This is a genomic window from Shewanella sp. AS16 (assembly GCF_021412365.1).
GTDB lineage: Bacteria > Pseudomonadota > Gammaproteobacteria > Enterobacterales > Shewanellaceae > Shewanella > Shewanella salipaludis.
In genome coordinates, this window is sequence record NZ_JAKCLK010000003.1 from 1 (window position 1) to 114486 (window position 114486).

Consider the following 114486-nt stretch of genomic DNA (forward strand, 5'->3'; position numbering starts at 1 on the left):
TCCTCTAAAGAGCCGTTCGAGACTAGGACGTTGATAGGCATGGTGTGTAAGCGTTGTGAGGCGTTGAGCTAACATGTACTAATGACTCGTGAGGCTTAACCATACAACCCAGATGGGTTTTACTGAACCTTAGATAGAATACAAGCGCTTGATAAAGTGGGTCATAAAATGCTCCAGGCATTTATGACATCAAGTACCTCCATGTACTTGAACTCAAAGCAAATCAGCTTTCCGAATTATTAATTGTGTCGAAGACACGATTAAGCAGTTTTGTCTGGAAACCATAGCATTGTGGCACCACCTGATCCCATCCCGAACTCAGAAGTGAAACGCAATCGCGCCGATGGTAGTGTGGGGTCTCCCCATGTGAGAGTAGGTCATTTCCAGGCGCCTAATTTTCTCGAAAGAGAAGCGATAAATCCCCAGTACACTGTGTTGGGGATTTTTTCGTTTAACAACTTTTAACATGCTCACTCGAACATGGGGAAGATAAAAGGTCCGAACGCAGAGAGCTTGGCTCGAAGCTGGCCATGACAGGCGCCTAATTGCTCGTAAGAGCTCGTAAGAGCTCGTAAGAGAGTAGAGAAGCCACCTGAATAAGGTGGCTTTTTTGCGTTTGGACTAAAGGCACTTCCCCCATCCCTGTGGTTCCTGGGCTGAAAGAAGCTATGTTGGTGAAGCATGGCTTGGCGTCCATTGAGCGCGACGGCTTTACCTGTAGCCGACCATGACAGGCGCCTAATTTCTTGTTAAGAGAGTCGAGAAAGCCCGTTGTGAAAGCAACGGGCTTTTTCGTTATATGTCTGGATGACATGGTCACTCGAGCATGGAAAGGTCAGGCCAAATACCGCGCGGCGCACTGCCTGCGCTTCCTGTGTTGGGCTCATGCGGTCAGCCTGGCTCGCTGTTGCAGTGTCATGTGGCCTCAGGCATACAAGCGATAAGGTCGCGACAGAGCTTCAGTGATGATTTTGACCCTGATGCCTGGGTGGGGCAGCCATCTCCCGGATGAGCATCCATCCAAGCCTATGTTTATTCTCTTCGGGAGCCGGCTTGGGGGTTACATTTTCGGAACTTGTTTGAAAAACCTGCAGTTAATGTTTTTTGCCATAAAAAGTCCTTTACCTTTGAGAGTGCTTTTAGCATAATGCGTCTCGTCAACAGGGGTGTAGCTCCAATTGGTAGAGCGGCGGTCTCCAAAACCGCATGTTGTGAGTTCGAGTCTCCCCACCCCTGCCAAATTCTGAAAAAGCCGAGCTATGCTCGGCTTTTTCACGTCTGCAGTTTGTCAACTGAGTTGGGCCAGTGCCCGGATACTTGCCCGTGCCGAATAACAAAGTTTAGCTAGAGCTGGTATGCTAGCAGCCTGGGTTGGCCTTTCGAGAAATAAGAGTCGGTGAAGAAATCTGCTTATTTGGATGCCATGGGCATCAGTCGCTGGCAACAGCCTGCGACTCGGCGTAAGCCTTTTGCCGTGGCGCATAATCAGGATATGGAGCTGGCCGATCACCCCTTGGTCAAGAGTGTGCTCAGCCTGCTGGGGATTGAGAGTGGCGATTGCCACTTCGATGAACGGGTCCCGGGAGATGCGATTCTGGTGTGGGATCTGCGTCGACCAGCTGTGTTGCCGCGTAAAGCCTGGTTGGTGTCTGAGCCCTTGGAAGTCCTGATCTCCAGTGCCGGCGCCAAACGGGCGCTATGGCAGCAGATTGCGGCCTGGTTGGACTCGAAGCAGACAGGAAGCAAGACATGAGCCTGATGCTGGTTCCCCTGACGCCTGTCGATGTCGATAAGATGGCGCGGATTGAGGCACAGGCCCATAGTCATCCCTGGTCAGAGGCTAACTTGGCGAGTTGCTTCGGCAGCCTGTACCGGGTATTGGGGGCGTTCCACGACGAGTCTCTGGTAGGGTTTGCCATAGTGCAACAGATAGTCGATGAATTGAGCTTGCTGGACATCTGCATAGCGCCGGAGCAGCAAGGCAAGGGCCTGGGACGCCTGTTGTTAAAGGCCGTGATTGAACAGGCAATACAGAGCCATGCTGTGGTGATATTACTCGAAGTGCGTGCCTCAAATGTGGCCGCGCAGCGGCTCTACCTGAGCAGCGGCTTTGTCGAGTCGGGGCGGCGTAAGGGCTATTATCAGAGCGATACAGGTCCCGAAGATGCCATTCTGATGGACTTGTGTCTGGCGCAATGCTGAGCATCGCGCCGCGCTCATAAAAAAACAGCGCCGAGGCGCTGTTTTTTTATGGGGTGAGTCAAGTGCCGAGACTATTTGACTTCTTTGCCCTGAGCTTGCAGATCCGCATGGTAGCTGGAGCGTACCAGAGGGCCACAGGCGGCATGAGTGAAGCCTAAATCATCTGCCAATGCCTTGAGCTCATCGAACTCGGCCGGTGGCACATAGCGCTCTACCGGCAGGTGGAACTTGGATGGTTGCAGATATTGCCCCAGGGTGAGCATTTCTACGTTATGGTCGCGCAGATCACGCAGTACTTGGGCTATCTCTTCGTTGGTTTCCCCCAGTCCCATCATCAACCCCGACTTGGTCGGCACATTTGGATGACGTTCCTTGAAACGTTTCAACAGATCCAATGACCATTGGTAATTGGCACCTGGACGCGCTTTGCGATAATGCATTGGCGCCGTTTCCAGGTTGTGGTTGAATACATCCGGTGGCTCGGTGGCGAGAATATCCAGGGCGGCATCGATACGGCCACGAAAATCCGGTACCAGGATTTCTATCTTTATCTCAGGGTTCAGTTTACGGATCTCGCGTATGCAGTCGGCAAAGTGCTGGGCACCACCGTCACGCAGATCGTCCCTGTCCACCGAGGTGATGACCACATACTTGAGTTTCATGTCTCGTATGGTCTGGGCCAATTTGACCGGCTCGTTGGCATCTGGCTTGAGGGGACGGCCATGGGCCACGTCACAGAATGGGCAGCGACGGGTACAAATTGCCCCGAGGATCATGAAGGTCGCAGTACCATGATTGAAGCATTCGGCCAGGTTAGGGCATGAAGCTTCCTCGCACACGGAATGCAGCTCATTCTTGCGCAGGGCCTGCTTGATCTCGAGTATCCTTTGATTGGATGCCGGCAATTTCACTCGCAACCAGTCGGGTTTACGCAGCATGGTTTCGCGCTCTGAGGGCACTATCTTCACCGGTATACGTGATACTTTATCCGCGTCGCGCAGCTTGACGCCTGGTTGTAATCTTTCGGGCCTATTCATATGACTCTGCTAATCCTTGATGATGAACTAGTTGCTGATAGCCGAGTAATTGGCTAAAAGTTTGAATGAGTTGCTTGCCGGCTTCTTCGACGGACTCTGGACCGCCAAGTTCCTTACATTGCACCATTTCGAGGCCGGCATAACCGCAGGGATTGATGCGACGAAAGGGTGACAGATCCATATTCACATTGAGCGCCAAGCCGTGAAACGAGCACCCCTTGCGGATCCTGAGTCCCAATGAGGCAATCTTACGCTCATTGACATATACGCCAGGCGCATCGGCCTTGGCATAGGCTGTTATCTTATAGGGCTGCAACATGTCGACTATGCTCTGCTCTATATGATTGACCAGCTGGCGAACGCCAAGTTTGGCTCTCTTGATGTCGATAAGGGGGTAGGCTACGAGCTGTCCCGGGCCGTGATAGGTGACTTGGCCACCTCTGTCGACCTGAATGACAGGGATATCGCCGGCATTGAGTATGTGCTCACTCTTACCAGCCTGACCCTGGGTGAACACGCTCGGGTGCTCTACTATCCAGAGTTGATCCGGGCTGTCGCCGTTGCGGGTGTCCGTATACTGCTGCATCGCATGCCATACAGACTCGTAATCTTGCTGACCAAGATGCCGGATATGCAAAGTGCTTTCTTGCAAGGGCAACCTCTCCCCTCAAATATAAGTGGCGGTATTATACGCCTCTGGCCGCCAAATGTAAGACAGTAGCGTGCAGGACTGATGAGTCGTGCTTATAGCACGCGTCTCACACCTTCTACCGCGGCAAGTTCTGTGTACAAGGTCTCCACATGGTCTTTGCTTAGCACGGTCACGCGTATGGTGATCGAATAGTAGGTGCCTTTGCTCGAGGCCCTGGTGGTGGGGGTATAATCGCCCGGGGCATGTTTCTGCACCACGGCGACGACCCTGTCGGCCAATTCTTCATGGGCATCACCGACCACCTTGAAGGGGAAGGCGCAGGGAAATTCCATTAGTTCATCGAATTTAGTGTCTAACATATTTTACGCTCTTGCTGATGGGAGTTGGATCTCTATAGTGGCGATTATAACCGATTCAAGCTCGCAGGGCATACAAACAACAAAGCCACCCTGAGGTGGCTTTGTTTGCTGAGGCGGTGCTTAGCCGAGCCAGCCGGCAAACATCTGCTTAAAGTAATCCATTAACTTGCTGAACCAGCTGCCTTCATTGACTTCCTGCAATGTCACCAGCGGGAACTGGGCGACATCTTTGCCATCGAGTTGGAAGTAGATGCGGCCAACGGTTTCGCCTTTCGCCAGTGGGGCAGTCAGGGCTTTGGTCAGCTCGAAATTGGCCTGCAAATTCTTGGCTTTACCGCGATTGATTGTGATTGGTGTATCTGTGATCACACCCAAGTCGACAGATTCTTTATCGCCGTACCAGATCTTTTGGGTGACGAAACTGTCGCCCGCCTTGTAGGGGGTGATGGTTTCGAAGAAACGGAAACCATAGTTGAGCAGCTTCTTGCTCTCGGCCTTACGGGCAGATTCACTCTTGGTGCCCATAACCACTGAGATCAAACGCATGCCATCCTTGGTCGCCGAAGCCACCAGGTTATAACCGGCACCCGAGGTATGGCCCGTCTTGATGCCGTCGACATTCATGCTGTTATCCCACAGGAGTCCATTGCGGTTATATTGCTTGATGCCGTTGTAAGTATAGGATTTTTCGCTGTAGACGCGATATTCCTGCGGTACGTCACGGATCAGTGCCGCCCCCAGCAGCGCCATATCATAGGCCGTCGACTTATGGTTTGCGGAATCCAGGCCGTGGGCATTCTCGAAATAGCTGTCGCTCATGCCCAGCTGTTTGGCCCAGGAGTTCATCAGATCGACGAAGGCGCCTTCGGTACCGGCGATATGCTCGGCCATGGCGACACAGGCATCGTTGCCCGATTGGATTATGATGCCGCGGTTAAGATCTTCAACCTTAACCGTCTTTCCCACCTCGATAAACATCTTCGAGGAGTCGGGGAAGTTTTTCGACCAGGCATTCTGGGAGATGGTGACTTCATCTTCGGGGGAGATATTCCCCGCCTTGATCTCCCGGCCAATCACATAACTTGTCATCATCTTGGTCAGGCTGGCCGGATTCAGGCTCTCGTAAGCATTGCTCTCGGCTATGATGCGGCCGGAGTTGTAATCCATCAACACATAGGCCTTGGCGGCGACGCTCGGTGCGTCGGGTATGACCATGGGAGCTGCCTGGGAAGAAGCCGATACACAGGTGAGAAGCAGCAGGGTTCTAATGGGACTCTTTGCAAAATTCATCATTAACTAGGCACGTCTTTTAGTTGGGAAATGAAAAGGACTGAAATCGTCACGAGTATAACATTAGTCGACCCTGAATTTCAGTGAAGGTTCCTTCATCTGCAATTTTTACCCCAGAGCTACTCATGAATGATGTAGCTCTGGGGGTATCCGTCCAGCTTTATGGTGTCGAGCAGCTTGTTGGCTAACTCGGCCTGGCCGACGGGACCCAGCTGCAGACGATACATCTCGGGCGTGACCGGCTGCAGCCGTGATTTGACCTGATACTTGCTTTCGAGTTGAGTGGCCAGGGCCTGCAGTTTCAGCTTATCTTTGGAGGCGGCAAGCTGGATATAGTTCATGCCTGTATCCTGCAGGGCCGCCAAGCTGCTGGACTGGGGATCTTCTATGTACAAGGTCTCTATCTTGACCTTGGCTGTCCCGGTGCGCAGCATATCCAGTTTATAGGCCGCCGAGTAAGACAGATCTATGATCCTGCCTTCGTGGAAGGGCCCCCTGTCGTTGACCCTGACTATGACTTGCCTGTCGTTTTCCAGATTGGTCACCCTGACATAGCTGGGTAAGGGCAGGGTCTTATGGGCAGCGGACATGGAGTACATGTCGTAGGTTTCGCCGTTGGAGGTGAGGTGGCCATGAAACTTGTTGCCATACCAGGAGGCATAACCCGTTTGGCTGAAGTCTTTGCCTGTGGCTAGCACCTCATAGGACTTGCCCAGGACGGTATAGGGCTTGTTGCCTTGGCGGCTGTAGGCTTCATATTTGGCGTGGGCATCTTCTACCTTGCTGACATCGGGCGCGTTGCTCGGCGCCGCATCATTTTTCAAGCTATAACGCCCGCCGCTACCGGCGCAGGCTGTGAGCAGGGTCGCGGTGACCAGGATGAGTAACAGCCGCTTAGTATGGATTTTCATGACGCTCTTTGAGTTGTTGACTGAATTGATAAACGGCCATGGCGTACAGAGGGCTGCGGTTATAGCGGGTGATCACATAGAAGTTGTTGAGCCCCAGCCAGTAATCGACCTGCTCCTCTTGCTCCAGGGCGATCAGCAGCGCCGATTGTGACACATCCAGATCTTGGCTGTTTGTCAGCGACAACTCAGGGCTGAGAATATCGGCGACCTTGAGCCCGGGTTTCTCGCCGGCCCAGACTTTGGCCTTGGGGGCGTGGGTGCCGGCGTTGGCCAGGGGGAGGGCGACGGCAGCACCGCGTTGCCAGCCGTGGCGGTGAAAATAGCTGGCGACACTGCCTATGGCATCTACCGGGCTGCTCACCAGCTCACGTTTGCCGTTGGCATCGAAGTCGACGGCATAATGCCGGTAGCTGGAGGGGATGAACTGACCATAGCCCATGGCGCCGGCGTAAGACCCCTTCAACTCGGCTACTTCCAGCTGTTCCTCTCTGGCCAGCAACATCAGCTGAGCCAATTCGCTGCGAAAGAAGGTCGCTCTGGGAGGGTAATAAAACCCCAGGGTATAGAGGGCATCTATCACAGGGTAGGTCCCCATGTACTGACCATAGAAGGTCTCTATGCCTATGATGGCGACGATAATCTGCGGGTCGACCTGAAATTCATTGGCGGCCTTGGTGATGGCTTTCTGGTGAAGGCGCCAGAAGTCCAGCCCGGCCTGCAAGCGTTTCTCGGTCAAGAAGATCGGCGCATATTGAAACCAGGGTTTGACTTCCCAGGGCCTGGATATGGCATCGAGTACGGCCTGATTGCGCCTTGCCTTGCCGAGAAAGCTCTCTATCTCGGCTCGGCTGAAGCCATTCTCTATCTGGGTTTGAATAAACTCGGCGCGCAGGCCCTCGGGCTCATCGGCCGTGACCAGGTTGTTGCAGCCTGCGAGTGACAGAATTGCCGGCAGCAGCCAGCTTTGCAGCTTCCCCATTAAAAAGTATCCCTATCTGTCGACGAAGCGTCTGTGGGTGTTAATGCTCATTAGGATGCCAAATCCCGTCATCAAAGTCAGCATGGAAGTGCCGCCATAGCTGATTAAGGGCAGGGGAACACCGACCACGGGCAAGATCCCCGAGACCATGCCTATGTTGACGAAAATATACACGAAGAAGGTCAGTATGATACTGCCTGCCAGCAGGCGGGCGAAGCTGGTCTGTGCCCGGGAGGCGATGACCAGGCCACGGCCAATCACATACAGGTACAGGGTGAGCAGCAGCATGCTGCCTATCAGGCCGAATTCTTCCCCGATCACGGCGAAGATGAAGTCTGTGTGACGCTCGGGAATAAATTCAAGTTGTGATTGAGTGCCATCGAGCCAGCCCTTGCCCCAGAGACCGCCTGAGCCAATGGCAATTTTCGACTGTATTATGTGATAACCCGCGCCCAGGGGATCCTGCTCGGGATTGAGCAGGGTCAATACCCGGGTACGCTGATAGTCATGCATCAGGAAGAACCACAATATCGGCAAGAGAGCCAGCACGGCCGCGGCTATGGTGCCGACGATCGCCCAGCTCATGCCGGAGAGAAATAATACGAAGATGCCGGATGCCGCCACCAGGATGGAGGTGCCGAGATCCGGCTGCTTGGCGATGAGCAGGGTGGGGATCAACAGTATGATCCCGGCGCCGGTGAGATAACGTTTCTTCGGCGGCAGCGGAAACTTGCTTATGTACCAGGCCATGGTGATGGGGAAGGCGAGTTTGATCAGCTCAGAAGGTTGAAACTCCATGAAGCCCAGGTTGAGCCAGCGCTGGGCACCCTTGTTGGTTTCCCCGAAAAAATGCACCCCGAGCAGGAGTATCACGCCGGCGATATAGATGGGCAGCGCCCAGCGCTTGAGCACCTCGGGATTGATCTGGGCCACTATGAACATGATCATCAGGGACAGACCCATGCGCAGCAGCTGCCTGTCCATCATGGCGAGATCTTCACCACTGGCGGAATAGATGACGAACAGGCCGAAGCTCATCAGGGCCAGGATACCGATCAACAGCGGCAGGTCGATATGCAATCGCAGCCAGATGTTCTTGCGCCCTTGATGTGAATTCATAGTGCAGGCTCCTTGGTGTCTCTGAGCATATATTCATCCAGCAATTCCCTGGCGATGGGGCCGGCATTGGCGCCGCCCCAGCCGGCATTCTCCAGTACCATGGCGATGACTATCCTGGGCTGCTCGAAGGGAGCATAGGCCACGATCAGGGCATTATCCCGCAGGCGCTCATCTATGGTTTTCGCATCATATCTTGCATCTTCGGCGACACTGAAGACCTGCGCCGTGCCTGTCTTCATCGCGGCTGTATACCTGGCATCGGTAAAGCGCGACTTGTTGGCTGTCATGCGCATGGCCTCGTTGATCACCTCCCAGTTGTGGGGGTTGTCCAGCACTATCGGCGGGCGTTCATCCGGGGCGACATCGGCATCCTGTGTCTGCATGGCCTTGAGCAGGTGCGGGGTGAAGCGTCTGCCCCTGTTGGCCAGGATGGCGGTGGCATTGGCTAACTGCAATGGTGTGGTGGTCCAGTAACCTTGGCCTATGCCCACTGAAATGGTATCCCCTATGTACCATGGCTGGTTGTACTTGAGACGTTTCCAGTCCTTGGAAGGCATGTTGCCGGCGGACTCCTCGGAAATATCGACCCCGGATACCTGGCCGAACCCGAAAGGCTCCATGAAACGGGACATGTTATCCACCCCTATCTTGTAGGCCAGATCATAGAAGAAGATGTCACAGGATTCGGTTATCGCGCTGTAGACATTGACCCAGCCATGACCCCAGCGCCGCCAGTCACGGTACTTACGCTCGACCCCGGGGATCTGCCAGAAGCCGGGATCCCAGATGCGGGTCTTCTCTGTGATGGCCTTTTCCTCCAGTCCCAGCAAGGCGATCAAGGGTTTGACCGTCGACGCCGGCGCATATTGGCCCTGGGTGGCACGGTTGATCAAGGGTCTGGATTTATCGTTGAGCAGGGCGCTGTAGTCTTTGCTGCTGATCCCATGCACGAAGTGGTTGGGGTCGTAGCTCGGGCTGGAGACCATGGCCAATATGCCGCCGTCCCTGGGATCTATGGCCACTATCGAGCCACGGCGTCCGGCTAACAGTTCCACCGCCTTCTGTTGCAGCTTGAGATCCAGGGTGAGATAGATGTCTTGCCCCGGCTCGGGCGGCACCACCTTGAGGGTGCGTATGGTGCGGCCGCGGTTATTGACTTCCTCTTCCAGGTGACCCGGCAGACCATGGAGCTGGGGCTCATAGAATTTTTCTATGCCTTGCTTGCCTATATCCTTGGTGGCCGGGTAATTTTTCCATTGGTCCGTGCGCTCGAGGGCGGTTCTGTCGCGGGTGTTGATCTTGCCGACATACCCCAGCACATGGGTCAGCACACTGTCATAGGGGTAATGGCGTCTGAGGCCGGCTTCGACCGAAATGCCCGGGAATTGATATTGATTGACGCTGAATATCGCCACTTCCTGCTCCGTGAGGCGGCTCTTCAGGGTCAGGGGCTTGAAGCGTCTGTGGTGTTTGAGTGCCTCGAGAAAGCTCTCTCTCTCATCGGCAGAAATATGGACGTAGGCATCCAGGGCATCCAGGGTGGCGCCCATGTCTTTGACTTTCTCGGGGATCAGCTCGAGCGAGTAGAAGGGCTGATTCTCGGCCAGCAACTCGCCATGCCTGTCATAGACCAGGCCACGGCTGGGGGCCACGGGAACGACACGGATCCTGTTGTCGTTGGAGCGGGTTTCATAGTCCTTGTAGGACAGGACCTGCAATTGGTACAGGTTGGCGAGCAATACACTCAGGAGGGCAACAACACAGAAAAAGGTAAACAGCGCCCGACGTTTGAACAGCGACGCCTCTGCGGCGTGATCATGCATGGTTATCCGCTTTCTTCGCGACACTTATGCTATCTCCGACTCAATGTTATGGCTGTTGCGCATCTGTAGCACTCGTTTTGACCCAGAGTGAGCTTATTCCCTGTGGTAGGGGTGGTTGTTATTGATGCTCCAAGCGCGATACAGGCTTTCGGCGACCACGACTCTGACCAGGGGGTGTGGCATGGTCAATGCCGACAAGCACCAGCTCTGGCCGGCGGCTTGCTTGCAGGCGGGAGCCAGGCCTTCTGGGCCACCTATCAACAGGCTGACATCGCGGCCATCGTGTTGCCACTTGCTCAGCTGGGTGGCCAACTCAGGGGTGGTCCAGTTCTTGCCGGGTAAGTCCAGGCTGACTATGTGGTTGCCCTTGGGAATGGCTGCCAGCATAGACTCACCTTCCTTCTGCAGGATGCGGGCGATATCGGCATTCTTGCCGCGCTTACCGGCAGGGATCTCCACCAGCTCCAGCGCCATATCCCGGGGAAAGCGGCGCTGGTACTCTTCGAATCCACGGGTGATCCAATCGGGCATCCGTGTCCCTACTGCGACAAGTTGTAACTTCATCAGTCTTGCTTTTCTGACCAGAGCTTCTCGAGCTGGTAGAAATCACGGGTCTGATCCTGCATCACATGCAGAATGACATCGCCTAAATCGACCAATACCCATTCACTGCTGTCACGGCCTTCGACACCCAAAGGAGGGATGTTGGCTTTCTTGGCTTCAACGATCACATTTTCGGCTATGGCTCTGACATGAGTCTTGGATGTACCAGAACAAATGACCATATAATCAGTGATATTGGATTGATTGCTCACATCTAAAACCACTATGTCTCTGGCTTTCAAGTCGTCGACCTTATCGACAACAAATTGCTTTAATTCCGCGCTTTGCACGCTGGCGTACCTCGTTAATTTAAAATAGCGCAACAGTATACCAGTCTTGTTCGCGGGAATACATTGGCGCGGGGCGATATAGTTGGCGTCCGGGTCTTGGCTGTGGCTAACGGCATGATTCGAGGCCTGTTAACCGTCGTTGTTTTTGGGTTGGCGCCTCAGCGGCGATAGAGCCCATGGGCGCGGATGTAGGCCTGGGTGCTGGGTGCCAGCGCATCGCCGGGCAGCCGCCCCAGGGCGAGCTGACGGCGGATCTCGGTCGAAGAATAGGGCTGGGGGGGGATGTCTACCGGGAAGATGAGCCCGTTTGGGCGGCTGCCCAGTGCCGCAACCGTGGCGCGGCGGTTTTCGAGTTCGGCAAACATGGGGTCGCTGCTGGCCAGCTGCCAGCCGGGACGCTGGCATAAGACCAGGTTGGTCAGCTCGAACAGGCGCCGCCATTCATGCCAGCTGGGCAGGCCGATGAAGGAGTCCATCCCCAGCAGGAAGAGAAACTCGTGCTGCGGGTAGCGGCGTTTGAGTTGCTCCAGGGTGGTGACTGTATAAGAAGGGCTGCTTCTGTTGATTTCTATGTCACAGGGCTCGAAGCCATCGAGTTCGGCACAGACGGCGGCGACCATGGCCAGGCGCTGGGCGGCGGTGACGTTCGGCGCCTGTTTATGGGGCGGAACATGATTGGGCATCAGCCAGATCTCGTCCAGCCCAAGTTGTTGTTTCACTTCCTGCGCCGGTCGTATGTGACCGTAATGTATGGGATCGAAGGTGCCGCCGAGAATACCGATACGCATCTTAGATTAACACTCCATTGGCATCCTGGCCCGGATCAGGACTAAGGGAGAGACGGGGGCTAAGGAAAGGCATATCAATAGAGCTCTATGTGGGCCAGATGCTTGTGGGCCTTGGGATCGAACAGCAGGCATAGGTGGCTCAGCGCCGTCCAGTCTTCCACCCCTTGCTGCTTGAGCATCAGCTCCAGTTTGGAGGCTGTGGCCAACATGTGTTCTATCTGGGGCAGAGTCAGTCGCTCCAGCGCCGCCTGATACAGGGGCTTGCGCTTATCCCAGATGCGATGCTTGCTCCAGAGACTGTTGAGCCCAGTGCCCTGGGCCTGGGCGCTCTTGAGCTGCAACAGCAGGGTCAGTTCCTTGAACAGGCTCCAGAGCAAGATGGGCATGGCCGTGCCTTCGCCATGCAGTTGGGCCAACATGTGCTGCGCCTTATCCTGTTTATTGCCCAGGAGCGCATCCGTCAGCTGGAAGACGCTGAAGCGGGACTGGTCCTCGAAATAGTGGCCAAGCTCGTCGGCACCTATGGGCTGCTCTGGACTGAGGAGCTGCAGGAGTTGCATCGCCTGATCCGCCGCCAGCAGGTTACCCTCATACAAGGCAAACAACATGGCCCTGGCATCGGCCTGCAATTTGAGGCCGAAGTGCTTGATACGGGCATCGAGCCAGCGTTGAAACTGCGGCCCTTCCGGCGTGATGCAGGGAACATAGACGCCCTGGCTGTCCAGGCTCTTGAACCACTTGCTGTTGGTCTGTTCACTGGCAAGCTTGGGACCCTGAATGATGAGCAACATATCCGGGTTGGGCTGTTGCAGCAGGGATTGCAGTGTCTGTGAGCCTTCGGTGCCGGGTTTGGCCTGGGGCAGGGTCAGCTCTATGATACGGCGGCTGGCAAACAGGCTCATCGCCTGCCATTCCTGCTGCAGCTCGTGCCAGTTGAAACCCGTTTCCTGGGTCAGTTGCACCTTTTCTTCGAAGCCTTGCTGCTTGGCGGCGGCACAGATCTGGGCCTTGCTGGTCTCGACCAGCCAGGGATCGTCGCCGAAGATCAGATAGCAGGGCGTCAGGGGATTGAGCTGGCGGGCGAGTTGCTCAGGATAGACCCGCATCAATCTACCTCGGTAGCGGCCAGGGTCTGGAGTATCTTGTCGGCGGCCTGGATACGCATCTCCTTGGTCAGCAGCTCCATTTCGCGGCTCTTGGCCAGTGCGGTGCGCGGATCGTCCAGGTAATCGCGGCGGATATCGACCTTGAAGGCTTGCGCCTCTTTCCCCGGGAGGGCCACGGCAAACTCGACCAGATAGATGAGTTCGTATTCGGCCACGTTGCCTGTGGGATAGAGCGACAGGGTCGAGCGCTCGAGTGAGTCATGCAGCAGTCTCAGTGCCGGCACATCGTCGGCGGCCTCTATTACGACTATGCTGTTCAGTCTCAGGCGTTCCCGTACCAAGCGGGTGAGTTCACTGTATTGATCCGAGCTGCTCAGGCTCAGGTGTCCGAGCGCCGTCGGAATAGAATAACTGCGTTGAAGTGTAAAACCGCAACCGGCACTGCTCAGTATGAGCAGTGCCATCATTGCGAAGCATATGCGTTTTATCAGCATAAGGTTTTCGCCAGTTCCTTGTAAAGTTGGCCTAAGGTTAACTTAGGCCATGGGTCTTAGTTTGCCACTATGCTCAGTAACTTACCCGGGACATAAATGATCTTGCGGACCGTCAGGCCATCCGTGTACTTGATGACATGCTCGTCACTCATACCCAGGGCTTCGACCGATTCCTTGCTGGCATCGGCGGCGACTGTGATCTTCGCCCGTACCTTGCCGTTGACCTGCACTACTATGAGCTTGCTGTCTTCCACCAAGGCAGACTCATCGACCTCTGGCCAGTGGCTGTCTTCTATGCTGCCGCTGTTACCCAGTTCATTCCACAGCTTGAAGCTGACGTGAGGAATGATGGGGTAGAGCAGGCGCACTATGGCCGACAGGGCTTCACCTATCAGGGCATTGTCTTGGGCACTGGTTTGCGGCGCCTTCTGCAGGTGGTTCATCAGCTCCATCACGGCGGCGATGGCGGTGTTGAACATCTGGCGACGGCCTATGTCATCGCTGACCTTGGCGATCGTCTTATGCACTTCACGGCGCAGGGCCTTCTGATCCGCACTCAGCTGGCTGACATCCAGGGCCTCCCGGCCGTCATGGGCCAGATGCTCGCTGGCCAATTTCCACAGCCGCTTGATGAATCTATGGGCACCTTCGACCCCAGACTCCTGCCATTCCAGGGTCAGCTCCGGCGGTGAGGCGAACATCATGAACAGGCGCACTGTATCCGCGCCGTATTTCTCCACCATCACCTGAGGATCTATGCCGTTATTCTTCGACTTGGACATCTTGCTCATGCCGGTATACACCAGCTCATGGCCTTCGGCATCGACGGCCTTGAGGATACGCCCCTTGTCGTCCTTGTCGACCACTGTCACATCCAGTGGTGATACCCATACCCGGGCGCCTTTCTCATTGGTGTAGTAGAAGGCATCGGCCAGCACCATACCCTGGGTCAGCAGTTGCTTGGCGGGCTCGTTCGAGTTGACCAGGCCGGCATCACGCAACAGCTTATGGAAGAAGCGGAAATACAGCAAATGCATACAGGCGTGTTCTATGCCGCCTATGTATTGATCCACCGGCAACCAGTAGTTGGCCTTGGCCGGATCCAGCATCTGGTCGGCGTGCGGGCTGCAATAGCGGGCGTAGTACCATGAAGATTCCATGAAGGTATCGAAGGTATCTGTTTCACGCAGCGCGTCCTGACCATTGACCTGGGTCTTGGCCCATTCCTTGTCTGCCTTGATCGGGCTCTGGATGCCATCCATCACCACATCTTCGGGCAGCAGCACGGGCAGCTGTTCTTCCGGGGTTGGCATCACAGTGCCATCGGCCAGGGTCACCATGGGGATGGGAGCACCCCAGTAACGCTGACGGGAAACGCCCCAGTCGCGCAGACGGTAATTGACTTGGCGCTTGCCCTTGCCTTCGGCCGCCAACTTGTCGGCGATGGCATCGAAGGCTCCCTGGAAGTCCAGGCCGTCGAATTCACCCGAGTTGAATAACACGCCTTTCTCTGTGTAGGCGGCAGCTGAGATATCCACATCGCCGTCGACAGGCTTGATCACCGCCTCGATCGCCAGGCCGTACTTGGTGGCAAACTCATAGTCACGTTGATCGTGGCCGGGAACCGACATCACAGCGCCCGTGCCATAGTTCATCAACACGAAGTTGGCGGCCCAGATAGGCACCCGCTTGCCGCTGATGGGATGAATGGCATACAGACCTGTGGCTACGCCGCGCTTCTCCATGGTCGCCAGTTCGGCTTCCGAGGTCGTGCTGTTCTTGCACTCGTCGATGAAGGCCGCCAGCTCAGGATTGTTCTGCGCCGCCTGTTCCGCCAGTGGGTGACCGGCGGCGATCGCCACATAGGTCACGCCCATCAGGGTGTCGGGGCGGGTGGTGTAGATGTCGAAGCTGGTATCGCTGTCGGCGACGCCGAAGGTCATTTCTATGCCTTCGCTGCGGCCAATCCAGTTGCGCTGCATGGTCTTGACCTGCTCAGGCCAGCCATCGAGGGTGTCTATGTCGTTGAGCAATTCTTCGGCATAGGCGGTGATCTTGATGAACCACTGAGGAATTTCTTTCTGCTCCACAGGGGTGTCGCAGCGCCAGCAGCAACCGTCCTGTACCTGCTCGTTCGCCAGGACAGTCTCATCGTTCGGGCACCAGTTGACCGAAGCCGTCTTCTTATAGACCAGGCCCTTGTCGAACAACTTGGTGAAGAACCATTGTTCCCAGCGATAATACTCAGGGGTACAAGTGGCGATTTCCCGGCTCCAGTCATAGCCGAAGCCCAGCATTTTCAGCTGGTTCTTCATATAGTCTATGTTTTCATAGGTCCAGGGCGCGGGCGCCGTGCTGTTCTTGATGGCGGCATTTTCTGCGGGCAAACCGAATGAATCCCAACCTATGGGTTGCAGCACATTCTTACCCTGGAGGCGCTGGTAACGGGCCACCACGTCTCCTATGGTGTAGTTACGCACGTGCCCCATATGCAGGCGGCCAGAAGGATAAGGGAACATGGAAAGGCAATAAAACTTTTCCTTGTTCGGGTCTTCTGTGACCTGGAAGGTTTTGTTGTCATGCCAGTGCTGTTGCACTAAGGCTTCGATCTCTGAGGGATTATATTGCTCTTGCATCAATCTGTTTCCGGCAATGCCGCCTATTATTTGATCTGGCGCTATAAAGCGCGAGTGAGATCTGCATAGAATAAACCAGAAGTGATTCATTAAAAAGGTTCGTCTTAAGGAGTCTTAACCATGAGTAAGAGAAGTTCGGAGTTGCTGGCGTTATATCAAGCCCTGATAGAGCGAATGAAAGCTCGGTTTGCAGAAGATAACTCACTGACAGCAAAGCATTTGTACCAGGAGGTTACCCAAGGTAAAGATTATTTATTGCTCAAGAGCCGCGCCGATGCCGATGAATTGGCGCTGGTGGAACAATTCCTGAAGCGTGACATAGGCAGTTTTTTGCATCAGCAGAATGATGCCAGCCTGAGCCATAGCCCGACTGTGATCGCGGTGGAAAACACCTTCTGGCATTGGCTGAATGAAATTACCGACCGCAGCCAGGTGGAATGGCATGAACTGACCCAGGACATAGAGCAGCAGGGGTATTACCAAAGCGGTGACATCGTCAGTCAGGGCAAGCTCATCTGCGTCCAGTGCGGTCATGCGATGGACATAGAGTTCCCCGGGGTGATCCCGGATTGTCCTCAGTGTGACGGCGAGACCTTTACCCGCGAGGCGCTGGCGCCTTAGAGTGGTTTGGCTCCCAAGGCGCGCCGTTGCCGTGCCTTGGGTGAGCGCCGCAGGCCCAATAGGCTGAAGCCGAACAATAAGCCGCACAGCCAGAGTACCGGCGCCTGTCCCCAGCGGGCAAACCAGGTTTGGCCCGTGACCAGTGGCACTTCGGCAGTCAGTACCCCGGCCTCGAATTGCGGCAGGCGGGCACTGATGTTGCCATGTTCATCGACCAGCGCAGTGACGCCGTTGTTGGTGGCCCGCGCCAGGGGGCGTCCCAGCTCTATGGCGCGCATCTGGGCAATTTCCATGTGCTGCAAGGGGCCGTTGGATTCTCCGAACCAGGCGTCGTTGGACACAGTCAGCAAGAGATCTGTGTCCGGGTCCAGGTTATCCCTGACCTGTTCCGGGAAGGCGATTTCGAAGCAGATGGAAGGCGCGACCTTATAGCCAAGGGCCTTGAGGTTGGGCTGCCGATAATCGCCGCGGCCGAAGGAGGACATGGGCAGGTTGAACAGGGGCGCAATCGGCCTGAGCAGTGACTCGAAGGGGACGAATTCGCCTATGGGCAGCAGGTGATGCTTGTTGAATCTATTGGCATGCCCTTCCCGGTAGTCGGCACTGTCTTGGTGTTTCTCATCCTGGTTTCCCAGTACTATCAAACTATTATAGAAGTTCCCCTCTGCTTGGCTGATGATGCCAGTGATGATGGCGCTGTCATTGAGGTTGGCCACCCGGTTGGCGTTTTCCAGGAAGTCGGCCACCATGGCTTCGGGCGCAGGAACTGCGGCCTCGGGCCAGATGATGATGTCGGCATCCAGTTGTGGCCGTGTCAGATCCATGTATTTCAGCAGGGTAGGCCAGAGGGCGTCCGGTTGCCATTTCATGCTTTGGGGAATATTGCCCTGGACCAGGACCAGCTTGAGGCGCTCGCCACTGCGCTCTATGTCTGAGACTCTGGGGCCGATGAAGACCGCCAGCGCCAACACAGGCAGCAAGATGGCCAGGCTCCTGTAGCGGCGGCTCAGGCACAGTGCCATGGCACCGGCCAGCATGGCGAGCAGGAAACTCAGTCCCAGGACGCCTACAATACTGGCCAGCGATTTGAGTGGTCCCTGGGTTTGGCTATAACCGCCCCAGAGCCAGGGAAAGCCTGTCAACACCCAGCCGCGGGCCCATTCGCCCAGGGTCCACAGGGCGGGGAAGAGTGCCAGGTTACGCCATGGCGCCCCATTGCGCTGTGGTGTCAGTTTCTGCAGCAGGTAGCCGGCCAAGGCCGGATACAGGCTGAGATAGGCCGCCAACAGCGCCATCAGTCCCAGGGAGACCGGCAGCGGCAGGCCACCGAACTTCGCCATGCTGACATGCACCCAACTGATGCCCAAGGCGAAGCTGCCGAAGCCGAAACTCAGCCAATAATAGCCGCTGGCCCTGGCCGACAGGGCTCGGCTTTGCCAGAGGGCGAATGCCAGCGCCAGGGGATAGATGGGCCACAGCGAATAGGGGGCGAAAGACAGCGCAGTGCTGGCTCCCACGGCGAAGGCCGTGGCCAGCCTGACGCTGGTATGGCGGGACCAGGCCCTCAAGGTATTCAGCACGGATCAGGTATCTGTATGTTCGTCGGTATTGGGATCGGGCAGTTTGACCCTGAGTTGGATCAAACGACGGGTATCGGCACTGATCACTTTGAATTCTATGCCTTCAATTTCTATGCTCTCGTTGCGCTCCGGCAGATGGCCGAAGGCATGGGATACCAGACCACCGACGGTATCAAACTCTTCGTCGCTGAAATGGCTATGAAATTGCTGATTGAAGTCTTCGATCGGCGTCAGCGCCTTGACCATGTAGACGGTATTGCCTACCTTGCGGATCTCGGTTTCTTCGGCGCTGTCATGATCGAATTCGTCTTCGATCTCGCCGACGATTTCCTCGAGGATATCTTCTATGGTCACCAGCCCGGACACGCCGCCGTACTCATCGACCACTATCGCCATGTGGTAGCGCTGGGAGCGAAATTCCTTGAGCAGGACATCGACTCTCTTGCTCTCTGGCACTACTACCGCAGGGCGTATGACCTTGGCGAGGGAGAAAGGTTCGTCACCGTTGTGGAAGCCATACTTGATCAGATCTTTGGCGAGCAATATGCCCTCGATATGATCTTTATCTTCGTTGACGACCGGGAAGCGGGAGTGGGCCGAGCCTATGACGGTTGCCAGCAGCTCTTCGACCGTGTTGTCTATTTGCAGTGCGACTATTTGAGCTCTGGGGATCATTATGTCCCGGACTCGCAGGTCGGATACCTCTAATACACCCTTAATCATTTCGCGGGTATCTTCGGTGATGAGATCGCGCTGTTCGGCGCCGTGGATCACATCGACCAAATCTTCACGATTTTGAGGTTCGCCCTGGAATAACTGACTCACTCTATCAAACCAGCCTTTCTTATGGGCGTTTGTACTCGGGGGGATATCGTCACTCATAGTGTTTTTTCTTAGCCTGGCTTACGCCACATAGGCTAATCATGCTTCCTTATATGGGTCGGTAAAACCTAAGCTTTCAATCAGTTGAGTCTCTAATGACTCCATTTCTTCGGCTTCGGCATCTTCAATGTGATCATACCCTAGCAGATGCAGACAACCATGTACAACCATGTGTGCCCAATGCGCCTCCAGGGGTTTGGCCTGCTCGAGGGCTTCATTCTCGACCACCTCGACGCAAATGACAAGATCTCCCAGCAAGGGCAACTCGATTTCCGGCGGTGCCTCGAACGGGAAGGACAGCACATTGGTGGGCTTATCCTTGCCGCGGTAGCTGTGGTTGAGACTCTGGCTTTCTGCGGCATCGACCAGGCGTATGGTCAGCTCGGCCTCATCCAGGGTGCTGCCGAGTGCGGTGCGCACCCACAGCTCGAACTGTGCCTGGGAAGGCAGATTCGGCTTGTCAGTGGCAATCTGCAGATCTAAGGCTAAATCAAGACTCATGATGACTGGCTTCCTGCTGGTAGTGGCTGGCTCTCTGATCTTTCAGTCGCTGCTGGGTCTGCTCGTGGGCCTCATAGGCCTCGACTATTCTGGCCACCACAGGGTGGCGCACCACGTCCTTGGCCTGGAAGAAGTTGAAGCTGACTTCCTCGACTTCGCTCAGCACCTCGATCGCATGGCGCAGGCCGGATTTCTGGTGTTTGGGCAGGTCGACCTGGGTGATGTCACCGGTGATCACCGCCCGGGAGTTGAAGCCTATGCGGGTGAGGAACATCTTCATCTGCTCAACCGTGGTGTTTTGGCTCTCGTCGAGGATGATGAAGGCATCGTTCAGGGTGCGGCCGCGCATGTAGGCCAGAGGGGCGACTTCGATGACGCCGCGCTCTATCAGGCGCTCGACCTTCTCGAAGCCCAACATCTCGAACAAGGCATCGTACAGGGGCCGCAGGTAAGGGTCGACCTTCTGGCTCAGGTCCCCTGGCAGGAAGCCCAGCTTCTCACCCGCTTCCACCGCGGGACGGGTCAGGAGGATGCGGCGCACTTCCTGGCGCTCCAGCGCATCGACGGCAGCCGCCACCGCCAGATAGGTCTTGCCGGTACCGGCCGGGCCTATGCCGAAACTGATATCGTGGCGCACTATGTTGGCCACATACTCGCTCTGGTTTGGATTTCTGGGTTTGATCACCCCGCGACGCGTCTTGATATACAAGTCTTTGTCGGTTGTGGCATCGTCCGCTTCCAGTGCTATCGCTTCCTGGATTGCCAGGTGGACAGTGTCCGGTTCGAGATCCGGGGTGCTGCCCTTGACGGTTTGGGTCTCTATATAGAGCTGCTTGAGCAGGTTATTGGCGGTCAGGCAGTTGCGTGGCTGACCGACAATTTGGAAGTGGTTGTTTTTATAGCTTATCTCTACGCCTATACGGCGTTCGAGTTGTTTGATGTTGTCATCGAACGGGCCGCACAAAGAGGCCAGGCGGCGGGTTTCCGAGGGTTCGAGATACAAATTGAGTGTGGTGAGTTTGTTAGTCAAATACAACTCCAGGTAAGGGCTAAGAGCATCCTCTCTCATATACCTCACATTTTACGAGCCCCTGGGCGTAAATGCTAACGGAAAATACATCAGGCAGTTTGTGTCGCCCTTGGCTTTTGGCCGAAAAAAGAAAGGGCGACCCGGAATGACTCCGGCTCGCCCTCGCTGTTAAGCTGTCTGTGGCCCTTAAGGCTGGAACTGGGTCACACCCAAAGCGTCATCTTTCTTATGCTTGGCCATGATGTCCGACGGGCGCAGGTTGCGACGCAGATCCATCTCATCTTCGCCGCGCACGAACACGCCGCGCAGCGAGTTGGTGTAGACGTCGACAATCTCCACATCGACGAAGGTGCCTATGTGCTTGGGCAGGCCTTCGAAGTTGACCACCCGGCTGTTTTCGGTGCGGCCGCGCAGTTCCATCGGGTTCTTCACAGATGGGCCTTCGACCAGGATGCGCTGTACCGTGCCCATCATATGGCGGCTGTAACGCATCGCCTGCTGGGTGATGCGATCCTGGAGTATTGCCAGGCGTTGCTTCTTCTCTTCCATATCGACATCGTCCGGCAAGTCGGCCGCCGGTGTGCCCGGACGGGCACTGTAGATGAAGCTGAAACTGTTATCGAAGCCTATCTCCTCGATGAGCTTCATGGTGTCGGCGAAGTCTTCCTTGGTTTCACCCGGGAAGCCTATGATGAAGTCTGAGCTTATCAGTATATCCGGGCGCGCCTTGCGCAGGCGGCGGATGATAGACTTGTATTCGATCGCCATATGGCCGCGCTTCATGGCGGTCAGGATGCGATCCGAGCCCGATTGCACCGGCAAGTGCAGGAAGCTTACCAGCTCAGGAGTATCTTCATAGACATCTATTATGTCCTGGGTGAATTCTATGGGATGGCTGGTGGTGAAACGCAGTCTGTCTATGCCGTCTATGGCGGCGACGAAGCGCAGCAGTTCGGCGAAGCTGCAGATCTCCCCATCATGGGTCTCGCCGCGATAGGCGTTGACGTTCTGACCCAGCAGGTTGACTTCACGCACCCCTTGCTCCGCCAGTTGGGCTATCTCGAGTATGATGTCGTCCAGTGGCCGGCTGACTTCTTCGCCGCGGGTGTATGGCACCACGCAGAAGGAGCAATACTTGCTGCAACCTTCCATGATGGAGACGAAGGCGGTCGGGCCTTCGGCACGGGGCTCTGGCAGGCGATCGAACTTCTCAATCTCGGGGAAGCTGATGTCGATCACGGCTTTTTCGCCGCGTTTGATCTGTTCTATCATCTCGGGCAGGCGATGCAGTGTCTGGGGGCCGAAGATGATGTCGACACACTGGGCCCTGTCCTTGATGGCCTTGCCTTCCTGGGACGCGACGCAGCCGCCGACGCCTATGATGAGGTTGGGGTTCTTATCCTTGAGGGTTTTCCAGCGTCCCAGCTGATGAAACACCTTTTCCTGTGCCTTTTCACGAATCGAACAGGTGTTGAGCAGCAGTATGTCTGCCTCCGAGGCCTCTTCGGTCAGGGTGTAACCCTGGTATTCGTCCAACAGATCGGCCATCTTGGATGAGTCGTACTCATTCATTTGACAGCCCCAGGTTTTTATATGGAGTTTCTTACTCATCAGCTTGCGTCGCCCTCAGAACCACAGTAAAAATAGCGCGACATTTTACCTCTTGTTACTGCGGCTGACCAGCTTTTGTCCATCAATCGGCGGCGATCGCCCCTGGCTGGGGGGGACGCCGGGCGTCCCGGGGGCCTCGGCCGCAGGCCTTAAGGCGTTACGGCTTGGGTGAATGCGTGATCTGGGGCATAATCTTCAACAGCACTATCGGCTATAAATGTACGACGATAAATCCGGCGCCACGGGCCATGCCCGGTGCGCCTGAGATGGCAAATTCGATGAAGGGGTGGGTGTGATTGAGGGACAAGCAGTGACTGACGAGCAAACAAGGAGCGAGTCTCGGGATGTGATCATCATAGGTGGCGGCATGGTCGGCGCCGCCGCGGCCATAGGCCTGGCGCAGCTGGGGCTCAGGGTCACTGTCGTGGAATCCCGTCAGCCCCGGGCCTATGACGAGACTCAGCCGCTGGACGTGCGGGTGTCGGCCATCAGCATCGCCTCGGAGCAGCTGCTCGAGCGCCTCGGCGCCATGGCGGCGCTGCGTGAGATGCGCAACGCCCCCTATCTTGGGCTGGAAACCTGGGAGCTGGAGGGCTGCATCACGGCCTTTCATGCCAGCCAGCTCGAGGTCAGCCACCTGGGGCATATCATAGAGAACCGCCTGATCCAGCTGACGCTATGGCAACAGCTGCAGGCCCTGGCCAATGTGCGTCTGTGTTGTCCCGCCAGGGTCACAGCTTTTGCCCGTCACCCGGATGGCATCAACGTCAGCCTGGATAACGGCGAAGTGCTCGACGCCAAGCTGCTCATAGGGGCCGACGGCGCCAACTCCCAGGTGCGCCAGTGGGCCGACATAGGGGTCACAGGCTGGGATTATGCCCAGTCGGCCATGCTGATCAATATCGCCACCGCTTGCCCCCAGCAGGAGGTGACTTGGCAGCAGTTCACCCCCAAGGGGCCGCGTTCCCTGTTGCCGCTGCCCGGCAACCATGCTTCCCTGGTGTGGTATGACGATGCCCATCGCATAGCTCAGCTGATGCAGCTGGGTGCCACACAACTGGCGCAGCAGATCCGCCTCAACTTTCCCGCCCGTCTGGATCCCGACTTCGAGGTCCTGGACAGAGGCAGCTTCGCCCTGACCCGGCGCCATGCCCAAGCCTACTATAAAGATAACCTGGTGATCCTCGGCGATGCGGCGCATACCATAAATCCATTGGCCGGCCAGGGGGTCAATCTGGGGTTCAAGGATGTCGATGCCTTGCTAGCCCAAGTGACGGATGCCATGAGCCAGGGCGTCGACTGGTGGGACAGCCGGGTGTTGGCCGGCTATCAGGGGCGCCGCTACCGGGACAATCAGCTGATGATGACGGGCATGGATCTCTTCTACGCCGGCTTCAGCAACGACTTATTGCCCCTGAAACTGCTGCGTAACGGCGCACTGAAATTGGCCAACCTGGACTCACCGCTGAAGAAACAGGTATTGAAATACGCCCTCGGCCTGAACTGAGCCAGGCGCTCAAGGTCTGATGCCAGGCAGCGGCGGATGGCGGTGCCTGACGCAAGGGCAGGCGCCCTCGGGCTGAGGGATTTGTTGACTCGGCCATTGAGTGCTAAAATGCCGCGTTTTTTAGCAGAAGGTCTGGCCAGGCTCCAATGAGCCCATGTTGCGACCATAGAAGATAGAGTTGTGATGAGCGATATTAAACTGATCGTCGGCCTCGCCAATCCGGGCGCCGAATACGCCAACACCCGCCACAATGCGGGGGCCTGGTATGTGCAGGAATTGGCGCGTATCTGTGGTGTCAGCTTAGTGCCCGACAGTAAATATTTCGGTTTATCCGCCAGAGTCACACTGCACGGCAAAGACGTGCGCCTGCTGATCCCCAGCACTTATATGAATCTCAGCGGCAAGTCGGTCGGTGCCCTGGCCAACTTCTTTCGCATCGAGCCGGAAGAAATCCTGGTGGCTCACGACGAGCTGGACATGGAGCCCGGGGTCGCCAAGTTTAAGCTGGGTGGCGGTCATGGCGGTCATAATGGCCTCAAGGATATAATAGACAAGCTGGCCAACAACAAGGGCTTCTACCGCCTGCGGATCGGCATAGGCCACCCGGGCGACAAGAATAGAGTGAGTGGTTACGTACTGGGCAAGGCCCCGGCGGCGGAGCAGGCATTGATCGAGGCCGCCATAGACGAGGCGGTGCGTGCGACAGAGATTTTGTTTAAACAAGACATGGTCAAGGCCATGCACAGGCTGCATTCGTTCAAGGCAGTCTAAATCAACATCAGCCTGCCGCCCTCGCGGCAGGCCAGAAATCAGCATCTGAGTGTGACTCAGGGCCATCATAGAGAAAGGGTTAGAATATGGGTTTTAAATGCGGCATTGTTGGGCTTCCTAACGTAGGTAAATCAACGCTTTTCAATGCGTTAACTCAGGCTGGTATCGAAGCGGCGAATTTCCCCTTCTGTACCATAGAACCTAACACGGGTGTGGTACCCGTGCCCGATCCTCGTATGGATGCGCTGGCTGCGATAGTCAACCCACAGCGTGTGTTGCCGACCACCATGGAATTTGTCGATATCGCAGGTTTGGTTGCCGGCGCCTCCAAGGGTGAAGGCCTGGGCAATAAGTTCCTCGCCAACATACGTGAAACCGATGCCATAGGCCATGTGGTGCGTTGTTTCGAAGATGACAACATAGTTCACGTCGCCAACAAGATAGATCCTGCCGGCGACATAGAAGTCATCAATACCGAGTTGGCGCTCGCCGATCTGGATAGCCTGGAAAGAGCCGTGCTGCGCCAGCAGAAGCGCGCCAAGGGTGGCGATAAGGACGCCAAGTTCGAAGTCGAAGTGCTGGAAAAAATGCGTCCCGTGCTGGACGAAGGCCACATGCTGCGTTCGCTGGACTTGTCCAAGGAAGAGCTGGAAGCCGTGGCTTACCTCAACTTCCTGACCCTGAAGCCCACCATGTATATCGCCAACGTGTCGGAAGATGGTTTCGACAACAACCCGCACCTGGATACTGTGCGCGCCATCGCCGAGCGCGAGAATGCGATAGTGGTTGCCGTCTGTGCCGCCATCGAATCCGAACTGGCCGAGATGGACAAGGAAGAGCGCGACGAATTCATGGCCGATCTCGGCCTGGAAGAGCCAGGGCTGGACAGGGTGATCCGCGCCGGTTACAAGTTGCTCAACCTGCAAACTTACTTCACCGCGGGTGTCAAGGAAGTGCGCGCCTGGACGGTACCGGTCGGTGCCAGCGCGCCGCAGGCCGCCGGGGTGATCCACACTGACTTCGAGCGCGGCTTCATTCGTGCCCAGGTCATGTCATACGAAGATTTCGTGACCTATAAGGGCGAAGCCGGTGCCAAAGAAGCCGGCAAGCTGAGGGTCGAAGGCAAGTCTTACATAGTCAAAGACGGCGATGTGATGCACTTCCTGTTCAACGTTTAAGCGACTCTATGGCATAGCCATGGCTGACGACAGAGGCGCCGCTGCGCATCTGTCGTCCAGTTTGGTGAAGTTATAGCCGAACGATGATACTCAAGGGATTTAGCCTAAAAAAGCTGTTGACCTGAATACCCTGAGTAAGCATAATACGCCCCGTTCCTCGCTAAGAGGGATAGCTAGACGTATAGTGGCAATGTAGCTCAGCTGGTTAGAGCACAGCACTCATAATGCTGGGGTCGCAGGTTCAAGTCCCGCCATTGCTACCATCTTCTCTTGATGTAAAAAAAGAGTCTGTAGCGAGTTGTGCCAGGACCCAAGTCCCGGCAATGCAAGATAGCTACCATCTTCTCTTGATGTAAATAAGAGTCTGTAGCGAGTTGCGTCAGGACCCAAGTCCCGACGATAACAAGATAGCTGCCATCCTCTCAGGATGTAAAACCGAGTGCAGTGCGGGAGTGGTGAAATTGGTAGACACGCCAGATTTAGGTTCTGGTGCCGTAAGGTGTGAGAGTTCAAGTCTCTCCTCCCGTACCATTTATTAAGAAGAGTCGGTCCAGGCGGGCTTTTCGAACAGCTTTATTGGGGTATCGCCAAGCGGTAAGGCACCGGGTTTTGATCTCGGCATTCCAAGGTTCGAATCCTTGTACCCCAGCCATTTTTATCGTTAAAACAGTTCCAAATTGGGGTATCGCCAAGCGGTAAGGCACCGGGTTTTGATCTCGGCATTCCAAGGTTCGAATCCTTGTACCCCAGCCATGGCAATGTAGCTCAGCTGGTTAGAGCACAGCACTCATAATGCTGGGGTCGCAGGTTCAAGTCCCGCCATTGCTACCATATTTATCCAAATGTCAGTGAACTTCATTGAATTTGGCCATGTCGGCATCTGTCCCGACATGAAGTTAACGTGTTTTATTGGGGTATCGCCAAGCGGTAAGGCACCGGGTTTTGATCTCGGCATTCCAAGGTTCGAATCCTTGTACCCCAGCCATATAACAGAAAGCCCGTCCTATGGACGGGCTTTTTGCTTTTCTCCTGCACCACTTTTTGTGGCCTTGCTTGCCATGGCCGCGCCAGTGATTATTCATCCCCAAGCGGCGCCAGGACTTATACTTAAAGCTTCCCGATACACCTTTAGATGAGCGAGAGTTCATTCGAGGAGAAGCAGCATGACAACACTTTCACTCGGACTGCAGCATGTCAGGGTCGTTGCCCTGGCGGTGACCGACATGGCGCGGGCAACTAAATTCTACGGCGAAACCCTCGGCCTGGCCCCTGCGTATGAGCACGGCATCATGCTGGGCTATGGGCTAGGGCCAAACATCCTGATGTTGAAGGATGATTGGTACGGCACTCCTACCGCCGAGCCTAACCCCAGGATCACCCTCGCCTGTGATTATGCGCCGGATACCGCCGCTTTCCTGCAGGCCAGGGGAGTGACCATTGCCGACGCCGTAGTGGCGATCGAAGAGGGGTTTTATATCGGCAGTTTCCTGGACAGCGAAGGCAATAAGCTCTGGTTCTGTTCACCGCTGCAGCGGCAGGAAAACCAGCCGGAATAGTCTGACTTAAGCTGGGTATTAACCCGGCCCGCTAGCGTGACTCGGGCCGCTCCTCGAGTGCGCTGAGGTTACAGCGAAACTTATACTCATCGACCGAGACATGCAGGGTATAAATCCGGTCCGCCTCCAGGTGGAGTGCGAGTGTGGCTGGCTCGCTCCAATCCGGCTCGAACGTAAACACAGAACGCAAACGCCAATAGCAATGGCCGTCCAGCCTGTGGTCGCCGGGCTCGACCATGAGGAAGTCATATTTCCCCAGCGGGGTGATGGGGTTGCCGTCGAGCTCATCTATGCTCAGGCCAGTATAGAGCATGCCGCCTTCATAGAGGCTGGAGTCTTCCGTGCTGTAGCCCAGGACTATGGCGGCCTTGCCGTTGAGCTTGGGCAATTGTGGCCCGGCGGCGCAGGCCAGCAGGTTAAGGCATAGCAAGAGACAGCCGCAGCCGTATATTCTGGGTACGCAGGCGCATGGGCTAAAGCAAGGGGGCAGCTGCATCCGGATGCCAGGCAATGAGTAGAGAGATAGCCTGATTATAGTCGCTGCGCGGCAGGCCGGGGCTGGCGTCTATGCCCCGGTTCGCGGGCCCATTTCCTGCTTGGCCTGAGGAGATTAGCCGAAGTGGAACCCATGGGCACCGGCGACGGCTCCCGCGGCGGCCAATAGGCTGAGCACCAACAAGATCTTATGCATCCGATGCAGCAGGGTAAAGGCCCTGTCGCTGTCCTTGAGCGCCTGCAGATGAAACCAGCGATGCAGGAACCAAGGTTCGAACACGAATAACACCAGGGTGAAGATCAGCCACACCAGGGTCATCAGCTGCAGCCACCAGTATTGCAGCTGCAGATAACGCTCCCAGCCCTGGATGAACGACAGCATATAGGCCCCGGAGAAGCCGGTGAGCAGGGTCGTCAGCTTGGCCTGGAAGGAAAAAGCCTGCTCGAGTCGCTCGAACAGCGCCAGACGTTCGTCCGGTTCGGCGATACGCCTGACTGCCGGAATGAGCACTGTGGTGACGAAGCCGACCCCACCTATCCAGAGGATGACGCAGATGACGTGGAGTGCGCGGGCGAAGACGAATAAATCAACATTCTGCATGGGTTTCCCTAGCCTAAGCCGTTGGGAGATATGATAAAGAAGATAGGATAAATTTTCCCGCCTCAGAGTGAAAGCCTCACTCGCCACGGAATGTCGAAAGCGCCGTCTGGCGCACACTTTCTCCGTGTCATGGCGATTGCGGGCGCGGCCGCCGGGCCGCGCCCACAGCCTTTATGCCTCAGTTGAGATCGAAGCGATCCGCGTTCATCACCTTATTCCATGCCGCCACGAAGTCATGGACAAACTTCTCCCCGGCGTCGCTGCAGCCATAGACCTCGGCGATGGCACGCAGCTGGGAATTCGACCCCAGGATGAGATCGACACGTGTGCCAGTCCATTTTAGCTGGTCCGTGTTGCGATCCCGGCCCTCGAACAAGGCTGCGGCCTTGGAGGTCGGCTGCCAGCGAGTGTGCATGTCGAGCAGGTTGACGAAGAAGTCATTGGTGAGGGTCTCGGGCCTGTTGGTGAAGACCCCATGCCGGGACTGGCCGACATTGGCATTCAACACCCGCAGACCGCCGATGAGAACCGTCATCTCGGGCGCCGTCAGGGTGAGCAACTGCGCCTTGTCGAGCAGCAGTTCTTCGGCCGAGACGCCCGCCTCTGTCCCGGGAGCGTCGCTGCCAGAAAGGCCGGGCGCGAGGTAATTGCGGAACCCGTCTGCGACCGGCTCGAGCACGGCAAAGGCGTCCACATCGGTTTGCGCCTGGGTCGCGTCGGTGCGTCCCGGGGCGAAGGGCACCACTATATCCTGGCCGGCATTGATCGCCGCCTGCTCCACTGCGGCGCAGCCACCGAGGACTATGATATCGGCCAGGGAGACCCGCTTATTGCCGGATTGGGCGGCGTTGAACTCCTGCTGTATCCGCTCCAGAACGCGCAACACCTGCGCCAATTTGGCCGGCTGGTTGACGGGCCAATCCTTTTGCGGCGCGAGACGGATGCGGGCGCCATTGGCCCCGCCGCGCTTATCCGAGCCGCGGAAGGTGGAGGCAGAGGCCCAGGCGGTCGAGACCAGCTCAGGAATTGACAGCCCGGATGTGAGCAGCTTGCCCTTGAGGACGGCTATGTCCTTGGGATCTATTAACTCATGACTGACTGCGGGCACAGGGTCCTGCCACAGAAGCTCCTCCTGCGGTACTTCGTCGCCCAGATAGCGGGAGACAGGGCCCATGTCCCTGTGGATCAGCTTATACCAGGCCCTGGCGAATGCATCGGCCAGCTCCTGCGGATGCGCGTGAAAGTGCCGCGCTATGGGGGCATAGACGGGATCCAGTTTCAGCGCCAGATCTGTGGTGGCCATCATGGGGGCGTGGCGTTTCGACGGGTTGTGGGCATCGGGCACCTTGTCCTTGGCCGAGGCGTCTCTCGGGGTCCACTGCCAGGCCCCGGCCGGGCTCTTCGTCAGTTCCCAGTCGTAGCCCATCAAAGTGTCGAAGTAGCCATTGTCCCACTGCACAGGGTTGGGGGTCCAGGCGCCCTCCAGGCCGCTGGTGATGGTGTATTCCCCCTTGCCGCTGCCGAAGCTGTTCTGCCAGCCCAAGCCTTGCTGCTCTATGGCGGCGGCCTCGGGCTCGGCACCGACCTGCGCCGCATCGCCGGCGCCATGACACTTGCCGAAGGTATGGCCGCCGGCGATGAGCGCGACCGTCTCATAGTCGTTCATCGCCATGCGTGCGAAGGTTTCGCGTATGTCTATGGCGGCGGCGCGGGGATCCGGCTCGCCGTTAGGCCCCTCAGGGTTCACATAGATCAGCCCCATCTGCACGGCCGCGAGTGGTTTGTCCAACTGCCGCTCACCGCTGTAGCGCTTGTCGCCGAGCCATTCGGCCTCGGCGCCCCAGTAGATGTCTTCCTCAGGCTCCCAAATATCCTCGCGGCCGCCACCGAAGCCGAAGGTCTTGAAGCCCATGGACTCCAGGGCACAGTTGCCGGCCAGCACCATGAGATCGGCCCAGGAGATCTTGCTGCCGTACTTCTGCTTGATGGGCCATAACAGCCTGCGGGCCTTATCCAGGTTGCCATTGTCGGGCCAGCTGTTGAGCGGGGCGAAACGTTGCGAGCCAGAGGCTGCACCGCCACGACCATCGCCTATGCGGTAAGTGCCTGCGCTATGCCAGGCCATGCGGATGAATAGGGGGCCGTAGTGGCCATAGTCGGCGGGCCACCAGTCCTGGGAGTCTGTCATCAGCGCAAACAGGTCTTGCTTCAGGGCCTTGAAGTCGAGGCGCTTGAAGGCCTCGGCATAGTTGAAGGCTGCGCCCATGGGATTGGACAGGGGCGAGTTTTGGTGGAGGATCTTGAGGTTCAACTGATTTGGCCACCAGTCGCGGTTCGAAGGACCCACGCCAGCGGTTTGGGTCTGCGCCCCATGCATGACCGGGCACTTGCCTGTGGGGCTGCCATTATTTCTGTCCATCTCGCTTTCCTATCTTAGCTGTGAGGTAATTAAGGTATAGCAGCTCGGCGCGGCAGGACTAAATGGCTTATTCAAATCGGGGTCATCGTTTTTTTCTATGGCAGCTCCCGCATCCCTGCCCGCGAAAGCGCCCCCGACATACAGTCGGCGTTAGGCTCTTTTCTTCAACGCCTTGCGGCAGCTCCGAAGGGCTCCCTTGGTCTGCGGCCGTTTTGGGTTGATTTAGACAGTTATAATTAGATAGTCACAAGAGTCGTGCCTGTCCCATTTAACCTCTGCACGAAAAATTACCTGAGCGATGCGCGTTTAGCCGGAAGGTATTGGACTAAAACCGAACTTAATGCTTTACACAACAGCAACTTGTGATAACGTGGTTTGCATTGGACTAATGTACATATGCGCATGCGCACTATTAAAATGTTAGCCTATCCCAGTAAACAGAGATTAGTGGGTTGTATGGAAACTGAAAATACATCAAGAAGCTTTATTGCAAGCAAACCTAGAACAGATTTTTGGCTACTTTTTAAAGTTGCTTCATATGACAGGTTAGTGCAAATGCAGAAAGGACTTATCTACATGAATAGTCTCGAGTACTTTTCAAGTTTAAAAGATGAGGAGAGTCTAGCTTTGCGAGCTGATGAACTTGAGAAAGTTTATGGAATACTTCGAGCAGGCAAAACCCCAATGGGTCATACCACGTTATCTTTGAAAATTCAGGATGAAGAAATTGATATGGGTCCCGAAGCGATTCTTACAGCTCATTTTCCAAGAGCTAAGAATACGATGTTATTTTGCATGGGAGCTCTGGCTGACGGCGAAGACGGCTTAATACCGGGAGAGGTAGATAATAAGATATATTTTGATAAACGATTTCTTGAGTTTGGCTCACATATTCTCCTTATAAACAAGCCTTCGGATTTTTCAGAAAGAATAAACAAGGCAATAAAAAAGACATCTGGTGCCTTTAGCTCAAAGCTTTTTCATGATGGCTATGGGTTGGTTGAATATAAATCACTGGAGAATTTTTCTGGTCCAATTGGCCTATATATAAAAGATTCCAAATATTCGTGGCAAATGGAGTTTAGAATTTCATTTGGTGTCGAAGATTGTTGCCTAAATCCAAAAGGTGCGTTTGAGTTAGAAATTGGTGATATTTCTGACATAAGTAATATCATTCCAGTACAAGCACTCATTGATGAGCCGCTTTGTGTCAAAAGGCGAACATTCATAAAAACTGGTGATGATTATGAACAAGTCAATGGCTAACAAGACGCATCACTCGCGGCCTTTAGCTGCTGAATCAGGCCACCCACAGTAAATGGCGTGATCCAGCGGCCTCTCCTAGACTGAGATAAATTGTCGATGTTGGAGTCTTGCCATGCCGCGTCCCAGAAGAACTCAGATCAGTGTCGAAGACACCCCTTTCTACCACTGCTGCAGCCGGGTGGTGCGTCGCGCCTTCCTCTGTGGGGATGATCGATACTCGGGTAAGAACTATGACCATCGCCGGGGCTGGGTAGAGTCATTGCTGTTTGAACTTGAAGCGGTGTTTGCCATTGATGTGGCTGCTTTTGCGGTGATGTCGAATCACCTGCATGTGGTGTTGCGAATTGATCTCGACACGGCCAACCGTTGGAGCGACGCAGAAGTGCTTGAGCAGTGGCATAAACTGTTTAAAGGCGATGAATTAACCCGTAAATTTGCCCAGGGTGGGCTGGTTGAATCTCATGAAGTGATCCATTTAAAGCACTCCATCGCGACCTATCGCAGCAGGTTATGTGATATATCGTGGTTTATGCGTTGCCTCAATGAACCGATAGCCAGGCAAGCAAATCAAGAGGATAACTGCTCAGGCAGATTCTGGGAAGGCAGGTTTAAGTCGCAGGCGTTATTGGATGAGGCCGCAGTATTAACCTGTATGGCCTATGTCGATTTGAATCCCATCAGAGCCAAGATGGCGGCTACCCCAGAGCAATCCAATCACACCAGCATTCAACTACGAATTCAGGCAGCCTTGAAAGGCGAACAACCACCAAACCTACTGCCTTTTATTGGCAACGAACGCGATAATCAGCCCAATGGCATTGCATTTTCGCTCCAGGATTATCTTGAATTGATTGATGATACAGGGCGTATTATTCGAGATGACAAGCGTGGTGCTATCGGAGAGAACAGCGCTAAGTTGCTAACAAGATTGAATATCGAGCAAGAGAGTTGGTTAAAACTCACCACTGAATTTGGCAAGCTGTTCCATGGTCCCGTGGGAACGCTGCAAGAACTCAGCAGCTATTGTAAACATTTAGAGAAACGACGACGGCATTTCTCCGCCTGTTGTCAACACCTCAACGCAGGCTGACGTTAACTTCATTGTTTAAAGCGATAGCTTTCAGGACCCTATGAATGGAAATGGGTTGGGTAACTGACGCCAAAAATCACTGTTTTGAGTGAAGTAGACCTGTTTTATCAATCCTCATCCATTTTGCATCATGTCCTGTGACTCTTTATCAGTTAAATCACTTTCCCTAGCTTGAGCCCTAGCTGAAAGTGCATTATGTCATTGTTTTAACATGGCTGGCCTGATTTGTGTGTTGGCCTGATTTGTGTGTTCCTGATTTGTGTGTTGGACTAAAACCGAACTTAATGCTTTACACAACAGTAAGTTGTGATAACGTGGTTTGCATTGGACTAATGTACATATGCGCATGCGCACTATTAAAATGTTATGTGAAGAATCTAAAGTAAAAATCATCAATCTGGAGAAAAATATGAGGAAGGTAATTTTTGGTTTGTTAATGGTTGTACTATCTACGAGTGCTATTGCTGGCCGTAGTACACCAACAACTATAAAGAGTTTAATAGTAAAATCAGACTATGTTGAAATTTGGACAAATAGTACGGGCGGTGATTGTTCAATTAATAATGGTTGGCATTTATTGAACACAAATCCCAATTTTAACGCATTATATAGTGGTTTCCTTGCGTCAAAAACAAGTGGGAAGCAGGTGGATATTGTGGGTGCAGGTGCTTGTGATGGCAGCTATGAAATAGTCAGTTGGGCATATGTTGCGATGTAAAAGGCCGGTTTACAGAAAACCAGGAAGATGTGACACTCCTGTAACTATTGCATTAAATGTAGCCATCAAAAAAAATGCATAGAGTTTTAGCGAGCGACATCACATAACAAACACATGAAAAATCGCTCCACTACGTTACGCTGGACCTCCCTGTCGGTCGGCCTTTTATGTGGGCGCTGGAGGATCCCCTCATAATCCTGGCATGCCTCCGGCATGAACCCGTTTGATGTATTCCAGCATTGCCCAACGAAAAGTTGACTCTTTAATCTGGTATTTAGGTCGCCGTCGGACTTCTTTCCCAAGCCGGACGATTGATAATACAGCCCTGTTTATTATCGTATTGGCCTGAAAATGCCTCTGCCAACCAAGATGCATCGCTGCGATACCTATGCACCACAAGAGCATCTCGGCCAGCATGGCGATGAGTAAAAGCACATCATAGCGTCTTGGATCTTTACTTCGGCTTTGCCGCAGACCCATGCCATATTGAGTGCTGAATCAGGGCTGCTGAATCAGGGCTGCTGAATCAGGCCACCCACAGTAAATGGCGTGATCCAGCGGCCTCTCCTAGACTGAGATAAATTGTCGATGTTGGAGTCTTGCGGTAATCCCCCATAAAAAAACGCACTCCCTGGGAGTGCGTTCTTGTTCTCGGTTGCCGCTACTAATCTGTAAGCAGCCACTGACTGGCAGTGGCTGAACTGTTAATTAGTGGCGGAACATGGCCGAGATGGATTCTTCGTTGCTGACGCGGCGTATGGCTTCGGCCAGTACTGCGGACATGGTCAGCTGGGTGACCTTGCTCACTTTCAGCATCTCTGCGCTCAAGGGCACAGTGTCGGTCACTATCACTTCGTCTATGACGGACTCGGCGATGTTTTCTGCGGCCTTGCCGGAAAATACCGGGTGGGTGGCGTAGGCGAAGACGCGGTTGGCACCGTGCTCTTTCAGCGCTTCGGCAGCCTTACACAGGGTGCCGCCTGTGTCTATCATGTCATCGACTATGATGCAGTCGCGACCCTGAACGTCACCTATGATGTGCATCACCTGAGCCACGTTCGCCTGTGGGCGACGCTTGTCTATGATGGCCAGATCCGAGTCGTCCAGCAGCTTGGCAACGGCACGTGCGCGTACTACGCCGCCTATGTCCGGTGACACTACTACCGGGTTTTCCAGCTTCTTGGCCAACATGTCTTCCAGCAACACAGGGCTGCCGAAGACGTTATCGACGGGCACGTCGAAGAAGCCCTGGATTTGCTCTGCGTGCAAGTCACAGGTCAGTACCCGGTCGACACCGACGCTGGACAGGAAGTCGGCAACGACTTTGGCTGTGATGGGCACACGGGCACTGCGAACACGACGGTCTTGGCGGGCATAACCGAAGTAAGGGATCACTGCGGTAATACGACCTGCAGATGCTCGGCGCAGGGCGTCAACCATCACTATGAGTTCCATCAGGTTGTCATTTGTCGGTGCACAGGTGGATTGGATGATGAACACATCGGCACCACGCACGTTTTCGTTGATCTGGACACTGATTTCACCATCGCTGAAACGGCCAACCACTGCGTCTCCGAGTTTACAAAAGAGTCGTTCGGCTATCTTATTCGCGAGACTGGGGGTGGCGTTCCCAGCAAAGAGCTTGATGTCGGGCACTGTAAGAACCTCAGGCGTTTGCTTTATATTGTTGTGGCTGACATAGCGGCAGTGCGGAATGGATTCCGGTGCCTGTAGCTTGCTATGGCAGAAGAAATATCAGAGCTGAGCCAGTCGCGCCAGGAGCGGCGAGCTGTTCATCCCTTGTGCGACAAAACCTTGCAAGTCAGGCGGTAATTTCGCCAGGGCCGCTTGGGCTTGTTGCGCTTGCTCGAATTCCCCGAACACGCATGCGCCGGTTCCGGTCATTCTGGACGGCGCATATTCTACCAGCCAGGCCAATGCCTTGGCAACTTGAGGGTATTTTTCTGCGACCAACTTTTGGCAATCATTCGACCATGAACTGCTCATTAAAGTGTCTATATCCAGCTTGGGGGTGGCTCTGGGCAGGGCCGGGTCCTGGAACACTGCCTGGGTCGACACATGCACATCCGGCACCAGCACCAGATACCAGGACCGGGGCGGGGAAACGGGCTGGAGCCGCTCGCCGACGCCTTCGGCAAATGCAGCCAAACCATTAATGAAAACAGGGACATCGGCGCCGAGTTTCAGGCCAAGCTCGGCCAATTCGGCATTCGACAGGCCCGTGTCCCAGAGGGCATTGAGGGCCACCAGGGTGGTGGCCGCATCGGACGACCCGCCCCCCAGGCCACCGCCCATGGGCAGGCGTTTATCCAGCCAGATCTCGGCGCCGCCCGGGTAGCCTGTGGCCTGCTGCAAGGATTTTGCGGCTCGCAGAATTAAGTTATCGTTATCCGCGACAACGCCGCCCAGGTTGGAGTGCAACTTGAGGGCGGCGCCGTCCATGAGTTTGAAATCCAGATAGTCGCAATAGTCGATAAACTGGAACAGGGTCTGCAGCTCATGATAGCCGTCGGCGCGGCGGCCATTGACGTGCAGGAAGAGGTTCAGTTTCGCCGGCGCCGGCCAGCCGAGTGAGAGATGTGCTGTCATGCAGGCGATTCCTTATTGGGGTAATTTGGCCACTGGCTGCCCCAGGGCTTGCCAGCGATTGACCTGAATTTTGAGTTGCAGCCCCTCCCTGTCCAGCCTGAGTTGTTTGGGTATGGTGGCGCCGCTCTGCTGCTGCCAGCTGAGAAACTGCACTCGCCAGGGGGCCCCGGGATCCGGGCTCAGCAGCAGACTGGGGTAGCCCTGGCCATCCAGGGTGACTTGGGCCGGACTCATGCCCGTCTGGCCCGTGATCCACAGGGGCAGGCTCGCCAGCGGAATAGTCCAGCCGCTGACCCGCTCGAGCAGCCGCTGTGGCTGGCTGTCTTCGAAGACCTTGCCATCGACTTCCAGTCTGGCGCCTCGCCTGTCACTGCACAGGGTCAGCACCGTGGTGCCTAGCATTGTGGTCAGCCTCAGCTCGTCCCCCTCCTGGGTATGCAGCCAGTAGAGATTGGTGCTGAACTTGTCGCTGGGGGACTTCACCGCCAGCTTGCCCTGCAGCTCCCAGGCATCTGCCTGTTCGGCCTGGCTGACATTCACCGGGGCGAGCCGGCTCTGGGGCAGGGTGCTGCAACCGCCGAGCGCGAGCAGCCAGAGTAAACTCAGGGATAAGGCGATTCTTGTGATGCAGTGCAAATTAGTTATCTATGATGGCCGCTGATAGCTGCTTATGATACGAGCGGGGGCCGAGAATACCAATGCCCGGGCGCAAATTTACGTTTGAGGCTTGTGATTCCTGCCCCATGGGGTGAAATATTAGCGCTAATTGGGCCAATAATTCTGTCTTTAACGGCTTTTGTTAAGCCCATTCTGTTTTTAAGCGTGCCAATTCAGTAGAATGTCTCCTTCAAAGAGCTGCCAAGAACCTAAAACGAGTCAGATGAGCCTTGTAGCCATAGGTATAAACCACAAAACCGCCACAGTCGATTTGCGTGAGAAAGTCGCCTTTTCACCGGACAAGATTCATGATGCCATGAAGAGTCTGGCGAGTCGGACGCGCTCGGGTGAAGCCGTGATAGTCTCTACCTGTAACCGCACCGAGCTTTACTGCAACAACGCCAACGAGGCCGACATCATAGAGTGGCTGGAGGAATACCATGAGTTGTCTCATGAGGAAGTCGCCGCCTGTATCTATCAGCATAGGGGCCAGAGTGCGGTCAATCATCTGATGCGGGTGGCCTCAGGGCTGGACTCCCTGGTGCTGGGCGAGCCGCAGATCCTCGGGCAGGTGAAGCAGGCTTTCGTCAAGGCCAAGGAAGCCGGTACGGTGGCACTGACCATAGACAAGCTGTTCCAGAATACTTTCTCCGTGGCCAAGAAGGTGCGCACCGAGACAGAGATAGGCGCAGCTGCCGTGTCCGTGGCCTTCGCCGCCGTCAGCATGGCCAAACACATCTTCTCCTCGCTCGCCGCCACCAGGGTATTGCTCATAGGCGCGGGCGAGACCATAGAGCTGGTGGCCAGGCATTTGAAAGATAACGGTGTTCAGAGCATAGTGGTGGCCAACCGTACCCTGGAGCGTGCCCAGGCCATGTGCGAGGAGTTTACTGCGACCGCCATCATGCTGGAGCAGATACCGGATTTTCTCGCCAAGGCAGATATCGTGATATCCTCTACCGCCAGCCCGCTGCCTATCCTGGGCAAAGGCATGGTAGAAAAAGCGCTAAAGCAGCGTCGTCATCAACCTATGTTGTTGGTCGATATTGCCGTTCCCCGAGATATCGAAGCAGAAGTCGGCGAGTTGGACGACGCTTTCCTTTATACTGTGGACGATCTGCATAGCATAATTGAACAGAACATGGCTTCCCGCAAGGAGGCCGCCGAGCAAGCCGAATTAATCACCGAGGAACAATCGTATCAATTCATGGAATGGATGCGCTCCTTGGAGTCGGTCGACAGTATTCGCGAATACCGCAGCCAGAGCATGGCGATAAAGAATGAGCTGGTCGAGCGCGCCCTGAACAAATTGGCTCAGGGGGGAGATAACGAGCAAGTGTTGCAGGAATTGGCCAATAGGCTGACCAATCGTTTGATCCATGCACCGACCCAGGCCCTGACGACGGCCAGTCGCCGGGGCGACCTGAATACCATCGGCCAGTTAAGAACGGCACTTGGATTAGATAAAGACTAAGGTTAGCGAGTTAAATGAAGCAATCCGTTATCCGCAAGCTTGAAGGCTTGCTCGAGCGTAATGAAGAAGTCCTGGCACTCTTGAGTGATGCCAGCGTGATCGCAGATCAAGACAAGTTCCGTGGCCTGTCCAGGGAATATGCCCAGCTGGAAGACGTAGTCGCGGGCTTCAAGGCATACCAGCAGGCCCAGGCCGATCTCGACGCCGCCAAAGAGATGCTCGAGGAAGACGACGCCGAGATGCGCGAGATGGCGCAGGAAGAGATGAAGCAGGCGAAACTCAGGCTCGAAGAGCTCGAAGATCAGCTGCAGATCTTGCTCCTGCCGAAAGATCCCAACGACGACAGCAATGCCTTCGTCGAGATCCGTGCCGGTGCCGGTGGTGACGAGGCGGCCATCTTCGCCGGCGACCTGTTCCGCATGTACAGCAAATATGCCGAGGCCAACCGCTGGCAGCTGGAAGTCATGAGCGCCAACGAAGGCGAACATGGCGGCTTCAAGGAAGTCATAGTCAAGGTCAGTGGCGAAGGGGTTTACGGTAAACTCAAGTTCGAATCCGGTGGTCACAGGGTTCAGCGGGTGCCGGAAACCGAATCCCAGGGCCGGGTGCATACCTCGGCCTGTACCGTGGCCGTGCTGCATGAAGTGCCAGAAGCGGAAGCCATCTCCATCAATCCGGCGGATCTCAAGGTCGACACCTTCCGTTCTTCCGGTGCTGGTGGTCAGCACGTCAACAAGACGGACTCGGCGATTCGTATCACCCATATCCCCTCAGGGATAGTGGTCGAGTGTCAGGATCAGCGCTCGCAGCATAAGAACCGTGCCCAGGCGATGAGTGTGTTGGCGGCCCGTATCCAGGCGGTCGAAGACGAGAAGCGCCGCAGCGCCGAAGAAACGACCCGCCGCAACTTGGTGGGCAGTGGCGATCGCTCCGAGCGGATCCGCACCTATAACTATCCCCAGGGCCGCGTCAGCGAACACAGGATCAACCTGACCCTGTATCGTCTGAACGAGGTGATGGAAGGGGATCTGAATGTGATCCTCGAGCCTTTGATGCAAGAGCATCAGGCGGATCAGCTGGCGGCACTCGCCGATGAGCAGGGTTAAGTTTTGTCAGTTCAGTCTTCCGCCGCGCAATCCAACATAGCCGAAGCCCTGCAATGGGCCTTCTCGCAATTGGCCGCCACCTCGGACTCGGCGCACCTGGATGCCGAGGTGTTGCTGCTGCATTGCCTGAACAAGAGCCGCAGCTTCCTCTACACCTGGCCGGAGAAGCCCCTGACCCTGGAACAGTGGAAACGCTTTCAGAAGATGGTGCAAAAACGCCAGCAGGGGGTGCCAGTGGCCCACTTGGTGGGGGAGCGGGAATTTTGGTCCTTGCCCTTCATAGTCAATGAAACCACGCTGATCCCCAGACCAGATACCGAAATCCTGGTGGAAACCGCCCTGAATCTGCCCCTGTCCGACAACGCCAAGGTGCTGGATTTGGGCACGGGCACAGGGGCCATCGCCCTGGCGCTGGCCTCGGAAAGGCCCAAGTGGCAGATCACCGCCATAGACAAGGTGGAGGATGCGGTGGCACTGGCCAAGGCCAACAGGGCCAACCTGAACTTCCCCCAGGTGGAGATACTGCAGAGCGATTGGTTCAGTGCCGTCGAGAGCCGGGACTTCGACCTCATAGTCTCCAATCCGCCTTACATAGACGAAACGGATGAGCACCTGATGCAGGGCGATGTGCGTTTCGAGCCCCACAGTGCCTTGACCGCGGCCGAAGAAGGCTTCGCCGACTTATACCACATAGCCCAGACCGCCAGGGAACATCTGCTGATCGGGGGCTATCTGTTGCTGGAGCATGGCTTCGAGCAGGCGGTGCAACTGAGGAATAAGCTGACCGAACTGGGCTACCATAATGTCGCCACGGTGCGGGATTTTGGCAGCAATGAACGTTGCACCCTGGGGCGCTGGTTCGGTTGATGCCAAGGCCCGGCTAATACCTGGGCTCGACTGATAAAAGGGCTCGGCTGATACCCGAGCCCAGGCATCAGAGCGCTTTCACCATGAAGTATTTGCAGCCGCTGCTTGGGTAGGCTTCCTGGGTCCATTCGACCCTGTAACCTCTTGCCTGATAGAAGGGCCTGGCCTGGAACTCCAGGGTGTCGAGCAGCACCCACTTGCAGCCCCTGTCTTTGGCGATGGACTCGGCCTGGTTCAGCATGCGCTCGCCTATGCCCTGGCCCCTGAGGGACGGGTCGACCCAGAAGTTGTCGAGCAGCAGCCAGTTGCCGAAGCTGCGTCCGCTCAGTCCCGCCAGCAATTGCCCCTTATCATCCTCCAGTTTTAACCCCAGCGGCAGCCGCTCGACCCCTTGCCAGTGTTGCCAGTTGAACTCGGCTATTTTCTGTTTGACCCGTTCGGCAAAGGCCGGCGAGTCATCGAAACTGAAATTCATTGTCATCTGTGTTTCCCCTGGGAATATTGGCCGCAAGTGCCGGGCCCCGTGCTACTGATAGTCATTGGTATGGGGCTGTGGATCGGGTAAACTAGCGCCTTTGTCTTAGACTAGGGATCGAAATGGACACCTTTTACAGCTTATATCCTGCCGCCCGGCACCTGCATTTTACGCTGATCGCCACCAGCGTGTTGTTCTTTATCGTGCGCTTCGTGCTGCACCTGCGCGAGTCGCCCATCATGGACAAGAAAATCATCAAGGTGGCGCCCCATGTGATAGATACCTTCCTCTTGTTGTCCGGTTTGCTGCTGTGCTTCATGATCCAGCAATACCCCTTCGTCGATCCTTGGTTGACCGAGAAGATTGGCGCCGTCGTAGCCTACATCATACTAGGGGCGATAGCACTCAAGGCCAAACGCAATAAATTGTTCAAGACGTTCGCCTGCCTCGGGGCTCTGGGGTGGTTGGTCTATGCCGCCAAGCTGGCTCACTTCAAACAAGCGGTATTTCTGGGTTAATGGAAAAATATACACTCGACGATGCCATTTCCTTACCCGAATCGGCATTCGACATCGGCCAACACCTGGGGTTTTCCAAGGCCGCGGCCGCCAACTGGGCCTGGTTGGAAATCGCCGGCGCGGCGCTGAGCCATTATCTGGTCGACCGGCATCAGCGGCTGCAGGCCTTGCTGGACTGGTTCTACCTCGACCTGGGCTTCTGTATGCGTGAGGACTATTTCAGTGTCGAGGCGGCCGATCTGGGCACTTGCCTCATCAGCCGTCAGGGCAACAGCACGAGTTTGGCGACCGTGCTCATGCTGCTGGCCAAGCAACTGGATTTGCAACTCGAGCCCCTGCTGCTGCCGGGCAATACCTTGCTATGCAGTCGTATCGACGACCAGGTGCGCTATCTGGACCCGCTCACGGGCCGGGACCTGAGCCGGCATGAGTTGCATGTCCTGGTGCGCGGCGAGCTGGGGAATGGCGCCCAATTCAAGCCGGGTTACCTCAAGCCCGCCAGTGTTAAGCGTCTGATCTCGCGCATGCTGCACGAACTCAAGGCGGGTTGCATAGTGTCGCATCAATTCGAAGCCGCGATGGAGTGCTGTAATCTGTTGCTGCAGTGGCATGGCGACGATGTGCACCTCAACCGGGAACGGGCCTTCATCGCCCAGCAGCTCGGCTGTATCCAGGTTGCGGCGGCGGACTTGCGTCACTTCATAGACAAGAGTCCCCACGATCCCGTTATCGAACTGGTGAAGTTGCAGCTCAGGGAATTGAGCGAGCATAGGGAAACCTACCACTAGCAGGCCAGAGCAGGACAGGTGCGACAATAGGCAACAACATAAGCAATACGATAAAAATACAAGAATAACGACAGTAACTAATGCATTCGCAAGGGAGAAAAACGCATGAGCAGTACCGCCTTAGTGACAAACGACGCCACGGCCTTGGGCATGTTGGCCGCGATCCTGGGATTCGTGTTTTATACCAGCGGCAGCCGCCATCCATTCTGGGTGAAGTTCTACCGCTTCATTCCCGCCTTGTTGCTATGTTATTTCCTGCCCTCGCTGCTCAACACCTTCGGGGTGATAGATAGCGAGGCCTCGAAGCTGTATTTTGTCGCCTCCCGTTACCTCTTGCCCGCCTGTTTGGTGCTCTTGATCCTCAGCGTCGACCTCAAGGCCATTCTGGGCCTGGGTCCCAAGGCGGTGATCATGTTCCTCACCGGCACCCTGGGAATCGTCATAGGCGGGCCCATCGCCTTGCTGCTCATGTCGGTCTTCGACCCCTCGCTCCTGGGCGGCCATGGCCCGGATGCGGTCTGGCGCGGCATGACCACTTTGGCCGGCAGCTGGATAGGCGGCGGTGCCAACCAGGCGGCGATGAAGGAAATCTATGGCGTCGGCGGCAACATCTTCTCCGTGATGGTGACTGTCGATGTGATAGTGGCCAACATCTGGATGGCGGTGCTGCTGTTCATGGCCTCCAAGGCCAAGGAAATCGACGCCAGAACCGGCGCCGATACCTCGGCCATAGAGACCCTCAAGGCCAAGGTGGAGCAGTATCATGCCGAGAATGCCCGCATTCCCAGCCTGCGTGACTTGATGCTGATAGTCGCTGTCGGCTTCGGGGTCACGGGCATGGCGCACCTGGCGGCCGATTTCCTCGGCCCTTATTTCGAGGCCAACTACCCCTGGACCGAAGATTACAGCCTGACCTCCAAATTCTTCTGGCTGGTGGTGATAGTCACCAGCATAGGCCTGGCCATGTCCTTCAGCCCCATGCGTCACCTGGAAGCGGCGGGGGCCTCCAAGGTCGCCTCGGCCTTCCTCTATATTCTGGTGGCCACCATAGGCCTGCACATGGATGTGACCAAGATAGCCGACACCCCTGTGTATTTCCTTGTGGGGATCAGCTGGATGCTGGTTCATGCCGGGCTCATGCTGCTGGTGGCCAAGCTCATCAGGGCGCCGCTGTTCTACATGGCGGTCGGCAGCCAGGCCAACGTAGGCGGTGCCGCCTCGGCCCCTGTGGTGGCGGCGGCCTTCCATCCGGCGCTGGCCCCCGTGGGTGTGCTGCTGGCGGTATTCGGCTATGCTTTAGGCACTTATATGGCCTGGCTCTGTGGTCAATTATTGCAATTTGTTGCCGCCTGACGGCCGGCAAGATTATTCATGGGTTAGCGCCCACTATTTGAGAGATATCTTTTGATGGCGAATAAAATCATAAACTTGGGCGACATAGAGATCGCCAACGATAAACCTTTCGTGCTGTTCGGCGGCATGAATGTGCTGGAGTCCCGGGATCTGGCCATGTCTATCGCCGAGACCTATGCCGAAGTGACCCAGAAGCTGAACATTCCCTATGTGTTCAAGGCCTCGTTCGACAAGGCGAACCGCTCGTCGATCAATTCTTACCGTGGTCCCGGCATGGAAGAAGGCCTGAAGATATTCGAAGAGATCAAGAAGACCTTCAAGCTGCCGCTGATCACGGATGTGCATGAGGTGCACCAGTGTGCCCCAGTGGCCGAAGTGGTCGACATCATCCAGCTGCCGGCCTTCCTGGCACGCCAAACCGACCTGGTGATCGCCATGGCGAAGACAGGCGCCATCATCAACGTCAAGAAGCCGCAGTTCCTGGCTCCCCACGAGATGCGCCACATAATCACCAAGTTCAACGAGGCCGGCAACGATGAGATCATTCTCTGCGAACGCGGCTCCAGCTTCGGTTATAACAATCTGGTGGTCGACATGCTGGGCATGGACGAGATGAAGCAGACGGGTTACCCGGTGATCTTCGACGCCACCCATGCGCTGCAACGTCCGGGCGGCCGTGCCGACTCGGCCGGTGGCCGCCGTGCCCAGGCGACAGAACTCGCCCGCAGCGGCATGGCGCTCGGCCTGGCCGGGCTGTTCATCGAGGCCCATCCGGATCCGGACAACGCCAAGTGCGACGGCCCCTGTGCACTGCCGCTGCGGCAGCTGGAGAAGTACCTGACCCAGATGAAGGCAGTGGACGAGTTGGTGAAATCCTTCGAGCCTATAGATACCAGCAAATAGGCACTTGCCAATAGGCACCTGCAAATAGCCGCCTGCAACCAGGCACAAGCGAGTCACCTTCTGCCCGGGCTAATCACCCGGGCATTTTTTTGCCTTTTTCTTGGCTTAACTTTTACTTGGCTTAGCTTAAATAGTGGGTAAGCTGGTACGACCCGGACTTTTGCTGGCCTCATGGCCTTTCACGCCCCCAGGAGACCCCCTATGTTAGACATGGCCGTCATCTACCTCGCCGCCGCCATCATAGCCGTGCCCATCGCCAAGCGACTCGGGCTGGGATCCGTGCTCGGCTACTTGCTGGCGGGAATACTCATAGGCCCCTTCCTGCTCGGCTTGGTCGGCGATCAGACAGAGGTGATGCATTTCGCCGAGTTCGGGGTGGTGATGATGCTGTTTCTGGTGGGGCTGGAGCTGCAACCCAGCCGTTTGTGGAAGCTGAGGCTGTCGATCCTCGGGCTGGGCGGCCTGCAGCTGCTGCTGACCTCGGCCATCATCTTCGTCCTCTGCAACCAGGTGTTGGCCCTGGCATGGCAGACGTCGCTGGCGCTGGGGCTGATGTTGGCGCTGTCATCGACCGCGATAGTGTTGCAAACCCTGGCGGAGAAGGGCTGGATCAAGCAGGCGGCAGGACAGAATGCCTTTTCCGTGCTGTTATTTCAGGACATAGCAGTGATCCCCATATTGGCCCTCTTGCCCTTGCTGGCCTTCCAGGCCCAGCCGGCCGACGCAGGTGTGAACCACAATCTGCTGGCCGCTTTCCCCGTCTGGGCCCAGGTCGGCATCTCCCTGCTGGTCATCGCCGGCATCATACTGGCGGGCAAATATGTCTCGGCGCCGCTGTTCAGGTACATAGCCGCCACCCACCTGAGGGAAATTTTCACCTTATTTGCGTTGTTGCTGGTGATCGCCATAGCGCTGATCATGCAGAAGATTGGCCTGTCGCCGGCGCTGGGCACCTTCCTCGCCGGGGTGGTGTTGGCCGAGAGCGAGTTCAGGCATGAACTTGAGGTCGACATAGAGCCATTCAAGGGTTTGTTGCTGGGGTTATTCTTCATCACGGTCGGCGCCTCAATTGACTTTCCTCTGCTGCTCGATAAGTTGACTCTGGTGTTATCCCTGGTGCTGGGACTGATACTCATCAAGGCGCTGGTGCTCTGGTTGCTGGCGCGGGTATTCGGCCTGCAGGGCAATCAGCTGTGGTTATTCACCCTGGCGTTGGCCCAGGGGGGCGAGTTCGCCTTCGTGCTCCTGTCGCTGACCAACAAGCTGCAGATCCTCACGGCCGAACAAGGCAGCCTCGCCACTCTGGTGGTGGCCGTGTCCATGCTGTGTGCCCCCCTCTTGCTGCTGGCCTACGAGCATGGCCTCGCCAAGTCCTATCGCGGCGCGCAGAGTTACGATGCCCCCGAAGACATAGAGGCGACCAAGAGTGTCATCATCGCCGGCTACGGCCGTTTCGGCCAGATAGTCGGCCGGTTGCTGGCGGCCCAGGACTATCATCTGTCGATCCTGGATCAGAGCCCGACCCAGATAGACTTGCTCAGGCGTTTCGGCAACAAGGTCTTCTATGGTGATGCCGCCAGACGGGAGCTGTTGGAAGCCGCAGGTGCCAGGGAGGCGCAGTTGCTGGTGATCGCCATCGACGATGCCGACAAGACGCTGGACATAATTCAATTGGCGAAACAGCATTATCCGCAGCTGAAGATAGTCGCCCGGGCCATAGACAGGCGCCATGCCTACCAGATAATGCAGCTCGGGGTCGACAGCTTCAAACGGGAAACCTTTGATTCGGCGGTTAACCTTGGGGTGGAGGCGCTGCAGCTGCTGGGCAACGACAGCGCCAGTGCCCAACGTGCCGGGCGTCTGTTCAGCGAACACGACGAGCAGTCACTGGCCATATTGGCCAATCTCTGGGGCGATGACCAGAGTTACGGGGTCGCGGTGAAGCAGAGGATCGAGGATCTGAAGCAAGTGCTCAACCGGGATAAGGCACAGCAGGATAAGCTCCATGCCTGTCATAAGTCGGAACAGGCATAGAGCGGCCGGGCTGTCAGTGGAATTGCAGCGCCAGGTACTTGACTTCATTGCCGTGGGATTGGGGCAGGAAGTACCAGTGCCTGAAGCGGAAGTACTGCATACCATTGCGGGTCACGGGCCGGCTGTGTCGTGGCAGGGCCCTGTATAGCCCGCCGATTTGGTAGTCATCGCCATGGGTGATGTTTTCCGCCACGGGCGCATCCACCACTTCGTACTCCCGACTGTCGTCATGGTAGATATAGTAGGTTTGATTCAGCACATAATAGTCGCGGTTATGGCGGTGGAATTTGTGATACCCCGAGGGCAGGTAACCCAGTCTCAGGCCTATGGGGGGATGCACCAGCTCGAAGCCAAAGTTCGAGTTGCGGTAAAATAAGCCACCACTGAAGCCGAAGTGTTGTTGGCCAAACTGGATATAGACAGAGTCTGTCGGCAGCGAGGCCGGGTAATGGCGCCCATCCCGGTAGCGTCTGTCATCATGGTGTCTGTCGTCATGATGCCTGTCGTCATGATGCCTGTCGTCATAGTGCCTGTGATGTTCATGCCTGTCATGGTCATGCTGTTCTTGCTTGTGTCCCCGGCCATGGGCCTGTGCGTGGGCCGGCGGATCCGCTAAGGCATAGCCGCTGTAAATGAAACTGGTCGCGATGGCGATTGCCGATAGCCACTGAATACTCTGCTTCATGGCATCCTCCTGGATGAGATTTGCTTCTGGGTTTCTCTACTGGGCGAATTAGGGAGAGCCGGCAGTAAAGATGCGTCGTTTCCGGCCAAGACCGGGCAACCTGGGTTCTGGAAAGTGGGTCGCTTAACGATGACGGGATTGTGTCATAGGAAGATGAATCTAACCTGAATAACGCCTTACTGCCCGGACAGGGCCTGCAGTCGTTTGATTTCCCGGTAGAGGCGCAGGTTTGTCGGCGCAGCTATGCCATGCAGTGCGGCGCGGCTCAGGATGAAGCCATTGATTTCCTCTATTTCGGTGCGCCGGCCATGGGCCAGGTCCTGATGCATGGAGGAGTAATTGTTTGCCGTTAGGGCGATGACGCTCGCCAGGCGCTCGCCCAGGGCATGGGCATCGAGCGCTATTCCGTCGGCGGCGGCGACTTGAACCAACTCCTGCAGCACAGACTCGCGCAGGGGCCGGAATGACTCCCGGCTCAGCTCGCCGTTGCGACACTTGTAGATAGCCGTCAGCGGATTGATGACGGCGTTGACCGCCAGCTTCTGCCATAGCGCCGGCAGGATCGCCTCGCACCACTGGCTGTCGGGGATGGCCCCGAGCAACAGGGCCCTGTGCTGTTCGCTCATCATAGGGCCATAAATCCAACCCAGTTGGGTCAGCCCAGGCCCCGTCTGGGTCACCTGCCATTGGCCCTGGCGCAGAGCGCCCTGGGAGGTCGTCGCCAGCGTCAGACCGCGTCCGGCGAGCTTGGGCAGCAGGGTCAGATAGGGCCCCATGCCGTTATGCATCAGCACCAGTTGGCAGTCGGCCGCCAGCTTGGGCAGCAAGGGCGTCAGGGCATCGACGACCTGGTAGGCCTTGACGCATACCAGCAGCAGGTCGAGATCTTTCACTGCGTCAGCGTCCTGGGGCAGCAGCGCTATGCTGTGTTGGTATTTGCTGTTATCCAGCGAGGTGAAGTCCAGTGTGACCCGGCCGGCTTGGCCTGAGCCTGGCCTGGCGATGAGGCCGACCCGGGCGCCGGCTTGGGTCAGCTGATGGCATAGCAGCTGCCCCACGGCGCCGGCACCCAGTATCGCTATTCTGGGGGGATCCCCCTTGACCCCTCGCGCTGCCATGGCTCGACTATTCGGCCAGGCCTGTGGCGGGAAAGCATCTTCGGTAGCCCCAGAGCAGGAAGTAAAACAAGGTGATACCCACTAAGTCTGCCACCACATCCGCAGCCGACGCGCTGCGGTAGGGCAGTCTGGATTGCACCAGTTCTATCAGTACCGCATAACCAGTCAGCGCCAGGCTCAACAGGTACCATCTGGGCCTGAAGGCCAGATAGCTCAGGTACGCCAGAGCGAAGAAACTGCCGAGATGGCCCAGTTTGTCCAGGTTGGGGATGTTCTGGGGATAGTTGGGTCTGGAGAAAACCAGATAACTGATAACAAGCACTGCTATGGCTAATGCCAGCTTGAACAGGGTTCTTTTGGTGATCACGGGATGCAGATGACTAGGAGGTATTTGCGCCAATCATAGGAAAATGTGGCCCCAAAGTCACCAACAACCTGTGTTTTATACAGCTGGTCTTCAACTTGAACGCCACAATGGGTAGACTAAGGCTATTTGCAATGACCTAAGGGAGGGCAAGATGCCTTCATTCGATATAGTTTCAGAAGTCGACGAAGTCGAACTGCGTAATGCGGTCGATAATTCGCGCCGTGAACTGGCGAGCCGCTTCGATTTTCGTGGTAAGGAAGCCAATGTGGAGTACAAGGATCATGTGGTGACCTTGACCGCCGAAGACGATTTCCAATGCAAGCAGCTGGTGGACATACTGCGCACTCAGCTGAGCAAGCGCAACGTGGATCCCGCCGCCATGGACGTGGATGAAAAGTCTGTGCATAGCGGCAAGACCTTCTCCTTGAAGGTGAGATTCAAGCAGGGCATAGAGACAGACATAGCCAAGAAACTGGTGAAGCTGATCAAAGACAGCAAGTTGAAGGTACAGTCATCCATCCAGGGCGACAGCGTCAGGGTCACGGGCAAGGCCAGGGATGATCTGCAGGCTGTGATGGCGCTGGCGAGAAAGTCTGAGTTGGGCCAGCCGTTCCAGTTCAACAACTTCCGTTAAGATGACAACACAGTTTCAACAGTCATTGGAAGAAGAAGTGACCCACGCAATCTCTTACAGTCGTTTCAGCACGGGGATCCAGAAGAAAGGCACCAGCCTAGAGCGCCAAGAACAAATGGTTCAGGCCTACTGCCTCAAGCATGGGCTTTCCTTATTAGACAGTTTTCACGATGCAGGCAAGAGCGGTTATCACGGTAAGCACCTGCAGCGAGGTGGCCAGTTTCACGAACTGCTGAGGCAGTTACATGAAGGTGCCATCCCGAGGGGGACTCACTTGCTGGTTGAACAAACAGACCGCCTGACCCGTCAGTTACCGCTGGACGGCTTGTCACTGGTTCATCAGTTAATCACTGGCGGCCTTACTATCGTTACCATGGATGACGGTCAGTCTTATGATCGCTCGACAGACTTCGGCAAGTTGGTTCAACTCCTTGCACGCTTGCAGCGTGGACATGATGAGTCTCAGGCTAAGTCTGACCGTCTGTCCTACGTGTGGTCTAAGAAAGCGCAGGAAATGGAAAGCGGTAAGGCTCCAAGGATGCGCTTGCCATTCTGGCTTAAGCGTGAAGGCGATGAGCTTGTCATCATTCCTGAAATGAAGGCCCTTGTGGAGCGCGTTATCAAGCGTTCGATAGAGGGGGCTGGGGGTGCGACTATTGCCAGTGAGCTAAATGCCGAAGGGCACAGGACGTCTACGGGGGCCACGTGGAACTCGGGTAAGGTCACTAAGTTGATCCACAGCAAATCTATCATTGGTTGGCATACCCGCAAGGAGACTGGAGAGGCACATAACATCTACCCGCCTATCGTCAGTATTGACGTCTTCAATCAAGCACAACACGCCTTGATTAGTCGAACGAGACAGAGAGGCAACACTCAGAAGTGGGCTAGTGCCCTCAGCGGCCTTACCTACTGCGGTAACTGCGGTTCACGCCTCAAGATGATGGGCAGGCCTGAGACGCGCTCTGGTGTTTGCAGGGCTGCTGTTGAAGGTGGCAGACCATGTGGCAATAAACAGTCGATGCGTTACCGTACCATGATTCTGGCAACCGCCCTAGCTGTGCATGAGGAGGCTGCAAAGAAGGTGCTGGACAGATTACCCAAGGACGACAGTAAGAGGGATGAGCTTCAGCATGAGCTTGCTCAACTCTCGGTGCAAGTGGAGCGCCTGGCAGAGGCTGTGGCAAGCGTAGACGGTGCGGCTATTGGCACCCTTATACCTAAGTTGAAAGAGGCATCAGAGAGGCGTGAGGCTGTTAAGCAGGACTTAGCCACACGAGTACCAGCAGGTGAGGTATCATTTGATGATCTTATGTCAGCCTTCGATAAAGTGCCGTCCATTGTGGGTGATGTGCTGAAGGGTGATAAGGCGAAGTCAAACGAACTTAACGCTCTGCTGCATTCCCTGCCTGACTTCCGAATCACATTGCTTGATGGCGTCGCAACCATAATGGGCCTGAAGGTTGAGCAGGCAGACAGGTTGACCATCAAGGTAAGTAACAGAGGGTTCCCCGAGGCCTCGAGGGAGGTTCACGGTGTCATTCTCAGGACAGATGAGGGCTCGACCTACTTAGGTGGCGATAGCTACTACCTCCACCAGCCTTGGAATTAGGCGCTGCTACGTGGATTCTTTTGGGCTATGGGCCTGGCTCTGGCTCAGATTCCACGTAGCGACGCGGTTTGGCTACAACAAATGATTAATAAGCAGTAGAGAGATTAGACTTCATGGAACAAACAGCACTAGTACAGGATCTCATCCTAGACAGTATCGAGCTAAACGAGATTCACAACTACGAGCAGGTGCCAAACGTGCGTCAATGGTTCGCTTGTAGTGCAAGAGAAGCAGCCAAAGCCCGTAAACAGGGGCAGGCTGTTATAGCCACTTACCTCGGTTGCTGGGCCGGCACCTGTTAAGTAAGAACCATGGACGGCACAGGGAGTGTGTCGATAAAAACCCAGCCGAAAGTTTCACAAAAAAAATCTGTGAGGACATCTAGATACGGCAGCGTCAACACATACCCCCCATTCCCCCTCTGACTTTTCGCTACACCGAGACCAAGCGCTGATTTTTGATTGCATTAGGTTTTTTATCCCACTGAGATAAGTATAATCCTCTCTTTTTTCCAGTATGGATACTCCTATGGCTCTATTTAAACACCCCTTACTCTGGATAGTCTTCGCGTTTTTATGTGGACTATTTCACCTAGTTGACCCCCGATTTCCTTATGAAGGCAACGCAGCAGGTCAAATAGGTAGCTTTGTGGGCGGTTTAGTATTCATTGGTTTTGGATACTATGCCAGCGGGGCCAAATCTGAGGAAAGAGAAATAGTCTTGATAACAATCCCTCTTGCACTGCTATGTAACATCTTTGTCTATCCTCTATTTTACTAGATAGGCGCAATCAAAAGACTGTACCCATCAGTATACCCTGTTGACCATGGTCACATTTACGCACCATTTGTACCCATCAGGCTTGCTTTATGTTGGTGGGTACAGTAATCTCTCGCTCATCTTAGAACCAGATGGGTACACCAACCATGGCACACGTAGCCTACCTAAGGGTTTCAACCACTGAACAGAATACTGCTCGTCAGTTAGTTGATACAGCGTTTACCTTCGACAAGACATTCACTGATAAGTGCAGTGGCGGCTCACTTGAGCGTCCCGCGCTGGAGCAAATGAAGGCGTATGTCCGTGAGGGGGATACCATTCATGTTCACAGTATTGACCGTCTTGCTCGTAACCTTGATGACCTCAGTAAGCTAGTCAATGACTGGAACAAGGAAGGCGTCAATGTCCAGTTCCATAAAGAGTCTTTGACCTTCGCAGCTGGGGACACTAATCCTATGTCTAAGCTGATGTTACAGATGCTTGGTGCTGTGGCTCAGTTTGAGTTGGCTATGATTCAGGAGCGTCGCAGAGAGGGCATTGCCAAGGCCAAGGCTGATGGTAAATACACTGGCGGCAAGGCTAACCTAGACAACCACCAGAGGATCCGTCAGTTGCGTTCTGAGGGCGTTTCTCTACGCAAGGTGGCCAATGAGGTGGGCGTATCATTATCGACTGTACAGCGTGTCCTAGCGACACCAGAGGAAGCAAAGTAAAACCAATGACGACAACAAAGAAGAAAGCACTCACGGGCCGCACAAGACAGATAGACCCACGCCAGCTTGTGCTAGATAACAAGTTCCAAGGCCGACAGGTGGAGCTTAACAACTCCCGCCAAGACAAGGCAGCCATAGAGCGCAGTCGCCAGATGCAGATTGACATAATACTGGCTGACCTGAGGGCTGGTAAGGGGATTCGGAATAAGATCCAAGCATTTGAGCTAGAGGGGAAGTTGTGCGTAGTAGATGGATTCCATCGAACTGAGGCCTGTAAGCAGTACCTCAAGGAATCCCCAGAGGCCAACCTGACGGTACCTGTGAAGGTGTACAAGGATTACAGTGAAAGCCAAGCCTACTTCTTCTCACTGACCGCAAACAGGCAGCACGGTACAGCCCTCAGCGCCTCAGAGCGCATGCAGAACCAGTTCAAGCGTGAGGTCATGTTACAGCACTATGAACAGGTACCCAGTAAGCGTGAGCTGGCGAAGCTGTACAGTTGTCAGGATTCCCAAGGACTACACGTTCAACGTGCATTGAAGGCCTGCATGGGTGAGGGGAGACCATCAAAGCAGGAGTGGTCTACTGACTTGGAAGGAGCCATTGAACAGCTACAGGCTAGCCTTAAGTCTGAGTACCCAGCCTTGAGAGATGATGACTTCGACAAGGATGGATTCCCAATCATCAGACGCCTTTCAGATGCCACTACCAAAAAGGGTGACGAGTACGACTACAAGGATGAAGACCCCGAAGAGTACGAGCGTAAGATGGTCACATACCTAGCCCGTAAGCTGGAGGACATGATTGCTAATGAGGGAGGTGAACGCTTCAGGGCAGCACTAAAACGCCTTGATAGGAACGCCCTCGGCATCAGTGTCAAACGTGAATGGGATGAGGACAAGGTCGTACTGACTTACCCAACCAAGGATGCTGAACTCTTTTAGACTTCAGTCGACAGGGTGTATTTCCTGCAGTGTTCATAAGGAGGTGGTCACTGGTGACCAAGGAGAGCTGCAGGTGGTCACCCTTCAGTGCTAAACCCAGCCACATCAAGGGTTGCAGGCTCGTTAAAGCCCGTTTCTTGCTTGATTAACTCCTGTCAAAAGCTCACTTTGCTCACGTGGTCACGTATCTAAATGCTCTCGGTTCGACTCCGGGTCGCGCCTCCAAACCTTCAGGAATAAGCCCAGTAATGTACAGTTATTAGCCACGGGTTACATTGTCTGTTATGTTGTTATTTCCATCACTCTGAAAGGGAGGTGCAGCGTGTTACAGACATTTTTGTACATCCCGAACTCACCGGTGGCCATAACTGCTGAAGCTCGCGCATAAGGGATGGAAAGGGAAAATAGATGAAAGAACATAATCATGCCAGACCATGGTACGTGTTGTTGCCTATTTTGGTTATGGTCAAAGTAGGTTCGCCGCTTGGGATTGGCAGTGCCAGTCCGCGTCGAGTGATTCGGCAACAAGTGACGAGGGATTCGAAAAGAGTGGGGCGCGAGAGCGGGGAACATTGCCTCCGGGGAATGGCCCTGCTAGTGAGAAGCCACTCCTTTTACCCGTCTAATGAATAGATGGAATAAACCCTGACCATAGAGAGAAGAAACCTTCCGTCTCTGTGTCACCCTGTTGTAGTGTCTTGCCGTCAAATCAAGGATTGTTCAAGTCAGGTTAAACCAGCGCATACATTACACTGGTAGTCGCCACTAAGATCATTAACTACACTTTGGATGTAATCAGTCATCTCTCGTCGCGATGAGAACACATTGGTTAATGGGGCATCATCTGAAAATAATCGATTACCAAGTTTGTAAGCAGCTTCTACGTCCCCATGGCCATCGTATGTAACGTCATCGTGAAAGGGGCAAGTAGACAGAGTACCGGCCTGAATAGCTATCCTTAAAGCAGCCTCTCTTTTTTGATCATCGCTTTCAATACATCTCATAATCCCCTCCTTGAGTAACAGTCACCAAGGCTACCCCGCCATGTTGGTTACATAATAGTCTAAAAACTAATAGTGGGCTTTACTGCTCCTACGGGGCGATGAATCGCCGGCCTGTCTCTCACTCCCGGTTGAGTGATCTTTTGCTTTTTTGTCAACAGTTGCGAAGTTCAACAACTTCCGCGACTAGCGCGCACCTAGCCTGACATAAGGAAGCCCTCATTCGAGGGCTTTCTGCTTTTTGGCCTGGGCCGGCTCAGGCCAGGGCTTAGATCAGGGCTTAGGTCACTTGATCTCGGGCTGGCAGTCGGCCACCGGCTCTGCGGCGGGGATAGGCGCGGGTTTGGGGGAGCGCCGGGCGACCAGAGTCACCAATCCCAGCACGGGGAAGCCTATGAGGCTGGCGGCGACGAAGAAATTGACATAGCCGAAGGCATCGACATATTCCCCGGAAAAGCCGGCGATGAACTTGGGGAATAACAGCATGATGGACGACAGTAGGGCATATTGGGTCGCACTGTAGCCGCTGCTGGTGAGGCTCGACAGATAGGCGATGAAGGCCGCGGTGGCGATCCCGGCACTGAAGTTGTCCACCGAAATGATGAAGGTCAGCAAGGGCACATCGTAGCCTATCACCGCCTGGTAGGCGAACAGCAGGTTGGTCACAGCCACCAGCAGGGCACCGAGGAATAAGATCTTCATGGTGCCGAAGCGTGCCAGCAGGACACCCCCGAAGGCGGCCCCGACCAGGGTCATGATCAGGCCGTAGATCTTGCTGATGGCGGCAATTTCATCCTTGGAAAAACCCATGTCGACATAGAAGACATTGGCCATGATACCCATGACTATGTCCGAGATGCGGTAACAGGAGATGAGCAAGAGTATCAGTATGGCGTTGCGGCCATAACGCTTGAAAAAGTCGATGAAGGGCAGCACGCTGGCGGTATAGCCCCAGGACAGGCAGGCGGCCAGGGGACTCGGATACCTGTGTGCCAGCGCCTGCTTCAGCCGCAGTTCCTTGGCATCTGCGGCCTTGGTATCCACCTTGGGCTCGCGGCTGAACAGGGTGGTGATTATGCCTATCGACATCAGCCCGGCCATCACCAGATAGGAGGTCTGCCAGGCGGCGAGGTTATAGCTGTCGGATGTCGGCTCTATCCAGGCGGCTATGGTGAGCGCGCCTGCGGTGGCCACTATCATGGCACTGCGATAGCCCACCTGATAGGCCGCCGCCAGTGCCGCCTGCATCTTCTCGGGGGCGGACTCTATCCTGAAGGCATCTATGACTATGTCCTGGGTCGCCGACGCCAGTGCCACCATGAGGGCAAACAGGGCCAGGCGCTCGAGATCCTGGCGTGGGTCGCTGACCGACATGTTCAGGATGGCGATGACCAACAGGAGTTGGGCGAACAGCATCCAGCCGCGCCGCCGGCCCAGCAAGCGGGTAAACAGCGGCAGCGACAGCCGGTCCACCAGTGGCGACCAGGCCCACTTGAAGGCATAGGCCAGGGCTATCCAGCTGAAATAGCCTATGGCGGCTCTGTCTATTCCGGCTTCGCGCAGCCAGAAGGACAGGGTGGAGAATACCAGCATCAGGGGCAAACCGGCGGAGAAACCGAGCAAGAGCAACACCAGCACGCGCCTGTGGCAATAGACGGAAAGCGCATCCAGGGTTCGGCGGTGGAAAGAGTCAGAGGACATAGGGGAACTTCAGTGATGTCGATGCCGTAAGCTTACGGGGCACAGCCTGTGGGTTCAAGGCCTATTTCCATCCGGGCAGTGGTGGCCGGCGCAATAAAAATGGCCCATCAGGGCCATTTGTCAGGTTGGAGTCTGAGAAGCTCAAGGTCGGTTGCCGATACAGCCGGCGGGTAGCTGCCCTCCAAGACTCAGATAATCACAACAGTCGTGGAGCTGTTTACTCAGATGCTGATTACCCCGGAGCACCCAGTCGGGCCATTTATCGAAGCTATGCAACAAGTGCCAAAATACTTTTTCCATATCCGTTAGCGCGTCACCCTGGGGATTGAGATTCTGCCATTCCTCCAGTGTGTCCCATAGGTAAAGCTGAACTTCCTGAAACTCGAGCTGTTCACTCAAAAATGCCTTGCCATAGAAAGCCAGCTGGGGCGCTTTTGTATCGATGAACTCTGCAGTCGTCATCGGATCGCCTCCTTTTTGTTTACCCTAGCAGTATAGGAGCAAATTTGGCGTATTTGCTCAAAAATTTTTAACAGGGTAAAGCGATGGCCATTCAGTTCCGTGGCAGCAGTTTCGCCTGTTTCAGTATGATGGGCGTCACTGGCACGTCGGGCCAATCGAGTTTCTCGTTGTGGGCCGTCTCCACCATGGCCATGGCTTGCAGCACCTCCATGCCTTCGACCACCTCACCGAATACGGCATAACCCCAGCGTCTCTTGGACGGATCCAGCTTGGTATTGTCGGCGACATTAAAATAGAACTGGCGGGTCGCCGAATGGGGCTCGTTCTCTCTGGCCATGGCTATGGTGCCCAACGCGTTGGACAGGCCATTGCCCGACTCATTGACTATCGGCTTGTCTTCGGGCAATTCTTCCAATGCCTTGTTCAGGCCGCCGCCCTGCACCACGAAGTCGGCAATCACCCTGTGGAATATGGTGTTGTCGTACTCGCCCTTGACCACATAGGTGAGGAAGTTATCGACTGTTATTGGAGCCCGGGTGCGGTCGAGCTCGACCACTATCTTGCCCATGCTGGTCTGCATCTCGACCCTGGGATACAGGCTGTCCGGTTGTATATCTAGTGCTAACGCCCACTGACTCATGCATAAGAGGGTGGCGGCAATCAGGCTTCTGAACATAAGGTTTTCCTTTTCTTTCCGTTGAGTGGGATCTTGTGGCGCCGGTGCGCCTAGTGCTGGAGAAATTGATTCAGTTCCGGGTCATTGAGTATGTCCCTGACCAGCTGCTCCAGCAGCTTGTTCATATCCAGCTCCAGGCTGGCGTAGTCGGCGCCGAAAGGCCCGGTCAGATGGCCCTTGGCCCGGTAGCGTTTGCTCAGTTCCTGGCTGCTGTTCTTGGCCACCACATCTATGGTGATCTGGCTGTTGGCCTCGAAACTGAAATGGCCTTCCTCGACGTCGGTCAGCAGCTGCTCCAGGCGGATCTGCAGGCTGGTGGCGGCGGCGGGATCTATTTGGTAGCCCGCCTGGGCAAAGCCGGCGCGAAAGACCTGATCCAGCTGTATTCTGGGCGGCTCGCTCGGGCTGACGAGACGGGCGGCCTTGTCGCCATTCTTGAAGCGTACTATGTAGTTGGCGCTGCGGGTATCCAAGGTTTCTATGGCCAGGGGATGCAGACCTTGGGCCTGTTGCTTGACCTCAGGCACCTGCGGGCTCAGGGCGATATGAGTCGGGGCATGGCCGGCACAGGCACTTAAAGCGAGTGAGGAGACAATAAGGAGCAATAAACGTTTCATAAGCTTCACTTTATACGGAGAAAGTTGCCGACAGGATACCAGAATTCATCGTCGATACCAGAGTGTCCCTCTGCCGCTGAATGCCGCCGGCCTGGGTTTATCCCATGTATGCGGGGGACGGCAGTGAGCGGTAAAAATCATGTTACAAAATAGCAACAAATCTTCCCCGGCCCCTGTTCAACCGGCGCACTTCAGGTTAGAGTAAAAGTTCAATATTCCCGAGCGCCCAGATGCTCGCCACTATTACGCTGAGCAAGAGTAGATGCAAGACTTCCGGACCCAGATAGCGCCCGAGTGCTTGATGTCGGTCGATGGCAGGCCGCAATTCGGTCACTTCGATGGCATCATTTCTTCCCTTGGGCTCGAACACTTCGCCTATTTCGATGTGATGGACAAGCCGGCCTCCCGTCTGGCCAAGCACTTTCATTTCAAGCAGTTCCAGTTCGTCAGCCTGGTGACCCCCAACTATGTGATCGGCGTGGCACTGGCCGACATACGTTATGTCGGCAGCGCCTTCTGCTATCTGTATGACATCAAGGCCGACAAATTGACCGAGGTCGCCTGGCTCAAACCGCCGGGTATGGGGTACGCCATGACGCCTTCGCCGCTGACGGGCCGCAGCCATATTTGCAGTGGCAAGGGGGAGATCATCCTGGACATCAGCCATGGCCAGTGGCGGCTGACGCTGAACACCGCCAGGATCCGCGCCGAGCTGGAGCTGCAGGCGCCGCGATTGAGCCTGCCCCTGGCCATGTGCAGCCCGACGGCCTACAACGGCTGGACCTATACCCAGAAACATAATGGCCTCAGCCCCAAGGGGCAGTTGTTTATCGACGACGAGCCGCAGCCGCTCAATCGGGCGCTGGCAGGGTATGACTTTTCCGCCGGCTACATGCGGCGTCAGACCAGTTGGCGCTGGGCTTCGGTCAACGCCAGTATCGCCGAGGGGGTGTTGGGGCTGAATCTCGCCGCCGGAGTGAATGAAACCGGCATGACAGAAAATGTATTCTGGATCAATGGCGAGCGTCATCTGCTCGGCCCTGTGCATTTCGAATTCGACCGTCACCGCGCCGCTCAAGAGCCGGGGGCCGCCGCGCAGGAATGGCATATCTTCTCCGACGATGGCCGGGTCGAGCTGTATTTTTCCCCCTGCAATTGCCGCAGCGAGAAACTCAATCTCTGGTTGCTCAAGAGTAATTTTCGCCAATATTTGGGCCATTATCGTGGCCGTCTCACAGACACCAATGGCCGCGAGTACCGGCTGGATAGGGTGCTCGGCCTGAGTGAAGATCACTATGCGCTCTGGTAACCGTCGCCCGTTTGGGCTTGGGCTGTGCTTAAGCTTGTCGGGGCAGAGCTTTGCCACCGGCCGGCATGGCCGCTTATTTCAACAGGCTGTGACCGTGGGCGAGGCGCTCATGGGCATACACCCGCTACAGGAAGAACCAGGAAAAAGAAATGGATGTTGATTTACTGATAAGCCACCCGGAAATGCTGTTGCTGGCGTTGGCACCCTTGTTTTTTGTTTGCATCATGCTCGAATGGTTTCTGGGGATACGGCGCCGCAAGCTGCCGGCATCGGCGGACTATCGCCTGCCCGAGGTCCTCTGCAACTTTTCCCTGGCCGGCTTGCATCAGGGGGCGGATCTGCTCACGGGCCTGCTGCTCGCCAAGCTGTATCTCTGGTTGTTCGGCTGGAAATTGTTCGAGTTCGAGATGAATATCCTGAGCTTCATCGCCCTCATGGTGGCGCAGGACTTCTGCTATTACTGGTTCCATCGTGCCAGTCACAGGGTGCGCTGGATGTGGGCCGCCCATGTGGTGCACCACAGCTCGGAGCGGATGAATTTCACCACGGCATTTCGCCAGAGCCTGATGTACCCCCTGGCCGGCATGTGGCTGTTCTGGTTGCCGCTGGTGGTGCTGGGCTTCGATCCCAATTGGGTGGTGTTTGTCGTGCTGCTTAACTTGGGGCTGCAGTTCTTCGTCCATACCCAGGCGGTCGGGACGCTGGGGCCGCTGGAGTGGCTGTTCAATACCCCATCCCATCACAGGGTGCATCATGGCCGCAATCCCCAATACATAGACAAGAACTATGCCGGGATCCTCATCATCTGGGATAAGCTGTTCGGCAGCTACGAGCCCGAGGGCGAAACGGTCGAATACGGCATCACCAAGCCGGTGCATAGCTTCAACCCCCTAAAGGTCACCTTCGGCGAATGGCGCGACATGCTGAGTGAGGCCTCGGCCAGAGGCCTGAGTGTCGGGCAGCGGCTCAGGCTGTTGTTTGCCCCGCCCGCCGGCAAGGATAACGACTGAGCTGTGCCCGTCAGTTTGGCTGAGGTTTGCCGGTCAAATAGGAGGCGGCGGGATCTATGAGGAAACGGCCGTCGAGGGCTCTGCGCCCCAGTAACATCCTGAACTTCATGTTATCCCTGTTGGTCAGGGTCAATTCCAGCTCGAACTGGTGCGGCCCCAGGAATAAGCGGGTCTTAACCACATATCTCAGCTGTTTATGCCCACCCGAGTCCGAGACCTGGCGCCTGTCATGGACTGGGAACTCGCAGATGACGGCGCGATCCGAATGTTGCTCAGGGTGCAGCCAAACCCGCACCCATGGGCATTCATTGCGCTGAAAGGGTTTGATTTTAAAGGCATGCAAGCAGGATGTCTTGGCACCCGTGTCTACCTTTATCTTGATTTTTTCATTCGCTATGTCCGGGAAAACGCCCCATTCGCGCCAACCTATTACAGGAAGCGTTTCTGTCGCCATAGTTCGTCCTGGTGTGGGAAGTCGGCCTGTTTAAAGATAGTCGAGCCAAGCCAAGGCTGCACTCTGGCCCCCGGCCGCCTTGGGATTGGCTGCGGCCATGAGCTATTTCCTGGCCTGGAGGATCACAAATTTGCCGTTGGAGGCGACCGTGGTGCAGTTCTTGAACAATCGCTGCAGCTTGATGTGATACCCAAGGTGGCGGTTGCCTACCACCTGCAACAGTCCGCCGTCCTTCAGGCGGCGCCGGGCATCGAGGAACATCTGCCAGGCTATGTGATCTGTGATGGCTTCACCCTGGTGAAACGGCGGATTACAGAGCACCAGATCCGGTGTTATGTCTTCCGGCAGATGGCTCATGCAGTCGTCCCAATGGAAGGCGGCGTGTTGCGCATCCAAGTGGTTCAGGTGCCAGTTGGCCCGGCTCGAGGCGACCGCCATCTCTGAGTCGTCGATAAAGTGGATCTTGGCTTGGGGATAGAGTTGTGCCGCCCTCAGGCCGAGCACCCCATTGCCGCAGCCGAGATCGACAACCGACTCGAAATTCCCCTCGGGCATGTTGTCCAGCATGATGCGGGCCCCTATGTCCAGTTTGCCGGCGGCGAACACATTGCTGAGATTGGTTATCTCGAGCCGAAACTCGGGGATGTGCCAGCGACTTGGCTGCGGCAGCTCACGGGCCTTGCCGTCGGCGATACAGGTTATCACCCGGGTCTTCTTCCAGGTCAGGCTGGCACTGGCCGGGCCCAGGTTGTTGGCGAACAGCGTCAGCAGGGCGGCGTTGATGGACTTGGCCTTGGCAGCTATCAACACCCGGGTGCCCTGGGGTAACACCTGGGATAGCCTCACCAGCTGGTGGGCGAAATAGTTGAGGTTTTTCGGCAGCTTCATCAGCACCAGTGCCAGTCCGGCGGGCAGGGTGTCGCGGCTGTTGAGCCAGTGGAGATTGCCCATGGACAGCTGATTGGCTTGTTGATTCTGCTGGGTCCCCAGGAAACTGGTCTTGGCGTCGGTTTCTATGAACAGGGGCCAGGCAGCATCCATGCGTGACAGGGCACAGCTCAAGGCGCCGAAGCTGTCGTTGATTATGCCTGTGGCGACCTGAGTTTGGCCGGTTTCAGTCAGCAGCTTGATCAAGTGTTCATCCGCGGCATCCCAGGCCTGCAGATTTGACTCCTGCCGGCTGGGGTAGCGTAAAAGTTCGAGTTCAATACCCGCTACTGAAAATCTTGTTGTCATATGCCACACTGCACCAATAAAAATGAGGCGCAGATTATGGCAGATCCGCTTGAAAAGCGCGATGCTTAAGCCTGAGAGACAAGCAGGGCAGACATAGGAGAAAATAGAGGTGGGCAGCGTGAGTAGAAGGCTGGAGCATGAATAGAGGGCAGGCACAGCCATGCGACAACAAGATTTAGCTTTTGACTGGCCCCAGGCTGTCGGACCTGCGTCGGCTGCGGAGCCGGAGCGAGTGGTGGCGCCCGTGACCTATGTCCCCGGCTACCTCAACCCCGCCCAGCAGGCCGCCTTATACGAAGAGGCGAAAGGCTACCCGCTCAGCAGTCCGGATATTCGCGTCTATGGCCAACGCTATAAGATTCCCCGTTCCCAGGCGTGGTTCGGTGATGACGGCTGCGATTACCTCTTCTCTTCGCATCTGGTCAAAGCCCTGCCTTGGCCCAAATATGCGAATAAGTTGCGGCATAAGCTGATGCGGGAGATGGGGCTCAGGCTCAATGGTGTCCTGGTCAACTGCTACGCCGACGGCAGCGAGACGGTCGGCTGGCATAGCGACGATGAGACAGAAATCGCCCCTCATTCGACCATAGCCTCGGTCAGCCTGGGGGCCACCCGGGACTTCGTCATTCGCCACAAGCAGACCCAGCAGAAGATGAGCTTCGCCCTCGCCGCGGGCGATCTGCTGCTGATGCATTGGCCCATGCAGCAGGAGTGGGAGCATGCCTTGCCCAAGCGCCTCAAGGTCACTGAGCCCAGGCTCAACTTTACTTTCAGGCACTTGCTGGTGGATTTCCATGCCGGGGGCTAACGCCAACGGCGCCTGGAACGGGCCGCTCAGGGCCTTGGCCAAGCTGAGTTTTCCTCATTTGATCTTTGCCGGAGGACCCAGTACTCTGCCGCCATTAGTTTCATGCCTTAGAGGGCCAAGTCATGTCAGTTACCTATAAGCAACGCATCACAGAGAAGCTCACCGCCGCCTTATCCCCCCTGCATCTGGAGGTGATCAACGAGAGCCATATGCATAATGTGCCGCCCAATTCCGAGACCCATTTCAAGGTCGTGATAGTGTCGGCGGCATTCGAGGGCCAGCGGCTGCTCGGCCGCCACAGGGCGGTCAACACTTGTCTGGCGCAGGAGCTGGCCGGTGGCGTACATGCCTTGACCATGCATACTTATACCCAGGGTGAATGGGCTGCGCTGGACACTGTGCCTAGTTCCCCCAAGTGCCATGGTTAAAAGCGGTCATGGCTAAAAGCGCCATGGCAGAATGCCTCTGGTCTGCTGGACAAGTTCTATCGAGTCTATGCTAGACTCGAGGCGATGACAGGCAGTTTGTCTATACCTTTTATTAGCGATAGCAACGCGGAGATCCCCTATGCCGTTACTCGACAGTTTTACCGTAGATCACACTCGTATGAATGCCCCAGCAGTCAGGGTGGCCAAGCATATGCAGACCCCCAAGGGCGATGCCATCACAGTGTTTGACCTACGTTTTTGCACCCCGAATAAGGATATTCTCAGCGAGCGCGGCATACATACGCTGGAACATCTGTTCGCCGGTTTCATGCGCGATCACCTCAACGGCGACGGTGTCGAGATCATCGACATCTCTCCCATGGGCTGCCGCACGGGTTTCTACATGAGTCTGATAGGTGAGCCGAGCGAGCATAGGGTGGCCGACGCCTGGCTGGCCTCGATGGAAGATGTGCTCAAGGTCGCGGCTCAGTCGGAGATCCCCGAGCTGAATCTGTATCAATGCGGCACCTATGAGATGCATTCGCTCGACGAGGCCAAAGACATAGCCCGCAACATCATTGCCGCAGGGGTCAGCGTCAATCGCAACGAAGATCTCAAGTTGAGTGACGATATCCTGGGTCAGCTGTAACCCGGCGGATGTTAGACAATCGAAGAAGCGGCTTAGGCCGCTTTTTGTTTGTCTGGCATGGGGGGAGGCAAAGCTGCCGGCGCAGGGATTCTCCCCCTGGCTGCTCCCTGCTCGGGGACAAGGTTTTTTCGGCTGCAAAAGCCCTGGATGTGGGGCGCTTCCCGGCTTAGTCGCCCTCCAGCTAAATTAATTCATTAAAAATTAATGCTATAGTGAAGTGCAAATGCCAATATGAGCTTGTGCCGGGTTCTGCCCTTGAGCTTGTTCGACCTTAGGCTAAGGCGGCGTCATTGCGGCCCGTTAAAGGGCTTCTTAGGTTTGAAAACTCCTATAATTTTCGTGGCGATAGCCTAGTAATTGGGGTAAAATGCGCGCGACCAGCGTGATTGCGATCGCATTTCTGTGATAAAAAATTCTGCGCCAGCCGGGTAGTTCAGTTGTTTAAAACTGGACTTTTTAGCACCTATGCGGCGCATTGTCTTTCCTTCAAAACGTAGTGCTTGTGGATATGATTACAATTAAGAAAGGATTGGAACTGCCTATAGCAGGCGGACCAGAGCAAGTTATCCATGATGGCCCAGCCATTAATCATGTAGCTACTTTGGGTGAAGAGTATATTGGCTTACGTCCTACTATGAAGATCAAAGTGGGCGATAAAGTACAAAAAGGTCAGGTAATTTTCGAAGATAAGAAAACGCCTGGCGTTAAATATACGGCTTTGGCCAGTGGTACTATATTAGACATTAACCGGGGCGCCCAGCGTGTGCTGCAGTCCGTCGTCATTCAAGTGGAAGGGGACGACAGCGTTTCTTTTGCTAAGTATGATGCCGCTGCCTTAGCGACGCTCGACCCGCAACTCGTTCGTGACAACCTGATTGAATCGGGCCTGTGGACGGCATTGCGGACTCGTCCTTTCAGCAAAGTTCCTGCCGTAGATGCTTCTGCCGCGGCGATTTTTGTCACCGCCATAGATACCCAGCCCCTGGCTGCCGATCCTGCGATAGTGATAGGTGAGCATAAGGATGATTTTGCTAATGGTCTTCAGGTTCTGTCGAGACTGACTCAAGGCAAGGTTTTCCTCTGTAAAGCACCGGGTGCCGATATTCCAGCCGCCAATGCCCAAGTTGCAGAATTTGCCGGCGTGCATCCTGCGGGTCTGGTGGGAACACATATCCACTTCTTACAACCCGCCTCCGCCAATCGTACCGTGTGGCACATAGGCTACCAGGACGTTATCGCCGTGGGTCAGCTGTTCACCACGGGTGAACTGAACACTCAGCGTGTGGTTGCCATAGGCGGTCCCAAAGCGGCTAAGCCAAGACTGGTGCGCACACAACTGGGTGCCAGCACGGCCGAATTGACTGCCGGCGAAACCAGCGGCAGCAACGTGCGTATCATCTCGGGTTCAGTGCTCAATGGTCGTACCTCAGTTGGGCCTCATGCCTATCTGGGACGTTATCATCAGCAGCTCAGCCTGCTGGAAGAAGGCACAGAGAAGGAATTGTTCGGCTGGATAATGCCAGGCAGCGACAAGTTCTCTATCACGCGTTCTTTCCTCAGCCATTTGACTCCTTCACGTCTGTTCAACATGACCACAAGCACAGGTGGCTCGGATCGTGCCATGGTGCCTATCGGCAACTATGAGCGGGTGATGCCGTTGGATATTCTGCCGACTATGTTGCTGCGTGATCTGATCTCGGGTGATTTCGACAGTGCCGCAACACTGGGCGCCCTGGAATTGGATGAAGAAGATTTGGCACTGTGTACGTTCGTATGTCCTGGCAAGTATGACTATGGTTCATACCTGCGCGACTGTTTAGATACGATCGAGAGGGAAGGCTAATGAGCTTGAAAGATTTTTTCGAACGTATTGAGCCGCAATTTGAAAAAGGCGGTAAATACGAGAAGTGGTATGCCCTGTTCGAAGCGGCATACACCATATTCTACACCCCGGGTAAAGTGAACAAGGGCAAGACCCATGTTCGCGACAACCTCGACCTGAAACGCATGATGATCACTGTCTGGGCTTGTACTTTCCCGGCCATGTTCTTCGGCATGTACAACGTAGGCTTCCAGGCGCAAGAAGCCCTGGCCGCAGGTTTCGCGACGCCTGACGTTTGGCAAGTCAGCCTGTTCGGCCTGTTCGGCTCCGAGCTGACCGCCGATGCCGGCTGGGCGACCCTGATGTGGTACGGCGCCTGTTTCTTCCTGCCCATCTATGCGGTGACCTTCGCCGTCGGCGGTATCTGGGAAGTGCTGTTTGCCTCGGTCCGTGGCCATGAAATCAACGAAGGTTTCTTCGTGACCTCTGTGCTGTTTGCCCTGACCCTGCCTGCGACCATTCCCCTATGGATGGTGGCCCTGGGTATCACCTTCGGTGTGGTGGTTGCCAAAGAAGTCTTCGGCGGTACTGGCCGTAACTTCCTTAACCCAGCGCTGGCCGGTCGAGCCTTCCTGTTCTTCGCCTACCCTCTGTATATGTCGGGTGACACCTCATGGGTCGTTGCCGATGGTTACTCGGGTGCGACTGCCCTGAGTCAAGCCGCCGCCGGTAACCTGGAATATGCCTTCAATCAAAACTGGTGGGATGCCTTCCTGGGCTTCATCCCGGGTTCTGTGGGTGAAGTCTCTACCCTGGCACTCCTGCTCGGTGGTTTGGTCATCATCTACACCCGTATCGCTTCATGGCGCATCGTCAGTGGGGTTATGGTCGGCATGATTGCCGTGTCTTACCTGCTGAACTTCGTCGGCAGCGACACCAACCCTATGTTTGCCATGCCTTGGTACTGGCACCTGGTGTTGGGTGGCTTCGCCTTCGGCATGATGTTTATGGCGACAGATCCTGTGTCTGCGTCATTTACCGATAACGGCAAATGGGCATACGGTATCCTGATAGGTGCCATGGCCGTGTTCATTCGAGTCATCAACCCTGCATTCCCTGAAGGCATGATGTTGGCGATTCTGTTTGCCAACCTGTTTGCGCCATTATTCGACCATTTCGTGGTTCAGGCGAACGTCAAGCGGAGGATCGCTCGTGGCTAGTAATAAAGATTCGTTCGGAAGAACGCTATTTATCGTTGTTGGCTTATGTCTTATCTGTTCTATCTTCGTTTCGGGTGCGGCAGTCATGCTCAAGCCGACACAGGCAGAAAACAAACTGCTGGATAAACAGAAGTACATTCTGCAGGCGGCTAACCTGGTTAATCTCAAGGAAGCGCCTCTGAGCAAGAGCCAGATCCAGGATACCTATGGCAAATATATTCAGGCCAAGGTCATAGACCTCAAGTCTGGCGAGTTTGTCGATGGCATAGACGGCAACACCTTCGATCAGGAAAAAGCGGCCCGTGATCTCAAGAGCTCTTTCGTGCCTGAAAATGACATTGCCTCGGTAAGACGCGTCGCCAATAACGCCGTGGTTTACCTGGTGCATGACGATCAGGGCGTCGTTAAGACAGTGATACTGCCGATCAAAGGCTATGGCCTCTGGTCAACCATGTTTGCCTTCCTGGCGTTGGATCCTGACATGAATACCATTCAGAATCTGATTTACTACGACTTCACAGGTTCGGGTGAAACCCCTGGCCTGGGTGGCGAAGTACAGAATCCCAAGTGGATCGCCAAGTGGGAAGGTAAGAAGTTATTCGATGAGCAAGGTAATCTGGCCATCAAAGTAACCAAGAACCCGGCCGTCGCCAGCACTCAGTATGGTGTCGATGCGCTGTCGGGTGCGACCCTGACCAGTAAGGGTGTACAGCATTCGCTGACATTCTGGTTGGGTGAAGAAGGTTTTGCGAGTTTCATTGAAAAGGCACGCAACGGAGGGTTGAGCTAATGGCCGACGCTAAAGAACTTAAGCAGGTTCTCACCGGACCTATTGTCAACAATAACCCCATCGCCCTGCAGGTCCTGGGTGTTTGTAGTGCGCTGGCCGTGACCAGTAAGCTGGAAACTGCCCTGGTAATGACACTGGCACTGACGGCGGTAACGGCTTTTTCCAACCTGTTTATCTCGCTGATCCGTAATCACATTCCAAGCAGTGTGCGCATCATAGTGCAGATGACCATCATCGCCTCCCTGGTAATAGTGGTGGATCAGATACTGCAGGCCTATGCCTATGGTATCTCCAAGCAGTTGTCGGTATTCGTTGGTTTGATCATTACCAACTGTATCGTGATGGGCCGCGCCGAAGCCTATGCGATGAAGACCCCGCCATTGATGAGCTTCATGGACGGTATAGGTAACGGCTTGGGCTACGGCGCCATCCTTCTATCTGTCGGTTTCATACGTGAACTGTTCGGTAATGGTTCATTGTTCGGGATTGAAATCCTGCGCAAGATCTCTGAGGGTGGCTGGTATCAGCCTAACGGTCTGTTATTGCTGCCGCCGAGTGCGTTCTTCCTGATCGGTACACTGATCTGGATCCTCCGTACTTATAAGCCAGAGCAAGTCGAAGCATAAGGGTAAGCGCGATGGAACATTATATCAGTCTGTTTATTCGCTCTGTTTTCATTGAAAACATGGCACTGTCATTCTTCCTGGGTATGTGTACTTTCCTGGCCGTGTCCAAGAAAGTGACCACCGCCATGGGCCTGGGGATCGCGGTTGTTGTGGTACTGGCTATCTCAGTGCCCGCTAACCAGGTTATTTACCAGGGCCTGTTGGCTCCGGGGGCTTTGGCCTGGGCCGGTTTCCCCGATGCGGATCTGAGCTTCCTCAAGTTCATCACCTTCATCGGTGTGATCGCCGCCTTGGTACAGATATTGGAAATGGCGCTGGATAAGTATTTCCCGCCACTGTACAACGCGCTGGGGATCTTCCTGCCCTTGATCACTGTGAACTGTGCGATTTTCGGTGCGGTTTCTTTCATGGTCGAACGTGATTACAACCTGGGCGAAAGCCTGGTGTTTGGTATAGGTTCTGGCTTAGGTTGGGCACTGGCTATCGTCTTGATGGCCGGTATCCGTGAGAAGTTGAAGTATGCAGATGTGCCTAAAGGATTGCGTGGTCTAGGTATTACCTTCATCACCGCCGGTCTGATGGCCATAGGCTTCATGTCGTTCTCTGGTGTGTCTCTGTAAGAGGCACTCAGACGGCTTCTTATATAGGACCTTCTAAGGATAAGTTAATGGATATTCTAAATTCTACTCCGCTTGAGGTTTACCTCGGTGTGGGTATGTTTACCGTTATCGTATTGGTTTTGGTGTTAGTGATCTTATTCGCTAAGTCAAAGTTGGTGGCGAGCGGTGATATCACGATCGGCATCAATCACGATCCTGAAAAAGCAATCAAAACGGGTGCCGGTGGCAAACTGCTGGGCGCCCTGGCCAACAACGGCATCTTCGTATCCAGCGCCTGTGGTGGCGGTGGTTCTTGCGGCCAGTGTCGTGTGGTGATCAAGTCGGGTGGCGGCGATATTCTGCCGACCGAACTGGATCACATCAGCAAGGGCGATGCCCGTAAAGGCTGTCGTCTGTCTTGCCAGGTCAATGTCAAGAACGACATGGAAATCGAGCTGGACGAAGAGATCTTCGGTATCAAGAAGTGGGAATGCGAAGTTATCTCCAACGATAACAAGGCGACCTTCATCAAGGAACTGAAGCTGCAGATCCCGGATGGCGAGTCTGTGCCTTTCCGTGCCGGTGGTTATATTCAGATCGAAGCCCCTGCGCACCATGTCAAGTATGCCGATTTCGACGTACCAGAACAGTACCGTGGCGACTGGAATCACTTTGGTTTCTTCAACCTTGAGTCCAAGGTAGACGAAGAAACTATCCGCGCCTACTCCATGGCCAACTACCCGGAAGAGTTCGGCATCATAATGCTGAACGTGCGTATCGCTACGCCACCGCCGCGTAACCTGAGCCTGCCATGCGGCAAGATGTCTTCTTACATCTGGAGCCTGAAAGCGGGTGACAAGGTGACGATTTCCGGTCCATTCGGTGAATTCTTCGCCAAAGACACGGATGCGGAAATGGTGTTCATCGGTGGTGGTGCGGGTATGGCGCCTATGCGTTCGCACATCTTCGATCAGCTCAAGCGTCTGCACAGCAAGCGTAAGATGAGCTTCTGGTACGGTGCCCGTTCCAAGCGTGAGATGTTCTATGTCGAAGATTTCGATGGCCTGGCGGCCGAGAACGATAACTTCGAATGGCACGTGGCGCTGTCGGATCCTCAGCCCGAGGATAACTGGGATGGTTACACAGGTTTCATTCATAATGTCCTGTATGAGAACTATCTGAAAAACCACGATGCACCGGAAGATTGTGAGTTCTACATGTGTGGACCTCCGATGATGAACGCGGCCGTTATCGGTATGCTGAAAGATCTGGGTGTCGAAGACGAAAACATCCTTCTGGATGATTTCGGCGGCTAATGTTTATCGGCCCGAGATGATGAAGTTGCAGATGTTGAGTGTTGCTCACATCTGCAACTTTTGCATTGAGCGCCACAATAAAAGAGTTGTAGGTCATTATGTTCAAGACCTTAGCGTTGCAGAGTGTATTTAAGACTTCGTTATTCGGCGAGTCAGGGCTCAAGCATTCAGTCAAATGGCTGGCCTTCACAGGGCTGGCCTTTTTTATTTCGGCATGCAGTCATACTGCCGAAGAAATTGCCATGTCCGGCAGCACCATGGGCACTACCTACCACATCAAGTTGGTACCCAACGCCAAGGTGCCGAACGTGCAATTGTTGCAGGCCGAGATAGATCTGTCCCTGGAAAGGGTTAACGATCAGATGTCGACCTACAGGAAGGACTCCGAGTTATCCCGTTTCAATCAGTTGCCGTTGCAGCAGAGTGTCGAAGTCTCGGACGATACCCTGACAGTGGTGCGTGAGGGGATACGCCTGCACCAAGTCACAGGAGGCGCGCTGGATATCACCCTGGGGCCTCTGGTCAATCTCTGGGGTTTCGGCCCGGATAAGCGACCCCTGCATATTCCATCCGAGGCCCAAATCGCGGCGGCTAAGGCCAAGACCGGCATAGACTCCTTGTCTATCGAGGGTCACAGGCTGAACAAGCATAATGCCGATCTCTATGTGGACTTGTCTTCGATAGCCAAGGGCTTCGGCGTCGACAAGATTGCCGCCTTGCTGGATAAGTATGCCGTGACCGGCTATCTGGTCGAGATCGGCGGCGAGCTGAGCGTCAAAGGCACCAAGGCAGATGGCAGCTCATGGCGGGTAGCGATAGAGCAGCCGTCCGACGATGGCCGCGCCGTGCAGCAGGTCATAGAGCCTGGCACCATGGCGATGGCGACCTCGGGGGATTACCGCAACTATTATGAGGAAGAGGGGCAACGTTTTTCCCACCTGATAGATCCCCGCAGCGGTTATCCGATACAGCATAGGCTGGCCTCGGTCACGGTATTGCACCAAAATTGTATGACGGCCGATGGCTTCGCAACTGCTATGATGGTGCTGGGCACAGAAGCGTCACTCGAGCTTGCCAAACGGGAAGGCTTGGCGATAATGCTGATTGAGAAGCAGGATGATGGCTTCAAGGTCTATTACAGTGATGCGTTTACACCTTTCCTGAACCCTTAGTTGGAGTTTGATGATGAGCACTTTTATTGCCGCCTTTGTGGTGTTGTTACTCTTCTTTGTGTTGATGTCTGTCGGTTATTTCATCAAACACAAGGCCGTCGAAGGCAGCTGTGGCGGTCTGGGGGCCTTGGGGATAGAGAAGGCCTGCGATTGCGACGACCCCTGCGATAAGCGCAAGCGTCGCATGGCCGCCGAAGAAGAACGGCGCGAGAAACTGGCAAAGGATAGAATTATCTGATTCCGCTTTGCAGCTCACTGACGGTCTCCATTGGAGGCCGTTTTTTTATGCCGGATATTGACCATTGGCTAACGGCCCCGGATAGGAAGTTAAGTAGCAATGATAATGGTTTTCATTAACCATATAGTTGAAATATAAAGATAATTTGAGTGTGCTGTTAATTTGAACTAGGCTTGAATCGTAGACTTGGACATTTTCTAGCCTCAGAAATAAGGACAGCACAGATGAAAGGTCATCCCAAAGTGGTTAGCCAGCTCAATAGGATGCTCACCTATGAGCTCACCGCCATCAATCAATACTTCCTCCATGCGCGCATGTTTAAGAACTGGGGGCTGGAAGGCCTCAACGAGAAAGCATACAAGAAATCTATCCAGGACATGAAGCATGCCGACAAGCTGGTCGAGAGGGTGCTGTTTCTCGAGGGGCTGCCTAACCTGCAACAGCTGGATAAGCTGCGTATCGGCGAACATAGTGAAGAAATGCTGGCTTGCGACAAGGAGATGCAGGAAGAGCAGCTGCCTTTGCTGCGCCTGGCGATCGATCTGTGTGAGACGGAGCGTGACTATGTCAGCCGCGATCTGCTCGAGTCAATACTCGAGGATGAAGAAGAGCATCTGGACTGGATCGAGTCACAATTCGAATTGATCCGCATCACAGGGATCCAGAATTACCTGCAATCTCAGATGGAAGACGAATAGGAGCCGGGCATGAAAGGCGACAATGAAATCATAGCTGCATTGAACAGACTGCTGACGGGTGAACTCTCGGCCATGGATCAATATTTCCTGCATGCCCGCATGTACCAGGACTGGGGCCTGAACGAATTATTCGAACGTATCTCCCACGAGTCGGACGATGAGAAGGAACACGCGGCCAAGTTGGTCCAACGCATTCTATTCCTCGAGGGCAAACCCGATGTGGCCAGCCGCGAACCTTTGAACATAGGAGAGGATGTGCAGCAGATGTTGCACAACGATCTCGCCTATGAGTATAAGGTCGCCAATAACCTCAGGGAAGTCATAGCCCTATGCGAATCCAAGAAGGACTATCAGACACGCAATATCCTCAAGGTGCTGCTGGAAGATACAGAGTCGGATCATATGTACTGGCTCGAGAGACAGCTCGGCCTCATCGACAAACTGGGATTACAGAATTACCTCCAGAGCCAATGCTAGCCTGAGCCCCGGCCACAGCTTACCGACCACAGCCGTTTGGCTGTGGTCGGGCACTGGCTTCCCATGTTTGGCGGTGATATTGCCGCCGAGTCAAAAAACTCATCAAGAATCAAAGGCTAGCCTGCAAGTCCCCCAAGCCTTCGCGCCCCTTACTCCCCTTGGCTTTCGCGCTCAACCTTGCCTTAACCGTCCGCCATCCGGGTCAATTTTTTGTCGTCCTTCCCTGTTCATAATGTATAAATATTGTTAAGTTATTGCGGGTGGTTTGCCGCTCTGGCGGCACGCAGTTTTGCACACAATGTTTTTTACCTAATCCAGTATGGGATGGCCGATGGGATATATTAAACGTTCTCTGAGTTTACAATTAGTGGTGACCCTGGTTGGGGCACTGGCAGTGCTGCTGACCCTGGTGTCTGTACTCTTGGTCTCCAAGGAAAGCGATCGCACCCGGGCACAGGTAGACACGGATATTTCTACCTTGGTCCAACTCAAGGCCAACGAGATCGGCAGCTATTTCGTGGCCAAGGGACAGATAATCCACTCGGTATTTTCCGCCCCCGGCACCCTGCGTTGGTTCGGCGACTACAAGGCCAGGCGCAGCGATTTGACGGCGGATGCAGGCTATAAGGACATCATCGCACACTTCAACTATTTCTCGGCCAAGGACGCGGATATCAAGTCCGTGTTCTTCGGTTCGGCCAACACCTTCGAATATTTCGATCTCAATGGCCGTTACGATGGCGACCCCAATTATTACACCAACAAGCGTCCCTGGTGGCAGGAGGCGATAGACAAGGATGGCCTGTTTGTCGGCGACCCTGCGGTGGATGCCAACGACGGCTCCATCTCCGCCACAGTCAAGACGGTCGTCATGGATGCCCAGGGAAAGTTCATCGGCATAGGCGGCATGGATATACTGATCGACACCATAGGCAAGAACCTGTTGGCGCCGATCAAATACAGGGGGCAGGGCCAGGCCTTCCTGATGACGGATGAGGGCAAGCTGGTTTATTTCCCCGGCTTTTCCGAGGCCTTCCCGCCGGGATCGCCGGCACAGAAAGTGGACAGCCAGTTTGAGGACACTCAGGGTTTCGCCCAGTTGAGTCGCACCATGCAAGCCAAGACCACGGGTTTCGGTGATGTCACCTATCGCGGTGTGCCGCAGCGGGTGAGTTTCGTTGCCGTCGGCGGCGATTACCCCAAACAGAAATGGCATCTGGCCTTCATGTTGCCTCGTGAGGTGATAGAAGCGCCCGTGACTTCGGCCCTGTGGGATGCGTCCTTGCTGGCGCTGGTGATCATCTTGTTGGTGAGCGCGACCGTGTGGCTCATGTTGCTGCCGTTCCGACGTCAATTGAATAAGTTGCTCACGGCGATGGAAGACATAGCCGAAGGTGACAGCGATCTGTCACAGAGGATCAACATGGACAGGGAAGACGAGCTGGGCCAGTTGGGAGAAGCCTTCAACCGTTTCGCCCAGAAGGTGCAGGCCATGTTGCTCGAGACCCGCAGCCTGACCCAGGATGTGAGCAATGGAGTGTCGGGTGCCATGCGGGTGTGCGATCAGGCGCTGGACTCTGTATCCAGGCAGAAGGCGGAGATCGCCTCAGTGGCGACCGCCGCCACGGAAATGGCCCAGACCAGCCAGGAGATGGCCCACAGTGCCACCCGAGCCAGCGAGTATGCCGAACAGGCACAGCAACAGTCGTTCGATGGTTCCAACATAGTGACCCGTGCCACCCAGGGCATGGAGTCCCTGTCGGAGCAAGTGATAGAAGCGGCCCAGGTGATCAAGCATCTGAGGACCAGCTCGGAGCAGATAGGTGAAGTCTTGAATGTGATCCGTGGCATCGCCGAGCAGACTAACCTGCTGGCGCTCAATGCCGCCATCGAAGCCGCCAGGGCCGGCGAGCAGGGCCGGGGTTTCGCCGTGGTCGCCGACGAGGTCAGGACCCTGGCGTCCCGCACCCAGGATTCCACCGCCAACATTCAGGGCATCATTCAGACCCTGCAACAGAACGCCATCCAGGCGGAGCAGGTGATGGAGTCGGGTGTCGAGCAGGCACAACTGGGCAAGGAACTCACCACCCAGGTGGAGACGGCGCTGAGCGGTATCAAGGATGCCATAGGCGCGATTCAGCAGCAGACCATGGAAATTACCGTCGCCATAGGGCAGCAGGCCGTGGTGGCCGAAGAAGTCGCCTGCAACGTCGAGAATGTCCGCGGTCTATCCGACGAGTCTCTCAGCGCCAGTGAAGACCTGTCACAGAACCTGCGTCAGTTTGAGACCATGTCCAAGGCGCTGTCGGACAACATAGCTCAGTTCAAGATCTAAGCCTGTGTGAGCCTCATGGATGGAAAGGAGCCTTTTGGCTCCTTTTTTATGGGTTTCTCGCGCCAATTGTTGAACACTGTTTTTATATACAGTATCTTTAAGGGAGGGCGACAACAGACGGGGCTTGGGCCGTGCGTAAAATTATTCACATAGATATGGACTGCTATTTTGCCGCCGTGGAGATGCGTGACTTTCCCGAACTGAGGGGCAAGCCCCTGGCGGTGGGCGGCAGCAGCGATCGCCGTGGGGTGATCAGCACCTGTAACTATGAGGCGCGCAAGTTTGGGGTACGTTCCGCCATGGCGTCCGCCTACGCCTTCAAGCTATGCCCCGAGCTGGTGTTGGTGCCCGGACGCATGTCTGTCTACAAAGCCGTATCGGCGCAGATCCGCGCCATCATGCTGCGCTATACGGATCAGATAGAGCCGCTGTCGTTGGATGAGGCCTATCTGGACGTCAGCGACAGCGCGCATTGCCAGGGATCGGCGACCCGGATAGCCGAGGCCATTCGTGCCGATATCTTCAACGAAACGGGTCTGACCGCCTCCGCCGGGATAGCACCGGTGAAGTTTCTCGCCAAGGTCGCCTCGGATCTCAATAAACCCAATGGCCAGTATGTGATCACCCCGGATGCCATGGCCGAATTCATCAAGACCCTGCCCCTGGGTAAGATCCCGGGGGTAGGCAAGGTCACGAGTGAGAAGCTGGCGGCCATGGGGCTGCATACCTGTGGCGAGGTACAGGCCTTTTCCAAGGCGCTCTTGTTGCAGAGATTCGGTAAGTTCGGTGCCTTGCTGATTGAGCGCGCCAGGGGCATAGACGAACGCGGCATCTCGCCCCATAGGGAGCGTAAGTCTGTCGGTGTCGAAACGACCCTGGCGCAGGACATACATACCCTGGAACAATGCCATGGGGTCATGCCGGCCCTGGTGCAGGAACTGGGCGAGCGTGTCGGTCGCAGTGCCAAGGGGCGTCAAATCGAGAAGCAGGTGGTCAAGCTCAAGTTCAGTGACTTCAAACAGACCACCATAGAACACAGGTGCACCGAGTTGTCGGTGAAACTCTTCTACGATCTGCTGGCGCAGGCCATGTCCCGCCAGGAAGGACGTGGCATACGCCTGCTGGGGGTCTCGGTCGGTCTGGCGAGCCAGGCAACCGCCACAGAGGAGCAAACCCGGCAGGCGCAGTTGGATCTGGCGCTGTGACATCGGTGCGGCCCCCCTATTAATTCCCCGATTTCCCGTTAAATGAGGAATTTAACTTCTGCCATTTGTGGTCTATGTTCTCTAGTATGATTCATCAGTAGATGAATTTTTATTGGAGTCTGTCATGTCAGTCATTCCAGGTCGTCCCAAGGGGGACTCTGATGCCCGCGCCAGGTTGGTCACCGCGGCCCTTAGCCTGTTTACCAGTCGCAATTTTCAGACTGTGTCTACCCGGGAAGTCGCCCGCGAGGCCGGGGTGGATGCGGCGCTGATCCGCTATTACTTCGGCTCCAAGGCAGGGTTGTTTGAGCACATGGTGCGTGAGACTCTCGCGCCTGTCCTGGCCCGCTTTCGGGCATTATCCGCAGAGCAGATGCCGGAGGATCTCGCCGGCCTGATGCTGAGCTATTACCGCGCCATGGCCCCCAACCCGGGCTTGCCCAGGTTAATCATACGTGTGCTGCAGGAAGGTGAAGGCAGCGAACCCTATCGTATCTTGCTGTCGGTATTCACTGAAGTGATCGACTTGTCGCGCCAGTGGTTCGGCCGGGCACTGATGACCAGGGACAACCTGCGGGAGGGAGTCAACCCGGATTTGGCCAGGTTAAGCCTGGTGAGTCTGATGGTCTTCCCGCTGATCGCCCCTCCGGCGCTGATGCGCCAGTTTGGCTTGCAGCTGGACCCTCAAAGCCTGGAATTATTGGTAGAACACAATGTTGAGGTGCTCACCCAGGGCATATTCAACACGGAACTAAGGAGTCGGGTATGAGACCTGTGGTGATCTGTATGTTGGCTCTGCTGGCGGGCTGCAGCCAGGAGGCGCCCAGGGTATTCGGTACCGTGGAGCGGGATCGTTTGACGCTGACGGCCCCTGTGGGCGAGTTGCTCGCCTCGGTCAATGTGGTCGAGGGCCAGAGAGTCGGCGCGGGAGAGGCATTGCTCTCCCTCGATGCGACGGCGGCCAATGCCAGGGTGGCGCAGCGGGTTGCCGAACTCGCCGAGGCCAAGGCCAGACTGGCGGAGTTGGCGACCGGTGCCCGCATCGAAGCCATAGCGCGCGCCAAGGCGGCGTTGGCCGGTGCCAGGGCCAGTGTGACTGAGGCCAAGCAGGGCTTCGAGCGCACTGAGCGCCTGTTCAATACCAAGGTGCTGACAGCGGCGGACCTGGATGCGGCCAGGGCGGCGCGGGATACGGCTATTGCCAGGCAGACAGAGGCGCAGCAGAGCCTGAATGAGCTCGAAAATGGCACCCGCAGCGAGCAGCTGGAACAGGCCAGCGCCGCGGTCGCCGCCGCCGAGGCCAGACTGGCTCAGGAGCGCAAGGCGCTGGCGGACTTGACCTTGGTGGCCGCCAGCGATGCCGTGGTCGACATCTTGCCCTGGCAGGTGGGGGACAGGATAGCGGCCGGCACCCAACTGGTGAGTTTGCTCGCCACCGACAGACCCTATGTGCGGGTGTATTTGCCCGCCACCTGGCTCGAGCGGGTCAAGCCCGGCAGCAAGGTCATTATCCATGTCGATGGCCGCGATACCCGGGTCGATGGCGTGGTGCGCAACATTCGCAGTCAACCCGCCTATACCCCCTTCTATGCCCTGAATGAGCGCGACCGTGCCAGGCTCATGTATCTGACGGATATTGATATTTCTGCCCAGGGACAGGACCTGCCGACAGGCATGGCGTTGGAAGTGGAGTTGCCATGATGAGCCATGAACTCGCCATAGAGACCCGGGGCATGACCCGCATGTTTGCCGATTTGACCGCAGTGGATGGGGTGGATCTGGCGATCCCCAAGGGCAGCATCTATGGGTTTCTCGGACCCAATGGCTGCGGCAAGTCGACCTCGATCCGCATGCTGACCGGCTTGCTGCGGCCAACTTCCGGCCAGATCCGGGTGCTGGGGGAAACATTACCTGGGGCGGAAGAGAAATTGAGGCGCCGCATCGGCTACATGACCCAGAAGTTTTCCCTGTATGAGAATCTGTCGGTGCGGGAAAATCTGGAGTTTGTGGCTCAGATTTACGGCCTAAGTCGCCGCGAAGCCAAGGCGCGGCTGGCGGAGCTGTTGGCACTCTACACCCTGGAAGGACAGGAGAGGCAGATGGCGGGTTCCATGAGCGGTGGTCAGAGACAGAGACTGGCACTGGCGGCGGCGACTCTGCATAAACCCGAGCTCTTGTTTCTCGACGAACCCACCTCGGCGGTCGATCCCGAGAATCGCCGTGAATTCTGGGAGCGGTTATTCGACCTCTGCTCCCAGGGCACCACCATACTGGTGTCGACCCACTATATGGATGAGGCCGAGCGTTGTCATGGTCTGGCGATTCTGGAACGCGGCATCAAACGTGCCGACGGCTCGCCACAGGCATTGATGGCGGCCATGGGAGCCAGGGTGCTGGAAGTGGCGGGGGAGGGGCTGCGTGCCCTCAAGCAACAGCTGATCGCCGAGGAGGCTGTGCTGTCGGCGGCGCAGATCGGCAGCCGGCTGCGGGTACTGGTGCGCAGCGATGTTGCCGAACCTGTTGCCTGGCTGGGCTCGCGGGTGGCTGGCAGGAGCCTTGCGGAAGTCAGGCCCAGCCTGGAAGATGTGTTCGTCACTTGCACCGGAGGCCGTCATGTTGGCTAAGATGTTGGCGAGAATACTGGCAATCATGATCAAGGAACTGAGGCAGCTGTCGCGGGATCGCATGACCTTCGGCATGATAGTGATGATCCCCCTGGCGCAGCTGATGTTGTTCGGCTATGCCATCAACACGGATGCCCGTCATCTGCCAGCCGGGCTGGTGGACCTGAGTGACAGCGGCTATAGCCGCCCCCTGGTCCAAGCGGTGGCAGCCACCCAGGTGGTGGACTTTCATGCCAGATACCCGAGTCTGCAGGAGGCGGAAGCCGCCATTACCCGGGGTGAGGTCAAGGCGGTGTTATACCTGCCCCCGGATATGGGTGAGCGCTTACTTCAACATCCAACGGTGGCAGGCGGCCATTATCTGGCCGAGCCCGTCGGCCAATGGCTGGTGGATGGCTCGGATACTGTGGTGGCCGCGGCTATCCGCTCATTGCGACAAATGCCACTGGACGAAGTCCTGGACTTGGAGCTGAAAACCCAGGTGCCCAGTTTCGAAGTGGTGCAGTATTTCAACCCCGAGCAGCGCTCTGTGGTCAACATAGTGCCCGGCCTCCTGGGGGTGATACTGACCATGACCATGGTGATGTTTACTTCGGCGGCGATAGTGCGCGAGCGCGAGCAGGGCAACATGGAATTTCTCATCACCACTCCGGTCAGGCCCATGGAGCTGATGCTGGGCAAGATCATGCCCTATGTGCTGGTGGGCTTCATCCAGGTGAGCATCATACTGAGTGCCGGGCACCTGCTGTTCGCCGTGCCTATCCGCGGTGGCCTGGATTCCATGGCGCTGGCCGCCATGCTGTTCATCTGCGCCAGCCTGACCCTGGGGCTGGTGATTTCCACCATAGCCAAGACCCAGCTGCAGTCGATGCAGATGACGGTATTCATCCTGCTGCCGTCGATCTTGCTGTCGGGTTTCATGTTTCCCTATGAGGCCATGCCGGTCGCCGCCCAGTGGATCGCCGAGGCGTTGCCTGCGACCCATTTCATGCGCATGTCCCGCGCCATAGTGCTGCGGGCGGCCCAGGTGAGCGATCTCGGCTTCGATGCCCTCTGGCTGCTGGGCTTCACCTGCCTGGGACTCACGGTCGCCAGCCTGCGTTTCTCCAAGCGCCTCGACTGACCTCTGGCTTAAGAGTGGAAATGGGAGTGACCCCTGTGCTGGCGGGTTCATTCCCACCGCAGGGCCGGTCGATGTTCTGGGTTTATTTTCAAGCATATTTTTATGCTAGTCTCAGGTATCCCATGTCTGCCTCCGAGTGCAAAAGGCATAATGAACGACCCCATCCAAGGAATACTGAAGGAGCATGCCAGGGCTGTATTTGCCACCCTGCTGCGGCTGCTCAAGGATTTCGACCTGGCCGAAGAGGCGCTGCAGGAGGCGAGCCTGGCGGCGTTGCAGCAGTGGCCCAGGCAGGGAATACCGGATAATCCCATGGCCTGGCTGGTGTCCTGTGGCCGCTTCAAGGCGATAGATCAGCTCAGGCGTCGCAGCCATTTCGAACTGCAACTCCTGCCGCAGCTGACCGAGCTGGAATCGCAATCGGCCAGCCTGGATCCCTGGGACGACCCAGAGATAGAGGACGACAGGCTGAGGTTGATCTTCGTCTGCTGCCATCCTGCCCTGTCCAGGGAGGCGCAGTTGGCATTGACCCTGAGGGAAGTGTGCGGCCTCACCACTGAGCAAATTGCCAAGGCCTTCATCGTCAAGGCGCCGACCATAGCCCAGCGTATCGTCAGGGCCAAGAACAAGATCCGCGACGCCAACATCCCCTATGAAGTCCCGCCACTGGCGCAGCTCGAGACCCGCCTCGATGCCGTGTTGCAGGTGGTCTACCTGGTATTCAATGAAGGCTACAGTGCCAGCTCGGGTGATACCTTGCTCTGCGCTCAGTTGAGCGCCGAAGCCATCCGCCTGGGACGCTGGCTGTGTGCGCTCTTGCCGGGAGGTTGCAGCCAAGCCATGGGCCTGCTGGGTTTGATGTTGCTGCAGGACTCGCGTCGCCTGGCCAGGGTCGATGCGGACGGTGACCTGGTGCTGCTCGAACAACAGCAGAGATCCCTGTGGGATAAGACCCAGATCGCCGAAGGCATAGACTGGACCACCAAGGCGCTGCAGACGGGCGGCGCCGGTTATTACAGCCTGCAGGCGGCGATCGCCGCCGTCCATGCAGAGGCCGTCAGCTACCGGCAAACCGATTGGCGCCAGATCCTCGGCTTGTATGAGCTGCTGCTCGAGCGCTATCCGAGTCAGGTGATCGCCCTCAACCACGCCGTGGCGGTGGCCATGGCCGACGGGCCTTTGGCCGGCATTGCCCTCATAGACAACCTCATAGCCCAGGGGGAATTGGCCGACTATCACCTTATGTATGCCGCCAGGGCCGATCTGCTGCGCCGGCTGCAACGTTTCGGCGAGGCCGCCATCGACTACCGGGCCGCTTTGGCGCTATGCCGGCAGGCGAGTGAGCAGCGCTTTCTCTATGCTCGTCTGCGCGAGTGTGAGTGTGGCGGACGCGGGAAATCCGGGGATGCAGCCGCCGGATAGAAAAAATAGCTCAATTTTTCTTATTATTTTTGTTATCTGTGTCGAAATCGTTTGCGCCGGTTCGACTATTGGGCAGAACCAACCCAAGAGGAGCAAGACAATGAGATTTATGGTGATCAGAAAAGCCGATAAAGACACAGAGCAAGGGATCATGCCAAGTGATCAACTGATTTCTGACATGGCAAAATTCAACGAGAAATTGCTGCACGCCGGGGTGCTGGTGGACGGTCAGGGATTGCATCCCAGCGCCCAGGGAGCCCGCATCAGCTTTACCGACGGGGATCCCAGCGTTGTCTATGGTCCCTTCGAAGAGACTGAAGCCTTGGTTGCGGGTTACACCATCATCCAGGTCAAGGACAGGGAAGAAGCGCTGGCGTGGATGCGGCAGTGGCCGAGCCGTGACGCCAACGGCAATGCCCGTTTGGAGCTGAGGCGCATGTTCGAACTGGAAGACTTCGAACCGGGTGAAGGGATAAAGCACACAGAGGAAGTGTTCGGCCAACTGCATAACCAAGCCACCGGTTCCTGCACTTACCTCAACTTTAACGGTAACTGCCGTGAGGCCTTTGGCTTTTATGAGCGCCTGCTCGGCGGCAAGATCCAGATGATGGCGAGTTTCGCCGACATGCCTGCAATGCCGGAGACCAACGCCGGCTGTGGTGCAGCCGGCGTTCAGGCCGACGACAAGGACAAGATAATGCACGCCTGTCTCTCCTTCGGTGGCGGCATGCTGATGGGGTCGGATGCGCCAACGGGCCGCTACCTGGCGCCGCAGGGCTTCTTCGTGCAGTTGCAAATCGATGGCTTGCCACAGGCACAAGCCGTCTTCGACGCCTTGGCGGAAGGCGGGCAGGTGCAGATGCCTTTCGCCGAGACCTTTTGGGCCGAAGGCTTCGGCATGCTGGTCGACGCCTATGGGATCCCCTGGATGGTCAACAGCAACTACAAGCTGTAACAGAACAGGTTCCTGGAATGGCTTAAAATATACGTTTCAACTCAATGCAGGAGGCAAAATGAAATATCTGGCACTGGTATATTACCAGGAAACCGCCATGAACCAGATGTCGCAACAGCAGTGGGATGCGCTCAATCGTGAGTGCATCGCCTGCGGCGAAGGCATGCAGGCATCCGGACATTTTCTTGGTGGTAATCCATTGATGTCGGTGGAAACGGCGACCAGCGTGCGGGTGCGTGACGGCAAGTTGCTGACAACCGACGGTCCCTTCGCCGAGACCAAGGAGCAACTGGCGGGCTATTACCTGTTGGAAGCCAGGGACTTGAACGAAGCCGTCGCCCTGGCGGCCAAGATCCCCCCGGCGCGCTACGGCTGTGTTGAAGTGCGCCCTGTGCGGGAGTTAAAGCCCGAGAATAACCTCGGCTATCGAGAGGTTAGCCTGTAACCCGTCACTTCAGGCTCCAAGCTCCAAGCCTCGGCCGGACGGCGCCCCCGTCGTCCGGCTTTTCCCGGAAACTTCAGTTGAGCCAAGGCTGTTGAGTCAGGGCTGTTGAGCCAGGGCTGTTGAGTAAGTGCACTGGCGTGCGGGGTCGCCGTGACTGGGCGGCCATGCCAGAGCGACAGTGCGATCGCGCATCTGCCCTGCGGCAATAGATGAGCAAATTCTGCGTGTCTCGGGACGATTTAAAGCGTAAATTATCGCTCTTGGTCTTTCCATAACCGGATTAACTGCCCAAGGAATACATTATGTTCGGAACCCAAGATCTGCTGCTGTTTATCGTCTCAGGCCTGTTGCTCAACATGACACCCGGCCCGGATTCCTTGCTCATCATGGCGCGCAGCGCCAGCCAGGGCTGGCGGGCGGGTTCGGCCGCCGCACTCGGCATAGGTGCCGGCACCTGCATTCATATTTTGGCGGCGGCCCTGGGTCTGTCTGCCATTCTCGCGACTTCTACCTGGGCCTTCACTCTGGTCAAATTCATAGGCGCCGCCTATCTGCTCTATGTCGGGGTTGCCTTGCTGCTCAGCAAGCGCAAGCCAGGCAATGCCGGTGCCACCGAAGCGCCCGTTCATCTGTTGGCGCTCTCCTATCGGCGCATCTTTGTGCAGGGCTTCTTCACCAATGTGTTGAATCCTAAGGTGGCCTTGTTTTTCCTGGCATTCGTGCCCCAGTTCATCGCCCCCGAGGCGCCGGACAAGGCGTTGGCCTTCATCCTCCTCGGCGCCATCTTCAATTTCAATGGCATGCTCTGGTGCCACTTCCTGGCGATCTCGGCATCCTTCGCCAGCCGCAAGATCAAGGCCAGCACCGCCATGGGTCACTGGCTGAATCGCAGCGTTGGTGTAGTGTTCGTGTCTTTCGGCATCAAGCTGGCGCTGAGCGACAGAAGCTGACGCCCTTCCATGCAATAAATATTATTGATTGAAATTTGTTCGCATTATTCGGTGTTTCATGCTGTTATAAATAAGTTGCACCAATAACAGCAAGGAAGAAAAATGGATTTTATTGAAAGAATACAGGCACTGGCCAAGCGTATCCCACAAATTTCACATAGCTTGCAGACCGAAGAAGCCACTAAAAACGCACTCATAATGCCATTTCTCCATTCGGTACTTGGATACGATGTTTTCAATCCTGATGAGGTCGTGCCCGAGTACACAGCGGATACACCGACGAAGAAAGGTGAAAAGGTTGATTATGCGCTGATTAAGGATGGTGTTGTCCAAATATTGATCGAGTGTAAGAAGTACAATGAAAAGCTGACAATAAGTCATGCAGGCCAGTTGTTCAGGTATTTTTCTGTGTCTAATGCCAGGTTGGCCATTCTCACCAATGGGGCGCAATATTTATTCTTCACAGATCTGGATGCCCCCAACAAAATGGATGAGAAACCATTTCTGGTTCTGGATCTTGAAAACATCGATGAACATATTATCCCTGAAGTAAAAAAACTCACTAAGACCTCATTCGATGTTGAGTCGATAGTGAGTGCTGCGGGTGAGTTAAAATATTTAAGTGACATTAAAAAGTTGCTGGGTGAGCAATTCAAGGCTCCGGAGGAAGAGTTCATTAAATTCTTCGCTTCACGGGTTTACGACGGCACGCTGACAGCGAAAGTAAAGTTACAGTTTGCTGACATTACCTCTAAGGCATTGCGGCAATTCTTGAGTGACAGCATTAATCAACGTCTCAAATCAGCGATAGGAGACAAATCCAGTGACGAACCAATAGCGTCAGTCGTGGATAATGAGCCCGACAGTGGCGCTGAAGACAAGATTAAGGTTTTTACCACTGAGGATGAAATAGAGGGGTACAACGTAGTAAAAGCCATTCTCAGGCAAAAAGTTGAAGTCAGTCGGGTGGTCGCCAGAGACACACAGAGTTATTTCGGTGTGCTGCTTGATGATAACAATCGTAAGCCTTTGTGCCGACTACATTTCAATGGAAAACAAAAGTATCTGGGTCTGATGGATCAAGATAAGAATGAAACCCGTCATCCCATTGATAGAGTTGACGACATTTTCAACCACAGCGAAGCTTTGTTGGATACGCTGACCTATTACGAATGAAGGTATTACAGCTCGAGATCGAGGAAGCCTAAGGGAACACCAGCAGAGGCACTGTTGCGCCTGTGTTCGCTGGCGGCATGGATGCCACCGTCGGGCCATGTGTGTCGCCTAGCTTATTGATATAAAGACGGTACCAAAGTTAAAGTCAGATTGTAAGGAGCCATCAAGGTTAACCTTGATGGCAATTCAGTCTTGGTCACGTGTAAGCTTTATAACTCAAAACCAAACAAAGAGAGCATCATTAAATAGCCTAGTCCAACGACTAGAAACAGTACCATAAACAGCAGTGACAGCCCAAAGACTCGCCAGTTAGAGTGAAAGTCAAATTCCTCTGAGTTCTTTATATCTTCTTTAGTCAGCTGATACTTCTCGACTATCGATCTTACAGATACTCCCATCAATATTGGGATTAAGTAATTTGGGAGTTTTTCTGGTAAAAATGGAAGCATAGCTAATACGCATAAAATAAATACAGTCCCGAAGCTGAGCGTTTTTTTCGACAATTCTACATTTGCCAATGTATCGAAGTTGTTCTTAATAAACACAACGGCTGCAATCGGTCCTCCGAGCAGTGCACCTGATGCGGCCTGAAGGGGAGAGTAGATTTTTTTCATCACGTATATCCTTATTTTTAACCTAAGGTTACAGGCAGAGGCAAGTTTACACAGGCAGAGATGCATAGCGTAGCGAGTCTGAGTGTCATGACCTCACTGACCCGGCTTGCGAGTCCTTAAAAGCTTACCGAAATAGATTGTCCCTGAGACAGGTTTTTCCATCGTTCATTCAAGCTCAACAGTTCCAATACCATATCATTAAACTGAGTTTTGGGGATATGTGGAAAAGGTATGTTACGGCTGTTACAAGCCTGCTCAGTCAAGTAAATAAAGTTGTCATAGTCGGGTTTCCCTCCTGACCATAATAAGGATTGAAGTGACTCTACCATCGACTCTGTTTGCCATACATCTATCCTGTCAGCCACTTCACGTGAAAGTTCATTATGTTCCAGCTTAAAGCTGATATCTGCCCCGGCTTTAAGTTGCCCATAAAATGCACCTTTAATTGAGAAGTTTTTTTCCACCACGAAATGAATCATATCGTGTGGTGCAACACCTTGTTCCGGCATTTTCGTTTCTGTTGCCGATTTATCATCCCTTATACACTTCAGATGCCCGTATTTTTCTGTGTCTTTTGTAAATACTATATTCATTGCTCAGTTTTTCCTTTGAGAACTAATGCCCACAGCCTTTTCTTGTTACTTGTCGATGAGTTGTGGAGCATTCCATACATCTTCATACCCATCAGCGACTAAAAACCTATAACCTGGAGACAATGATAAATATTGCTCAATTTCCGGTAGATACTCTTTTATATGACTTACATGCAATGGTTTGAAGAAATCTGAATCTTCCGACATTTCCTCACCGCACCAAATGTACCAGCCACAGGTTCCTTTTTCAGGATTGTGCCTTAAACCATTTATCGGAAGCTTTCCGATTGTTTCTCTAGCAAGACAGAGCTTCTCATCCCCGTTGCAAGGGAGTGGAATAGCATCAAATTTTTTGCATATTTCATTATGGCTCGACACTGTGCTTCCTATGGCATGTAACATTCTAATAGTGCCCATGCACATTCAATGCCGACTAAGCTATCACAAGCTGCTGTTATGTAAAGTGTTCCGCTCGGCTGAATCTTCATGCCTAAATGAGTCATTTCAGGCGGGAGCCAGAGCATTCACCATATAAACGCCAGATGTTTCAAGGCAATGACTCGAGCCAATGCGCCTATTACTCTTGGGCTCTGAGCGCTACTCAAACATCTTCTTTGCTAGGCTGCGGCGAAAGCCTATTGGGTCTTTTCGCAGGGCCTCATGATAGGCGAGGAACGCTTGGTACTTAGCCGATACCATCAACCAGTTTGCCAACAGTGGGAAAATAACAAAACTTAGAAAAACCCACTTGTACTGATGTTCAAAGGTCAATGATAACAACGAGTAACAGATAAGCTGGAAATAGATGTTTATCTGGTTAACCTTGGCGGCTCGGGGTTTTCCTCGAAGAATCAATACATTTGGCACGACAATACAAAAATTCATTATTAATTCGAGAATGCCTACATATGACACTAACTCCTTCGATGTAAACTCACCGAGTAACTGCTGCATCGACAAAACAACCAGAAGTGATGCCATACCCCCACCAAACATGATGAACATGATGACCGCAATGCCGGCGGCAAACATGCCCATAGAAAATTCATGTTTCTCAAAAAAGTTATCTGGCATAGACGCCTAACTCCCCATATATGCCTATCGCCAGGTTTTTTATTGTCCCGCTGTAAGGACGAGACAGAACTGGCACAATTCTTTTCATACACAGATGCGAAGCTTGGACGTCAAAATAGCCACTGTTGCGCCTGCGACCTTTGGTGGCATGGGCGCGTATCGCATGGTGGTAGCTGCGAGCGAGCGCCAAGAAAAGCGAACTGCTTTGTGCATGGCGGCGCTACCCTCGATAAAAGTGTCGTCCTGTATTTGATTCTTCTATAGCTAATGTATCGAGCCAATGTGCCGGTTATTCTTGGGTTCTGAGCGCTACTCAAACATCTTCTTTGCTAGGCTGCGGCGAAAGCCTATAGGGTCTTTGCGCAGGGCCTCATGATAGGCGAGGAACGCTTGGTACTTAGCCGATGCCATCAACCAGTTTGCCAACAGCGGGAAAATAACAAAACTTAGGAGAAACCAATCATTTTTGTTTTCAAACGTAAATAAAAACAGCAAGTAACAGACAAACTGGAAATAGATGTTTATCTTATTCACCTTGGCGGCTCGGGGTTTTCCTCGAAAAATCAATACATTTGGCACAACAATGCTCAGAGTCATTATCAACTCACTCGAGACTAAAAGGATACCAAATTCTTTGGATGTAAATTCACCGAATAGTGTCTGCAATGATAAAATGGCTAAGAAACATACAACCCCTGCGCTAAACATGATGAACATGATGACCGCAATGCCGGCGGCAAACATGCCCATAGAAAATTCATGTTTCTCAAAAAAGTTATTTGGCATCGATTCCCAACTCCTCATATATGCCAACTGCTAAATTCTTTATCGTCCCGCCGTACGCGCTACCCGTGATACTCAAACTGGCACCCACGGCATCCTTGATATTGAGCGACACCGCATTTACGAGAGCTTGGCTGCTGTAGCGTGTCGTTAACTGACCAGAATTGGTGAGCGTTTTAAGCACGCTTTGACTGACGCCTGGCTGATTCAGCCTTTGAATTTCCTGTGTTAGGCGTTTTCTTTCGGCGCGGCTCAAACCTTTTAATATTTCTGTTAGCGACTTGGATGTGGTTTTTCTAAGCGTTTGCACCATTTTAATCGTGGTAGCACCTGCCGCCGCTGCACCGCCCAGGGAAATGATATCCAGCGCTGTATTGGCAGCGTTATACCATTCCTGCCCATCTAACCAATCTAAATACTCTGGATGATTTACTCCAGCCGCTGAACGTAGAGCACCATTTATGCACTGTAAGCCCGACGCAGTGGCTGCAGCGACGCCAAGATAGGTTACTGCCGTACTGGCCCCGCCAGTGATAGGGATAGCTGCTGTTGCCCCTGCGACGACAACCCAGCTCAATACAGCGGCGCCGCAACTCAATCCAGTATTTAGCAATTCACCGGTCAGTTTACTTTCACGGCGTGATGCTTTTAACTCATTAGCATAATTCACTGCAGACACATGCCTGGGAGGTTCGCGCAATATCAAACGAATAGGATACTTGCGGCAAATAGGTTCAAAGGGTCGTAAAGTGATAGCGGTAAATTCATGGTCTATAAAAATTACTCCTGCACCCGCCGTATTCGGATCGGCATCCAGGGCTTTGAAGATACGTGCAGTATTGAGTTCGTTTTGTAATCGCAGTTTGAGCAGTTTTTCTTTATTTGCTTGAAGCGGGGAACGTAGCAGCGCATGAGACATAGTCATTTCCATTGGTAATATCTAAAAACATCCTTGTAGTGGCATACTTTACTAAAAAAATCAGTCTATTAATAGAGCAGTGGTTAACTAATTTTGACCACGGTTTTGGGCCACGGTTTCATGATGGACGAGGGACTGGGCTTTCATACTCGGATGCGAAGCTTGGACGCCAAAACTGGTGCTGTTGCACCTGGGGGCCTTCAATAGCAAGGCTCTCTCCCGAAGCCTGCGCTGATGTATTCAAAAAGTTTTGCCAGTCCTGTCTTCTTTTTTTATTTATCTTCGCCTGTTTTCCCCTACAGAACTCCACCTCGGCAGCGGCGAGGTGGGTCAGCAAGCATTATAAATGCATCAATTGTGTGAGAAGCCTGTTACCTTTCTGCGCCGGATGAGCCTGGTGCTGCGGCGGCTTTTCTCTAGTCAGATGCGCCAATGGCCACTGGTACATAACTTTCCCGCTTACACCATTCCAGGTACTTTTCCCGCAGTTTCGCCGTATCCGTATAGCTCAGCAGATTGCCGTCTTCATCGACATTTTCCACTCGACCGGACATGGTGATTTGGATCACGCAGGGCTCATCGCCGATACAGGACCAAGTATCCAGGTTACTCGGAGGTTCATAGACATAATCACCGGGTCCGGCGATATGGCCGTTTGAAAGTTGACGATGGCCGCTCAAATTCAACGCGTGCACGAAGCCGGTATGCCTATGTGGCGGGATGGTTACTCCAGGATCAACCCTAAGTTGCAGTGTTCGCTCTTCGCCCACCAGCCGTAATGGTCTTACCCAAAGCCCTTCGGTCAGCGGCATCCAGGGCATTTTATGGGTTTGAATAGGTTTTGAAGTGTTATCCATGGTGAGCTCCTTTTTTTAAAATGGGTTCCATTGCCGGTAAATTATCTCGACACCGAGACATATTAGAGCTGGTTTACCTCGCTGTCGAGATAAATGTGGGTATACTGTTAAGCCATAACATCGCGACAGCAATTCAGATATAGGATTTTCGATGGAAGACCATGTAAAACGAGTTGAACACCAATGGAGTAAAGAAATGCCAGAGGTGTCGCTGCGCGGCATGTGCATACTGGCTCGTGCACGACGCATCACTCTGGCCGCGCGTCCGCAGATCGAGGCCATTTTCAGCAAGCACGGATTGGATACGGGACAGTTCGATGTTCTGGCAACTTTGCGTCGCTCCGGCGCGCCCTTTTCGTTGCGCCCGACCGAGTTGTTTCAAACTTTGATGATCACTTCGAGCGGTCTTACAGACAGATTGCACCGGCTGACCAAATTGGGTTATGTCAGCCGACAAGCGGACCCCAATGACAAGCGCAGTTCCCTGGTACAGCTGACCTATGAAGGTAGAGCCGTTATCGAAGCCGCCTTTGCTGAAGACATGGCACTGGAGAATCAAATCGTTGATGCTCTGACAGAGAAAGAGCAGAAGCAATTGGTTGCCTTGTTGGCCAAGTTGGCCAGGAGCATTGAATTGGAGGATGTTGAGTTGGATGGTGCTGAGTTGGAGGATGTTAAATTGGAGAGTGCTGAGTTGGAGGATGTTAAATTGGAGAGTGCTGAGTTGTTCAGGCGGCTTTAGCTAAAAGCAAGAAGCCACCCAAGGGTGGCTTCTTTATTCAGGCTATTGTGGCAAGCCGGAGGCTATCAGTCCTTCTCTGGGATCCGTTCCAGCACCGCCAACAACAACTGCCAGTACTGGCCCACTGTGGTGATGTTGACCATCTCATCCGGACCATGGGGGTAGCGTATGGTGGGGCCTATGGAGACCATGTCCATGTCAGGGTAAGGCAGCTTGAACAGGCCACACTCGAGTCCGGCGTGGATCACCATGATCACCGGCTCTTTGTGGTAGATATCCTGATAGGTGTCACGCACTATCGCCATCACGGGCGAGGCGGTATCCGGCTTCCAGCCAGGGTAGGCGCCGCTGAATTCGACCTCGGCACCGGCGAGATTGGTCAGGGCCGTGAGTATGCCTTCCACTTCGCTGCGACCCGAGTCGATCAACGAACGGATGAGGCAGAGTATGGTTACCGCTTCCTTGTCCGTGCTGATGACGCCGACATTGAGCGAGGTCTCGGTGACGCCCGGCACATCATCGCTCATGCGCATCACGCCGTTGGGGCAGGCGTGCAGCAGATCTATCAGGGTATTCTGTGCCTCTTCGCTCATCACCTGCTGCGGCGCCGGGATTTCCTTCAGGCTCAGCAGCGGCTCTGGATCGGCAATCGCCAGTTCGGCGCGCACCATGGCCTGGAACTGGGTTACCAGGGCATGCAACCGGGCAACATTTTCCGGTGGCAGCATGAAGCCGACACTGGCTTCGCGGGGAATGGCGTTACGCAGCGAGCCGCCGCTGAAGTCGGTCAACTCCAGCGCCAGCTCATCGCCATGTTCAAACAGGAAACGCGCCAGCAGCTTGTTGGCATTGCCGCGACCCAGGTGGATATTGACCCCCGAGTGGCCGCCCTTGAGGCCGGAGAGACTCAGGCTGAAGGCGCTGTTGCTCGGCTCGGGCGCCTGCCATGCCATGGGCACAGTGATCTGGGCATCGACGCCACCGGCGCAGCCCATGTAGATCTCGCCTTCCTGCTCGGAATCCGTGTTGATCAGTATCTCGGCATTGAGCATGCCGGCTTCCAGGCCGAAGGCGCCCGTCATGCCGGCTTCTTCGTCTATGGTCAGCAAGACTTCCAGCGGCCCGTGTTTGATGTCGTCCGCGCCCAGCACTGCCAACGCCGAGGCCATGCCTATGCCATTGTCGGCGCCCAGGGTGGTGCCGTCGGCCGTGACCCAGTCGCCATCGACATAGGCGCGAATAGGGTCTGTCTCGAAGTCGTGCACCTTATCGGCATTCTTCTGCGGCACCATGTCCAGGTGAGCCTGCAGCACCACAGGTTTGCGGTTCTCCATTCCCGGGGTGGCGGGCTTGCGTATGATGAGGTTGCCTACCTTGTCTTCCACCAGTGCCAGTTGCTTATCTTTGGCCCAAGCCTGGATAAACTGGCTCAGCGCCTGCTCGTGCTTGGAAGGGTGGGGAATGGCACAAATTTGCTCGAACCATTGCCACAGGGCTTGAGGTTGTAATTCATGTAAGGCTGTCACTGGATGCTCCATAGTTATTGCTTGAGTTACCGCGAGAAGATGTTGGGATTCTGCTGTTGGCAAATTCTGCCGGCAGTTTACCACAGAGTCAGCGGCGGATTAATCTATCCTTAACCTGGTCAGGCTAGAGTGTCAGCCTGGCTTGCCAGTACCCAGTTCGGCCTGTTGCCGCTGCCGCCATAGGATTGGCAATTCGGCGGGATAAGGAGAATAATGTCGCCACAAAAAAATTATAAGGAAGCCTATGTTTCAGGTTGATTTTATTGATGTAAAAGACGAACAAGCCATTTTTGATACGGGCCGCGACGGTTGGGATGCGCTGCTGCTGGTGACCCCGTCACTGGAAGCCATTCCCCAGCAAGAGCTGGCCCAGTTGGCCCTGCATGCCGCCGGCGTCGACAAGCGGGTGGGCAAGAGCGCGACTGTGCTGTTCGCGCCTGGCCTTGCCGGCGGCAAGCTCATCATCTCGCCGGTAGCTAACCACCAGGATGACTATGAAGACGTGCGGGTGTTTGCCGACGCTGCCCGTACCGGTATAGCCCTGGCGAAAGACACGGGCGCGGTGCGCCCGCTCATGCTGGTGTTGGGCGCCGACGGCGGGCGTTACGCCTTCGCCGCGCAGGTGGCGGCATTGGCCTGTGGCCAGGAACTCTGGCAACCGCTGGAAGCCCGCGAAGCCAATGTCGATGCGAGTGAGGCGCCACTGCAGGCCATAGGCCTGCTGAGTGTCAATGATGGCGCCGGGTTGCTCAATGCCCTGGCCATTGGGCGCAATCTGGCGCGGGATCTCTGTGGCACAGAGCCGGAGCGGATGTCGGCCCCGGCCTTCGCCGATTATTGCGTCAATGCCTTCATGGACAGCGGCATAGCACTGGAAGTGATAGAAGACAGAGACGTGCTGGAGCGGGATTATCCGCTGCTGAGCGCCGTTGGCCGGGCCTCCTTCGCTGTATCCCGCCATCAACCCAGGGTGGTGAAGTTGGAATACCTGCCGGAAGGCGAGGTCGAGCGCACCTTCCTGTTTGCCGGTAAGGGCGTGGTGTACGACACGGGCGGTGCCGATCTCAAAGTCGGTGGCGCCATGGCGGGTATGAGCCGGGATAAGGGCGGCGCCGCGGCGGTAGCAGGACTGATGAAGACACTGTCTATCCTCAAGCCCAAGGGCATACGTGTGGTTGCCGAGCTGGGACTGGTGCGCAATAGCATAGGCAGCGAAGCCTTCGTCACGGATGAGATCATCACCGGCCATGCCGGGGTGCGGGTACGCATAGGCAACACGGATGCCGAAGGGCGCCTGGTGTTGGCGGATCTCTTGTCGCATCTGCGCCTCAAGGCGGTCGCCGCCGTGCAGCCCGAGCTGTTTTCCGTGGCGACCCTGACGGGTCATGTGGTGCGCTGTTATGGTGGTTATACGGCGGCGGTGGAAAACAGCGTCGCCCGTCATGCCGGCGTCGGCAGTCGTTTGCAGGAGCAGGCGGCCCTCTGGGGGGAACCGCTGGAGCTGTCGATGCTGCGCCGTGATGATTTTGCCAAGATAAGGGATGGGTCGGGGGCGGCAGAGCTACTCTCGTCCAACAATGCGCCTTCTTCGGTCACCGCCCGCGGCCACCAATATCCGGCGGCCTTTCTGCTCAAGGCGTCGGGGTTGGCGGCCCATGGTGCGGCCGCGCCACAGCCGCTGGCTTATACCCATCTGGATATCGCCGGCAGTGCCACCGAGGGCGATCCCTTGTACGGCAAACCCACGGCGGCCCCTCTGGTGGGCTTGTTTCAATACATGGTAATAAAGTAACAAAGTCGAAACATTGAGATTTATTTCAATAGTATCAATTATTACCCTGGTATCGACCGTCGTTTAAGGCGGTCTCTCCCGAGAATTGAAAGGTAATTTAATTACACAATATCGTTTTATGAGAGAAAATCTCAAATAATGGTTGTAATAAAACTACATTTAGCTATAATCTCTCTCGTGGTCGGGTAACAGCCCGGCCCCTCTAGTTAGTCCAGGATGGACCTTGTCTCCAAGGAAACCGAGTGAAAAGTTGTCGCCTCAGGGTTTAACCCGGGCAGGCCCACTTCACTAGAGTAATTTTATTACCACTTTTTATGGGAGTCAGACTATGTCTTACACAGGTTCGAACAAATTTTATTGGCAGAACACCTGGTTCAACACAGAGGTTTTGCGTGGCGGTTTATTCGCCATGAGTTTTAAAGGTTAAGTTGCAACCCCAGTTTCCATCAACCCTTGTATCGCCCAGTGGGCGTGTTAAGACTCAAGTAGCATGTTGATTATTTGATTGATATGCCAGGTTTTTCCGTTATTGCGGTTTTTCCCACCCCCATGGGACGCTTGAAATATGTCTTGCCTGTTCTTTTGAACAGGCTTTTTTTTTGCCTGTTTTTCGCCTGATGATTCCTCCTCCCGTCGCACCTACGGCCTTTTGCTGTCGTATTGTCAGTTATGCCTTTTTATTCTTAGAGTCTGAAACAGTCTCACTACCAATTGCCGCCGGTATTGGGTATAAGAATTGTTCGGCATTTTTTTATAAGTGAATAATGAAGTTAACTGAGATGGCGTATCGACGTGTGGTGGTAAAACTGGGCACCAGTGTCTTGACCTCGGGCAGCAAACGCCTGGACAAGGCACACATGGTGGAATTGGCGCGGCAGATGGCATGCCTGATGCGCGCCGGCATAGAAGTGGTGCTCTGCACCTCGGGGGCGATCGCCGCCGGACGCGAACATCTGCAGTACCCGGAATTGCCCGATACCATGGCCAACAAGCAGCTGTTGGCGGCGGTCGGCCAGAGCCAGTTGATCCTCGCCTGGTCACAGCTGTTCGCCATCTATGGCTTGCACGTGGGCCAGTTGCTGCTGACCCGCGCCGATCTGCACGACAGGGAGCGTTACCTCAACGCCCGCGATACCCTCAATGCCCTGTTGGCACATAACATCATTCCCATTATCAATGAAAACGATGCCGTTGCCACCAATGAGATCAAGGTGGGCGACAACGACAATCTCTCCGCCAGGGCGGCCCTGCTCTGCGATGCCGATCTGCTGATCTTGCTGACGGATCAGAAGGGGCTGTTCGATGCCGATCCCCGCAAGCATCCAGACGCCAAACTCATTTCCCAGGTGGTGAACATAGACGACAGCCTGAGGTTGCTGGCCGGCGGCTCCATCTCCGGCCTGGGCACAGGCGGCATGGCCACCAAGCTGGAGGCGGCCGACATAGCCCGTCGTGCCGGCATAGAAGTGGTCATAGCCTCGGGTCATCACCCGGACGTGATCCATAAGGCGGTGAGCAAGGAAGCGGTCGGCACCCATTTCAGTGCCATAGAGAACCCACTCGAGAGTCGCAAGCAATGGCTGCTCGCCGGCCCCGTGACCGAAGGCGTGCTGGTACTCGATGCCGGCGCCGCCAGTGCCGTGACGCAGCAGGGACGCAGCCTGCTGTCCAAGGGCATCAGCGCCGTCAAGGGCGAGTTCGAACGCGGTGCCACCCTGCAACTGGTGGATGAGTCCGGCAAGGTGCTGGCCCGCGGCATGACGCGTTACGGCGCAGATGCACTGGTAAAAATCGCCGGCAAACATTCAGACGAGATAGAGTCGGTACTCGGATATGACTATGGTGGCGCGATAGTGCACCGCAACGATATGGTGTTGTTATGACAGAACAGGAAAGCACAATCCAGGCCCTGGGGCAGAGGGCCAAGCAGGCCAGCTACGCCCTGGCAAACCTGGCTTCGAACAAGAAACAGGCGCTGCTGCACGCCATTGCCGCCGAACTGCGTCAAGCGAGTGCGGCAATTATCGCAGCCAATGCCCAAGATCTGGCCGCCGCCAGGCAGGCCGGTCTCGATGCCGCCATGCTGGACCGCTTGCTGCTGGATGAGGCCCGTTTGGATGGCATCATAGCCGACATAGACAAGGTGATAGCTCTCGGCGATCCCGTCGGTCAGGAGCTCGACAGTCGCTTGCTGGACAATGGCCTGCGCCTGTCCAGGCGCAGGGTGCCGCTCGGGGTGATAGGGGTGATCTACGAGGCGCGCCCCAATGTCACAGTCGACATCGCCGTGCTGGCGCTGAAGACGGGCAATGCGGTGATCCTGCGTGGTGGCAAGGAAACCCTGGCGTCCAACAAGGTGTTGACCTCGGCCATACGACAGGCGCTGGTCGCCCAAGGCCTGCCGGCGGATGCGGTGCAGCTGATAGACTCGCCCGACAGAAGCCTGGTCAGCGCCCTGCTGAAGCTGGATAAATATGTCGACATGATAGTGCCCCGCGGTGGTGCCCAGTTGCAGCGCCTCTGCGCCGAGCAGGCGACCATTCCGGTGATCTTGGGGGGCATAGGCATATGCCACCTGTTCGTCGATGAGGCGGCGGACTTGAAGCGCGCCGTCGATGTCATAGCCAATGCCAAGGTGCAGCGCCCAACCGTGTGCAACGCCCTGGATACCTTGCTGGTGCATAGGGCCATAGCGGCCGAGTTTATCCCCGTCATCTGCCGTGAGCTGGCGGCGCTGGGGGTGAGCTTCTATGGCTGTGAACAGACCCGGGCGCTGAGCGCCGCGAGCGGCATTAGCCCGCTGGCGGCAGACGATGAGAGTTATGCGACAGAATGGTTGTCACTGACCCTGGGGATCAGGGTGGTGCAAGACCTGGACGAGGCGGTAGCCCACATACGCCGCTATTCCAGTGGCCATTCTGAGGCGATACTGACGGACAATATCCATGCCGCGGCCGAGTTCATGAACCAGGTGGACTCGGCAGCCGTGTATGTCAACGCCAGCACCCGCTTCACCGACGGCAGCGAGTTTGGTCTCGGCGCCGAGGTGGCGGTCAGCACCCAGAAGCTGCATGCCCGCGGCCCCATGGGGCTGGAGGCGCTGACCACCTATAAATGGCTCGGCACGGGCGACTACACCAGCAGAAAATAGCCTGCGCCAGGCTATTCACTGGGGCTATTAGTTAGGGCTATTCGCTATGCTGGAGCCTGGCGAAGCTGCCCTGGCATAGCGCGGCCAAGTCCTGCGGCGCCAGACAGATCTCCAATCCACGGCGACCGCCGCTGACATAGAGGCGTGCCAATGCCAGGGCGCTGCTGTCGATCAGGGTCGGCAGGCGCTTCTTCTGTGCCAATGGGCTGATCCCGCCCACCAGATAACCGCTGCTGCGCTGGGCCGCCTCCGGCGTGGCCATCACCAGCCGCTTGCACCTCAGTTGCTCCGCCGCGGCCTTGAGATCCAGCTGGTGGGACACGGGCACCAGGGCGACGGCCACGGGTGCCAGACCCTTGTCCATGGCCAGCAGCAAGGTCTTGAATACCTGGGCTGGGTCGAGCCCCAGCGCCGCGGCGGCCTCTTCGCCATAGGCCTCGCAATGCTTCTGATGGGGATAGTCGTGCAGGCTGAAGTCTATGCTCGCGCCTTTGACGAGTCGTACGGCTGGGGTCATGAGTGCAGCTGCCCGATACTGAGGTTAAGGTTGTAGGTATGGCATCTTTTTTACCCCGAGCGGCCCAGGGATGCCAGCATTTTAGCGTCTGTTTGTTCTTGTCTCTGCTCCGGGTTAACTCGGCGTTAACCTTATGGCATTCGGCTTGACTCGGGCTGAATCATAAAAATTTACCTGATAATTTAATGAATTAACCTATTTTAGCCGCGAGACTCAGTCGCTGTCTGGTCCGGGCGGCGATCTTTCGTCGCCGACCGGATCCGAATTTTGATCAAAAATTTACTTTTCTGCCCTTGTAATCAGTTTGCCCGTCCCAATATAGGGAGTAAGGCTGATATGGATGCAAACCAGGGCGGACTTGATATTTACCCTGTCCGTCCCCATATCGAAACCAGACAACAAATTTAGCGTTACAGAAATATTTTGGAGGACCTCTCATGGGTAAAATTATTGGTATCGATTTAGGCACAACTAACTCTTGTGTAGCTGTCCTCGACGGTGGCAAGGCACGGGTCATAGAAAACGCGGAAGGTGATCGCACCACGCCGTCCATCATTGCCTACACCGAAAACGAAACTATCGTTGGTCAACCTGCCAAGCGTCAGGCCGTGACTAACCCACATAACACTTTCTTCGCCATCAAGCGTCTGATCGGTCGTCGTTTCAAGGATGACGAAGTTCAGCGTGACGTGAACATCATGCCATTCAAGATCATTCAGGCCGACAACGGTGATGCCTGGGTCGAGTCTCGCGGCAACAAGATGGCGCCTCCACAGGTTTCTGCCGAAATCTTGAAGAAGATGAAGAAAACCGCCGAAGATTTCCTGGGCGAAGAAGTCACCGAAGCCGTTATTACCGTTCCGGCTTACTTCAACGATTCACAACGTCAGGCGACTAAAGACGCCGGCCGTATCGCGGGTCTGGAAGTTAAACGTATCATCAACGAGCCAACGGCTGCGGCATTGGCCTATGGTATCGACAAGAAGCAAGGCGATAACATAGTTGCCGTTTATGACTTGGGTGGTGGTACCTTCGATATCTCTATCATCGAAATCGACAGCAACGACGGTGACCAAACCTTCGAAGTACTGGCGACCAACGGTGACACCCACCTGGGTGGTGAAGACTTCGACAACCGTTTGATCAACTACCTGGCAGACGAGTTCAAGAAAGAGCAAGGCCTGGATCTGCGTAAAGATCCTCTGGCGATGCAACGTCTGAAAGAAGCGGCCGAAAAAGCCAAGATCGAACTGTCGAGCACCAACCACACAGAAGTGAACCTGCCGTACATCACAGCAGATGCCACGGGTCCCAAGCACTTGGTGATCAAGATCACCCGTGCCAAGCTGGAATCTCTGGTTGAAGACCTGATCACCCGTACCCTGGAGCCGCTGAAAGTGGCACTGGCCGACGCAGATCTGTCTATCTCCGACATCAACGAAGTGATCCTGGTCGGTGGTCAAACACGTATGCCTAAAGTCCAGGAAGCCGTTACCGCCTTCTTCGGCAAAGAGCCACGTAAAGACGTTAACCCTGACGAAGCCGTTGCCGTCGGTGCCGCCATCCAGGCCGGTGTACTGGCCGGTGACGTGAAAGACGTACTGCTGCTGGACGTGACTCCCCTGTCTCTGGGTATCGAAACCATGGGCAGCGTGATGACCAAGCTTATCGAGAAAAACACTACTATTCCTACCAAGGCGCAGCAAGTGTTCTCGACCGCAGACGACAACCAGAGCGCCGTGACCATTCACGTGTTGCAGGGTGAGCGTAAGCAAGCCAGCGCCAACAAGTCTCTGGGTCAGTTCAACCTGGACGGCATAGATGCGGCTCCACGTGGCACGCCACAGATTGAAGTCATGTTCGACATAGACGCCGACGGTATTCTGCACGTGTCTGCCACAGACAAGAAAACCGGCAAGGCACAGCACATCACCATCAAGGCCTCTTCCGGTCTGTCTGAGGAAGAAGTTGACCAAATGGTGCGTGACGCCGAAGCCCATGCCGACGAAGACAAGAAGTTCGAAGAGCTGGTACAGGCACGCAACCAGGCCGATGGCTTAGTTCACGGCACCAGGAAGCAGGTCGAAGAAGCGGGTGAAGCATTGCCAGCAGAAGACAAGGAAAAGATCGAAGCGGCCATGGCTTCTGTCGAAACCGCTATCAAGGGCAACGACAAGGAAGCGATCGACAAGGCGACTCAGGAGCTGATCGAAGCCTCTGCCAAGCTGATGGAAATCGCTCAAGCCAAGGCTCAGGCGCAGGGCAGCGATGCCGGTGCCGACGCGAGCCAGAGTGCCGACGCGACTGCCGATGATGTTGTCGATGCTGAATTCGAAGAAGTGAAAGACGACAAGAAATAATCAGTCACTTTCGATTAGTGATAGTAACTGATTAATTTCCAGGCGGGCGTTACGGGGAAACCCTAACGCCCGTTCGTACAACTCCAGCCGAGAAAGCATGAGACTATGTCAAAGCGAGATTATTACGAAGTATTGGGCGTTGGCCGTGATGCCAGTGAGCGCGAAATCAAAAAGGCTTACAAACGTTTAGCCATGAAATTTCACCCGGACAGAAACCCGGGTGACAAGGCGGCCGAAGCCAATTTCAAAGAAGCGAAAGAAGCCTACGAAATCCTGACCGACAGCGACAAGAAGGCGGCCTATGACCAGTTCGGTCATGCCGGCGTCGATCCCAATCGTGGCGGCGGTGGTTTCGGTGGCGGCCAGGACTTCGGCGATATTTTCGGTGATGTGTTCGGCGATATCTTCGGTGGCGGTCGTCGTGGCGGCGGTGGTCAGCGTCAGGCTGCCCGTGGCTCAGACCTGCGCTACAACCTGGAGCTGTCGCTGGAAGAAGCGGTCAAGGGCCTGACCAAGGAGCTGCGTATTCCAGCCTTGGCTGCCTGCGATCTCTGTGATGGCAGCGGCGCCAAGAAAGGCACCTCGGCCACCACCTGTAGCACCTGTCATGGCCAAGGCCAGGTACAGATGCGCCAGGGTTTCTTCGCCGTGCAGCAAGCCTGTCCAACCTGTCATGGCCGCGGCAAGATCATCAAAGAGCCTTGCAGCAAGTGTCATGGCAATGGCCGGGTCGAGAAGAGCAAGACCTTGTCGGTCAAGATCCCTGCCGGTGTCGACACCGGCGATCGTATCCGTCTGGCCGGTGAAGGCGAGGCAGGTGAGTTCGGTGCGCCTCCGGGCGATCTCTATGTGCAGGTGAGCGTGCGTGAGCATGCGATCTTCGTGCGTGACGCCAACAACCTCTACTGCGAAGTGCCCATCTCCTTCAGCAAGGCGGCGCTGGGCGGTGAGATCGAAGTGCCGACCCTGGATGGCAAGGTCAACCTGAAGATCCCCGCAGAGACCCAGACGGGGCGCATGTTCCGCCTGCGCGGCAAAGGCGTCAAGTCGGTCCGCAGCCATGCGGTCGGTGACTTGCTGTGCAAGGTAGTGATGGAAACGCCGGTGAATCTCAACGAGCGTCAGAAAGAGTTGCTCAAGGAATTCGAGGCGACCCTCACGGGTCACTCCAAGACCCATAGCCCCAAGGCCGAAGGTTTCTTCGATGGGGTGAAGAAGTTCTTCCAGGATCTGAATAGCTAAGCTGGTTTAGTTCCGCTGTTGTCAGCGTGACTGGCGATAATTGGAAGCCCTGCATTGGTAACTTTGCAGGGCTTTTTCATTTCTAAAATGGTGATAAATGTTATGAGTGATTAAGCACTGTCATTCCAGTGACTCGCCATTAACTCATCCCTGAGGGCTCGTCGACGGCATCCATGCCGTCGACGGTCACTTTCATGGCAGTGCTTACTCTTGTTAACTCTTGATCTGCCTGAAAAATGATTACCCCGAAGCTGCAAATTCCTATATCTTAAAGCATACAGAATTACGTGGATGTGGCGGAAGCCTGTGATTTCAGTAATGAGTCCAACACGCGATTTATGCGCTGCAGACGGCGCAACACAGAAATACTAAGACGTTAGGCAATTTGAGTGGCTGGAGGGAAACACGATGGATGTGAATGTAAAACAAATTGAAGGGATTTGGACCTTAGGTTACTCACTTGACAGGCATACGACTCGAAGCACTCCAGTTGGGTATAACGAGTATGGACATATGCAGTTTGATACCGAGCGCCCGGAAGCTGGAGAAGCGCTTTTTCAGCTCAAATATCGCTCAGATTATTCACAAGTTCCGATAATCGGGCAGCAATTATACTCTTCATTTGGGAGCGCTTTTGCATCTGCTAGCTTGGTAGTGCCTATGCCGGCTTCAACTTCAAGGAGTCGTCAGCCTGTTACGGAAATCGCAAAAGATTTAGCTCAACGCATGAGAGTCCCTTGTGTTGAGAATTTACTTGTAAAAACGGGCATCACTCCCCCAATGAAGGACATTGAATCAAGGGCGGAAAAAGTTGCTGCCTTAGTAGGTGCATTTAATGTATACGACGTACTGGGTGAAGGTATATTTGATGTTTTGATCGTTGATGATCTTTTCGATACGGGCTCTTCTTTAGAGGCCGCGACAACGGTATTACGGGGCTATCGTAAAATAAGAAACGTCTATGTATCCACGGTGACTAGGAAAAGATAATGCATAAAATATTTATATCAGGTTCTATGGGTATCAAGAACTTAGATGAAAATGTTCAAGCCAGAATCAACAATATAGTTGATTCTGGATATCAAGTGATTGTTGGTGATGCAAGCGGGGTAGATAGCTCCATTCAGGAATATTTGATTTCAAAAAACATGGAATGGGTTCTTGTGTATTGTTCTGGTGATAGCCCGAGAAACAACCTTGGGCATTGGCCAGTATCAAGAATTGAAACAGACGCACCATCAGGAACCAGGGCATTTTTTACGGCCAAAGACTTAAAAATGGCCGAAGATTGTGACTATGGATTAATGGTTTGGGATACGAAGAGTACTGGCACGCTGAGTAACGCAATTGAACTCTTAAAGAGAAAGAAGTTAGCTCTAGTTTATATCAACAAAGCGAAGGAGTTCCTCAAGATAAAGGACGTAAATGATCTCGAAAAACTTACTACTTATATGAGTTCATCTGCATTAGAAAAAGCAGATAAAAAGCTTAAGATAAGAGAGGTAATAGAATATTTTAAGCATCAACAAGATAGCTTGTTCTAGATGCCTAACAAGCAAGCACGCGGAACAACTTTCTGTTTCGCTCCAAATTTCTGGCGTTACATTTCTAAGTGAGTAAGGGAGAATTATCTGAATGAAAATTGGTGCCGCAGGATTAATGAAACTCGCGGAAATGATTTGCGGCGATGATCCATTTCGAAGCTTTCCTTACCGCAGCTCCTCATATTTGACTCGTTTCTTTGTGGACCTTGATCTAGATTATGTTCACGATGGATCAACTCGCCGTGTATGGGTAAATGACGTATTAAAAGAGTTAAATGAACGTAAAGCGCTCCAAGAGAATATGCCATCTGCGGAGATGAAAAAGGTAATTGAATATCTCTTGCACCCAGATCACTTTTTGTTCAATGAAAATGTGGATAGAGAAAAGTCTATTCAAGCGGTCGAAACATGTCTTAAAACCTATGAACTAACAATTGCACAACAATCAAATGGTGTTGTTATGCTCTGCCCCGCGCACGGGCAATTTGTATCTTCTTCTCACGAGGAAGTCCCTACGGAACAGCTCATCAGTTTTAAACCAAGTGTCTTTAATGTTCCGAAAAAGCCCCAAAATGAAAAGCTGATTTCGGTGATGATGCCTTTCAATGCTAGCTTTGCTGGCACCTACGATGCGGTAAAACGTGTGGCTGAGTACATGCAGCTAGAGTGTCTAAGAGCGGATGATATCTGGAATAACTCCACGTTTATGCAGGACATATTTGATTTGATTTTTTGTGCGAAAGTCATTGTGGTTGATTTTACAGGTAGAAACCCGAATGTCATGTATGAAACAGGAATCGCTCATACGCTTGGAAAAACAGTAATACCAATAACGCAATCGTTAGATGATATCCCGTCAGACCTTGGGCACCATAGAGCATTGAAGTATTTGCCAAATGAGCAAGGTTATATAGATCTGAGTAACGAGATATATAAAAGATTAAAGGTGATCTATAAGATCGAAATGTAACAAGGCGTCGTTGTCGGACTGTTTTTCCGCTGCGCTCCAAAACAGCCGCAAAGCGCAACGTCAGGTGCCTTAAGGAGTCGCAATGCCGATAAATCTCATGGAAGTTGCTGGTGTAAAAATACAGCCGAAGCATAAGGCGACTTGCCATTGGAATAAAAGGGGTCAGAGCCGTTTTATTTACCGAGAAAAATGTGGACACTTGGAATTCTGCCCTAAGAAAAAGAAAGGACAGCCAAAACATATTTCCTCATATACTGTGACTAGTCGTTTCCCGTAGGCGCGGGCGCAGGCTGGCGGCGGGTTTTACTTATCCGGTGACACTGGTAGACTTCGCCCTTGACTCCCTTAGCCTTGTATCCCCCATGACGTTCGCCGAGCTTAACCTCAATCCCGTACTGCTTGCGGCCTTGCCTCCTGAGCTGCACACCCCGACGCGTATCCAGCAGTTGGCGATCCCCGTAGCCCTGCAGGGCAAAGATCTGCTGGCGCTGGCGCAGACGGGCAGTGGCAAGACCCTGGCCTTGGGCCTGCCGCTGCTGCAGCGCCTGCATTCAGACACCTCAGAGCCAAGGGATCGGGGGCAGGCGCTGATCCTGGTGCCGACCCGGGAGCTGGCGGCGCAGGTGAGCAGGGCGCTGCAAGCGGTGGCGACGCCACTCGGGATAGGGCTGCAGCTCCTGTGCGGCGGGGAGGCGCAGGAGACCCAGCTCGAAGGCCTGGCCAAGGGGCCACAGCTGTTGGTGGCCACCCCTGGGCGGCTGCTGGACTTGCTCAAACAAGCTGCCCTGAGTCTGGCGTCTGTGCGCCACTTGGTGCTGGATGAGGCCGACCGTTTGCTGGAGATGGGCTTCTGGCCCGATATCCAGCGTCTGCTGACGCATATGCCGGATGGGCGTCAGACCTTGCTCTTCTCCGCGACCCTGCCAACGGCGCTGAATGAGCTGGCGCTGGGGATGATGACAAAGCCTGTGCGCATCGAGGCCCAGGCGCTCAACTCTGTGGTGAGCGACGTAGAGGAGCGTCTGTATCTGGTCAACAAGGGCAGCAAGGCCCAGGCGCTGATAGCCTTGCTAAAGCAACACCAATGGCCACAGGCTTTGGTGTTTATCGGCGCCAGGGACAGTGCCGATGCCCTCGCCAAGCGCCTCGCCAAGGCCGGGGTGGCTGTGGCATCCCTGCATGGCGACAAGGTGCAGGCGGTGCGCACCCAGACGCTGGAGGATTTCAAGGCGGGCAGGGTGAAGGTGTTGGTTGCGACAGATCTGCTGGCCCGCGGCATCCACGTGGATGCCTTGCCCGTGGTGCTCAACCTGGATCTGCCGCCCAGCGCGCCCGTGTATGTGCATCGCATCGGCCGCACCGCCAGGGCCGGCGCCTCAGGGCTGGCCATCTCGCTGGTGTGTCATGGTGAGAGCGATTCCCTCGATGCCATCCGTACCCTGACAGGGCGGGCCTTGCCGCTGCAGGCATTGCCGGGTTTCCCCGTCACAGATCTGCCGGCCGCCAGGGTCGACACGGGCACGGGCACTGGCTCGTTCGACAATCCGGAGGGGAAGAGCCGTGGAGAAGCCAGCGAACGCAAGCGCCCCCCCAGGGATAAACAGGCCAACCGCCGCAGCATCAATAAGCGCAGCATCAAGGACTTTAAAGGAAAATCCGGCCGCTAGGCGGCTTGGCTATGCTTGAAAGGCTCCTGCGGAACCTTTCCAAGCTGCGCTTGGTGAGTGCGCTTGGCGAGAATCGTGGGCTTTAGCTCTGGCTAATAAGCTCAACCGCCGGGGTTATGCACCCTGCACCCGCCATGATGCCCCTGCTGAGTCAGGTGCATTAGATGCCTGATATTAAATCAAGAGGTCCATCCCCCCGGTGGCAACTCCCAAGGGGGGACTCTTTGGCCTGTGCGCTCACAAAAGAGCAGTGGCTGGCATACCTCTACTTAGACTCTGCTGCCAGATGGCACAGCAAAGCAGGCACTGCCTACGTCTTTAGGTCAGCGGCCGCATGGCTAACGAGTCATGTCATGCATCGATTGCGGTGACGGCCCTGGATGCACGAGCGGCACGACGGCGGCACGACATAAACTGAGCCGGGACACTTGCCCGGCTCATGGCTGAAATTTGGCTGTAGGGGGCAAATGAGGGAAATGCGTTCAGTGTTTCCCTTCATGGCCGCGATCCTTGCCTTTTCCCTTTCCCTGGTCCCCATGGCCTTTGCCGCGATTGCCCTTATCGTCACGGTATTTCTGCTTATGGCCCTGGCTGTTGCCATCCCCCCTGTCACGGTAACTGTGGTCGTCATCCTGGCGGTCCCGGTAGTCCCTGTAGTAATGCTTATCGCCGCGATCATGGTGGCGTCTGTTTTCGTACTCTTGCCTGTGTTGACGGTAATAGGGCACAAAGGTGTGGGTATACCAGCTGTCCCGGACGAACATGACACGTTCACCGCAGGCTCGGTAGTAGTGACAATATCTACGCCAGTCTCTGGCATGGTAGAGGGGCACCCTCAGGTAGATGACAGGGCGCGAGATCACCAGGGGTTCAATCAGTATGGGTTGGCCATAGATGACCTCAGGCTGCGGAAAGTCGCCTATCTCTATTTGGCCATAGAAGCCGGGTTGGCCGATGCTGATGGAGATGCCGACGTCGGCGGCGAATGCCGGGAGAGTGACGTTGCTGAAGAGCAACATGGCTGAAAGCAGCAAACCTTTCATGATGAATGTCCTTCGGTGCGTATCTTTTAATGAGCCGTAATAAGTCACCCAAACCCAAAATCAGGCCCAACATCAGACCCAACATCAGACCCAACATCAGACCCAACATCAGGCTCAACGAGAGCGGCTAATCTTGCTGCGCCGCTTACGGCTCTGGTTTCAGTGCTGGTTGCAACTCTGGTTCCAGTATTGGTTTCAGCTCTGGTTTCAGTGCTGATTTCACCCGCGGTTGCAACCAGGCGCGTTAGACAGTTTCGGCTTGGGGCCAAAGATACTGCCTGTCTGTTAGTCAGTATAGTCCAGGGCGCAAACCCGACATAGTCGCGGCTTTATCCGGGAACTTAACTGCCGGCACATGAAATCGGCGCCATGGAACGCTGGAAAGCCTTAATCTTTGCCGCCGTTTACATCCTGAGGGCGGGCGCCGGCGGAGTGCAGGCTGGCGCGCAGGGCGGCGATGCGCCGGCAAATTTGCCGGTAGTGGGAGCCTTGCCAGTAGATTTTGCGGCAGCGAGGACATTCCTTGTAGGCCTCGTAGCAGCCAAAGGCCCCCGGCGGCACCCGCCCGCGGACCTCGGCCTTGTCTATGGCCTGCAAGACGGTATTGCATAGGGGGCAGCGGCTGAAGGGGGCCAGCTTATGCTCGAGTTGAAAGCGCTCTATGACTTCCTGGATCTGGACCCTGACATCCGTGCTCCTCACCCAGTAGCCGTGGCTGACCGAGTTATAATGCAGTATGCCCTTGTCTCTGGTCAGTATGATGCGCTGCTCCGCCAGTGAAAGTGCCACTATCTCCCTGTCGGCAAAGTCACTGCGATACAGGCTGTCGAAACCCAGGAGTCTCAGTTGGGTCGCCAGTTTTCCCAGGTTCACATCCACTATGAATTTGCTGTCCCGCAGCGGCCTGTGTTTGAGCCGGGTGATGGCGCCGATATCGAAACACTCGAACATGGGGTAGACACTGACATGTTCCTGCCCCTGTAGCCGGTAGTTGAAATCGACGGAGCGGCCATCCACCAGGAGCAAATCTATCTCGGCATGGGGCACCCCCAAGGCGGCGAGGGTATTCTTGATGCTGGGCCGTCCCTTGAATCCATAAGCAAAGCTGACCCTGCGCCTCGCCAGGGGTAAGAAATCGTTGAGTTCCTCATAGAAGCGAAAGAAGGAAGTGCGCACCAAGGCCGCATGAGGATCCTCTCTACTTAAGCTCATAAGCGTATCCTGCTGAATCCATCACTATCAGCATAGCCCTGCCGCGATTGCGGGTAAAATCCGCAGGCCTGAGTTCATGGGTTAAGCACCCGCCCAGGTCAAGGACAGGAGCTGCGCACCACATGGGTCGCCGTAAACTCGTGTGCCTATGATCTAAAGTCACGTATTGACGACTTTAAGTAATGTAAGCTTGACATTTTAGGGGCTGTTGCTAATGTAAGTAAAGTTAACATGACTTAATGACAAATGGAGTGTACATATGAGCAAGTTAGAGCAGGATGCAGAAGTTTGGCAAACCACCTTGAAGCGCAGCACCCTCAGCCTGGGCCTATGGTCAGGGAGTTGGTTGCTTTCAACTGCGCTGCTGGCCTTTGGACCGAGGTTTCTCTGGCAGTTCGATACCTTGTATTCGCTCCTGGCACTCATGCTCAACCTGGGGTTGGGCGCCGTCATGATCAGAGCCAACATCCGCCAGGTGCAGGCGATGGATGAGCTGGCGCGCAAGATATTTTTAGATGCCGCCGCCATTACCTTGGGCGTAGGTTTGGTGTGCGCCTGCAGTTACGGCATCATGGAGGATATCAGGCTGATCAGTTTCGAACCCGACATCTCACACCTGATGCTATTGATGGGCCTGACTTTTCTCGTCGGTGTGCTGGCGGGCAACAGGAGATACAGGTGAAAAATAGATTGAAAGTGTTGCGGGCGGAACGCGACTGGACTCAGGCACAATTGGCGCAGGCCTTGGACGTTTCACGCCAGACGATCAATGCGATTGAAACCGGCAAGTTCGATCCCAGCCTGCCGCTGGCCTTCAAGGTGGCGCGTTTGTTTGGCTTGCCCATTGAAGCTATTTTTCAGGATGAACCGGCACAAGGGTAGAGTCATTGCAGCCTGCAGCCCAGCCATAGACGGGGCAATCTCTGCTTGAAGCAGGAGAAAGGCTGGATTGAGTGCCGGGAGGCCAATCTTCGTTTGGCATCCCCGGCAGGCACAAGTAAAATTTCCATATGAAGCGCCTATGGCTGGAATAGATCAAGGAGTAGCACAAAGGATGAACCCCATGAAACCCCTATTGTTGAGTTTGCTGACCACGGCCCTGCTGAGTGGCTGCGTCACCACTGAGTCACCGACCGGCCGTGGCCAGACCCTGTTGTTTTCTGCCGAGCAGATGCAGCAGATGGGCGACAGCTCCTTCGCCGAGATGAAGCAACAGCAGAAGCTGAGCAAGGACAAACGCCAGACTGACTATGTGAACTGTGTCGCCCGGCGCATCACCTCTGTGTTGCCGAACCAGGGCCAAGCTTGGGAGGTGGTGCTGTTCGACTCGGAGCAGGTCAATGCCTTCGCCTTGCCAGGTGGCCACATAGGCGTCTACACCGGGCTGTTGAAAGTGGCCGAGGGGCCTGACCAACTGGCCACTGTGCTGGGGCATGAAGTGGCCCACGTGTTGGCCAATCATGGCAACGAGCAGGTCTCGCGGGCGCAGCTGACCGGGGTCGGCATGCAGATTGCCGATGCGGCGCTGGGCGGTGTTGGCGTGGCCAACAAAGATCTCTATATGTCGGCCCTGGGGCTCGGGGCCCAGGTGGGCTTCATTCTGCCCTTCGGCAGGGCGCAGGAGAGTGAGGCCGATGCCATTGGCTTGGAGCTGATGGCCAAGGCGGGTTTCGATCCCGCGGCCAGTATCGCCCTGTGGCAGAACATGGATAAGGCGGGCGGCGGCCAGGGCGTCGAGTTGCTGTCGACCCATCCGTCCCATGGACATAGGATAGAGGAGCTGCAGAAACGCCAGGCCCAGGTGTTGCCCCTGTACCATGCCAGTCAGGCCGGGGTGAAAAATCGCTGCCAGCTGGGCAAATAAGCCCTGGCTTTGCCAGCATCTGCGGGCAAAATGTGTTACACTGGCGCGCGAAAATCCCCAGATACGAAAATTTAAGCTACTTAAATTCACGGCTAAAATTCACTGATTACTGAGAGTAAATTAATTATGTCTGACAAATTCAGCACTATGGAACAGCAAGCCAGCTACGGTGTGGGTCGTCAAATGGGCGAACAACTGGCGGCAAATCCTTTCGAGGGTGTCGATATCCCAGCGGTACAGGCAGGTCTTGCCGATGCATTCGCGGGTAAAGAAAGCGTTGTTTCCATGGAAGATCTGCAAGTGGCTTTCACTGAAATCAGCCGTCGCTTACAAGCGGCCCAAGAAGAAGCCGCCGCTGCCGCTTCTGCCGAAGGCGAAGCCTTCCTGGCCGAGAACGCCAAGCGTGACGGCGTGACAGTGACCGACTCGGGTCTGCAGTACGAAGTGCTGGTTCAAGGCGATGGCGAGAAGCCTACCCATGAGTCGACAGTTCGCACTCACTATCACGGTACCTTCATCAACGGTGACGTATTCGACAGCTCAGTGACTCGCGGTCAACCCGCAGAGTTCCCGGTTTCAGGTGTGATCGCCGGTTGGACCGAAGCCCTGCAGCTGATGCCGGTTGGCACTAAGCTGAAACTCTTCGTTCCACATCACTTAGCTTACGGTGAACGTGGCGCCGGTGCTTCGATTCCACCATACTCAACCTTAGTATTCGAAGTTGAGTTGTTGGATATCGTTTAATCGTATAAATCGCCTAAGTTAACTTAGGCGTTTTTTTACCTGCATCCAGAGGATTAGGAGAAAGAGATGAGTGCACAAGTGAGAGTTGCTATCGTCGGGGCGGGTGGCCGTATGGGACGTACTCTTATCGAGGCCGCCAGGAATCATGAGCAGATACGTTTGGGCGCAGCCATAGATAGACCCGGCTCCAGTCTGGTGGATGTCGATGCCGGTGAGCTGGCCGGGGTCGGTCGGCTGCATGTTCCCATAGGCGATTCCCTCGACTTCAGTCATGATGACTTCGATGTGCTGATCGACTTTACTTCTCCCGAAGCCAGCCTGGCTAACCTGGACTGGTGTGCCCGTCATAACAAGCCGATAGTGATAGGCACCACGGGCTTCAACCACGCGCAGAAAGAGCAGATCAATGCCTTCGCCGAGGAAACCCCTGTGGTACTGGCGCCTAACATGTCGGTCGGCGTCAACCTGATGTGGAAGCTGCTGGAAACGGCCGCCAAGGTCATGGGCGAGTACAGCGACATAGAGATCATCGAAGGTCATCACAGGCATAAGAAAGATGCCCCTTCGGGCACGGCGCTGAAGATGGGTGAAGTGATCGCCCAGACCCTGGGCCGGGATCTGGAGCAGTGTGCCGTCTATGGCCGTGAGGGTATAACGGGTGAGCGGGAGCGCAACACCATAGGGTTCGCCACCATTCGTGCCGGCGATCTCGTGGGCGAGCATACCGCCATGTTTGCCGATATCGGCGAGCGCCTGGAGATCACCCATAAGGCTTCGAGTCGCATGACCTTCGCCAACGGTGCCATGCGCGCCGCAATTTGGCTGGTGGATCAAGATGCCGGCCTCTACGATATGCAGCAGGTGCTCGGGCTCAATCGATGATTTTTAAAAACCACCCAGGGGTGGTTTTTTTTCGAATGGTATTTTAGAACAGAGTTTTTTGGAAAAAATCGCCCGCCAAGGCGTAGACGGTTTCAGCTTTTTCCTATAAAATCGCTGGAATTTGTCAAAATTTCGTAAATTAGCGGAAATTGGTATCTTAACATTATATAAAAACATTATATTTCAGTGGCTTGGCTCTTTTTGGAGGTCGCGTTGACAAAGTCTGCCTTACTCGTACTCGAAGATGGAACCGTATTCTCTGGCACAGCAATTGGTGCCGATGGACTCTCTGTTGGTGAAGTGGTATTTAACACTTCGATGACAGGTTACCAGGAGATATTGACGGATCCTTCCTATTCACGCCAGATAGTAACACTTACATACCCTCATATAGGCAACACTGGTACCAATGATGAAGACACTGAATCCGCGGCGGTTCATGCCTGTGGTCTCATCATCCGCGATCTTCCGCTAATCGCAAGCAATTTCCGTAATACCCAGAGTCTCAGCGACTATCTCAAGGCCAACAAGGTTGTCGGCATAGCAGATATAGATACCCGCAAACTGACCCGTATCCTGAGGGAGAAGGGCGCCCAGGCCGGTTGTATCATGGTCGGCGATCTGGACGAAGCCAAAGCGCTGGCGGCGGCCAAGGCCTTCCCCGGCCTCAAGGGCATGGATCTGGCCAAGGAAGTCACCACAGATAAAGCCTACCCATGGCGCAGCGGCAGCTGGCGTTTGGTCGGTGGCCTGCCGGACGATACCCCGGCAGCCGAGCTCAAGTTCAAGGTGGTGGCCTACGATTACGGCGTCAAGCGCAACATACTGCGCATGCTGGTCGACCGCGGCTGTGACGTGACTGTCGTGCCGGCGCAGACGCCGGCAAGCGAAGTGCTGGCGATGAATCCCGACGGTGTTTTCCTGTCCAACGGCCCGGGCGACCCTGAGCCATGTGATTATGCCATTGCGGCTATCCAGGAAATCTTGAAAACCGACATCCCGGTATTCGGCATCTGTCTGGGCCACCAGTTACTGGCATTGGCCAGCGGTGCCAAGACGCTGAAGATGAAGTTCGGTCACCATGGCGCGAACCACCCTGTGAGCAACCTGGAGCAGGGCAATGTGATGATCACCAGCCAAAACCATGGTTTTGCCGCCGATGAGGCCACACTGCCGGCCAACATCAGGGTGACCCACAAGTCGCTGTTCGACGGTTCGCTACAAGGCATACACCTGACCGACAAGCCGGCCTTCAGCTTCCAGGGACACCCAGAGGCGAGTCCTGGACCCAATGATGCCGCGCCGCTGTTCGATCACTTCATCGAGCTTATCGAACACTATCGTCAGACCGCCAAGTAGTCGTATTAACTGGGAGAAGATTTAAGCAATGCCAAAACGTACAGATATCAAGAGTATTCTTATCCTGGGAGCCGGTCCTATCGTCATAGGTCAGGCATGTGAATTCGACTATTCGGGAGCCCAGGCCTGTAAGGCCCTGCGCGAAGAAGGTTACCGCGTCATCCTGGTGAACTCCAATCCGGCCACCATAATGACGGACCCGGAAATGGCCGATGCCACCTACATAGAGCCGATCCATTGGGAAGTGGTACGCAACATCATCAAGAAAGAACGTCCGGACGCCATACTGCCGACCATGGGTGGCCAAACAGCACTCAACTGTGCGCTGGATCTGGAAGCCAAGGGCGTACTCAAAGAATTCAACGTCGAGATGATAGGCGCGACCGCCGATGCCATCGACAAGGCTGAAGACAGATCGCGCTTCGATGTCGCCATGAAGAGCATAGGTCTCGAGTGTCCGCGTGCCGGCATAGCCCACACAATGGAAGAAGCCTACGGCGTACTAGACCAAGTGGGTTTCCCTTGTATCATACGCCCATCCTTCACCATGGGCGGCTCGGGCGGCGGTATCGCCTACAACAAGGAAGAGTTCGAAGAGATCTGCTCCCAGGGTCTGGACTTGTCGCCGACCAATGAGCTGCTGATCGACGAGAGCCTGATAGGCTGGAAAGAGTACGAGATGGAAGTGGTGCGGGATCGCAATGATAACTGCATCATAGTCTGTGCCATCGAGAACTTCGATCCCATGGGGGTGCACACCGGGGATTCCATCACGGTGGCGCCGGCCCAGACCCTGACCGACAAAGAATACCAGCTGATGCGTAACGCCTCCATGGCGGTACTGCGTGAGATCGGTGTCGAAACCGGCGGCTCGAACGTGCAGTTCGGTATCAACCCCAAGGATGGCCGCATGGTCATCATAGAAATGAACCCCAGGGTATCACGCTCATCGGCGCTGGCCTCCAAGGCGACCGGCTTCCCGATCGCCAAGATCGCCGCCAAGCTGGCGATAGGCTTCACCCTGGATGAGCTGATGAACGACATCACGGGTGGCCGTACCCCGGCGTCGTTCGAACCCGCCATCGACTATGTGGTCACCAAGGTGCCGCGTTTCAACTTCGAGAAATTTGCCGGTTCCAACGACCGCCTGACGACCCAGATGAAGTCTGTCGGTGAAGTGATGGCCATAGGCCGTACCTTCCAGGAGTCGCTGCATAAGGCGCTGCGTGGTCTGGAAGTGAGCCGTAACGGCTTCGATCCTGTCATAGACACGAGCAAGCCCGAGGCGCTGCAACGCATTCGCCACGAGTTGAAGGAACCCGGCTGTGACCGTATCTGGTATATCGCCGATGCCTTCCGCGCCGGTCTGTCCGTCGACGACATCTTCGCCCTGACCAACATAGACCCTTGGTTCCTGGTGCAGATTGAAGAGCTGATTGCCCTCGAAGCCCAGGTGGCCGAGGTCGGCATGTCGGGTCTGAACGAAGACTTGCTGCGTAAACTCAAGCGCAAGGGCTTCGCCGATTCGCGTCTGGCCGACGTGCTGGGTGTGAGTGAGGGTGAAGTGCGCAAGTTGCGTCATCGTCACGAGATTTATCCTGTTTACAAGCGGGTCGACACCTGCGCCGCCGAATTTGCCACAGACACAGCCTACATGTACTCGACCTACGAGGAAGAGTGTGAGGCCAACCCATCGACCCGTGACAAGATCATGGTGCTCGGCGGTGGTCCTAA

112 protein-coding genes, 7 tRNA genes, 2 rRNA genes and 1 pseudogene (1 of these 122 only partly in view) are annotated in these 114486 nt (G+C 55.2%); 74 read left to right on the plus strand and 48 right to left on the minus strand.

From position 1 onward, the window contains the following. The 5 genes from LZP73_RS08515 to rimI form a co-directional block, all read left to right on the plus strand. Positions 1–103 (plus strand): 23S ribosomal RNA (locus LZP73_RS08515); the annotation flags it as partial. Positions 104–273: 170 nt separating this feature from the next. After that, positions 274–389, plus strand: a 5S ribosomal RNA gene (rrf, locus tag LZP73_RS08520). A gap of 773 nt (positions 390–1162) precedes the next feature. Beyond that, positions 1163–1239: transfer RNA gene (locus LZP73_RS08525), tRNA-Trp, on the plus strand. Positions 1240–1396: 157 nt separating this feature from the next. Then, a complete protein-coding gene (locus tag LZP73_RS08530) occupies positions 1397–1753 on the plus strand; it encodes a DNA polymerase III subunit psi (RefSeq protein WP_234234290.1) in 357 nt (118 codons plus the stop codon). Continuing rightward, a complete protein-coding gene (gene rimI / locus LZP73_RS08535) occupies positions 1750–2202 on the plus strand; it encodes a ribosomal protein S18-alanine N-acetyltransferase (protein WP_234234292.1) in 453 nt (150 codons plus the stop codon). Before LZP73_RS08530 ends, rimI begins: the two co-directional genes overlap by 4 nt. Before the next feature lie 71 nt (positions 2203–2273). Here rimI and lipA read toward each other — a convergent pair whose 3' ends face one another. The 14 genes from lipA to leuS all read right to left on the minus strand — a co-directional run bounded on the left by lipA (position 2274) and on the right by leuS (position 16289). After that, positions 2274–3239 carry a lipoyl synthase gene (gene lipA, locus LZP73_RS08540; RefSeq protein ID WP_234234294.1) on the minus strand — a complete coding sequence of 322 codons (966 nt, stop codon included), beginning with the start codon at positions 3237–3239 and terminating at the stop codon, positions 2274–2276. Beyond that, the gene (lipB, locus tag LZP73_RS08545; RefSeq protein WP_234234297.1) at positions 3232–3891 is read right to left on the minus strand and encodes a lipoyl(octanoyl) transferase LipB; all 660 of its coding nucleotides are present in this window, start codon (positions 3889–3891) and stop codon (positions 3232–3234) included. Before lipB ends, lipA begins: the two co-directional genes overlap by 8 nt. A 92-nt stretch (positions 3892–3983) precedes the next feature. Continuing rightward, positions 3984–4250 (minus strand): DUF493 family protein YbeD, encoded by a 267-nt coding sequence (gene ybeD, locus LZP73_RS08550; protein WP_234234299.1) that lies wholly within the window; start codon positions 4248–4250, stop codon positions 3984–3986. 120 nt (positions 4251–4370) lie between these two features. After that, positions 4371–5543, minus strand: a complete 1173-nt coding sequence (locus tag LZP73_RS08555) for a serine hydrolase (RefSeq protein WP_234234301.1) — start codon at positions 5541–5543, stop codon at positions 4371–4373. A gap of 116 nt (positions 5544–5659) precedes the next feature. After that, entirely contained in the window at positions 5660–6451 is a 792-nt protein-coding gene (locus LZP73_RS08560) for a septal ring lytic transglycosylase RlpA family protein (RefSeq protein ID WP_234234303.1), read from the minus strand. Beyond that, positions 6435–7430: a lytic murein transglycosylase B gene (gene mltB / locus LZP73_RS08565; protein WP_234234305.1), complete on the minus strand. Its 996-nt coding sequence runs from the start codon at positions 7428–7430 to the stop codon at positions 6435–6437. Before mltB ends, LZP73_RS08560 begins: the two co-directional genes overlap by 17 nt. A 12-nt stretch (positions 7431–7442) precedes the next feature. Continuing rightward, on the minus strand, positions 7443–8549 hold the full coding sequence (gene rodA / locus LZP73_RS08570; RefSeq protein ID WP_234234307.1) for a rod shape-determining protein RodA: 1107 nt from the start codon (positions 8547–8549) through the stop codon (positions 7443–7445). After that, positions 8546–10396: a penicillin-binding protein 2 gene (mrdA, locus tag LZP73_RS08575; protein WP_234234309.1), complete on the minus strand. Its 1851-nt coding sequence runs from the start codon at positions 10394–10396 to the stop codon at positions 8546–8548. The genes rodA and mrdA overlap by 4 nt, the downstream gene beginning before the upstream one ends. A gap of 69 nt (positions 10397–10465) precedes the next feature. Next, on the minus strand, positions 10466–10936 hold the full coding sequence (rlmH, locus tag LZP73_RS08580) for a 23S rRNA (pseudouridine(1915)-N(3))-methyltransferase RlmH (RefSeq protein WP_169565922.1): 471 nt from the start codon (positions 10934–10936) through the stop codon (positions 10466–10468). Beyond that, entirely contained in the window at positions 10936–11265 is a 330-nt protein-coding gene (rsfS, locus tag LZP73_RS08585) for a ribosome silencing factor (protein WP_169565921.1), read from the minus strand. The genes rlmH and rsfS overlap by 1 nt, the downstream gene beginning before the upstream one ends. Positions 11266–11423: 158 nt before the next feature. After that, a complete protein-coding gene (gene nadD / locus LZP73_RS08590) occupies positions 11424–12053 on the minus strand; it encodes a nicotinate-nucleotide adenylyltransferase (protein WP_234234311.1) in 630 nt (209 codons plus the stop codon). Positions 12054–12127: 74 nt separating this feature from the next. Next, entirely contained in the window at positions 12128–13159 is a 1032-nt protein-coding gene (holA, locus tag LZP73_RS08595) for a DNA polymerase III subunit delta (protein WP_234234313.1), read from the minus strand. Continuing rightward, a complete protein-coding gene (locus LZP73_RS08600) occupies positions 13159–13653 on the minus strand; it encodes an LPS-assembly lipoprotein LptE (RefSeq protein ID WP_234234315.1) in 495 nt (164 codons plus the stop codon). Before LZP73_RS08600 ends, holA begins: the two co-directional genes overlap by 1 nt. 56 nt (positions 13654–13709) lie before the next feature. Next, complete coding sequence (gene leuS, locus LZP73_RS08605; RefSeq protein WP_234234318.1) at positions 13710–16289, minus strand: leucine--tRNA ligase; 2580 nt, start codon at positions 16287–16289, stop codon at positions 13710–13712. A gap of 120 nt (positions 16290–16409) precedes the next feature. Here leuS and LZP73_RS08610 point away from each other — a divergent pair, with 120 nt between their 5' ends. Continuing rightward, positions 16410–16910 carry a zinc ribbon-containing protein gene (locus tag LZP73_RS08610; RefSeq protein ID WP_234234320.1) on the plus strand — a complete coding sequence of 167 codons (501 nt, stop codon included), beginning with the start codon at positions 16410–16412 and terminating at the stop codon, positions 16908–16910. Here LZP73_RS08610 and lnt read toward each other — a convergent pair. The 5 genes from lnt to miaB form a co-directional block, all read right to left on the minus strand. After that, a complete protein-coding gene (lnt, locus tag LZP73_RS08615; protein WP_234234322.1) occupies positions 16907–18490 on the minus strand; it encodes an apolipoprotein N-acyltransferase in 1584 nt (527 codons plus the stop codon). The genes LZP73_RS08610 and lnt overlap by 4 nt on opposite strands. A gap of 3 nt (positions 18491–18493) precedes the next feature. Further along, the gene (gene corC / locus LZP73_RS08620) at positions 18494–19372 is read right to left on the minus strand and encodes a CNNM family magnesium/cobalt transport protein CorC (RefSeq protein WP_234234325.1); all 879 of its coding nucleotides are present in this window, start codon (positions 19370–19372) and stop codon (positions 18494–18496) included. Between the two features lie 39 nt (positions 19373–19411). Further along, on the minus strand, positions 19412–19873 hold the full coding sequence (gene ybeY / locus LZP73_RS08625) for an rRNA maturation RNase YbeY (protein ID WP_169565913.1): 462 nt from the start codon (positions 19871–19873) through the stop codon (positions 19412–19414). After that, entirely contained in the window at positions 19863–20903 is a 1041-nt protein-coding gene (locus LZP73_RS08630) for a PhoH family protein (RefSeq protein WP_234234327.1), read from the minus strand. The genes ybeY and LZP73_RS08630 overlap by 11 nt, the downstream gene beginning before the upstream one ends. Positions 20904–21089: 186 nt before the next feature. Then, positions 21090–22514 carry a tRNA (N6-isopentenyl adenosine(37)-C2)-methylthiotransferase MiaB gene (gene miaB, locus LZP73_RS08635; RefSeq protein ID WP_234234328.1) on the minus strand — a complete coding sequence of 475 codons (1425 nt, stop codon included), beginning with the start codon at positions 22512–22514 and terminating at the stop codon, positions 21090–21092. 292 nt (positions 22515–22806) lie between these two features. Between miaB and LZP73_RS08640 the strand changes: the two genes are divergently transcribed. The 10 genes from LZP73_RS08640 (at position 22807) to LZP73_RS08685 (ending at position 27526) form a co-directional block, all read left to right on the plus strand. Further along, positions 22807–24021, plus strand: a complete 1215-nt coding sequence (locus LZP73_RS08640; protein ID WP_442800725.1) for an FAD-dependent oxidoreductase — start codon at positions 22807–22809, stop codon at positions 24019–24021. Positions 24022–24204: 183 nt separating this feature from the next. After that, on the plus strand, positions 24205–24792 hold the full coding sequence (gene pth, locus LZP73_RS08645; protein WP_234234330.1) for an aminoacyl-tRNA hydrolase: 588 nt from the start codon (positions 24205–24207) through the stop codon (positions 24790–24792). Positions 24793–24878: 86 nt separating this feature from the next. Next, a complete protein-coding gene (gene ychF, locus LZP73_RS08650) occupies positions 24879–25970 on the plus strand; it encodes a redox-regulated ATPase YchF (RefSeq protein ID WP_234234332.1) in 1092 nt (363 codons plus the stop codon). Between the two features lie 186 nt (positions 25971–26156). Further along, positions 26157–26233: transfer RNA gene (locus LZP73_RS08655), tRNA-Met, on the plus strand. A gap of 183 nt (positions 26234–26416) precedes the next feature. Then, positions 26417–26501 (plus strand) — tRNA-Leu (locus tag LZP73_RS08660). A 46-nt stretch (positions 26502–26547) separates the two neighbouring features. Then, positions 26548–26622: transfer RNA gene (locus tag LZP73_RS08665), tRNA-Gln, on the plus strand. A 26-nt stretch (positions 26623–26648) separates the two neighbouring features. Continuing rightward, a tRNA-Gln gene (locus tag LZP73_RS08670) sits at positions 26649–26723 on the plus strand. A 1-nt stretch (position 26724) separates the two neighbouring features. Beyond that, a tRNA-Met gene (locus LZP73_RS08675) sits at positions 26725–26801 on the plus strand. Positions 26802–26880: 79 nt separating this feature from the next. Beyond that, positions 26881–26955, plus strand: a tRNA-Gln gene (locus LZP73_RS08680). 178 nt (positions 26956–27133) lie between these two features. Further along, positions 27134–27526, plus strand: coding sequence for a VOC family protein (locus LZP73_RS08685; RefSeq protein ID WP_234234334.1), 393 nt, complete (start codon positions 27134–27136; stop codon positions 27524–27526). A gap of 31 nt (positions 27527–27557) precedes the next feature. Here the strand turns inward: LZP73_RS08685 and LZP73_RS08690 are convergent, their stop codons facing one another. The 3 genes from LZP73_RS08690 to katG form a co-directional block, all read right to left on the minus strand. Then, complete coding sequence (locus tag LZP73_RS08690) at positions 27558–28022, minus strand: hypothetical protein (protein ID WP_234234337.1); 465 nt, start codon at positions 28020–28022, stop codon at positions 27558–27560. A 114-nt stretch (positions 28023–28136) separates the two neighbouring features. Next, complete coding sequence (locus LZP73_RS08695; RefSeq protein WP_234234339.1) at positions 28137–28622, minus strand: hypothetical protein; 486 nt, start codon at positions 28620–28622, stop codon at positions 28137–28139. 178 nt (positions 28623–28800) lie between these two features. Further along, positions 28801–31041, minus strand: a complete 2241-nt coding sequence (gene katG / locus LZP73_RS08700; RefSeq protein ID WP_267960135.1) for a catalase/peroxidase HPI — start codon at positions 31039–31041, stop codon at positions 28801–28803. 456 nt (positions 31042–31497) lie between these two features. Between katG and LZP73_RS08705 the strand changes: the two genes are divergently transcribed. The 3 genes from LZP73_RS08705 to LZP73_RS08715 all read left to right on the plus strand — a co-directional run bounded on the left by LZP73_RS08705 (position 31498) and on the right by LZP73_RS08715 (position 34115). Further along, positions 31498–32307 (plus strand): hypothetical protein, encoded by an 810-nt coding sequence (locus tag LZP73_RS08705; RefSeq protein ID WP_234234341.1) that lies wholly within the window; start codon positions 31498–31500, stop codon positions 32305–32307. 112 nt (positions 32308–32419) lie between these two features. Further along, positions 32420–33397, plus strand: a complete 978-nt coding sequence (locus LZP73_RS08710) for a transposase (RefSeq protein ID WP_234234343.1) — start codon at positions 32420–32422, stop codon at positions 33395–33397. A 346-nt stretch (positions 33398–33743) separates the two neighbouring features. Continuing rightward, the gene (locus LZP73_RS08715) at positions 33744–34115 is read left to right on the plus strand and encodes a hypothetical protein (protein WP_234234345.1); all 372 of its coding nucleotides are present in this window, start codon (positions 33744–33746) and stop codon (positions 34113–34115) included. Positions 34116–34304: 189 nt separating this feature from the next. Here the strand turns inward: LZP73_RS08715 and LZP73_RS08720 are convergent. The 4 genes and pseudogenes from LZP73_RS08720 to lolB form a co-directional block, all read right to left on the minus strand. Further along, positions 34305–34610: pseudogene (locus LZP73_RS08720) on the minus strand (IS4 family transposase); the annotation flags it as partial. A gap of 213 nt (positions 34611–34823) precedes the next feature. Continuing rightward, a complete protein-coding gene (locus tag LZP73_RS08725) occupies positions 34824–35771 on the minus strand; it encodes a ribose-phosphate pyrophosphokinase (RefSeq protein ID WP_234234346.1) in 948 nt (315 codons plus the stop codon). Between the two features lie 99 nt (positions 35772–35870). Continuing rightward, positions 35871–36725: a 4-(cytidine 5'-diphospho)-2-C-methyl-D-erythritol kinase gene (gene ispE, locus LZP73_RS08730; RefSeq protein ID WP_234234348.1), complete on the minus strand. Its 855-nt coding sequence runs from the start codon at positions 36723–36725 to the stop codon at positions 35871–35873. A 12-nt stretch (positions 36726–36737) separates the two neighbouring features. Beyond that, entirely contained in the window at positions 36738–37370 is a 633-nt protein-coding gene (gene lolB, locus LZP73_RS08735) for a lipoprotein insertase outer membrane protein LolB (RefSeq protein ID WP_234235239.1), read from the minus strand. Positions 37371–37605: 235 nt separating this feature from the next. Between lolB and hemA the strand changes: the two genes are divergently transcribed. The 3 genes from hemA to prmC are packed head-to-tail and all read left to right on the plus strand — an operon-like array spanning position 37606 to position 40829. Continuing rightward, the gene (gene hemA / locus LZP73_RS08740) at positions 37606–38856 is read left to right on the plus strand and encodes a glutamyl-tRNA reductase (protein ID WP_234234350.1); all 1251 of its coding nucleotides are present in this window, start codon (positions 37606–37608) and stop codon (positions 38854–38856) included. 14 nt (positions 38857–38870) lie between these two features. Next, positions 38871–39962, plus strand: a complete 1092-nt coding sequence (gene prfA, locus LZP73_RS08745; RefSeq protein WP_234234352.1) for a peptide chain release factor 1 — start codon at positions 38871–38873, stop codon at positions 39960–39962. A gap of 3 nt (positions 39963–39965) precedes the next feature. After that, positions 39966–40829 carry a peptide chain release factor N(5)-glutamine methyltransferase gene (prmC, locus tag LZP73_RS08750; RefSeq protein WP_169565774.1) on the plus strand — a complete coding sequence of 288 codons (864 nt, stop codon included), beginning with the start codon at positions 39966–39968 and terminating at the stop codon, positions 40827–40829. A 67-nt stretch (positions 40830–40896) separates the two neighbouring features. Here prmC and LZP73_RS08755 read toward each other — a convergent pair whose 3' ends face one another. Continuing rightward, positions 40897–41310, minus strand: coding sequence for a GNAT family N-acetyltransferase (locus tag LZP73_RS08755; RefSeq protein ID WP_234234354.1), 414 nt, complete (start codon positions 41308–41310; stop codon positions 40897–40899). 116 nt (positions 41311–41426) lie between these two features. On the opposite strand from LZP73_RS08755, the gene LZP73_RS08760 reads away from it, so the two are divergent. The 5 genes from LZP73_RS08760 to LZP73_RS08780 all read left to right on the plus strand — a co-directional run bounded on the left by LZP73_RS08760 (position 41427) and on the right by LZP73_RS08780 (position 46900). Further along, a complete protein-coding gene (locus LZP73_RS08760) occupies positions 41427–41822 on the plus strand; it encodes a SirB2 family protein (RefSeq protein ID WP_234234356.1) in 396 nt (131 codons plus the stop codon). Continuing rightward, on the plus strand, positions 41822–42610 hold the full coding sequence (locus tag LZP73_RS08765) for a transglutaminase family protein (protein WP_234234357.1): 789 nt from the start codon (positions 41822–41824) through the stop codon (positions 42608–42610). The genes LZP73_RS08760 and LZP73_RS08765 overlap by 1 nt, the downstream gene beginning before the upstream one ends. Positions 42611–42715: 105 nt before the next feature. Then, positions 42716–43963: a DUF819 family protein gene (locus LZP73_RS08770; RefSeq protein ID WP_234234358.1), complete on the plus strand. Its 1248-nt coding sequence runs from the start codon at positions 42716–42718 to the stop codon at positions 43961–43963. Positions 43964–44017: 54 nt separating this feature from the next. Then, positions 44018–44866, plus strand: coding sequence for a 3-deoxy-8-phosphooctulonate synthase (gene kdsA, locus LZP73_RS08775; RefSeq protein WP_234234359.1), 849 nt, complete (start codon positions 44018–44020; stop codon positions 44864–44866). Positions 44867–45067: 201 nt separating this feature from the next. Next, positions 45068–46900 (plus strand): monovalent cation:proton antiporter-2 (CPA2) family protein, encoded by a 1833-nt coding sequence (locus LZP73_RS08780; RefSeq protein ID WP_234234360.1) that lies wholly within the window; start codon positions 45068–45070, stop codon positions 46898–46900. Between the two features lie 13 nt (positions 46901–46913). Here the strand turns inward: LZP73_RS08780 and LZP73_RS08785 are convergent, their stop codons facing one another. The 3 genes from LZP73_RS08785 to LZP73_RS08795 form a co-directional block, all read right to left on the minus strand. Then, positions 46914–47585, minus strand: a complete 672-nt coding sequence (locus LZP73_RS08785) for a DUF6515 family protein (RefSeq protein WP_234234361.1) — start codon at positions 47583–47585, stop codon at positions 46914–46916. Positions 47586–47761: 176 nt separating this feature from the next. Then, a complete protein-coding gene (locus LZP73_RS08790; RefSeq protein WP_234234362.1) occupies positions 47762–48703 on the minus strand; it encodes a ketopantoate reductase family protein in 942 nt (313 codons plus the stop codon). Between the two features lie 7 nt (positions 48704–48710). Continuing rightward, positions 48711–49070, minus strand: a complete 360-nt coding sequence (locus LZP73_RS08795; RefSeq protein WP_234234363.1) for a VanZ family protein — start codon at positions 49068–49070, stop codon at positions 48711–48713. A 151-nt stretch (positions 49071–49221) separates the two neighbouring features. Here LZP73_RS08795 and LZP73_RS08800 point away from each other — a divergent pair, with 151 nt between their 5' ends. The 4 genes from LZP73_RS08800 to LZP73_RS08815 all read left to right on the plus strand — a co-directional run bounded on the left by LZP73_RS08800 (position 49222) and on the right by LZP73_RS08815 (position 53753). Next, complete coding sequence (locus LZP73_RS08800) at positions 49222–49704, plus strand: YajQ family cyclic di-GMP-binding protein (protein ID WP_234234364.1); 483 nt, start codon at positions 49222–49224, stop codon at positions 49702–49704. Position 49705: 1 nt separating this feature from the next. Further along, positions 49706–51316, plus strand: coding sequence for a recombinase family protein (locus tag LZP73_RS08805; protein ID WP_234234365.1), 1611 nt, complete (start codon positions 49706–49708; stop codon positions 51314–51316). Positions 51317–52227: 911 nt separating this feature from the next. Then, positions 52228–52809: a recombinase family protein gene (locus LZP73_RS08810; RefSeq protein ID WP_442800726.1), complete on the plus strand. Its 582-nt coding sequence runs from the start codon at positions 52228–52230 to the stop codon at positions 52807–52809. Positions 52810–52814: 5 nt separating this feature from the next. Beyond that, a complete protein-coding gene (locus LZP73_RS08815; protein WP_234234367.1) occupies positions 52815–53753 on the plus strand; it encodes a hypothetical protein in 939 nt (312 codons plus the stop codon). Between the two features lie 725 nt (positions 53754–54478). Here LZP73_RS08815 and LZP73_RS08820 read toward each other — a convergent pair. The 5 genes from LZP73_RS08820 to LZP73_RS08840 all read right to left on the minus strand — a co-directional run bounded on the left by LZP73_RS08820 (position 54479) and on the right by LZP73_RS08840 (position 58210). Next, positions 54479–54757: a hypothetical protein gene (locus tag LZP73_RS08820; protein WP_234234369.1), complete on the minus strand. Its 279-nt coding sequence runs from the start codon at positions 54755–54757 to the stop codon at positions 54479–54481. A 282-nt stretch (positions 54758–55039) separates the two neighbouring features. Further along, a complete protein-coding gene (locus LZP73_RS08825; RefSeq protein WP_234234371.1) occupies positions 55040–56455 on the minus strand; it encodes an AmpG family muropeptide MFS transporter in 1416 nt (471 codons plus the stop codon). A gap of 141 nt (positions 56456–56596) precedes the next feature. Continuing rightward, complete coding sequence (locus LZP73_RS08830) at positions 56597–56917, minus strand: hypothetical protein (RefSeq protein ID WP_234234372.1); 321 nt, start codon at positions 56915–56917, stop codon at positions 56597–56599. A 91-nt stretch (positions 56918–57008) separates the two neighbouring features. Further along, a complete protein-coding gene (locus LZP73_RS08835) occupies positions 57009–57593 on the minus strand; it encodes a peptidylprolyl isomerase (RefSeq protein ID WP_234234374.1) in 585 nt (194 codons plus the stop codon). Positions 57594–57643: 50 nt separating this feature from the next. After that, positions 57644–58210 carry a YajG family lipoprotein gene (locus LZP73_RS08840; RefSeq protein ID WP_234234376.1) on the minus strand — a complete coding sequence of 189 codons (567 nt, stop codon included), beginning with the start codon at positions 58208–58210 and terminating at the stop codon, positions 57644–57646. A gap of 262 nt (positions 58211–58472) precedes the next feature. On the opposite strand from LZP73_RS08840, the gene LZP73_RS08845 reads away from it, so the two are divergent. Both LZP73_RS08845 and LZP73_RS08850 read left to right on the plus strand, forming a co-directional pair. After that, complete coding sequence (locus LZP73_RS08845; protein ID WP_234234378.1) at positions 58473–59519, plus strand: DUF2804 domain-containing protein; 1047 nt, start codon at positions 58473–58475, stop codon at positions 59517–59519. Positions 59520–59668: 149 nt separating this feature from the next. Continuing rightward, positions 59669–60529 (plus strand): sterol desaturase family protein, encoded by an 861-nt coding sequence (locus LZP73_RS08850; protein ID WP_234234380.1) that lies wholly within the window; start codon positions 59669–59671, stop codon positions 60527–60529. A gap of 10 nt (positions 60530–60539) precedes the next feature. Here the strand turns inward: LZP73_RS08850 and LZP73_RS08855 are convergent, their stop codons facing one another. Further along, the gene (locus tag LZP73_RS08855; RefSeq protein WP_234234381.1) at positions 60540–60983 is read right to left on the minus strand and encodes an ATP-dependent zinc protease family protein; all 444 of its coding nucleotides are present in this window, start codon (positions 60981–60983) and stop codon (positions 60540–60542) included. Between the two features lie 102 nt (positions 60984–61085). Beyond that, on the minus strand, positions 61086–62219 hold the full coding sequence (locus LZP73_RS08860) for a methyltransferase (RefSeq protein WP_234234383.1): 1134 nt from the start codon (positions 62217–62219) through the stop codon (positions 61086–61088). A 160-nt stretch (positions 62220–62379) separates the two neighbouring features. On the opposite strand from LZP73_RS08860, the gene LZP73_RS08865 reads away from it, so the two are divergent. The 24 genes from LZP73_RS08865 to LZP73_RS08980 all read left to right on the plus strand — a co-directional run bounded on the left by LZP73_RS08865 (position 62380) and on the right by LZP73_RS08980 (position 85297). Further along, entirely contained in the window at positions 62380–63027 is a 648-nt protein-coding gene (locus tag LZP73_RS08865) for an alpha-ketoglutarate-dependent dioxygenase AlkB family protein (protein WP_234234385.1), read from the plus strand. 122 nt (positions 63028–63149) lie between these two features. After that, on the plus strand, positions 63150–63455 hold the full coding sequence (locus tag LZP73_RS08870) for a BolA family protein (RefSeq protein ID WP_234234387.1): 306 nt from the start codon (positions 63150–63152) through the stop codon (positions 63453–63455). Between the two features lie 139 nt (positions 63456–63594). Beyond that, positions 63595–64104, plus strand: coding sequence for an S-ribosylhomocysteine lyase (luxS, locus tag LZP73_RS08875; RefSeq protein ID WP_234234388.1), 510 nt, complete (start codon positions 63595–63597; stop codon positions 64102–64104). 508 nt (positions 64105–64612) lie between these two features. After that, a complete protein-coding gene (locus LZP73_RS08880) occupies positions 64613–65947 on the plus strand; it encodes a Na(+)-translocating NADH-quinone reductase subunit A (RefSeq protein ID WP_234234389.1) in 1335 nt (444 codons plus the stop codon). Continuing rightward, complete coding sequence (locus LZP73_RS08885) at positions 65947–67146, plus strand: NADH:ubiquinone reductase (Na(+)-transporting) subunit B (protein ID WP_234234390.1); 1200 nt, start codon at positions 65947–65949, stop codon at positions 67144–67146. Before LZP73_RS08880 ends, LZP73_RS08885 begins: the two co-directional genes overlap by 1 nt. Next, positions 67139–67936 (plus strand): Na(+)-translocating NADH-quinone reductase subunit C, encoded by a 798-nt coding sequence (locus LZP73_RS08890; RefSeq protein ID WP_234234391.1) that lies wholly within the window; start codon positions 67139–67141, stop codon positions 67934–67936. The genes LZP73_RS08885 and LZP73_RS08890 overlap by 8 nt, the downstream gene beginning before the upstream one ends. Then, entirely contained in the window at positions 67936–68562 is a 627-nt protein-coding gene (locus LZP73_RS08895) for an NADH:ubiquinone reductase (Na(+)-transporting) subunit D (protein WP_234234392.1), read from the plus strand. Before LZP73_RS08890 ends, LZP73_RS08895 begins: the two co-directional genes overlap by 1 nt. A gap of 11 nt (positions 68563–68573) precedes the next feature. After that, complete coding sequence (nqrE, locus tag LZP73_RS08900; RefSeq protein ID WP_234234393.1) at positions 68574–69182, plus strand: NADH:ubiquinone reductase (Na(+)-transporting) subunit E; 609 nt, start codon at positions 68574–68576, stop codon at positions 69180–69182. 47 nt (positions 69183–69229) lie between these two features. Continuing rightward, complete coding sequence (nqrF, locus tag LZP73_RS08905) at positions 69230–70477, plus strand: NADH:ubiquinone reductase (Na(+)-transporting) subunit F (RefSeq protein WP_234234394.1); 1248 nt, start codon at positions 69230–69232, stop codon at positions 70475–70477. Between the two features lie 98 nt (positions 70478–70575). Then, the gene (locus LZP73_RS08910; protein ID WP_234234396.1) at positions 70576–71649 is read left to right on the plus strand and encodes an FAD:protein FMN transferase; all 1074 of its coding nucleotides are present in this window, start codon (positions 70576–70578) and stop codon (positions 71647–71649) included. Between the two features lie 13 nt (positions 71650–71662). After that, entirely contained in the window at positions 71663–71887 is a 225-nt protein-coding gene (gene nqrM / locus LZP73_RS08915) for a (Na+)-NQR maturation NqrM (RefSeq protein ID WP_234235241.1), read from the plus strand. Positions 71888–72111: 224 nt separating this feature from the next. Further along, on the plus strand, positions 72112–72585 hold the full coding sequence (bfr, locus tag LZP73_RS08920) for a bacterioferritin (protein WP_234234398.1): 474 nt from the start codon (positions 72112–72114) through the stop codon (positions 72583–72585). Between the two features lie 9 nt (positions 72586–72594). After that, positions 72595–73062: a bacterioferritin gene (bfr, locus tag LZP73_RS08925; RefSeq protein WP_234234400.1), complete on the plus strand. Its 468-nt coding sequence runs from the start codon at positions 72595–72597 to the stop codon at positions 73060–73062. Positions 73063–73393: 331 nt separating this feature from the next. Further along, complete coding sequence (locus tag LZP73_RS08930; RefSeq protein WP_234234401.1) at positions 73394–75397, plus strand: methyl-accepting chemotaxis protein; 2004 nt, start codon at positions 73394–73396, stop codon at positions 75395–75397. A gap of 131 nt (positions 75398–75528) precedes the next feature. Next, positions 75529–76602 (plus strand): DNA polymerase IV, encoded by a 1074-nt coding sequence (gene dinB / locus LZP73_RS08935; RefSeq protein WP_234234403.1) that lies wholly within the window; start codon positions 75529–75531, stop codon positions 76600–76602. A 124-nt stretch (positions 76603–76726) separates the two neighbouring features. After that, entirely contained in the window at positions 76727–77371 is a 645-nt protein-coding gene (locus LZP73_RS08940) for a TetR/AcrR family transcriptional regulator (protein WP_234234405.1), read from the plus strand. Continuing rightward, positions 77368–78303 carry an HlyD family secretion protein gene (locus LZP73_RS08945; protein ID WP_234234407.1) on the plus strand — a complete coding sequence of 312 codons (936 nt, stop codon included), beginning with the start codon at positions 77368–77370 and terminating at the stop codon, positions 78301–78303. Before LZP73_RS08940 ends, LZP73_RS08945 begins: the two co-directional genes overlap by 4 nt. Further along, a complete protein-coding gene (locus LZP73_RS08950) occupies positions 78303–79226 on the plus strand; it encodes an ABC transporter ATP-binding protein (RefSeq protein WP_234235242.1) in 924 nt (307 codons plus the stop codon). The genes LZP73_RS08945 and LZP73_RS08950 overlap by 1 nt, the downstream gene beginning before the upstream one ends. Position 79227: 1 nt before the next feature. Beyond that, complete coding sequence (locus LZP73_RS08955; RefSeq protein ID WP_234235243.1) at positions 79228–80349, plus strand: ABC transporter permease; 1122 nt, start codon at positions 79228–79230, stop codon at positions 80347–80349. A 150-nt stretch (positions 80350–80499) separates the two neighbouring features. Beyond that, the gene (locus tag LZP73_RS08960; protein WP_234234409.1) at positions 80500–81771 is read left to right on the plus strand and encodes an RNA polymerase sigma factor; all 1272 of its coding nucleotides are present in this window, start codon (positions 80500–80502) and stop codon (positions 81769–81771) included. 100 nt (positions 81772–81871) lie between these two features. Next, on the plus strand, positions 81872–82726 hold the full coding sequence (locus LZP73_RS08965) for a YciI family protein (RefSeq protein WP_234234411.1): 855 nt from the start codon (positions 81872–81874) through the stop codon (positions 82724–82726). A gap of 58 nt (positions 82727–82784) precedes the next feature. Beyond that, complete coding sequence (locus tag LZP73_RS08970) at positions 82785–83171, plus strand: YciI family protein (RefSeq protein ID WP_234234413.1); 387 nt, start codon at positions 82785–82787, stop codon at positions 83169–83171. Positions 83172–83473: 302 nt separating this feature from the next. Next, a complete protein-coding gene (locus LZP73_RS08975) occupies positions 83474–84121 on the plus strand; it encodes a LysE family translocator (protein WP_234234415.1) in 648 nt (215 codons plus the stop codon). A 102-nt stretch (positions 84122–84223) separates the two neighbouring features. After that, complete coding sequence (locus LZP73_RS08980) at positions 84224–85297, plus strand: type I restriction endonuclease (protein ID WP_234234416.1); 1074 nt, start codon at positions 84224–84226, stop codon at positions 85295–85297. A gap of 209 nt (positions 85298–85506) precedes the next feature. Here LZP73_RS08980 and LZP73_RS08985 read toward each other — a convergent pair whose 3' ends face one another. From LZP73_RS08985 to LZP73_RS09015, 7 genes are all read right to left on the minus strand, one after another. Further along, the gene (locus LZP73_RS08985) at positions 85507–85911 is read right to left on the minus strand and encodes a hypothetical protein (RefSeq protein ID WP_234234418.1); all 405 of its coding nucleotides are present in this window, start codon (positions 85909–85911) and stop codon (positions 85507–85509) included. 116 nt (positions 85912–86027) lie between these two features. Next, complete coding sequence (locus LZP73_RS08990; protein ID WP_234234420.1) at positions 86028–86504, minus strand: cytoplasmic protein; 477 nt, start codon at positions 86502–86504, stop codon at positions 86028–86030. A gap of 45 nt (positions 86505–86549) precedes the next feature. Further along, on the minus strand, positions 86550–86882 hold the full coding sequence (locus LZP73_RS08995) for an immunity protein Imm33 domain-containing protein (protein ID WP_234234423.1): 333 nt from the start codon (positions 86880–86882) through the stop codon (positions 86550–86552). A gap of 219 nt (positions 86883–87101) precedes the next feature. After that, positions 87102–87578, minus strand: coding sequence for a hypothetical protein (locus LZP73_RS09000; RefSeq protein ID WP_234234424.1), 477 nt, complete (start codon positions 87576–87578; stop codon positions 87102–87104). A 309-nt stretch (positions 87579–87887) separates the two neighbouring features. Continuing rightward, positions 87888–88364, minus strand: a complete 477-nt coding sequence (locus LZP73_RS09005; protein ID WP_234234425.1) for a hypothetical protein — start codon at positions 88362–88364, stop codon at positions 87888–87890. Beyond that, positions 88354–89280 carry a hypothetical protein gene (locus tag LZP73_RS09010; protein ID WP_234234426.1) on the minus strand — a complete coding sequence of 309 codons (927 nt, stop codon included), beginning with the start codon at positions 89278–89280 and terminating at the stop codon, positions 88354–88356. The genes LZP73_RS09005 and LZP73_RS09010 overlap by 11 nt, the downstream gene beginning before the upstream one ends. 416 nt (positions 89281–89696) lie before the next feature. Beyond that, on the minus strand, positions 89697–90137 hold the full coding sequence (locus tag LZP73_RS09015; RefSeq protein ID WP_234234427.1) for a cupin domain-containing protein: 441 nt from the start codon (positions 90135–90137) through the stop codon (positions 89697–89699). Between the two features lie 151 nt (positions 90138–90288). Between LZP73_RS09015 and LZP73_RS09020 the strand changes: the two genes are divergently transcribed. Next, a complete protein-coding gene (locus LZP73_RS09020) occupies positions 90289–90879 on the plus strand; it encodes a MarR family winged helix-turn-helix transcriptional regulator (protein ID WP_234234428.1) in 591 nt (196 codons plus the stop codon). 65 nt (positions 90880–90944) lie between these two features. Here the strand turns inward: LZP73_RS09020 and LZP73_RS09025 are convergent, their stop codons facing one another. After that, complete coding sequence (locus LZP73_RS09025) at positions 90945–92405, minus strand: aminoacyl-histidine dipeptidase (RefSeq protein ID WP_234234429.1); 1461 nt, start codon at positions 92403–92405, stop codon at positions 90945–90947. A gap of 244 nt (positions 92406–92649) precedes the next feature. On the opposite strand from LZP73_RS09025, the gene LZP73_RS09030 reads away from it, so the two are divergent. The 3 genes from LZP73_RS09030 to LZP73_RS09040 all read left to right on the plus strand — a co-directional run bounded on the left by LZP73_RS09030 (position 92650) and on the right by LZP73_RS09040 (position 97348). Next, positions 92650–94197 (plus strand): leucyl aminopeptidase family protein, encoded by a 1548-nt coding sequence (locus tag LZP73_RS09030; RefSeq protein WP_234234430.1) that lies wholly within the window; start codon positions 92650–92652, stop codon positions 94195–94197. 764 nt (positions 94198–94961) lie between these two features. Further along, on the plus strand, positions 94962–96080 hold the full coding sequence (gene proB / locus LZP73_RS09035) for a glutamate 5-kinase (protein ID WP_234234432.1): 1119 nt from the start codon (positions 94962–94964) through the stop codon (positions 96078–96080). Continuing rightward, positions 96077–97348: a glutamate-5-semialdehyde dehydrogenase gene (locus LZP73_RS09040; protein WP_234234433.1), complete on the plus strand. Its 1272-nt coding sequence runs from the start codon at positions 96077–96079 to the stop codon at positions 97346–97348. The genes proB and LZP73_RS09040 overlap by 4 nt, the downstream gene beginning before the upstream one ends. A gap of 37 nt (positions 97349–97385) precedes the next feature. On the opposite strand, the gene ybaK is transcribed toward LZP73_RS09040, so the two are convergent. Beyond that, positions 97386–97865, minus strand: coding sequence for a Cys-tRNA(Pro) deacylase (ybaK, locus tag LZP73_RS09045; protein WP_234234435.1), 480 nt, complete (start codon positions 97863–97865; stop codon positions 97386–97388). 437 nt (positions 97866–98302) lie between these two features. Here ybaK and dnaK point away from each other — a divergent pair, with 437 nt between their 5' ends. The 6 genes from dnaK to LZP73_RS09075 all read left to right on the plus strand — a co-directional run bounded on the left by dnaK (position 98303) and on the right by LZP73_RS09075 (position 105648). Then, the gene (dnaK, locus tag LZP73_RS09050; RefSeq protein WP_234234437.1) at positions 98303–100225 is read left to right on the plus strand and encodes a molecular chaperone DnaK; all 1923 of its coding nucleotides are present in this window, start codon (positions 98303–98305) and stop codon (positions 100223–100225) included. A 105-nt stretch (positions 100226–100330) separates the two neighbouring features. Next, the gene (dnaJ, locus tag LZP73_RS09055; protein WP_234234439.1) at positions 100331–101467 is read left to right on the plus strand and encodes a molecular chaperone DnaJ; all 1137 of its coding nucleotides are present in this window, start codon (positions 100331–100333) and stop codon (positions 101465–101467) included. 408 nt (positions 101468–101875) lie between these two features. Beyond that, positions 101876–102457, plus strand: a complete 582-nt coding sequence (locus tag LZP73_RS09060; RefSeq protein ID WP_234234442.1) for a ComF family protein — start codon at positions 101876–101878, stop codon at positions 102455–102457. Continuing rightward, on the plus strand, positions 102457–103011 hold the full coding sequence (locus LZP73_RS09065) for a hypothetical protein (RefSeq protein WP_234234443.1): 555 nt from the start codon (positions 102457–102459) through the stop codon (positions 103009–103011). Before LZP73_RS09060 ends, LZP73_RS09065 begins: the two co-directional genes overlap by 1 nt. Positions 103012–103102: 91 nt before the next feature. Beyond that, a complete protein-coding gene (locus LZP73_RS09070; RefSeq protein WP_234234445.1) occupies positions 103103–103981 on the plus strand; it encodes a hypothetical protein in 879 nt (292 codons plus the stop codon). A 362-nt stretch (positions 103982–104343) separates the two neighbouring features. Further along, entirely contained in the window at positions 104344–105648 is a 1305-nt protein-coding gene (locus tag LZP73_RS09075; RefSeq protein WP_234234447.1) for a DEAD/DEAH box helicase, read from the plus strand. A 482-nt stretch (positions 105649–106130) separates the two neighbouring features. Here the strand turns inward: LZP73_RS09075 and LZP73_RS09080 are convergent, their stop codons facing one another. Both LZP73_RS09080 and LZP73_RS09085 read right to left on the minus strand, forming a co-directional pair. Further along, positions 106131–106691: a hypothetical protein gene (locus LZP73_RS09080; protein ID WP_234234449.1), complete on the minus strand. Its 561-nt coding sequence runs from the start codon at positions 106689–106691 to the stop codon at positions 106131–106133. Between the two features lie 387 nt (positions 106692–107078). Further along, complete coding sequence (locus LZP73_RS09085; protein WP_234234450.1) at positions 107079–107903, minus strand: Mut7-C ubiquitin/RNAse domain-containing protein; 825 nt, start codon at positions 107901–107903, stop codon at positions 107079–107081. Between the two features lie 259 nt (positions 107904–108162). On the opposite strand from LZP73_RS09085, the gene LZP73_RS09090 reads away from it, so the two are divergent. The 7 genes from LZP73_RS09090 to carB all read left to right on the plus strand — a co-directional run. Continuing rightward, on the plus strand, positions 108163–108585 hold the full coding sequence (locus LZP73_RS09090) for a hypothetical protein (protein ID WP_234234452.1): 423 nt from the start codon (positions 108163–108165) through the stop codon (positions 108583–108585). Continuing rightward, positions 108582–108785 carry a helix-turn-helix transcriptional regulator gene (locus LZP73_RS09095; protein ID WP_234234454.1) on the plus strand — a complete coding sequence of 68 codons (204 nt, stop codon included), beginning with the start codon at positions 108582–108584 and terminating at the stop codon, positions 108783–108785. The genes LZP73_RS09090 and LZP73_RS09095 overlap by 4 nt, the downstream gene beginning before the upstream one ends. Before the next feature lie 181 nt (positions 108786–108966). Next, entirely contained in the window at positions 108967–109767 is an 801-nt protein-coding gene (locus LZP73_RS09100) for a M48 family metallopeptidase (RefSeq protein WP_234234456.1), read from the plus strand. Between the two features lie 126 nt (positions 109768–109893). Beyond that, complete coding sequence (locus LZP73_RS09105) at positions 109894–110511, plus strand: FKBP-type peptidyl-prolyl cis-trans isomerase (RefSeq protein ID WP_234234458.1); 618 nt, start codon at positions 109894–109896, stop codon at positions 110509–110511. A gap of 66 nt (positions 110512–110577) precedes the next feature. Further along, positions 110578–111393: a 4-hydroxy-tetrahydrodipicolinate reductase gene (gene dapB / locus LZP73_RS09110; protein ID WP_234234460.1), complete on the plus strand. Its 816-nt coding sequence runs from the start codon at positions 110578–110580 to the stop codon at positions 111391–111393. A 201-nt stretch (positions 111394–111594) separates the two neighbouring features. Next, a complete protein-coding gene (carA, locus tag LZP73_RS09115) occupies positions 111595–112752 on the plus strand; it encodes a glutamine-hydrolyzing carbamoyl-phosphate synthase small subunit (protein ID WP_234234462.1) in 1158 nt (385 codons plus the stop codon). Positions 112753–112780: 28 nt separating this feature from the next. Further along, positions 112781–114486 carry the 5' portion of a carbamoyl-phosphate synthase large subunit gene (gene carB, locus LZP73_RS09120; protein ID WP_234234464.1) on the plus strand. 1519 nt of this gene lie beyond the right edge of the window, so only the first 1706 of its 3225 coding nucleotides appear in the window; it begins with the start codon at positions 112781–112783; the stop codon falls past the right edge of the window.

Coding starts and splice junctions, on each gene's coding strand:
- LZP73_RS08870 (WP_234234387.1), top strand. CDS start 63,150: ATGTCAGTTACCTATAAGCAACGCATCACAGAGAAGCTCACCGCCGCC.
- LZP73_RS08980 (WP_234234416.1), top strand. CDS start 84,224: ATGGATTTTATTGAAAGAATACAGGCACTGGCCAAGCGTATCCCACAA.
- LZP73_RS09020 (WP_234234428.1), top strand. CDS start 90,289: ATGGAAGACCATGTAAAACGAGTTGAACACCAATGGAGTAAAGAAATG.
- LZP73_RS08895 (WP_234234392.1), top strand. CDS start 67,936: ATGGCCGACGCTAAAGAACTTAAGCAGGTTCTCACCGGACCTATTGTC.
- LZP73_RS08785 (WP_234234361.1), bottom strand. CDS start 47,585: ATGAAGCAGAGTATTCAGTGGCTATCGGCAATCGCCATCGCGACCAGT.
- ychF (WP_234234332.1), top strand. CDS start 24,879: ATGGGTTTTAAATGCGGCATTGTTGGGCTTCCTAACGTAGGTAAATCA.
- LZP73_RS08790 (WP_234234362.1), bottom strand. CDS start 48,703: ATGGCAGCGCGAGGGGTCAAGGGGGATCCCCCCAGAATAGCGATACTG.
- leuS (WP_234234318.1), bottom strand. CDS start 16,289: ATGCAAGAGCAATATAATCCCTCAGAGATCGAAGCCTTAGTGCAACAG.
- LZP73_RS09080 (WP_234234449.1), bottom strand. CDS start 106,691: ATGAAAGGTTTGCTGCTTTCAGCCATGTTGCTCTTCAGCAACGTCACT.
- proB (WP_234234432.1), top strand. CDS start 94,962: ATGAAGTTAACTGAGATGGCGTATCGACGTGTGGTGGTAAAACTGGGC.
- LZP73_RS08830 (WP_234234372.1), bottom strand. CDS start 56,917: ATGACGACTGCAGAGTTCATCGATACAAAAGCGCCCCAGCTGGCTTTC.
- rimI (WP_234234292.1), top strand. CDS start 1,750: ATGAGCCTGATGCTGGTTCCCCTGACGCCTGTCGATGTCGATAAGATG.
- luxS (WP_234234388.1), top strand. CDS start 63,595: ATGCCGTTACTCGACAGTTTTACCGTAGATCACACTCGTATGAATGCC.
- LZP73_RS09040 (WP_234234433.1), top strand. CDS start 96,077: ATGACAGAACAGGAAAGCACAATCCAGGCCCTGGGGCAGAGGGCCAAG.
- LZP73_RS08760 (WP_234234356.1), top strand. CDS start 41,427: ATGGACACCTTTTACAGCTTATATCCTGCCGCCCGGCACCTGCATTTT.
- dnaK (WP_234234437.1), top strand. CDS start 98,303: ATGGGTAAAATTATTGGTATCGATTTAGGCACAACTAACTCTTGTGTA.
- LZP73_RS09065 (WP_234234443.1), top strand. CDS start 102,457: ATGCATAAAATATTTATATCAGGTTCTATGGGTATCAAGAACTTAGAT.
- nqrE (WP_234234393.1), top strand. CDS start 68,574: ATGGAACATTATATCAGTCTGTTTATTCGCTCTGTTTTCATTGAAAAC.
- LZP73_RS08970 (WP_234234413.1), top strand. CDS start 82,785: ATGAAATATCTGGCACTGGTATATTACCAGGAAACCGCCATGAACCAG.
- LZP73_RS08835 (WP_234234374.1), bottom strand. CDS start 57,593: ATGTTCAGAAGCCTGATTGCCGCCACCCTCTTATGCATGAGTCAGTGG.
- LZP73_RS08945 (WP_234234407.1), top strand. CDS start 77,368: ATGAGACCTGTGGTGATCTGTATGTTGGCTCTGCTGGCGGGCTGCAGC.
- ybaK (WP_234234435.1), bottom strand. CDS start 97,865: ATGACCCCAGCCGTACGACTCGTCAAAGGCGCGAGCATAGACTTCAGC.
- LZP73_RS08805 (WP_234234365.1), top strand. CDS start 49,706: ATGACAACACAGTTTCAACAGTCATTGGAAGAAGAAGTGACCCACGCA.
- katG (WP_267960135.1), bottom strand. CDS start 31,041: ATGGACAGAAATAATGGCAGCCCCACAGGCAAGTGCCCGGTCATGCAT.
- nqrF (WP_234234394.1), top strand. CDS start 69,230: ATGGATATTCTAAATTCTACTCCGCTTGAGGTTTACCTCGGTGTGGGT.
- LZP73_RS08885 (WP_234234390.1), top strand. CDS start 65,947: ATGAGCTTGAAAGATTTTTTCGAACGTATTGAGCCGCAATTTGAAAAA.
- LZP73_RS09105 (WP_234234458.1), top strand. CDS start 109,894: ATGTCTGACAAATTCAGCACTATGGAACAGCAAGCCAGCTACGGTGTG.
- lipA (WP_234234294.1), bottom strand. CDS start 3,239: ATGAATAGGCCCGAAAGATTACAACCAGGCGTCAAGCTGCGCGACGCG.
- LZP73_RS09075 (WP_234234447.1), top strand. CDS start 104,344: ATGACGTTCGCCGAGCTTAACCTCAATCCCGTACTGCTTGCGGCCTTG.
- hemA (WP_234234350.1), top strand. CDS start 37,606: ATGAGCCTTGTAGCCATAGGTATAAACCACAAAACCGCCACAGTCGAT.
- LZP73_RS08710 (WP_234234343.1), top strand. CDS start 32,420: ATGCCGCGTCCCAGAAGAACTCAGATCAGTGTCGAAGACACCCCTTTC.
- LZP73_RS09090 (WP_234234452.1), top strand. CDS start 108,163: ATGAGCAAGTTAGAGCAGGATGCAGAAGTTTGGCAAACCACCTTGAAG.
- LZP73_RS08820 (WP_234234369.1), bottom strand. CDS start 54,757: ATGAGATGTATTGAAAGCGATGATCAAAAAAGAGAGGCTGCTTTAAGG.
- LZP73_RS09015 (WP_234234427.1), bottom strand. CDS start 90,137: ATGGATAACACTTCAAAACCTATTCAAACCCATAAAATGCCCTGGATG.
- LZP73_RS09010 (WP_234234426.1), bottom strand. CDS start 89,280: ATGTCTCATGCGCTGCTACGTTCCCCGCTTCAAGCAAATAAAGAAAAA.
- LZP73_RS08690 (WP_234234337.1), bottom strand. CDS start 28,022: ATGCAGCTGCCCCCTTGCTTTAGCCCATGCGCCTGCGTACCCAGAATA.
- LZP73_RS08955 (WP_234235243.1), top strand. CDS start 79,228: ATGTTGGCGAGAATACTGGCAATCATGATCAAGGAACTGAGGCAGCTG.
- rodA (WP_234234307.1), bottom strand. CDS start 8,549: ATGAATTCACATCAAGGGCGCAAGAACATCTGGCTGCGATTGCATATC.
- LZP73_RS08880 (WP_234234389.1), top strand. CDS start 64,613: ATGATTACAATTAAGAAAGGATTGGAACTGCCTATAGCAGGCGGACCA.
- LZP73_RS08825 (WP_234234371.1), bottom strand. CDS start 56,455: ATGTCCTCTGACTCTTTCCACCGCCGAACCCTGGATGCGCTTTCCGTC.
- LZP73_RS08930 (WP_234234401.1), top strand. CDS start 73,394: ATGGGATATATTAAACGTTCTCTGAGTTTACAATTAGTGGTGACCCTG.
- LZP73_RS08840 (WP_234234376.1), bottom strand. CDS start 58,210: ATGAAACGTTTATTGCTCCTTATTGTCTCCTCACTCGCTTTAAGTGCC.
- LZP73_RS08975 (WP_234234415.1), top strand. CDS start 83,474: ATGTTCGGAACCCAAGATCTGCTGCTGTTTATCGTCTCAGGCCTGTTG.
- LZP73_RS08695 (WP_234234339.1), bottom strand. CDS start 28,622: ATGCAGAATGTTGATTTATTCGTCTTCGCCCGCGCACTCCACGTCATC.
- ybeY (WP_169565913.1), bottom strand. CDS start 19,873: ATGAGTCTTGATTTAGCCTTAGATCTGCAGATTGCCACTGACAAGCCG.
- nadD (WP_234234311.1), bottom strand. CDS start 12,053: ATGCGTATCGGTATTCTCGGCGGCACCTTCGATCCCATACATTACGGT.
- LZP73_RS08705 (WP_234234341.1), top strand. CDS start 31,498: ATGGAAACTGAAAATACATCAAGAAGCTTTATTGCAAGCAAACCTAGA.
- LZP73_RS08555 (WP_234234301.1), bottom strand. CDS start 5,543: ATGATGAATTTTGCAAAGAGTCCCATTAGAACCCTGCTGCTTCTCACC.
- LZP73_RS08600 (WP_234234315.1), bottom strand. CDS start 13,653: ATGCTGATAAAACGCATATGCTTCGCAATGATGGCACTGCTCATACTG.
- LZP73_RS08780 (WP_234234360.1), top strand. CDS start 45,068: ATGTTAGACATGGCCGTCATCTACCTCGCCGCCGCCATCATAGCCGTG.
- LZP73_RS08815 (WP_234234367.1), top strand. CDS start 52,815: ATGACGACAACAAAGAAGAAAGCACTCACGGGCCGCACAAGACAGATA.
- pth (WP_234234330.1), top strand. CDS start 24,205: ATGAGCGATATTAAACTGATCGTCGGCCTCGCCAATCCGGGCGCCGAA.
- miaB (WP_234234328.1), bottom strand. CDS start 22,514: ATGAGTAAGAAACTCCATATAAAAACCTGGGGCTGTCAAATGAATGAG.
- LZP73_RS08685 (WP_234234334.1), top strand. CDS start 27,134: ATGACAACACTTTCACTCGGACTGCAGCATGTCAGGGTCGTTGCCCTG.
- ispE (WP_234234348.1), bottom strand. CDS start 36,725: ATGACAGCACATCTCTCACTCGGCTGGCCGGCGCCGGCGAAACTGAAC.
- LZP73_RS08765 (WP_234234357.1), top strand. CDS start 41,822: ATGGAAAAATATACACTCGACGATGCCATTTCCTTACCCGAATCGGCA.
- ybeD (WP_234234299.1), bottom strand. CDS start 4,250: ATGTTAGACACTAAATTCGATGAACTAATGGAATTTCCCTGCGCCTTC.
- LZP73_RS09005 (WP_234234425.1), bottom strand. CDS start 88,364: ATGCCAAATAACTTTTTTGAGAAACATGAATTTTCTATGGGCATGTTT.
- LZP73_RS08960 (WP_234234409.1), top strand. CDS start 80,500: ATGAACGACCCCATCCAAGGAATACTGAAGGAGCATGCCAGGGCTGTA.
- holA (WP_234234313.1), bottom strand. CDS start 13,159: ATGCGGGTCTATCCTGAGCAACTCGCCCGCCAGCTCAATCCCCTGACG.
- LZP73_RS08755 (WP_234234354.1), bottom strand. CDS start 41,310: ATGACAATGAATTTCAGTTTCGATGACTCGCCGGCCTTTGCCGAACGG.
- LZP73_RS08715 (WP_234234345.1), top strand. CDS start 33,744: ATGCGCACTATTAAAATGTTATGTGAAGAATCTAAAGTAAAAATCATC.
- LZP73_RS09000 (WP_234234424.1), bottom strand. CDS start 87,578: ATGCCAGATAACTTTTTTGAGAAACATGAATTTTCTATGGGCATGTTT.
- LZP73_RS08560 (WP_234234303.1), bottom strand. CDS start 6,451: ATGAAAATCCATACTAAGCGGCTGTTACTCATCCTGGTCACCGCGACC.
- LZP73_RS08865 (WP_234234385.1), top strand. CDS start 62,380: ATGCGACAACAAGATTTAGCTTTTGACTGGCCCCAGGCTGTCGGACCT.
- corC (WP_234234325.1), bottom strand. CDS start 19,372: ATGAGTGACGATATCCCCCCGAGTACAAACGCCCATAAGAAAGGCTGG.
- bfr (WP_234234400.1), top strand. CDS start 72,595: ATGAAAGGCGACAATGAAATCATAGCTGCATTGAACAGACTGCTGACG.
- LZP73_RS08990 (WP_234234420.1), bottom strand. CDS start 86,504: ATGAATATAGTATTTACAAAAGACACAGAAAAATACGGGCATCTGAAG.
- LZP73_RS08860 (WP_234234383.1), bottom strand. CDS start 62,219: ATGACAACAAGATTTTCAGTAGCGGGTATTGAACTCGAACTTTTACGC.
- dapB (WP_234234460.1), top strand. CDS start 110,578: ATGAGTGCACAAGTGAGAGTTGCTATCGTCGGGGCGGGTGGCCGTATG.
- LZP73_RS08950 (WP_234235242.1), top strand. CDS start 78,303: ATGAGCCATGAACTCGCCATAGAGACCCGGGGCATGACCCGCATGTTT.
- LZP73_RS08910 (WP_234234396.1), top strand. CDS start 70,576: ATGTTCAAGACCTTAGCGTTGCAGAGTGTATTTAAGACTTCGTTATTC.
- LZP73_RS08770 (WP_234234358.1), top strand. CDS start 42,716: ATGAGCAGTACCGCCTTAGTGACAAACGACGCCACGGCCTTGGGCATG.
- LZP73_RS08855 (WP_234234381.1), bottom strand. CDS start 60,983: ATGGCGACAGAAACGCTTCCTGTAATAGGTTGGCGCGAATGGGGCGTT.
- LZP73_RS08940 (WP_234234405.1), top strand. CDS start 76,727: ATGTCAGTCATTCCAGGTCGTCCCAAGGGGGACTCTGATGCCCGCGCC.
- LZP73_RS08850 (WP_234234380.1), top strand. CDS start 59,669: ATGGATGTTGATTTACTGATAAGCCACCCGGAAATGCTGTTGCTGGCG.
- LZP73_RS08965 (WP_234234411.1), top strand. CDS start 81,872: ATGAGATTTATGGTGATCAGAAAAGCCGATAAAGACACAGAGCAAGGG.
- LZP73_RS09030 (WP_234234430.1), top strand. CDS start 92,650: ATGTTTCAGGTTGATTTTATTGATGTAAAAGACGAACAAGCCATTTTT.
- LZP73_RS08800 (WP_234234364.1), top strand. CDS start 49,222: ATGCCTTCATTCGATATAGTTTCAGAAGTCGACGAAGTCGAACTGCGT.
- kdsA (WP_234234359.1), top strand. CDS start 44,018: ATGGCGAATAAAATCATAAACTTGGGCGACATAGAGATCGCCAACGAT.
- LZP73_RS09070 (WP_234234445.1), top strand. CDS start 103,103: ATGAAAATTGGTGCCGCAGGATTAATGAAACTCGCGGAAATGATTTGC.
- LZP73_RS08985 (WP_234234418.1), bottom strand. CDS start 85,911: ATGAAAAAAATCTACTCTCCCCTTCAGGCCGCATCAGGTGCACTGCTC.
- prfA (WP_234234352.1), top strand. CDS start 38,871: ATGAAGCAATCCGTTATCCGCAAGCTTGAAGGCTTGCTCGAGCGTAAT.
- bfr (WP_234234398.1), top strand. CDS start 72,112: ATGAAAGGTCATCCCAAAGTGGTTAGCCAGCTCAATAGGATGCTCACC.
- LZP73_RS08810 (WP_442800726.1), top strand. CDS start 52,228: ATGGGTACACCAACCATGGCACACGTAGCCTACCTAAGGGTTTCAACC.
- LZP73_RS08845 (WP_234234378.1), top strand. CDS start 58,473: ATGCAAGACTTCCGGACCCAGATAGCGCCCGAGTGCTTGATGTCGGTC.
- rlmH (WP_169565922.1), bottom strand. CDS start 10,936: ATGAAGTTACAACTTGTCGCAGTAGGGACACGGATGCCCGATTGGATC.
- dnaJ (WP_234234439.1), top strand. CDS start 100,331: ATGTCAAAGCGAGATTATTACGAAGTATTGGGCGTTGGCCGTGATGCC.
- nqrM (WP_234235241.1), top strand. CDS start 71,663: ATGAGCACTTTTATTGCCGCCTTTGTGGTGTTGTTACTCTTCTTTGTG.
- LZP73_RS08610 (WP_234234320.1), top strand. CDS start 16,410: ATGAGTAAGAGAAGTTCGGAGTTGCTGGCGTTATATCAAGCCCTGATA.
- mltB (WP_234234305.1), bottom strand. CDS start 7,430: ATGGGGAAGCTGCAAAGCTGGCTGCTGCCGGCAATTCTGTCACTCGCA.
- LZP73_RS09060 (WP_234234442.1), top strand. CDS start 101,876: ATGGATGTGAATGTAAAACAAATTGAAGGGATTTGGACCTTAGGTTAC.
- LZP73_RS09100 (WP_234234456.1), top strand. CDS start 108,967: ATGAAACCCCTATTGTTGAGTTTGCTGACCACGGCCCTGCTGAGTGGC.
- LZP73_RS09085 (WP_234234450.1), bottom strand. CDS start 107,903: ATGAGCTTAAGTAGAGAGGATCCTCATGCGGCCTTGGTGCGCACTTCC.